A 115343-nucleotide genomic window follows, 5' to 3' on the forward strand; every position below is an offset into this window, starting at 1 on the left:
TGGTGCTGGGGGCGGTCGTCGCGCCGCCGGACGCCGTGACGGCCGCCGCCATCGCCCGCCGGGTCGGACTGCCCGCCCGGGTCACCACCATCCTCCAGGGCGAGTCGCTGGTGAACGACGCGACCGCGATCACCGCGTTCAAGGTGGCACTGGCCGCCGCCGTCGGCGCCGGCATGAGCTGGGGCGACGGCGTCCGGGAGTTCCTGCTCGCCTCGGTCGGCGGGGTCCTGGTCGGCCTGGTGCTGATGGTGCCGCTGCACTGGCTGCGCACGCACCTGAAGGAGGCGCTGCTCCAGAACACCCTGTCGCTGCTGATCCCGTTCGTCGCCTACGCGGCGGCGGAGCGGGTGCACGCCTCCGGTGTGCTGGCGGTCGTGGTGGTGGCCCTCTACCTCGGCCACCGCTCCTGGCAGGTCGACTTCGCCACCCGCCTCCAGGAGGCCGCGGTCTGGAAGATGGTCGCGTTCGTCCTGGAGTCGGCGGTGTTCGCCCTCATCGGGCTCCAACTGCCGTTCGTACTGCGCGGGCTCGGCACGTTCTCCGTGGCCGAGGCGCTGATGTACGCGGTCGGAGTGTTCGTAGCGGTGGTCGTGGTCCGCTTCGTCTGGGTCTACCCGGCCACCTATCTGCCGCGGCTCTCCGCCCGGGTGCGCGAGCGCGAACCGGAGACCACCTGGAAATCGCCGCTGATCGTCGGCTGGGCGGGGATGCGCGGGGTGGTCTCGCTGGCGATCGCCTTCTCCATCCCGCTGACCACCGACGACGGCGACGGCTTCCCGGCGCGCAACCTGGTGCTCTTCCTGACCTTCACCACGGTGATCGGCACCCTGGTGGTCCAGGGGCTCTCGCTGCCGCTGCTGGTGCGGGCCCTCAAACTGCCGGGCCGGGACCGGCGCGGCGACACGCTCGCCGAGGCGCAGGCGCAGAGCCAGGCGTCGACCGCCGCCGAGAACCGGCTGGACGAACTGCTGGCCGACGAGGACAACGCGCTGCCGCCGCCGCTCGCCGACCGCCTGCGCACGGTCCTGGAGCGTCGCCGCAACGCCGTCTGGGAGCGGCTGGGCACCCCGAATCCGGTGACCGGCGAGTCCGCGGACGACACCTACCGCCGGCTCTCCCGCGAGATGATCGAGGCCGAGCGCGCGGTGTTCGTGCGGCTGCGGGACGAGCGCCGGATCGACGACGAGATGCTGCGGACGCTGCTGCGGAGGCTCGACCTGGAGGAGGCGGCGGCCTACCGGGAGTCCGACGCGTCCTGACCGGGGGGACCGGGCGGAACGTCCGGTTCCGGCCGGTCTCCGGGGAGGCCGGGCGCGGGCCGGTTTCCGGGGAGGCCGGGTGCGGGCCGGCCTCCCGGAACGCCGGGTTCCGGACGTCCGGTGATCACGGCGGTCAGCCGGGTGCCCGGCGCGAAGGCGCCCTCGCCGGCCAGCGCGGTGAGCGCGTACAGCAGCCGGGCGACGTAGACCCGCTCGACGGGCAGGCCGTGCCGGTCCTCGAAGTCGTCGGCGAAGGCGGTGAGTTCGGGCGGGGTGCGCGCGTAGCCGCCGAAGTGGAAGCGCTCCTCCAGGGTCCACCGGCCGGCCGGACCGCCGAACGCCTCGGTCTGGAGCGCCCGCACCGTCTCCCCGAGGAAGCCGCCCCGCAGCACGGCGACGCCGAGGGCCCGCTGCCCGGGGTCCAGCCCGGCGGCCAGGCCCGCCAGGGTGCCGCCGGTCCCGCACGCGACGGCGGCCGTGTCGGTGCGCCCGCACAGCTCCCGGCCGAGCTCCGTGGCGCCCTGTGCGGCGAGGGCGTTGCTGCCGCCCTCCGGGACCACCACGGCGTCCCCGAGGAGGCTCAGCAGCCCTTCCAGGACCTCGGGACGGCCCTTGGCGCGGTAGGTCGCCCGGTCCACGAAGTGCAGCCGCATCCCGTCGGCCGCGCACCGGGCGAGCGAGGGGTTGAGGGGGCGGTGCGCCAGTTCGTCGCCGCGCACCACGCCGGTGGTGCGGAAGCCGAGCAGCCGCCCGGCGACGGCGGTGGCGCGCAGGTGGTTCGAGTACGCCCCGCCGAAGGTCAGCACCGGCCGGCCGCCCGCCGCCGCGATGTTGGGCGCCAGCTTGCGCCACTTGTTGCCCGGCAGGTCCGGGTGGATCAGGTCGTCCCGTTTGAGCAGCAGCGTCACCCCGGCCCGCGCGAACCGCCCGTCGTGGATCTCCTGGAGCGGGGAGGGCAGGCGGGGGCGCAGGGCGGCCATGAAGTCGGGGACGGAACTCACCGGGCCATTGTCGCCGGTGGGGGAGGGGCTCGGCGCGACGGACGCCCCGGGGCGGCTGCCCGGGGCGTCCGCGCGGTCATCGGGGGCGGATCATTTCAGGCGGTCGTGGATGCGGGTGCGCATGGCCGTCATGGAGAAGCCGCGGGGGTCGACCTTGCCGGGCTGCCACTCACGGTGGCCGATGACGGAGGGCGCGCCCCAGCCGTGGTGGCGGCAGACGGCGGCCGCGGCCTTCTCGATGGCTTCGAGCTGGACCTCGGGCCAGGGGTCCTCGCCGTCGCCGAGGTTCTCGCACTCGAAGCCGTAGAAGTGCCGGTTGCCGTCGGTATTGGCCTGGTTGTCGGAGGGGAGCCGCTTCTCGGCGACGACGGCGCGCAGGACGTCGTCGTCGCCGAGGCCGGCGTGGTTGGCGCGGCCGTGGCCGACGAGGTGGACGCGGCCGTCCTTGGTGATGACGCCGTGGCAGAGCGGACCGGGGAGCGTGTCGTGACCGTCGCGGCAGAGGCGGACGGTGGGGGCGGAGCCGCGGGTGGCGGTGTGATGGATCATCACGCCGTGGACCGGCCCCCAGGGGCCCTGCTGATTGCGGTTGTGGGTACGCCAGTCGCCCACCTGGACGACGGTGAGACCTTCGTCCTTGAGGGCCTTGAGGAAGCTGCTCGCTGACATGGGGGTGGACATGGCCTGCTCCTGACGGTGCTCTGCGGTTCACGGTGCTCGGCGGTGCTGGTGTCCCGCCGTCACCGGACGCCGTACGGCGGCGGGGCGGTGGGAGCGGGCGGCGGCGGGGCGTTCGGTGCGGAGGAGTCGGTCCGTACACCGCTTGTACCGGAATCGGGGCATCCGGTCTATTCGTTCGGGAACTGTGCGAGCGGATCCGGACATCCGGAGAGCGCCGCGCGGGCCGCCGGTCGAGCTGCCCCGTCAAGGCCGGATTAGTCGCACTCTTTTGTGTAATGGCGGACGACTCCCACTGCTGAAAGGCTTCTTCCGCAGGTCAGCCCATGATCGAGAGGACGTCAGATGTCCGTTGGTGAAGAGGTCCGGGACACGCAGCCCGCGTCCCAGCAGTCTCTGGGGACGGCGGCCGCGCGGAACCTCGCGACGACCACCAAGTCCGCGCCGCAGATGCAGGAGATCACCTCCCGGTGGCTGCTGAAGTCGCTGCCGTGGGTGCAGGTGCAGGGCGGTACGTACCGGGTGAACCGTCGGCTCAGCCACTCGGTCGGGGACGGCCGGGTGACCTTCGTGCAGACCGGCGACCGGGTGTCGGTCATCCCCGCCGAACTCGGGGAACTGCCCGCGCTGCGGGACTACGACGACGCGGAGGCGCTCGCCGAGCTGGCGCGCAGGTGCGAACAGCGCGAGGTGGCGGCGGGGGAGGTCGTGGCCGGGGCGGGGGACCCGGCGGACCGGGTCTTCCTGCTGGCCCACGGCCGGGTGGAGAAGATCGGCACCGGCCCCTACGGGGACGAGACGGTACTCGGAGTCCTCGCGGACGGCTCGTACTTCGGGGACCGGTCCCTCGTCGACGGCGACGCGCGCTGGGAGCACACCACGCGTGCCACGACCGCCTGCACCTTCCTGATGCTGCGCCGTTCCGACGTGGTGAACCTCGCGGCGCGCGTCGACTCGCTCCGCGACCACCTCACGGGCCTGCTCTCCATCCCGCACCAGCGCACCAACGCCTACGGCGAGTCGGCGATCGACCTGTCCGCCGGGCACGTCGGGGAGGCCGTCGTCCCGAACACCTTCGTGGACTACGAGGCGGCGCCCCGCGAGTACGAACTGAGCGTCGCCCAGACCGTGCTGAAGGTGCACAGCCGGGTCGGCGACCTCTACAACCAGCCGATGAACCAGACGGAGCAGCAGGTGCGGCTGACCGTCGAGGCGCTGCGCGAGCGCCAGGAGCACGAGCTGATCAACAACCGCGAGTTCGGGCTGCTGAACAACTGCGACTACGAGCAGCGGCTGCAGCCGCACGACGGCGCGCCGAGCCCGGACGACATGGACGAACTGCTGTCCCGGCGGCGCGGATCGAAGCTGTTCCTGGCCCACCCGCGGGCCATCGCCGCCTTCGGCCGCGAGTGCAGCCGGCGGGGCCTGGTGCCGGAGAGCGCCGACATCGGCGGACAGCACGTGACGGCCTGGCGCGGGGTGCCGATCCTCCCGTGCGACAAGATCCCGGTCACCGGGGCGCGCACCACCTCGATCATCTGCATGAGGACGGGCGAGGCCGAGCAGGGGGTGATCGGACTCCACCAGACCGGCATCCCCGACGAGATCGAACCGAGCCTGTCCGTCCGGTTCATGGGGATCGACGAGAAGGCGATCGTCTCCTACCTCGTGACGGCGTACTACTCGGCGGCCATCCTGGTACCCGACGCGCTCGGGGTCCTGGAGAACGTGGAGGTCAGCCGCCGGCACTGAGGTCACCGCGGTACGTCCCGGCGCCCGGCGCGCCCGGGACGGACCTCGCCCGCACCACGTGCACCACCGTCGCCCCCGGCCGGCACCGGCCGCCGGGGGCCACCGGCGACAGAGGGAGTGACCGTGACCATGACGAGTACGGACGCCGCGACCGGGGGCCATGAGGCCGCGGCGCTGCTGGAACGCACCCGGGCCGTCGTCGACCCGCGGCTGAGGGCGGCGGTGGGTTCGCTTCCGGGCGGCATGCGCAGGGTCGCCATGTACCACTTCGGCTGGGAGAACGCCGACGGCACGGCCGCCTCGGGAGAGGCGGGCAAGGCCATCCGGCCGGCCCTGGTGCTGGCCGCCGTCCGCGCGCTGGGCGGCGACCCGGAAGCGGCGGTGCGGGCGGCGGTCGCGGTGGAACTGGTCCACAACTTCACGCTGCTCCACGACGACGTCATCGACGAGGACGCCACCCGCAGGCACCGGCCCACCGCCTGGGCGGTGTTCGGCGTCCCGGACGCCGTGATCACCGGCGACGCGATGCTCGCGCTCGCCCAGCGGCTGCTGGCCGAGGACACCCACCCGGCCGCTCTGCCGGCCTCGGCGCGCCTGTCCACCTGCGTCATCGAACTCTGCGCCGGCCAGCAGGCGGACTGCGCGTTCGAGGAGCGCCCGCCCGAGGAGGTGTCGCTCGACGAGTGCCTGACGATGGCGATGGCCAAGACGGGGGCCCTGCTCGGCTGCGCCTGCGCGATCGGCGCGTTGTACGCGGGCGGCTCGGAGCGGGCGGTCGGGGCGATGGACGGATTCGGCCGGGAGGCCGGTCTGTCGTTCCAGCTCATCGACGACCTGATCGGCATCTGGGGCGACCCGGCCCGCACCGGGAAGCCGGTCGGGGCGGACCTGACGGCCCACAAGAAGTCCCTGCCGGTCGTCGCCGCGCTGACCTCGGGCACCCCGGCGGCGGCCGAACTGGCCGCGCTCTACCGGGGCGCGATGGACACCCCCCAGGAGGTGGCGCGGGCCGCGGACGCGGTCGACCGGGCGGGCGGCCGGGACTGGGCCCAGACCGGCGCGGCCGACCGGATGGCCCGTGCGGTGTACCACCTCTCGCGGGCCGTGCCCGACCTGTCCGCGGCGGGCGACCTGCTGGCCCTGGCGGAGTTCGTCACGCGCCGCACCCACTGAGACGGGACTCCGGGTAGTCACGATCCCGGGGCGGGACGCGGGACGCGGGACGCGGGGCGGGGGACGCGGGACGCGGGGCGGGGGGCGGGGGACGCGGGGCGGGGGACCGGCACCCGGGGAAACGCCGTGCCCCGGCCGGGCGTGCGGGAGAGGCTGACGCGGGAGAGGCGGGCACGCGGGTGGGCCGGACGTGCGGGAGGGGCGGCCAACCCGCACGGCCGCCCCTCCCGTCGTACCCGGCCCGCCGTGGGTGCACGCGGGCGGACCCCGCGTCAGCGGCGGGCGACTCCCTCGGCGCGGGCGGCGGCGGCCACGGCGGCCGTCACCGCCGGGGCGACCCGCTCGTCGAACGGCGACGGGATGACGTAGTCGGCGGCCAACTCGTCGCCGACCACGGCGGCCAGCGCGTCGGCGGCCGCGATCTTCATGCCCTCGGTGATCCGGGAGGCCCGGACCTGGAGGGCGCCCGCGAAGATGCCGGGGAAGGCCAGCACGTTGTTGATCTGGTTCGGGTAGTCCGAACGCCCGGTGGCCACGACCGCCGCGTACTTGTGCGCGACGTCGGGGTGGACCTCGGGGTTCGGGTTGGCCATGGCGAACACGAAGGCGCCGGGGGCCATCGAGGCGACGGCCTCCTCGGGGACCGTGCCGCCCGAGACGCCGATGTAGACGTCGGCGCCCGCCAGTGCGGCCTCCAGGGGCCCGGTGAGGCCCGCCCGGTTGGTGAGCTCGGCCAGCTCGCGCTTGACGTCGGTGAGGTCGTCGCGGTCGCGGCTGACGATGCCCTTGCGGTCGGCCACGGCGACGTCGCCGATACCGGCCTCCAGCAGGAACTTCGCGATGGCCACCCCGGCCGCGCCCGCGCCGGAGATGACGCCGCGCAGGTCGCCCAGCGTCCGGCCGGAGAGCTTCGCGGCGTTGCGCAGGGCGGCGAGCGTCACGACGGCGGTGCCGTGCTGGTCGTCGTGGAAGACCGGGATGTCGAGCCGCTCCTGCAGCTTGCGTTCGATCTCGAAGCAGCGCGGCGCGGAGATGTCCTCCAGGTTCACGCCGCCGAAGGACGGGGCCAGCCGGACGACGGTGTCGACGATCTCGTCCGCGTCGGTGGTGGCCAGCGCGATCGGCACCGCGTCCACGCCGCCGAACTGCTTGAAGAGGATCGCCTTGCCCTCCATCACGGGCAGCGAGGCCTCCGGGCCGATGTCGCCGAGCCCGAGGACCGCGGTGCCGTCCGTCACGACGGCCACGACCTGGGACTTCCAGGTGTAGTCGTGGACGAGTTCCGGGTTCTCCGCGATGGCCGAGCAGACCTTCGCGACGCCGGGGGTGTAGGCGAGGGACAGGTCGTCCTTGTCGCGGATCGGCACGGTCGCCTGGACGGCCATCTTGCCGCCGCGGTGGAGCGCGAAAGCCGGGTCGAAGGGGTCGTCCGCCCCGACGCCCTGATGATCCGGTCCGCTGCCGGTGGTGCTGTCGCTGCGAGGATTGACGATCTCCGCTGCCATGGTGTCGACCCCTTCGGTCTTCTTCGTTTGAGGGTGGCCACTCCTGGTCGAGGAGGGGTGGGCGGGCACCGCGTACGGCCGCCTCCCGGCGGATGGCCGCCGGGAAGGGAAGTCGTACGCGCGGGCGCGCCGCACACGCGCCCCGAGCCCCGGATGAGGGGTGTAAAGGTCTTTCTTACCGGACCGACCATGCCCCGGACGAGTCCATATCGGCGCGGTGACGTGACTCATAGTCGAATATCTCGATAAGTCCGCTCGGCCGCGCAGGTGTCACGAGGGATGCCGGATGGCCCGGAGATTCTCCGGCCGGAGGCTGCAAATCCCGCAGATGGTCCGGTCCTGACGTACCGGCCTGCTGGGTTCGGGGGTCGCCCGTTACCCGATTTTGACATGCCTGTGCCTCTGGATGGGTCCGTCCGAATGGCAAGATGCCTCATCACACACGGTGGCGACGCCCGAAGACGCGTTCGTCTTCACCTGATATTTGCTCACTTTTCACCGCCGGAGGTACCCCACCATGACCGCACGCACCCTCTGTCGTACGGCCGCCGGACCCCGTTACGCGGCCGTCGCCGCCCTAGCGGTCGCCGGCACGATGCTGCTGGCCGGCTGCGGCGACCAGACCGACAGCGCCACCTCCAAGGACACCGGGAAGTCCTCCGAGTCCGCCGCCCCGCTCGCGGACCTGCTGCCCCAGAACATCAAGGACAAGGGCGTCATCAAGGTCGGCTCCGACATCGCCTACCCGCCGGTCGAGTTCAAGGACGAGTCCGGCAAGACCGTCGGTATCGACCCCGACCTGGCCGCCGCGCTCGGCAAGCAGCTCGGCGTGAAGTTCGAGTTCGAGAACGGCACCTTCGACACCCTGCTCACCGGGCTGCGCTCCAAGCGCTACGACCTGGCCATGTCGGCGATGACGGACACCAAGGACCGCCAGGAGGGCGTGGATTCCTCGACCGGCAAGAAGGTCGGCGAGGGCGTCGACTTCGTCGACTACTTCACCGCGGGCGTCTCCATCTACACCAGGAAGGGCGACGACAAGTCCATCGCCACCTGGTCGGACCTCTGCGGCAAGAAGATCGTGGTCCAGCGCGGCACCGTCTCGCACGACCTCGCCAAGGCCGAGAGCGAGAAGTGCGGCGGCAAGGGCAAGATCTCGATCGAGGCGTTCGACAACGACCTGGAGGCCCAGACCCGGCTGCGCGGCGGCGGCGCCGACGCCGGTTCCTCCGACTTCCCGGTCGCCGCGTACGCGGTGAAGACCTCGGGCGGCGGCAACGACTTCCAGCTCGTCGGTGAGCAGGTCGAGGCCGCCCCGTACGGCATCGCGATAGCCAAGGGCAACGACGAGCTCACCAAGGCCGTTCAGGCGGCCCTGGACGCGATCATCAAGAACGGCGAGTACGGCAAGATCATCTCCAAGTGGGGCGTCGACGCGGGCGCGGTCACCGAGGCGAAGCTCAACGGCGGTTCCTGACCCCCGGTCCTGCGTTGAGAGGCAACACCTGTGACTGACATCGAGAAGACGGGGCGGGCGGCCACCCCTCCCGCCCCGTCGGCGGGGCCGGAGGCGATCAGGGCCATCCCGGTGCGCCACTACGGCCGGTACGTCTCCGCCGTGATCGCGCTCGCGCTGCTGGCGACGCTCGTCTACGCGTTCGCCGGCGCCGACATCAACTGGGGCGCGATACCCGACTACTTCTTCGACGACCAGATCGTCGAAGGGGTGAAGAACACCGTCGTCATCACCGTCCTGGCCATGATCATGGGCGTGGTGCTCGGCGTGGTGCTCGCCGTGATGCGGCTGTCCAAGAACCCGGTCACCTCCGCCATCGCGTGGGGCTACATCTGGTTCTTCCGCGGTACGCCGGTCTACGTGCAACTGCTCGTCTGGTTCAACCTGGGCATCGTCTTCGAGTACATCAACCTCGGGCCGATCTACAAGGACGAGTGGTCGTCCTTCATGACGCCCATGCTCTGCGCCCTGCTCGGCCTCGGCCTCAACGAGGCGGCCTACATGGCGGAGATCTGCCGGGCCGGCCTCCAGTCCGTGGACGAGGGCCAGACCGAGGCGGCGCACGCGCTCGGCATGAGCCACGGCAAGACGCTCCGCCGGATCGTCGTCCCCCAGGCGATGCGGGTGATCGTGCCGCCGACGGGCAACGAGGTCATCAACATGCTGAAGACCTCGTCGCTGGCGGTCGCCGTCCAGTACACCGAACTGCTGCGGTCCACCCAGAACGTGTCGCAGACCTCGGGCGCGACCGTCGAGATGCTGTTCCTGGCGGCGGCCTGGTACATGGTGCTCACCTCGGTCCTCAGCGTCGGCCAGTACTACCTGGAGCGGCACTACGCGCGCGGCTCCAGCCGCAGCCTGCCCGACACCCCGTTCCAGCGGATCAGGGCCACCATGCTCTCGCTGGGCCGTCCCAAGGGAGGCGCCGCATGACCCCCACCCCGATGGTGAAGGCCGAAGGCGTCCACAAGTCCTTCGGCGCCGCGCACATCCTCAAGGGCATCGACCTGGAGGTCGCCCCGCGGGAGGTGTTCTGCCTGATCGGCCCGTCCGGCTCCGGCAAGTCGACGTTCCTCCGGTGCATCAACCACCTGGAGAAGGTCAGCGCCGGCCGGCTCTCGGTCGACGGCGAACTGGTCGGCTACCGGCAGAAGGGCGACAAGCTCTACGAGCTGAAGGACAGCGAGGTCGCCCTGAAGCGCCGGGACATCGGCATGGTCTTCCAGCGCTTCAACCTGTTCCCCCACATGACGGCCATCGAGAACGTCATGGAGGCCCCGGTCCAGGTCAAGGGCGAGACGAGGGCCGTGGCCAGGGCCCGCGCCGAACGGCTGCTCGACCGGGTCGGCCTCGCCGACAAGGCGAACAACTACCCCTCCCAGCTCTCCGGCGGCCAGCAGCAACGGGTGGCCATCGCACGCGCCCTGGCGATGGAGCCGAAGCTGATGCTCTTCGACGAGCCGACCTCGGCCCTCGACCCGGAACTGGTCGGCGACGTCCTCGACGTCATGCGCGGCCTCGCCGAGGACGGCATGACGATGATCGTCGTCACCCACGAGATGGGCTTCGCCCGCGAGGTCGGCGACGCGCTCGTCTTCATGGACGACGGCGTGGTGGTCGAGTCCGGCCACCCGCGCGACGTCCTGACCAACCCGCAGCACGACCGCACGAAGTCCTTCCTGTCGAAGGTGCTGTAACCGCGGCACCCGTGCCACGGAACGAGGGGCGATACGCGGCCGACCGGCCCGTACCGCCCCTCTTCCCGCGTCCGGGGACGCCCCCTCGACCGGTTTCGGTGTCACGCGGCCGGACGTGCGGAGTTCCTTCCGGCCGGTTCCGGTGTCATGCGGCCGGACGCAGCTCCGGACGCAGCATCAGCTCGCGCAGCTGCGTTCCCGTGAGCGGGGCGGCGCCGAGCAGGGGCCCCTGCGCATCCGGCCCCGTGAAGCCGCTGCTGGCCCGGACGAGCAGCATGTCGCCGTTCTCCAGCGCCAACCGTCCCACGGTCTCGGGGCCCCACTGCGGCGTACCGCCGTCCCCACCGCGCATCGTGTCGGTCCAGGTGGCGAGAGCGCGCCCGTCCGGCAGCACCTCGCTCACGCAGCCCGTACGGCCCGGCTCGGCGGACACGGCCTCGCACGGATCGTCGCCCGCGGTGATCCCCTTGCCCGCGAGTTCCTCCGCGCTCCGTACGGAGACCAGCAGATAGCCCACGCCGCCGCCTCCGTCCCGGTGGACCGCGTACTGGCCGTCCAGTGGGCCCGCCGTCCGCTCCCGGTCCTCCGCCGCGGCGTGCTTGATGAGCACGGCCAGGGAGACCGGTTCGAGCCTCCCCGTGCCGGCGGGCAGCAGCGCCTCCAGCCGCCCGGCCCGGTCCGGGGCGCCGGCGGACGCGACGGACGCGGCGGCCACCGAGGACTGGCGCACCGCCGTACCGTCCGACCAGTGCGGCAGTGCCACCGCCCCGGCCGCCACCGCCGCGAGGACCGCGACGGACGCGCCGGCGCGGCGCCGGCTCCGGGCCCGCGCAACCCCGGCGTACACCGTTCCGGTCGTCAGCGAGGGACGGCCGGCCTCCGCGGCGGCGCGCTCCAGCAGTTCCTTGACGTCGTTCACACCAGTTCCTCCGTCGTCATCACGACACGCAGCGCCGCCAGCCCGCGGGCCGTGTGGCTCTTGACCGTGTTCTGCCGCATTCCGAGCGCCTCGGCCGTGGCCTCCACGCTCAGGTCCTCCCAGAAGCGGAGCACCAGCACCGCCCGCTGCCTGGCCGTCAGCCGGGCGAGCGCCTGTCTGACGTGCAGGCCGGTGTCCGAGTCCGGCACCGGCCCGGCCCGGTCGGGCAGCTCGCCGTACGCCTGTTCGCGGCGCCAGAACCGGCGTCGGGAGGCGATGAAGGTGTTCACCAGCGTCTTGCGCGCGTACGCCTCGACATCGTCGAGCCGGCCGTGGCGCCGTCCCCCCAGCACGACCTTGACCAGCGTCGTCTGCACCAGGTCCTCGGCCTCGTGCCGGTCTCCGCACAGCAGATACGCGCTGCGGTACAGCGCGGTGCGGCGTGCCTCGACGAAGGAGTGCAGTGCGGCATCGTCGTCGATCCGCATTCCCGCCCCTTTCCCGGCCCGCCCGCGCGGACCGTCCCACCCTTCCAGTGCGGTGGGGCGGGCGGGAGGTTGCGGCGCGGGCGTGCGGGCGGTGCGGGCCGGTGCGCCCGCGCCGTCCGGTGATCTCCGGGGCCGGTTCGTTCCACGACGAGGGCCCCTTCGGGCCGCTTCCCCGCCCGGCCGCTTCCCCGCCCTGTCACCCCCTGCCGGGGTCACTTCACCGCGAGCACCAGGGTGTCCGAGGGGGAGGCCCAGACGGGGCGGGCCTCGCCGAAGCCGGCGGCGCGCAGGGTCTCGGCGTGCCAGTCGGCCGACGGCACGTCGCCGTCGGCGTGCTCTCCGAAGATCGCGAAGCGTTCGGCGGTCGGGCCCGCGAGCACCGGGTCCTGTGCCGCCACGGCCCACCACTGGGCCCAGTCCAGCACGCCGGCGGCCTGGGCGCGGTCCATCCCGGCGTGCCGGTGGGCGCGTTCGGCGGCGTTGATCCGCGGGGTGGCGGTGTCGGTCATCCGGTCGGCGTTCATGAACACGCCCCCGTCCCGGACCAGTCCCGCGATCCGCCCGTAGAGCGCGGCGAGCGGGCCGCTGTGCAGCCAGTGCAGAGCGGTGGCCGTCAGCACCGCGTCGTACGAGGAGTGGGGGAGGGCGTCGGTCCAGTCGGGGGCGGTGAGGTCGGCGGTCACGAAGGAGACCCGGTCGTCGCCGTCGAAGGTGCCGCGGGCGATCGTGAGCAGCGCCGGGTCCAGATCGACGCCGGTGCTCGTCGCCTCCGGGAACCTGCGCAGCAGCCGGTCCGTAATACTTCCCGTACCGCAGGCGAGATCGAGCACCCGCGGGGCCGGACCCACCACGGCCCCCACCATGTCCAGCATCACCCGGAACCGCTCCTCGCGGTCCGGCATGTACCACTCCTGCTGCCGGTCCCAGCTCTCCTGCCAGGAGCGCCAGTCGGTGGGGATCGTCGTTTTGGTCATCAGGACCTCCGTGTGCCGGGCAGCTCGACGGGGCTCGGCGCGGCTCGGTGCGGCTGCCAGTCGATGTAATGGCCGAGTATGCCCTATGGCTATTACGATGGCTGGTGCGCAGTGGCTCGCCCGTGCAGACCCCAGCCCGACACTGTAAGGACTACAAGTGGAACTGGCCTATTACTCGGACTATGCGGTTCGTCTGGTCAACACCGAGGCGCCGGCCCGGAACAAGGACGCCCTCACCAGTGTCGGGGCCGTCCGCGAACTGTTCGGCGCCAACTCCCAGGCGGCCCGCCGGGCGACCGAGGCCGACGTGACCCGCTTCCGCTCGGTGCGGGGCCGGCTGCGCGCGGTCTTCGAGGCGGCCGACGAGGGCGACGAGACACTCGCCGTCGACCTGCTGAACTCGCTGCTGCTGGAGTTCCCGGTCAGCCCGCAGATCTCCGGCCACGACGTACGGGACGAGGACGGCACCCCGGACTGGCACATGCACCTGGCCGACCATCCGTCCAACGCCACCGCAGGCTACGCGGCCATCGCCGCGATGGGCCTCGCCTTCCACCTCACCTCGCACGGCGCGGACCGGCTCGGCCTCTGCGAAGCGGCCCCGTGCCGCAACGCCTACCTGGACACCTCGACCAACCGGTCCCGCCGCTACTGCTCCGACCGCTGCGCGACCCGCGCCAACGTGGCCGCCTACCGGGCCCGCAAGCGGCTGGAGGCGGAGGAGCGGGCCGAGGAGGAGAGCGTGCGCAGCGCGGACGCCGTCCAGCCCAGTACCCCTCGCACCGAACGCTGATCCCGGGTCAGCGGGCGCAGCCGGACCAGGGCCCTCGCCAGCACCAGTTCCTCGGGAACCGTCCCGTAGACCGTGCTGTCGCCGCCCGCGAAGCTGTTGTCCGCCAGCACCCACCAGCCGCCCGGACGGCGTTCGGCCGCCCGCTTCACCACCAGCAGGTCCTGCTGGAACGGATGACGCAGGATCACCACGTCCCCGGGGCGCACCCGCGCCCCGTACCGCACCAGCAGCCGGTCCCCGTGGTAGAGCGTGGGCACCATGGAAGGGCCCGTCACCTCCACCACCTGGAACGGCACCCTGGCCGCCCGTCCCGCACCGGGCTCCTGCCCCGCACCGGGCTCCTGACCCGCCTCCGGCATCCCTGCCACCTCCCCGGTCCGCCGTTCGTACGGCCTCCAGTACACCGCCCCGGCCTCCGCCGGGTGCCGCCGCCCTCCCGGCAGGAGGCCGCGCCGTCCCGCCGCGGGACTCATCCGCACCCGGACTTTTGGCCTAAGCCCCCGGGGGCACTCGCGAAAACAGGTGTCCCACGGAGTAATGTCCCACCTGAGAAGACGATCACGAGGAAGGACAGCGCCATGCTTTCCCGCCTGTTTGCCCCCAAGGTGAAGGTCAGCGCCCACTGCGACCTGCCCTGCGGCGTGTACGACCCGGCCCAGGCCCGCATCGAGGCGGAGTCCGTCAAGGCCGTCCAGGAGAAGTACCAGGCCAACGAGGACGCGGACTTCCGCACCCGCTCGGTCCTGATCAAGGAGCAGCGCGCGGAGCTCGCGAAGCACCACGTCTCGGTGCTCTGGAGCGACTACTTCAAGCCGCCGCACTTCGAGAAGTACCCCCAGCTCCACCAGCTGGTCAACGACACCCTGAAGGCGCTCTCCGCCGCCAAGGCGTCGAACGACCCGGCGACCGGTCAGAAGGCGCTCGACCTGATCGCCGAGATCGACAAGATCTTCTGGGAGACCAAGAAGGCTTGATCTTGTCAGGCCGTTCGCACCCGCGTTTCCGCGGGCACGGACGACCCGACCGACCGCACCCGGTCCGCCGGCCGCCGATCATGGCGTCCGTGGCGGGCCGGGTGCGGTGTTCTTCGCCCGGCCACATGCGCCACGTGCTGACTGCGGACACGTGGCCGGGGACCATCCGACCCGCTTGACGCTCGCCCCGCCAGCGATGGGCGCGGAGGCGAAGAAGTGCCGCAGGCCGTGGATCACCATGTGCGGCAGCTCGACGGGTTTGCGGCCCTCATGCTCGGCAGACTTTTTCTCGGCCGCCGTCGGCGGCGAGGGTCAAGCCGCCGGGGCAACCGCGCCTGCTTGAGGAGCAGCCGGACGGTCCGAGGTGGGTTCGTTGATCACGGCCGCAGTGTTCCGGCCGACTCCGACATCGGCAGTGCCGCTCCCTGCCAAAGACCGCAGGCGGTTCACGCTCGAGCATCAGTCGTCAGACGGGTAGCGGGTAACTGCGAGACCCATGTCGTGAGCTCGGTCAGGTGCTCGGACTGCAGCCCGAGATGTGGGTCGGGTTGCACGAGGAGGGTCGGCACCCCCCTGGCGGTGCGCTTCGCGGCCCAGGCGTGGTCGAGGCTGGTGAAGTCGTCGTCGATCCAGACGGCGGGAGCTTTACCGAGCCAGGTGTCGACGTGGTCGCGTTTCCAGAGGTAGCCGTTGGGGTGGCTGGTGGTGATCTGGGGGCGCGGTAGGTCGAGGTAAGGGAAGTCGGGCAGCCCCAGTAGAGGGCCGACGATCGTGGTGGCGTCCTTGCGCCAGCTCGAGCACCACACGGGGGTGACGAGTCCGCCAGCCAGGAATTCGGTGAGAAGGCCGCCTTGGCGCGGGTCGAGCCAGATGGGCACGGGGGCGTCTGGGTGCCGGCCGGTGGGCAGGACGGTGTGGCGGATGTGGGTGGGCGGGGTGCTGCCGTCGGCGGCCGGGAACGGGATGAGAACGCCGTCGATGTCCAGGAGCAGGTAGGGCAGGGGCATCGTTGCCTCCGTCGGTCAGCGTTTGCGGGCGGTGATCAGGAGGGTGGTGGGCCACGGGTCGCGGCGCGGGTGCCGCAGCTCCACCGCCGAGGTGATGCCCAGGCCGGTCCGGGAGAGGTGAGCTCCCCAGCGGCGGGCGTCGAACTCCCATCGAGTGAGCGGAAGTCGCGTGCGGTCGGGCATGGTGACGTAGTCCTCGCGCGGACGGTCGTCCGTGGATGGATGTCTTCCGGCCCGTGCCGGGTGAGGGACGGAGAAGGCCAGGACACCGCCCGGTTTCAGGCGTCGGGAAATGGCGGCGAGGAGGAGCTCGGGGGCGACGAGGCCGACGGCGCCGAAGACGGAGTAGATCGTGTCGAAGGCCTGGCCGGTGGCCTGAAGGTGGTGCAGTGCGTGGCCAGCGGCGAACGTGGCGCCGTCGATGTGGCCGTAGTGGGAGCGGGCCCGGCGTACCTGGAGGCCGATCAGGTCTACGCCGGTGACGCGGGCCTGGTGATGCATCGCGAGGTGGGCCACGTTGTGGCCGGGGCCGCAGCCCAGCTCCAGGACGCGTTTACCGCACAGGCCCCGGCCCAGGATCTCGGCGCCGGGACCGATGCCCGCGTGGGTACTCCATTCCATCCGGGCCGGTGCGCTGAGGGCGTGCGCAGGGGCAGCGGCTGTGCGCTGGGCTGCATGGGCGTACCAGGGGGAGACCTGGGCGAGCACCTAGACCTCCAGGAGTTGGACCACATCGCCCAGGTGGCGGCGGACGACGGGGATGTACGCGGGGTCCTTGGCCGGGTCGTTGATCCAGCGGATGGCCTGTTCCATGAACCACTCCACGGCCCACATGCGGTGCCAGCCCAAGGACCATGCCTCGGCGGTCAGGCCGCCCCGGGCGGCGAGAGCGTCCTCGTGGCCGCCTGCGGTGACGTACTGCTCCAGGAACACCCGCATGCGGAAAGGGCTCGGTACGTCGATGGTGCCGTGGTAAGAGGCGAGGTCGATCAGGCCGGGCCCGGTGAAGGCGCGGGCGAAGTCGAGGAGGTGCCAGCCGTGTTCTCCGATGTGGACGCTCGTGGGGTGGAACTCCGAGTGGACCCATCCGAACGGGTCGAGCGTCGCCCCCTGCGCACGAGCCTCGGCCGCCGCGGAGATCTTCCCCAGCGCGGCCTCGATGTCGTCGCAGTCCGTCCACCGGTCGGCTTTCCGTAGCCGCTGGAGGTGATCGAGGGCTCGGTCGGGCAGGGCTGCGAGGCCCGCTCCGTCGAGGATGGGCAGACCGTCCGCCGGGCGGGCGGCGTGGAGCATGACGGCTGCAGCGACCCCGTCGAGGTCGTCCGCGTTCCGTACGGGAGTGCCGAGGTCGTCCATGAGCAGCCCGAGCCACTTGTCCTGCGTGGCAGTGGCGTGGAGGGCGGGGACCGGGAGGCCGCGCTGGTATGCCGCCCGCAGGGCCTGGGCCTCGCGGTCGAAGGGCTCCTTGGCGTACTTGAAAACGGCTGTGGTGCCGTCGGGGAAGGCGACGCGTTCGACGCCGGACATGCCCCAGACGCGAATCTCGGCACGTTCGGGGAGGGGCTTGCCGACGAGGTTGCACAGGTCGTCCAGCAGGGCGGTGGGCAGGCTCTGGTCCATGAGGGTCTCCAGGGAGCTGTTGGGCTCCGGGGCGGGCACGCGCGTGCTGGCCCGCCCCGGAGCCGTACTGGGGCGGGGTTACTCGGCTGCGGTCACGCGGCGGGCGTAGATCTGCTCGATCCAACCCGCCTTGAACTCGGCCAAATCGTCACGGAAGTTGGCCATCGAGGCACCGTAGGGCGCGACGACGCCGCCGGACTGGTCCGGCACGGACTGGCAGCCGTGCACCAGTCGGCCGCCGAGCGCGGCGTGGGCCTTGATGGACTCGATCCGGCGGTGCTCGTTGAACCAGCCGCCGTGGTAGACCTCGTCCAGCATTCCGCCCGTCTCGTCGTCCGGGTCGAAGACGACGGAGGTGGCGGCGGGGAAGAACCAGCACGGGCCGACGTTGGAGATGCGCCCGTCCAGTTCGACCTTGTTGAGCGCCATGAGCGTGGCGGCCTCGCGCAGCATGCGCAGGTGGTCGGTGGTGATCTGCGGGAGGCCGAGGCCGGCCAGGTGCTCCTCGCGGAAGAGGTACGCGTACACCCCGTACGCCGTCGTCAGCACACGGGCGGCGTCGGAGGTGGATTCGCTGTGCTGCTTGATGAAGTCGAGCGCGAGCTGCTCGACCGCGCTCTCGGTCGTCTCGTCCACGTTCAGGAGCTGCGCCTTCACCAGCTCCCAGTCGGCGACGAGCCAGGTGTTGGACTCGAAGCGGAAGAAGTAGTCGGCCGGGTCGATGGTGATGCGTCGGCCGTCGACCTGGATGCCGGGCAGGCGGTTCCAGCGCGGGTCGAAGGCGTCGGGCAGCTCGACCGTGATGGCCGTGGTGTCGATGGTGGTCACCGTGTCTCCGTCTCTGATCGTCCGGACCGGGGCACAGGAGTGCCCGAGCCCGTTGGGGCGTACGGAACTTGGGGGCCGCCCGCCCGTGATTCCGTGAGTGGGCGGCTGTCGATAAGTGAACCGCCCGCTACGCAGAGTGGGTACGGTGTGACCGAGGCCAAGCGGTATACGCGGTTTACGGAATCGGAGTGGAGGCGATCGTGCCGGCACCGACCAGCGCCAACTCTCGCCTGCGCGAGACGATCAGCGCCGCCGGGTGCACGTACGACGCGCTCGCCAAGGACGTACGCCGTATCGCGGCCGAGAACGGCGAACTGCTCCAGACCAACAAGTCGGCCATCTCCCACTGGGTGGGCGGTGCCCGCACGCCGTCCGGCAGGGCTGGCCAGTACCTCGCCGAAGCTCTCTCCCGGCGGCTTGGCCGCGTCGTCACCCGAACCGAGCTCGGTCTTCACTCGCCCGACGCTGAGCCGCCACCGGACACCGACCCCGTCACCGCGGTCACCGATCTCGGCCGCGCGGATGTCGAACGCCGCAACTTCCTCGCCATCGCCGCCTTCACCACGGCCGGCGTGGCCATGCCGCTCCAGCACGACCACGAGGCCACCTCGCGGATGCTCCGCGCCCGCACCGCCCGCTCCCTCGTCGGCAGCGACGACATCGACGTCGTACGGCAGATTACGGCGGCCTTCAGTGCCGCCGACGAACGGCTCGGCGGCGGGCACGGCCTGACCACGGTCACCGCGTACCTCGCTGACACGGCAGCCCCAATACTGCGCGGCCGCTTCCCCTCGGAACTCTTACGCCAGGCTGCCTTCGGCGCCGTCGCCGAACTCGCCTACCTCGCAGGGTGGAAGCACCACGACCTCGGACACGAAGGCGTCGCCCAGCGCTACTACCAGGTCGGCTACCAACTCGCCTGCGAAGCCGACCCCCACGGCCACGCCGCATGGATGATGCGCGCCCTCGCCCACCAGTCCCTCAGCCTCAAGCAACCCCACCACTGCGTGGACCTCATTGAAGGAGCCCTCGCCCGCGGCCTCGGCCACGTCGACGGACAGACGGAAGCACTCCTCCACATCACGCACGCCCGCGCCTACGCAGCCGTCGGCGAGAACCCACTGGCCGCCCGCGCTCTCCTCGCCGCCGAAGACGCACTCCTGCGCGAGGACGCTCCCCAGCCCAGCTTCTCCCACGTCAGCGGCCCGGCAGCCGGCACCGTGTCCAGCCACACCGCCCGTACGCTGACCGACCTCGCTGACCACATCGGTACGGAACAGCAACACCGTGACGCGCTCACCCGCTGGGACCCGGAGAAGTACAAGCGAGTCCACGCCCTCACCCACGCCGACCTCGGCGACAGCCTCGCCGCCCAAGCCCGCGCCGACGAAGCGGTCGCCGCCTGGACCCAGGCCCTGCTCCTCATGGAGGGCATGACCTCCGACCGCACCCGCAAGGCGATCACCTCGATCCGCTCCACGCTCGCGATCTACCAGCGTCGCCGCGTCCCTGGAGCCGCAGATCTCGCCCGCCGAGCCCGCGAGGCCCTCGCCTAACATGCCCAACAACCCGCCCGACGAAGGGAACCCCGTGGCCCAGCAGACCGACAACCGCACCCCAGCCTTCAAGCCGGCGCTCGACTCGATGACGCTGCTGGTCGCGGCCGTCATCGTCCACGACAAGGCGACCAACCGCGTCGTGCTCCTCCAGCGCAGCGAGAACGCCAAGTTCGCCCAGGGCCAGTGGGACCTCCCCGTCGGCAAGAGCGAACCGGGCGAGCCCATCACCGAAACCGCGGTCCGCGAGCTTTACGAGGAGACCGGCCTCACCGTGAAGCCCGAGTCCCTCAAGGTCGCCCACATCATCCACGGCGCCTGGGGCGTTGAGTCCCCCAATGGCTTCCTCACGGTCGTCTTCGCCGCTGAGGAATGGACCGGCGAACCCGAGAACCGCGAACCGCGCAAGCACTCCCAGGTCCGCTGGGTCGACGCCGAGGCCATCCCCGAGAACTTTGTGGACACGACTTCGAGCGCTCTCCTGCGGTATCTCGGTGGCGGGCCAGAGGTCTCACTTGATGGCTGGGGATAGGAGCGCGCGCCACCTCTGCCAGGTATCGAGCGCCTACAAGCACGGCCCAACTTCCCTGCTGAACAATGAGATCCGGCACGGATGTCAGTGCACTGCGTCAGTATGTCCCCATGAGCATTGACTGGGAGCGCGCAGCCGAGATTCAGCGGCTGGTGGTTGGCGGTGCACTCCTGGCCGCGATCGTGGTGTCGATCTACCGCGCCCTCGCGTGGGTCGCCCGCCGAATCCAGCCGCTGCAGGTGCGCTGGGCGGCCTGGAACGCCAGAGTTGCGGAAAGGGACCTGGCGCCAACAGTTGAGGCCCTCCAGCATCTTGGCCTCGCGGACCTGCCAATTCAATCGTTCCGGGAGGCAGGTCAGAAGATAGCCGGAAGCGTCAAGCTGCGCTACTGGCTGCTGACCTTCTCGATTGGTCTCGGTGCAGGGGACCTCCTGATGGCAGTGATCAAAACGATCGAGACACGGCAGGTTCAGCCGAGCCTTCAACCATCCGCGCTTGTTCTCGCTGCTGTCACCCTGCCTCTTCTGATGTGGGCAGCTCGGCGCAACAAAGCCATAGCGGGCTACAGATTGATGCTCTCGATCATGGCTGCCATCGAGGCTTGTGATGCCGTGGCACGCTCAGAAACGGGCGACAGGCCCCAGGCGCTCCGGCATCTTGACGACACGTGCTCCACAGTTCGGCGTTCACTTCTGCGTGTACACCGGATCACGAACAGCGTCGGCCGCGGGTCTCCAAGGCAGCGGAACGCAAAGAACCACGCCACGCTCGTTGTGGCCAAGCTTCAGCTGGCCGAGGCGCAGGTCGACGCCAAGGGCGATGGAGCGCTCCGCACCCTGGCCGCACTTCTGGCGAAGATCGGGAGCACCTTCGCTGCAGGAAGGGTCACCACGCTCCTTCCCGAGCAGAGCCTGCGCGGCACCACCCCAGTGACCAATCGGGAGGGGCTTCGGCTGGTGGCTGTAGTCGTCACCGCCGCCGGCGCACTGTGTCTTGGGGTGCTGTTGGGGCTTCCAGCGGGTGTCGATGTCGTGCTGGCTGGTACTGCTGCCGTGCTGGCCTCAGTGGTGGCGTACGGGCCCCGGGCTGCAGTCGCCAAGACAAGCGAAATCATGAGCATCCTGCGGCAGTAGTGACCTCGCCCCAGTCCTGGGCATCCGCCCCACCAGAGCCGGCTTGCCCCACCCTGCTTACAACCGGGCAGTCCGCACACAGTCCGCAGGACACCCGATCAGGACCGTCGCGCCCCAACGCCAGCCATCACCAAAAGGCCAGGTCAGCGCCCCACAGGGAAGATCCCCGCAGGTCACCGATCCGGCCCGTTACTAGGAGACCAAGAAGGCTTGATCCGGGCCAGGGCCGCTCGAACCCGCACACGCGTGCCCCGGCGCCCACCCGACCGCACCCGCCTCCCGATCCGTCGGGGGGCGGGTGCGGTGTTTCGGCGGTCCGGCGGTCCGGCGTTCTGGCGGGCTGGGGGCTCTCGCGTCACGGCAGCAGGTGGCGGTAGCTCTCCGGGTGGGTGTCCAGGTAGGCGGCGAGGCTCATGGCGGGGTGGCCGGTGAGGGTGGGGACGGCGTCGGAGACGGGGGACAGGGCGCCCGCGGCGATCGCCTCGTACGAGGTGACCCAGCCGGCCACCTCCCAGTCCTCGGCCCCGAAGTCGGCGCGGGAGACGTACGCCTCCTCGCGGGTCTCGGGGTGGTAGCGGACCGGGCGGCCGGTGCGTCGGGTCAGTTCCTCGGCGGCCTCGGCGAGGGTGAACGCCTCCGGGCCGGTGAGGTCGTACGTGGCGTCGTCGTGGGCGGTGGTCGCGTCGAGCAGGACCGCGGCGGCGGCGTCGGCGATGTCCTCGTGGGCGACGGCCGAGACCCGGCCGTCGCCGGCCGGTCCGCGCAGCACCCCGTCCGTCCCGGTCATCGCGGGGATACCGCCGAGGTACCAGCCGTCGCGCAGGAAGGTGTGCCGTACGTCGGCCGTGCGCAGGTGCGCCTCGGTGTGCCAGTGGTCGCGGGCGAAGGTGAAGACGGCGTCCGGGGCCGCGCCGAGGAACGACACGTAGACGACGCGCTCCACCCCGGCGGCCACCGCCGCGTCCACGGCGGTGGTGTGCTCGCGTACCCGGTCGGGGCTCTCGTGGGCGGAGACCAGGAAAAGGGTGTGGGCACCGTCCAGGGCGCGGCGCATCGCCTCGCCGTCGCCGTAGGGGGCGGCCGGTGCGTGGGTGGCGCCCGGCAGGTCGGGCAGCCGCGACGGGTCGCGGCCGAGCAGCCGTACCGGGGCGCCCGCGGCGGTGAGCCGGCGGGCGACCCGGCCGCCGACGGCCCCGGACGCACCGGTGACGGCGATCAGCGGGCCGTCCGCCGGCACCCCGCGCGAGGCGCTCACCGGTTCACCCCGTCCGCCGGGCGCCACGGCCGCACCTCCACGACCGCGTCCACCGGCAACGGCCCGTACACGTGCGGGAACTCCTCCCCGCCGGGCGCCATCGCCTCGTAGCGGACCGGTACGTCCAGCCGGTCGGGGTCCACCACCAGCACGACGAGGTCCGCGTCCTCGGTGCCGTACAGCATCCGGGCCACGCCGGGCAGTTGGTGCGGCAGCGAGCAGTGGATGAAGCCCTCCTCCTGGAGGGTGCGGCCCCGGGTGGAACCCTCGTACGCGCCCGCGTCGCGGGCCGCCTCCCACCGGGCGGCCTCCGTGAGATGCAGCAGTTCGCTCATCCGGCCACGCTAGCGGCCGGCCCCGCGTCCCGCCCGCCGCAGCCCTCCCTCCGGCCCCGCACCCCGCCCGCCTTCTCTCACCCGCTGCCCCAGCCGGCCCCGGGTCCCGCCCGCATGTGCCCGCATCGCCCCGCTGCCACCCCCCGCCCGTCGGCCCCCGCGCCCCGCCCGCTTCAGCCGGCCAGCAGCCTTGCCTCCACCGCCGGGTCCAGGCCGACGCCCGGCCGGTCCGGCCGGTGCGGGGCCGCGCCGCCGAGAGTGCGCAGCCACGCCCAGGTGTCCTCCACCGTCTCGGCCGCCGGGCGGCACCGCAGCCCCGCCGCGTGCGCTTTGGAGGTGTCGCCCCGGTGCAGGGTGTCGTGCGTCTGGCTGCCGACCGGCAGCCAGACCGGCAGGTCGGTCCACGGCTCGACCCCGGCCGCGAGGATCGTCTCCGGGTCCGTCCAGCGCAGCTCGGCGTCCGACCCCGTGGCCCGCACGCAGGCGTCCAGCAGTTCCCCCATGGTGGTGTGTCCGGGGCGGCTGACGGTGTCGTACGGGCCGTGCAGCCCCGCCGCCCCGGCGTCCAGGACGAACGCGGCGAGGTCGCGGGCGTCCACGTACTGGAGCGGGTTGTCCCGCGGGCCCGGCGCGAGGACCGGACCGCCGCGCGCGATCCGGTTCAGCCACCAGGGCAGCCGGCCTATGTTCTCGTGCGGGCCGAGGATCAGCCCCGCCCGCGCCAGCAGCGCCCGGTCGCCGAACGCGTCCACCGCCGCCAGTTCGCCGCCGAGTTTCGCCTCCGCGTACGGCGCCTCGCCCGTGGCGTCCGGCGAGGCGCCTGCCACCACCGGCCCGTCCTCGGTCAGCCCGGCCGGCGCCGGATACGCGTACACCGAACGGCTGGAGACGTACGTGTAGTGGCCCGCGCGGCCGGTCAGCGCACGGGCGCCGTCGCGCACGGCGGCCGGGGCGCCGCTCCAGGTGTCCACCACGAGGTCCCACTCGCCGCCGGACAGTGCGCCGAGGCCGCCGGCGCCCGGGGTCCGGTCGCCCAGCAGCGCCTTCGCCCCCGGCGGCGGCGCGTGGTGGCCCCGGTGGAAGACCGTGACCTCCCACCCGCGCTCCAGCGCCTCGGCCGTCACGGCCCTGCCGACGAACTCCGTACCGCCCAGCACCAAAAGCCTCATGGGCCGAGGCTGCCCGGCCGGGTGCGGGAGGTGAACCCGGAATCGCTGTGGGCGTATCCGGAGGCGGTGGCTCCCGTCGCCGTTCGCGGTGGACGGTGTGCGGGTGAGTGGGGCGGCCCGCCGGAAGGGCAGTCGCGCGGGCGGACGCATGGCACGGACCTGGGACGCAAGGCGCTTCAAGGTTTCTTCAAGCTCTGGCCAAGGCTTCTCGTCCACTCGGCGGGCATCCCTCAGCCGAACGGGAAACGCCCATTCGACGACGGGGGAACCATGTCCATCGCACCCCGGCCCTCGGGCCGCACATCCGGAAGCCCTGGCCCGGCGGCCCACACCCGGGCGGCGTCCACGAGCCCGCTCCGGCTCCTTCCAGCAGCACCCGACGAGCAGCGTGACCCCCGGCAGTGGGCCACGCTGCCCGACTGCCGGAAGATCCTCATGGTCGTGCACACCGAGGTCTACGGGCAGCGGCTGCGCGAACTGCTGCCGCTGCTCACCGACGACGTGCGGCTCCAGGTCGCCTTCACCCTCGCACCGCACGCGTTCAACGGCGGTGCTCTGCGGTCGATGCCCGGCCTCGCCGACTCCGCCGTCCCGTGGGAGGCGGCGGTCCGCTCGGAGTTCGACCTGGCGATCGCCGCGGGTTCTCAAGGGATGCACCGTCTGCGTGCGCCGCTCGTCCGGCTGCCGCACGGCATCGGCCACATGAAGCTCTCCCGGACCCTCGAGACGCCGCCCGGCGAACCCCGTGCGGTCGGCGGGCTCGGCCGGAACTACCTGATGCGTGACGGTGAGGTGATCCCCAAGGCGCTCGCCCTCGCGCACCGGGACGACCTGGAGACGCTCAGGACGACGTGCCCGCAGGCGCTGCCCGTCGCGGAGGTCGTCGGGGACGCCGATCACGACCGGATCGTGGCGAGCATGCCGCGGCGGGCTCGCTACCGGGAGGCGCTGGGGCTCCGGCCGGGGCAGAAACTCGTGGTGGCGGCGTCCACCTGGGGACTCGGTTCCTCCATCAACCGGCTCGACGCGCTGCTGCCGAGGCTGCTGGCCGAACTCCCCCCGCAGGAGTACCGGGTGGCGGTCATGATGCATCCCAACGTGTGGTCCGGCCACGGGGTCTGGCAGGTCCACGCGTGGCTGGAGACGTTCCGGCGGCGCGGGCTGGTGGTGGTGCCCCCGGAGGCGGACTGGCGCAGTCTGCTCGTCGCGGCGGACGTCGTGCTGGGCGACGCCGGCTCCAGCACGCTGTACGCGACCCTGACCGACGCGGTGATCCTGATGGCCCGCTTTCCCGAGGCGGACGTCGACCCGCGCTCCCCGGGCGCGGAGCTGGCGCGAACGGCTCCGGTCCTCTCACCGGCCCACCCCCTGCCCGACCAGCTCGCCCATGCGGCGGCGGAGTACCCGGCGGCGGAGTACGCGCGGATCGCGGCGCGCATCTCCTCCGAGCCGGGGCGGTTCAACCAGCGGATGCGGAGCCTGTTGTACCGGTTGCTGGGGCTCGGGCAGCCCTCCTTCCCCCCGGTGACCAGGGCGCTGCCGCTGCCCGCGCCGCTGGAGGGGCCGCGCGGCGCTCACCCGGGCCCGGAGGAGGTGTCCGCGTGAGCGCGGAACGCTCAGCCCCGTGGGGCACGGGAGCCCTGCTCGTCGGCCTGGACGGCCTGTCGTCCGGGCGCCTGCGGAGTCTCGCGGACATCCTCGTCGCCGAGGTTCCGCGGTCCCACGGGCCGGCCGTCGTGCTCACCCTGCGCACGCTGGCCGACCACCCCGGCTGCCTGCTGGTGGCGGTCCGGTGCGAGGACGGCGGCTGTCTCGTCGCCCTGCGGGAGCGGGACGGCCGGACGCTCGTCCATCACGGGCCGGGGCGCGTGGCACGCCTCGGCGGACTCGTGCTCCTCGCCGAGGCGCTGTACCGGTGCCACGTCTCGACGACACCGTACGGGCGGACGGCGGCACGCCCGCGGCCGTGCGCCCCCGACGAACGATGCCCTCCTCACGCGGCGTGACCGCGCTCGCGGGCCGACCGGTGGACGCGTGTCAGCCGTGCGACCGTGCCAGCCGGTCGGCCAGCCGCCCTGCGTCCGAGGGGCTGATGGGTGCGTAGAGGGCCAGGGAGCGGCTGTACCGCTCCCTGGCCACCTCGGCCCGCCCGCTCTCCTGAGCGGTCTCGCCGAGCATCTCCAGGACCCTGGCCTGCCAGTTCACCGAGCCCGTCTCCTCGAACTCGGCCAGGGCCCGGTGCAGTTCGTCCTCACCCAGGGCGGTGTCACCCGCCTTGGCGTGTGCCTGTCCGAGATGGGCCAGCGCACGGGCCGCGTCGTACGGGTCCCGTACCGCCAGCAGCCCCTCGCGGGCACGGGTCAGCAGGTCCACGGCGTCCGGCGCCCGCCCCGACGCCAGTGCCACGTCGCCCAGGCAGAGCAGGGTCAGCGCCACGCCGCGGTCGTGTCCCAGGGCCTGCCGCATCTCCAGAGCCCGGGTGAAGAGCTCCTCGGCCTCCCGGAGCCGGCCGGCGAGGCGGTGGGACTGTCCGGCCCCGTGCAACGCCTGGGACTCCGCCAGCGGGTCGCCGTCCTGACGGGCGTTCTCACCGGCCAGGGCGAACCACTTGCCGGCTTCCTCGTGGCGACCCGCGTTGCGCAGTCCGGCCCCACCGGAGGTGAGCATTCTGCTCTCGCCACGCCGGTCACCGCTCCGGCGCGCGGCGGCCAAGCCGCGTTCGTGCGCCTCGATCCAGAGGGTGTAGGGGCGTAACCGTAAGAAAAGGGGCCACATCGCGTCGGCGAGCTGCCACACCAGGTCGTCCCATCCCTGGGCCTCGGCGTCGCGCAGTGTGGCCGTCAGCTGGTCCTGCTCCGCGGCGAGCCAGTTCAGGGCGGTCACCGCCGTCGCGAAGGGCGGCAACTGCTCGGGAACGTACAGGTAGTCGCGCGGGAGACTGCGGTGGCTCGGAGCGAGCAGGGCCTCCGCGGCCGTCGTCGCGGCCAGGTAGAAGTCGGCCGCCCGGCGGACGACGACCCGCCGCTCCTCGGCGCCGTCCTCGTGGACGGCGAGCCCCGCCGCGTGCGCGCGGATCAGGTCGTGGAAGCGGAAGCGGTCGAGCCCGGCGACGCCGTCCGGTCCCAGGTCCTCCAGCAGGTGTACTTCCGCCAGTGAATCCAGCAGTCTGTCGGTCTTCTCGTCGTCCAGTCCGCAGGCGGCGGCGACCACCGGCGCGCTGAACACCGCCACCGGGAGGATGCCCAACTGCCGGTACCCCCGGGCGTGCGGGGGACTCAGCAGCCGGTACGAGGCGTCCAGCGCCGCCCGCACGGCGTGTTCCCCCGCGATCTCCAGCGTGTCCAGCGGGCTCGAACCGCCCCGTCCGAGTGCCGTGGCGGTCGCGGATACGGGCTGACGCGGGCGCACCGCGATCCTGCCGGCCGCCACGCAGACCGCGAGGGGAAGCCCGGCGCAGAGGGCCGCCACCTCCCGGGTGGCCTCCGGCTCGCGGCCGACCCGGTCGGCACCGATGCGCCGGCTCAGCAGCTCCACGGCCTCGTCCGGACCCAGCACGTCCAGCGACTGGAAGCTGGCGCCGTCGACCGCCAGGCCGGAGAGCCGCAGACGACTGGTGACGGCGACGAGGCTGCCCGTACCGGAAGGCAGCAGCGGGCGCACCTGGGCGGCGGTCAGAGCGTTGTCCAGCATGACGACGACGCGCAGTCCCGCCGTACGCGTCCTCCAGAGTGCGGCGAGCTCGCCCAGTCCCTCGGGGAGGCCCGTATGGCCCAGGGCGCGGAGGAACTGGGTGAGCACCTCGGCCGGTGCGGCCGGTTCGGAGGCTTCGGCGTACCCCCGCAGATCGGCGTAGAACTGGCCGTCGGGGTACTGGGGGATCAGACCGCGCAGCCAGTGCGAAGCCAGCGCTGTCTTGCCCACCCCGGCGGGACCGCTGATGACGGCGAGTGCCGTCCCCGGTGCGCGGTGCTCCGCGAGGAGGCCGAGTGCACGGAGTTCGGGTACGCGGCCGATGAAGTCCGCGGGGCCGGGGAGGAGTTGCCGGACGGCGGCCGGCGCGGCGGCGGGGGCGGCCGCCGGGGTGGTGTGGAAGTGGACGCCTCCCTGGATCTCGTGGCTCTGGATCACCGGCCCCGCGACGGAGGCCGCGGTATCGAGCCGGTTTCCGGAGGCGTTCTGACCGCCGCCCTGCCAGCGGCTCGTGTTCCGGCGGCCGGGTTCGCCACCCTCCGTGCGTGATTCCACGTGTGCCGCCTTCCCCCGTGCGCTTGCACGTCCGACGACCAAGAGATCCTTCGGCACGTGGTGTTCCCTTAGTGGTGCTTCTTCAACCACGTGCCATCGAGCGTGATCGATTAAGACAATATTTTCGATCAACTCACAACTGCTTTGACCGAACTTGGCGTTGTGGCATTCTTCTGCTGAGAACTTTGATATAGGCCCCGACGTCCCGGATTACCGGCACGTCGCGGAGATACCGGATGCCCGCGCCACCGCCGACCGGCACGGACACGCCACGCACGCAGCCTTCTGGCCGAAAAGCGACAACCCGTGATGGGGGGCGTTGGTGGCATTCGAGATCCGCATCCTGGGATCCGTCGAATTGATGGTGAACGGTTCCGCCGGACCGCACGGCACGCCGAAACAGATGGCTCTGCTGGCCGCCCTGGCCGTCGACGCCGGCCGTCCGGTCTCGAAGGACGCCCTCATCCACCGGCTCTGGGACGACGACCCTCCCGGTAAACCCGGTGCCGGCCTGCACGCGTACATCACGAAGGTGCGCGGACTGTTGGCCGGGGACGCCGAGGGCCGTCCGGTCATTTCCCAGAGCGGCCACGCCTACACGCTCGTCATGGACCCGGACGACGTGGACTGGCACCGCTTCCAGAGGCTCGGCGCCGAGGCGCTGACGCGTGCGGACGAGGGCGACGACGAGGGGGCGCTGTCGCTGCTGCGTGAGGCGGACGGCCTGTGGCGCGGTGAACCCCTGGAGGGCATGGGCGGTCTGTGGGCCCAGGGGATCCGGAGGAGTCTGACGGGCAAGCGCCTGGCGGTGACACTGACGAGAGTCGCCGTCGAACTGCGGCGCGGACGCTACGCCGAGCTCGTGCCGGACCTGTCGGCACTCCTCGACACGCATCCCACGGACGAGACGCTGGCGGGCCATCTCATGGTCGCCGACTACGGCTGCGGCCGCATGGCCGAGGCGCTGCGCGTGTACGAGACGGTACGACGCCGGCTGAGCGAGGAGTTCGGTACGGAGCCCGGCGAGGCGCTCAGCACCCTCCACGGCCGGATTCTGAACAGGGTGCCGGTGGCGGAGCTGTTTCCGGGCGGTGGTCCGGCACTCTGTGACGCCCCGTACACGCTGCCCTCGCACGGCGAACTCGTCGGTCGGCAGGCCGAACTCGCCGTTCTGCGCGCCCGGCCCAGAACGGGTGCGGTGTTCTCGTTCCAGGCGGTCAGCGGGATGGGCGGAGTGGGCAAGACCCTGCTGGCCCTCCATACGGCGGCCGTCCTCGCCCCGCAGTACCCGGACGGTCAGATCTACCTGGACCTGGGGGCGCATGCGCCGGGGGCGGGTCCGCTCACTCCCGAGATCGCGCTCGGGCGGTTGCTGCGTGACTTCGGAGTGCCCGCCGAGACGTTACCGCGTGACCTGGAAGGGAGAACCGCGCTCTGGCGGACGCTGCTGAGGACGAAGCGCGCCGTCATCGTGCTCGATGACGCCGCCGAGGCGGCTCAGGTGGCCCCGCTGCTGCCCGGCAGTTCACCCTCGCTCGTCATCATCACCAGTCGTCGTCGGATCGCCGGGCTGCCGGGCGTCCGCCCGCTGTTCCTCGACGAGTTGCCGGCTGCCGATGCGAGGACGCTCTTCCGGCAGCTGATCGGACCGGAACGCGTGGGGAGCGAGTCGGCTGTGGCAGAAATCGTACAGTTGTGCGGCAATTTGCCGCTGGCCGTGGAGATCGCGGCGGGGCGCTTGAACTCCCGGCCTTCCTGGACCACCTCCCACCTGCTCGAAAAGCTTTCGCGCGAGCACGGAAGACTGGGCGAGATCAGGGACGGTTACCGAGAGGTGACAGGCGTTTTCATGATGTCGTACAAGACGCTTCCCGATGACCAGAAGAGGGCTTTCCGGCTGATGGCGCTGCATCCCGGCAGCGATTTCACGCTCTATTCAGCCGCCGCCCTGACAGGCTTGAGCCTGCATGATACGGAGCGGTCGATCGAAGCACTGCTCGACGGGAATCTGCTGAAGGAGCCGTCTCCGGAGCGTTATCGGTTCCACGACCTCCTCGGCCGTTTCGCACGCGAGTTGGACGAGCATACCGAAGGGCGGAGTGAGCGGCACGAGGCAATGCGACGCGTGATCGAGTTCTCTGTGCATGCCTGCGAAAAGGCGGACGTGGTGGTCTCACCCCGCCGCCCGCGCGTGCACTTCACGGGGCCTCCGCACGGCGTGCAGTTGCCCGACTGGCGGGACGCGGGGGAGGCCAGGCGCTGGCTCGGGAGTGAACGGTCCGCCCTTGTGGCTGTGGAGCGTGCGGCTAGGGCGCAGGGGCTGCCCGAGGCCGCCGCCCGACTGGCCCACGCCATGGGCGAGTTGCTGGACGAGGAGGGTCTGTGGAGCGACGCGCGCCGGATGCATGCCGCCGCCGCGCGTCACTGGAAGCGGGTGGGGGAGCCGAGAGCCGAGATCCTCGCCCTGATCGACCACGGGGCGGCGCTGTCGCGGGCGAGTCGCTACGAGGCCGCTCTCGCTGCCTGCCGCGCGGCCATCGACGCTGCCGAGGAGCTGGGCGACACCGCGGCGAACGCGGAGGCGAGGCATCGGCTGGGGGTGGTGCTGTGGAACCTCGGACGGCTCGACGAAGCCCGCGTTCTCCAGCGGGAAACGCTGAGGCTCCGTCTACTGGAGGGGGACATTCTGCAAATTGCGCGCGCAAAGAATAATCTTGGAATCACTTATATCTACTTGGGGAAGTATGCCGAGGCGGGCCAATTGATCCGCGAGGCGCTCAACGGATTTCGTGCGGTGGGGGATGCCAAGGAGGAGCTCCGGGCGCTGATGAACTTGGGAGATCTGTTCTCCCGTAAAGGTGATCGCGTGACGTCCCGTGCTTTCCTCGAAGAAGCGCTGGGAAGTCCGCACGCCGGCTCCAGTCCATTGGTCTGGGCGACCGGGCAGGTGAACCTCGCGAATGCTCTGGAGATCCCGGCGGAAGCGGAGGACGCCCTCACTCTTTACCGCGAGGCGTACCGCACCTTCACGCGACTGGGAGACCGCCGCAATGCGGCTGAGACGCTCCACCGTCTTGGGGTCGTCTTCGCGGAGCTCGGTGACGACGAACAGGCCGTCGCCTATCAGATGAGGTCGCTGGCGCTGGCCAGCGAGGTGGGGGCGGAGTCCGAGCGGGTGGTCGCTCTTCGCGGCATGGGTGCTGCGGAAGGGCGCCTGGGGAGGCGGGACGCCGCCGTCCGGCACCTCGGAGAGGCTGGTGCGCTGGCGCGCAGAATCGGGGCGGCGGGTGAGGTCTCCCGGGTGGAGAGTGAGCTCGCCGTTCTCCTGCGCGGCGGGCGCGGGCAGCGGTCCGTCTGAGGAATCCGGATTTATCAACTCCGCCTCCACTGAAGGGTTTGCACAAGGGATCAGTGTCGGCGATGATCTAGGTGGTCGCCCACCGGTGCGACAGAACTCTTCAGTAAGTGGAGCCCCTCATGTGTCCGCCCGTTTCGTGGCATGTTCCATTGGCATATGCCTCAGTCATCCTTGCGATGTTCATTTGCCTTCCCTCGACGTTCAGCGTCGCCCGTCAGCTGCAGCAGCAAAGCGGGACTGACTCTCGCGTAGCGGTGATATCCGACGGGGGAGCGCCGGCCGGCGTGGCATCGGCCGCGCTCTGAGCGACAGGTGCGCACGGCAGAGCCTCGCACCGGACGTCGGTGCGAGGCTCTGGTGCGGAAGGCGGACGACGAGGGTCCTCGTTCAGGCCATCTCCAGCGGGAACGCCCCCCGGTGGCCGGTGCCGGCGCCCGCGTCGGGGCGCTCCTCGAACTCGTCGCAGTGCCACAGCTCCTGGACGAAACCGGTACGCCGGTCCCATATGTCGCGCAGGTCCTCCTCGCCCGCCGCGTCCCGGTAGGCGTCCTTCGCGCCGCGGAAGCAGGCGAGGCCGCCGGAGAAGCCGCGCACCGGGGCCGGGAAGTAGTCGGAGAAGGCGCACGCGATGCAGGTACGCAGCCGGACGCCCGACGGCAGCAGCCTTTGTATGGCCGCCAGCGCCGCCGCGAAGTCCCGTTCCGCGCGCTGGGATTCGTAGACCGCCCCGTCCAGGTGCAGCGCGAGGTGCAGGTCCGGGTCGGCGCGGCGCAGGGACAGCAGGCAGCTCAGGGTGGTGCGTCGCTCCGTGCCGTCCACGACGACGGGGAGCTGGAGGTCCCATTCGAGGACGCAGTCGGTGAGGACGCCGTCGGCGGTGGTCGGGGCCCCGGCTTCCGGGGGTCCGCCGCCGAGGGGCGTGCCGGGGGTGGGGCGGAGGGCGTCGAAGCTCTCGCCCGTGAACTCGGTCCCCCGGATGCGGAGGCGCAGTCGGCGCCCGTCCGTGCTGAGGGTGACCGCCACCGAACCGTCCCGGTCCCGGTACCAGCCTGCCCACGACTCGTCTGTCATGACCGGGACTGTAGCCCCTGCCTCCGACAGTTCCTCCGGCAGCCTCCCCGCTCGTGTGCCGGTCGTGTCAACGGTGCCACGCCGTCGTAGGCAGGTGAATTGACGGAAGGTCGGGACCGGTGGGTGAGGCCGGTGACCGGGTCCCGCTCACGCAGGCTCGCACCCTCGCGCTCCCGCCCTCTCGCGCGGCCCCCGGCGGCGCCTCAGCCCGCCAGGGCGGTCGGCGGTCCCGCCTCCTCCTCGCCGCCGTACAGTGCGCGCTCGACGCTCGCGTACGTCGCGCCGTGCTCGGCCAGCACGTCGGCGACGACGCCGGGGCGGGAGGTGAGAGCGAGCAGCAGGTGCTCGGCGCCTATGAACCGGTCGCCCCGGCCGAGCGCGACCCGCAGCGCGCTCTCCAGGACACCCTTGGCGCCCGCGGTGAAGGGACGGCGCGGCGACCACCAGCGGCGGGGCGGCCGTTCGCCCCCGAGGGCACCCTCGCCGTGCACGTCCTCGACCCGGGCGACGATCGCGTCCACGTCGATGCCGAGCCCGCCGAGCGCGGCGGTGTCGGCCCTGGTGAGCCCGCCCCGGCGACGGGCCTCGGCGAGTCCGGCCTCCAGTGACTCCCGCCGGTCGCGCACGCCGAGCGCCGTCAGCGCGAACGCCGCGCGCCCCTGCCCGGCCTCCAGCAGCGACAGCAACAGGTGTTCCTCCGACACGTGGTCCGCCCCGGACCGCTCGGAGACGGCCACGGCCCCGGTGACGGCGGACCGGGCCTCGCGGGTGAATCGCTCGAACATCAATGCCTCCCGTACTTCTTGTGCACGGCTTGACGGCTCACGCCCAGCTCGGCCGCGATCTCCTGCCACGACCAGCCCTTGGCGCGGGCGCTGCGTACCTGTACCGCTTCGAGCTGCTCCAGCAGCCGTCGCAGCGCGGCGACGGACCGCAACCCGACCCGGGGGTCGTGGTCACCGGCGCGCGCGGCGAGATCCGTTGCTTCGGTCATGGTGTCAATGTAGGTTGACACCGGTCCCGTGTCAATCAAAGTTGACACGAAACCGGCGTCGGAGACGGGAGAGCAGGGGGCGGCGATCAGGAGGCGGTCAGGACGATCTTGCCGAAGTGGTCCCCGGCGGCCATCCGCTCGAAGCCCTCGCGGGCCCGGTCCAGCGGCAGCACGGCGTCCACGACCGGGCGCACCCCCGTGTTCGCGCAGAACGCGAGCAGGTCCTCCAGCTCGTCCTTGGTCCCCATGGTCGAGCCGACGATCTTCAGCTCCAGGAAGAAGACGCGGGTCAGTTCGGCGTGCGAGGGACGATCGCCGCTGGTGGCGCCGGAGATGACCAGGGTGCCGCCGGGCCGCAGCGACTTCACCGAGTGCGACCAGGTGGCGGCGCCGACCGTCTCGATGACGGCGTCCACCCGCCGCGGCAGCCGGGCGCCGGGCTCGAACGCCTCGGTGGCGCCCAGTTCCACCGCTCGGCGGCGCTTGGCGCCGTCGCGGCTGGTCGCGTAGACGGTGAGGCCGGCGGCGCGGGCGAGCACGATCGCCGCCGTGGCGACACCGCCGCCCGCGCCCTGCACCAGCACCGAATCGCCGGGCCGGACACCGGCGTTGGTGAACAGCATCCGGTAGGCCGTGAGCCAGGCGGTCGGCAGGCAGGCGGCCTCCTCGAAGGAGAGTTCCTTCGGCTTCGGCAGCACGTTCCAGGAGGGCACGGTGACCTGCTCGGCGAAGGTGCCCTGGTAACGCTCGGTCAGGATGGAGCGCGGCTCCTTCGGGCCGACGCCGTGGCCGCTCTGCCCGATGACGGAGTGGACGACGACTTCGTTGCCCTCCTCGTCGATCCCGGCGGCGTCGCAGCCGAGGATCATCGGAAGCTTGTCCTCGGCGAGGCCGACCCCGCGCAGGGACCAGAGGTCGTGGTGGTTGAGGGAGGCGGCCCGGACCCGGACCGTGGTCCAGCCGGGGCGCGCGACGGGAGCCGGGCGGTCGCCCAGCTCCAGGCCTTCGAGGGGGTTCTCGGGATCGATGCGGGCTGCGTAGGCGGCGAACATGAGCCGACACTAGGCCGGGGCCGCGCCCGGACGGAACCGCCGACCGGTGTGACGCGCACCGCCCGGCCGGCCCTCGTCCGCCGTGCCGGCCCACCTGTCCGGTACGGGGCTCCGCGCGGAACCCCGTACCCGGGCGGGGGTTGGTCAGGAGGCGTCGGCCGGGCCGGTCTCCGCGCGCAGCAGGGTCTCGATCCGGGCGGCGGCGGTGGCGAGGTGGCGGTGGGCCTCGGCCAGCCGCTCCTCGTCCACGCCCCGGTCGCGCGCCGCGTCGCGGATCTCGTCGCGGAAGCGGTCCAGCAGCCGGTCGAGGTCCCGTGCCGGGTCGCCGGTGCGGGGCACGTCGTGCGCCCAGTCCTCGGCGGGCCCGGCGGCCGTCCCGGAGTCGCCGGCCTTCGTGAAGGGGTCCGTCCCGGCGGCGGTCTCCTTCTCCGGCCGCTCCGCTCCCGCGGGCCAGGTGCCGGTGGCGGCGAAACCGCCCAGCCGGCCGGTGAGGTCGGCCAGCGACTCGCGCACCCCGGCGGGCCAGTCGGCGCGGGTGAAGTAGTCCTGCACCTGGCGGGCCGCGTCCCGCATCTGTGCGCGGGCCTTCTCGTCCGCGGCGCGTGCCTGCTCACGGGCGCGCGTCGCGTCCTCGCGGGCGCGCCGGGCCTCCTCGGCGGACTTCCGGGCCTGCTCCTTCCACTGGCTCTTCGCCTTGCGCAGCTCCTCCTTGGCGGTGCGCCAGGCGTCCTTCTCGCTGAGGTCCCCGAGGCTGCCGAGCTTGTCGCCGACGCCGCCGAGGTCCCGCAGGTCGCCGAGGAAGGACTCCCAGTCGCCCTGGGAACGCCCGGTGTCCTGCCGGGCGTTCTGCCGGGACGCCGACGCGGCGGCGCGCAGGTCGCTGCGGAGCCGGCCGGCCGCGCCGCGCACGTCGTCGCGGATCTCGGCGGCCAGTTCGGAGACGGACTCGCGGATCTCCTGTTCGAGGTCGGCCAGCTCGCCCGCGCGGCCCGCCAATTCGGCGCGGCCCGCCTCGGTGAGGGAGTAGACCTTGCGGCCGCCCTCGGTCGCGTGGGTGACCAGCCCTTCGGCCTCCAGCTTGGCGAGCCTCGGGTACACGGTGCCGGCGGAAGGCGCGTAGAGCCCCTGGAAGCGCTCCTCCAGCAGCCGGATCACCTCGTACCCGTGGCGCGGGGCCTCGTCCAGCAGCTTCAGCAGGTAGAGGCGCAGTCGGCCGTGGGCGAATACGGGGGGCATGTCAGAGCACCTTTCCGGTCGGCTCGTGGTCGTGCGTGGCGTCCTCGGACGGCGGGCGGCGCAGCAGGGCGATGGAGCCGGACACCGTCGTGGCCCGCAGTGTCCCCGTCCCGGCGCCCAGTCTGCCGGTCAGCTTCTTGGCTCCCCACGGGCCGGAGACCCGGAGGCCGTCGAAGCCGTGGCTGAGTTCGCCGCTCGCGGTGTTCGCCTCGACGACGGCGTCCGCAGGGTGCGGCAGGCGGACCGCGATCTCGCCGGACACCGTGGCGAGCCGGACGTCGGCGGGCGTGCGCGCGTCGAGGTCCAGCACCAGGTCGCCGCTGACGGACTCCGCGCGCACCGAGGGGCCGGCCCCCTCGACGACCGTCAGGTCGCCGGAGACGGACTGGAAGCGGAGGTCGCCGGTGACGGCCTGTGCCTCCAGGTTCCCGGAGACGGACTCGCCGCGCACGGTGCCGGACAGCCCGGCCAGCGCGGTGTCGCCGGTCACCCCGCGCACCTCCGTGCGGCCGCGGACGCCGGAGACGAAGGCCGCCGCCCCGACCACCCCGACCTCCACGGAGGCGTCGGCGGGGACGGCCACGGTGACGGTCGCGCTGCGGGCCTTCGACCTCCGGTCCAGCCACTGAAGGAAGTTCTTCCAGGGCAGGTCCTGGTAGGCCACGGTCAGCACCCCGTCCTCCAGGGTCACCACGAGCGGCGGGCCGTCGAGGGCGGAGACCTCCAGGCGCGTGGCCGGCCCTTCGGCGCCGACGACGTTCACCGAGCCGTTGACGATCCGCACCCGGAGTGCCGTCACCGGTGAACCGAACGCGAGCTTCCGCGGCTCGGTGACGGTCCATGTGGACACAGGCATGGATGTGACCTCCCGGAGGGTGCCGTGACGCAACATATCGCGTCTCTTGGAGAACACGATATATCGCGGATGGGGGAAGTCAAGGAGAGGCGGGTCCGGCGGTACGGGACGAAACGGGTCATCGAGGGATGAATGGCCTAGCCTGTCAGCCATGAACGCGACAGTCGTAGGGGCGGTCCTGCTCTGCCGGGCCGAGCCCGGAACGGTACGCCCGGTGGCCCGGCTGCTGCGGGAGCGGATGCTGCTCGTCCCCGCGGGCCGGGACTGGAGCGCCCTGGTGCCGGAGGGGACGCCCTGGCACGACCCGGCCGGGGAGCCCGCCCCGCCGCAGGCGGAGCCCGCCGAACCCGTCGACCGGGTGGTGACCGGCTGGGCCACCGCACTGGCGGTCGGCTCGTCCTGGCCCGTGGTGGCGCTCTGGTGGGACGGCGACCGGGCCGGCTGCACCCTCGCCGCCGGTTTCCGCAGACCGGTGTCGTACGTGTGGCTCGCCGACGGCACCCCGGCCGGCGAGGACGACGCGCTCACCGCGCTCGCCGCCCGGCTCGGCCTCGACCCGGTGCTGGACGTGCAGGCACTGGAGAAGCTGGCCCGGCCCGATCCGCAGGCGGACGCCGTGGCCCGGCTGCGCGGCCTGCTCGCGGTGCTCGCCCGCACGGGCTTCACCCCGCCGGACGGGCTGGAACCCGGTGCGCCGGCCGCCCGGCTCCGCGACGCGACCCGGACGCCGGCCGGCTCCGAGCACGTCACCGGGGCCGGCTGGCGCGAAGCCGTGCGGGAGGACCCCGGCGGGGTCGTGGAGGCCACCAGGCTCGGCCCCTGGATGGTCGGGCCCCGGGCCCGCGCGGTCGCCACCGCGCAGGTGGCGCTCGGCGCGCCCCTCACCGTCTGGGGCGCGGCCCGCCGCAGCGGCGGCTGGACCACGGCCGGAGCGGTGCTGCTGGCACAGGGCGTGATCGGGCTCGGCTACAACCGCTACCGGGCGGGAACGGCGCCCCGCTGAGCGCCGGGGCCCGTCAGCGCCGGGTCACTCGTCGTCGTCCTCGTCGTCCAGCCGGGCCAGCCAGGTCGCCAGCCGCTCCACGGGCACCTCGAAATCCGGGTTCAGGTCGACGAAGGTGCGGAGCTGTTCGGCCAGCCACTCGAAGGTGACCTCCTCCTCGCCGCGCCGCTTCTCCAGCTCCTCGATGCCACGGTCGGTGAAATACAAGACGTGCTCCAGTGGGGGTACGGGTGGGTGCGGGTGGCCGCGGTGACGGTCCCAGGGTAGGAGAGACGACCGGGGCCCGGCCCCGCGAGTGATCGCGGGACCGGGCCCCGGTCGGGGTGCGGCGGCCGGCTGGACCGGCCTGCTCCGGGGCCGTCAGGCCTCGAAGACCTCCGCGACGAGCTGGGCCTGCTCGGCCTGGTGGCGCTTGGCGGAGCCCACCGCGGGGGAGGAGCCGTGCGGCCGCGAGATGCGGCGCAGACGCTCACCGTGCGGGATGTCGGCGCCGACCGCCAGGTCCAGGTGGTCGATCAGGTTGAGCGCGATGAACGGCCACGCACCCTGGTTCGCCGGCTCTTCCTGCGCCCACAGGTACTTCTCGGCGTTCGGGTACTTGGCGATCTCGGCCTGGAGCTCCGCGCCCGGCAGCGGGTACAGGCGCTCCAGCCGGATGATCGCGGTCTCCGTGTCGCCGCGCTTCTGCCGCTCGGCGTCCAGGTCGTAGTACAGCTTGCCCGCGCAGAAGACGACCTTGCGGACGTTCTCCGGGGTGACCGAGGCGTCGCCGATGACCGGGCGGAAGCCGCCGGTGGTGAACTCCTCCACCGAGGACGACGCCGCCTTGAGGCGGAGCATCGACTTCGGGGTGAAGACGATCAGCGGCTTGTGGTGCGGGTTGTGCACCTGCCACCGCAGGAGGTGGAAGTAGTTCGACGGCAGGGTCGGCATGGCGACCGTCATGTTGTCCTGCGCGCACATCTGGAGGAAGCGCTCCGGGCGGGCGGACGAGTGGTCCGGGCCCTGGCCCTCGTAGCCGTGCGGGAGCAGGAGCGTGACGCCGGAGGTCTGGCCCCACTTCTGCTCGGCGGAGGAGATGAACTCGTCCACGACGGTCTGGGCGCCGTTGACGAAGTCGCCGAACTGCGCCTCCCAGACCACCAGGGACTCCGGGCGGGCCAGCGAGTAGCCGTATTCGAAGCCCATCGCCGCGTACTCGCTGAGCAGCGAGTCGTAGACGTTGTAGCGGGCCTGGTCCTCGGTGAGGTAGAGCAGCGGGGTGTAGTCCTCGCCGGTCACCTGGTCCACCAGGACCGCGTGGCGCTGGCCGAACGTGCCGCGGCGGGTGTCCTGGCCGGCGAGCCGGACCGGGGTGCCCTCCATCAGCAGCGAACCGATGGCGAGGGTCTCGCCCATGCCCCAGTCGATGGTGCCGTTCTCCACCGAGGCGGCGCGGCGCTGCATCTGCGGCATGAGCCGCGGGTGCACCGTGATGCGCTCGGGGATGTTGACCTGCGACTCGGCGATCCGCTTGACGACCTCCGTGGAGACCGCGGTCTCCACGGCGACCGGGAAGGCGGCCTGCGGCTCGGGGACGTGCGGGGACGAGGACTGCGAGGTGGCCTCGCGGACCTCCGCGAAGACCTTCTCCAGCTGGCCCTGGAAGTCCTGGAGCGCCTGCTCCGCCTCTTCCAGGGTGATGTCGCCGCGACCGATGAGGGACTCGGTGTAGAGCTTGCGCACCGAGCGCTTCTTGTCGATCAGGGTGTACATCTGCGGGTTGGTGAACTCCGGGTTGTCGCCCTCGTTGTGACCGCGGCGGCGGTAGCAGATGAGGTCGATCACGACGTCCTTGTTGAACGCCTGGCGGAACTCGAAGGCCAGCCGGGCGACCCGGACGACGGCCTCGGGGTCGTCGCCGTTCACGTGGATGATCGGCGCCTCGATCATGCGCGCCACGTCGGTGGCGTACATCGAGGAGCGCGAGGACTCCGGGGCGGCGGTGAAGCCGACCTGGTTGTTGATCACCACGTGCACGGTGCCGCCGGTGCGGTAGCCGCGCAGCTGCGACATGTTGAGCGTCTCGGCGACGACGCCCTGGCCCGCGAAGGCCGCGTCGCCGTGGAGGGCGACGGGCAGGACGGTGAAGTCCGTGCCGCCCTTGTTGATGATGTCCTGCTTGGCGCGGGCGATGCCCTCCAGGACCGGGTCGACCGCCTCCAGGTGCGAGGGGTTCGCGGCGAGCGAGACCTTGATCTGCTCGCCGTCCAGACCGGTGAAGGTGCCCTCGGCGCCCAGGTGGTACTTGACGTCGCCGGAGCCGTGCATCGAGCGCGGGTCGAGGTTGCCCTCGAACTCGCGGAAGATCTGGGCGTACGACTTGCCGACGATGTTCGCCAGCACGTTCAGCCGGCCGCGGTGGGCCATGCCGATGACGACCTCGTCGAGGCGGGCCTCGGCGGCGGAGTCGATGACCGCGTCGAGCAGCGGGATGACGGACTCGCCGCCCTCCAGCGAGAACCGCTTCTGGCCGACGTACTTGGTCTGCAGGAACGTCTCGAACGCCTCGGCGGCGTTGAGCCGGCGCAGGATGCGCAGCTGCTCCTCGCGCTCGGGCTGCGAGCGCGGACGCTCCACCCGGTCCTGGAGCCACTGGCGCTGCTTCGGGTCCTGGATGTGCATGAACTCGATGCCGGTGGTGCGGCAGTACGACTCGCGCAGCACGCCGAGGATGTCGCGCAGCTTCATCATCGACTTGCCGGCGAACCCGCCGACCGCGAAGTCCCGCTCCAGGTCCCACAGGGTGAGGCCGTGCTGGGTGATGTCGAGGTCGGGGTGCTTGCGCTGGCGGTACTCCAGCGGGTCGGTGTCGGCCATGACGTGGCCCCGGACCCGGTAGGAGTGGATCAGCTCGAAGACCCGCGCGGCCTTGGTGACGTCGTCGTCGTGCGAGGCGTCGATGTCCTTGAGCCAGCGGACCGGCTCGTAGGGGATGCGCAGCGCCTTGAAGATCTCGTCGTAGAACTCGTTCTCGCCGAGCAGGAGCTGGCTCAGGATCCGGAGGAACTCGCCGGAGGCGGCGCCCTGGATGACCCGGTGGTCGTACGTCGAGGTCAGCGTCATGACCTTCGAGATGCCGAGCTTGTTCAGGGTGTCCTGCGAGGTGCCCTGGAACTCCGCCGGGTAGTCCATCGCGCCGACGCCCACGATGAGGCCCTGTCCGGGCATCAGGCGCGGCACCGAGTGGACGGTGCCGATGCCGCCGGGGTTGGTCAGCGAGGCGGTGACGCCGGTGAAGTCGTCCATGCCCAGCTTGCCGATGCGGGCGCGGCGGACGATGTCCTCGTAGGCCTGCCAGAACTCGAAGAAGTTGAGCGTCTCGGCCTTCTTGATGGCCGCGACGACGAGCTGGCGGTCGCCGTTCGGCTTGACCAGGTCGATGGCCAGGCCGAGGTTGACGTGCTCCGGCTTGACCAGGGTCGGCTTGCCGTCCTTCTCCGCGAAGGAGTGGTTCATCGACGGCATGGCCTTGAGGGCCTGCACCATCGCGTACCCGATGAGGTGCGTGAAGGAGATCTTCCCGCCGCGGGCGCGCTTGAGGTGGTTGTTGATGACGATGCGGTTGTCGAAGAGCAGCTTCACCGGGACGGCGCGCACGGAGGTGGCCGTGGGCAGTTCCAGCGAGGCGTTCATGTTCTTCGCGACGGCGGCCGAGGGGCCGCGCAGCGTCACGTACTCGGGGCCGTCCTTGGCCTCGGTCGCCGGGGCGGCCTTGGCGGCGGGCTTCGCCGGGGCGGCGGCCTTGGCCGGGGCGGCGGCGGGGGCCGGAGCGGCCTTCGCCGGGGCGGCGGCCGGGGCGGGCGCGGCCTTGGCAGGGGCGCTCTGTGCGGGAGCGGCCTGCGCGGCGGCGGGCTGGGCGGCGGGGGAGGCGGCAGCGGCCGGAGCCGGAGTCACCGCAGCCCCCGAGGCTGCGGGATCGGGCTTGTCCGCCGCGCCGGACGTGCCCGGCTTGTAGTCGGCGAAGAAGTCCCACCAGGCACGGTCGACCGCATTGGGATCCTGGAGGTACTGCTGGTAGATCTCGTCGACGAGCCATTCGTTGGCTCCGAAAGCCGCGGCCGGGTTCCCACCCGGGCCGGCTTGGTCGGTCGAGACGCTTGAGTTACTGGGGGACTGAGACGACACGGCGGCAACCGCCCTCTTCCGCTTCACAAGGTGATGGACAGCGGGAATCAAGGCTACGCCCCCCGAACCGTTCCTTGCAGGCCGGGCCGGACTTCGTCGTGCACATCACATCCGAAGGCGGGTTTCGGCGCGCGAAATGGCGGGAAACAAGCGGGGTTCCGCTGTCGTTCGCGTACGTGGGACCGCGCGAGCGGCCCCGGCGACCGTATCCCGTTGCACGTGCCAGCAAGATCACGGCCGTCTTGTTCGAACCCTACGTCAATCCCGGTACGGAGCCGCCCCCGGAAGGGTGACCTGTATGCGGCAGCCGCGAACAGATTCGGCCACGCCGATCCGGCCGCCGTGCATGTCCACCGCCCAGCGCGCGATGGCCAGGCCCAGCCCGGTGCCGCCGTCGCTGCCGGGGCCGTGCGGGGAGGGGGCCTGCCCCCGGTTGAACCGCTCGAACACCCGGTGCCGCTCGGCCTCCGGGATGCCCGGACCCTCGTCGACGACCTCCAGCTCCAGCGACTCCGGCAGCGGCCCCGGCCGGGCCAGCACGGTGACCCGGCCGTGCGGCGGGCTGTGCTTGACCGCGTTGTCGATGAGGTTGGCCACCACCTGGTGCAGCCGCTCCGCGTCCGCGTACGCCGTCATCTCGGCCGGCCGCACGTCCAGGTGGAGATGGACGTCGGTGCGCGCGTGGTTGCCGGAACCGGACGACAGCGTGCGGTGCTGCGCCGCCAGGTTCGCCTCCTTCAGCACGCCCGCGAGATACGGCCACACCTCGAAGCGGCGCGCCTTCAGCGGGACGACACCGTTGTCCAGACGCGACAGGTCGAGCAGCGTCTCCACGAGCCGCCCCAGCCGCTCGGTCTGCTTGAGCGCGGTGCGCATCGTCTCGGGATCCGCGCTCGACACCCCGTCCACCACGTTCTCCAGCACGGCTCTCAGCGCCGCGATGGGGGTCCGCAGCTCGTGCGAGACGTTGGCGACCAGCTCCTTGCGGTGCCGGTCGACCGCCTCCAGGTCGTCCGCCATGCGGTTGATCGTCTGGGCCAGGTCGCCGAGTTCGTCCCGCCGGCCCGCACCGCTGACGCGCCGCGTGTAGTCACCGTGCGAGATGGATCTCGCCACCGCCCGCATCTCGTCCAGCGGCGCGGTCAGGCCGTGCGCCACGAACTGTGTGATCAGCAGCGTCGCGATCACGGAGAACACCGTGATGAAACGGAACTCCGTACGGGTCCGCAGGGCGACGATCAGCAGCCCCGTGGTGATGAACACGGAGATGACGACGAGCGCGCCCAGCTTGGCCTTGATCGAGAAGGGGCGCAGCCGGGACCCTGGCGGGCTCATGGCGCCGGGGTCTCCAGCGCGTAGCCGACCCCGTGCACGGTGCGGATCCGCTCCGCGCCGATCTTCCGGCGGAGCGCCTTGATGTGGCTGTCGACGGTACGGGTGCCGGACGCGTCGGCCCAGTCCCACACCTCCGCCAGCAACTGCTCCCGCGAGAGCACCGCGCGCGGGGTGTTGGCCAGGCACACCAGCAGGTCGAACTCGGTCGGCGTCAGGTGGACGTCGTCCGTCCGCACCCGGACCCGGCGCTGCGCGTGGTCGATCTCCAGCTCGCCGAGGCGCAGGATCCCGCTGCGCGGGGTCACCGCGGCCAGCGCGGCCCGCTCGACCCGGCGCAGCAGCACGTGCACCCGGGCCGCCAGCTCCCGCATGGAGAACGGCTTGGTCATGTAGTCGTCCGCGCCGACGCCGAGACCGACCAGCATGTCCGTCTCGTCGTCGCGCGCGGTGAGCATCAGCACCGGCACCGGACGCTGGGCCTGCACACGGCGGCAGACCTCCAGCCCGTCGAAGCCGGGAAGCATGATGTCGAGCACCATCAGGTCGGGCTGCCACGCCTCGGCCGCGTCCACGGCCGCGGGTCCGTCCGGCGCGGTCTGCACGAGGAAGCCCTCGGCCCGCAGCCGGGCGGCGATGGCGTCGACGATCGTGACGTCGTCCTCGACGACCAGGACCCGGCGCTGAGCCCCGGGGGTCGCCGCCGCGCCGTTGTGCGTGGTGTGTGTCTGTTCCATCGCCCCGCCCCTGCCCGTTCCGCCCGAGGTCATTCCCCGGCAGTACGGTCTTCGCTCGTCGATTGCGTACGTGATCCGATTGCCGCTCAGCAGCGTAGAGGCAGCGGGCGGTTCCCGGCTACGCAGGGTGTTGCCCCTTCCTTCGGGGCCGGCTGGTACCGGAGGATCGCAACGCCCGGCAATGTACCGATTGCTCCGGACCCGCCGGGCCGGGCGGGCGTGGTCACCCGTCCCGAAGTGCGAGATGAACCACGTCGGGGGCGCCTCGGGCAACCGTGACCTCTTCGGTCCGTACGCCGTTGAATCCGGCATTCCGTAGCGCCTGCTCGAAAGGTTCGGACGGCTGTGCGGACCAGACGGCGAGCACGCCGCCCTGCGTCAGCCGGTCCCGGCAGGCGGCGAGCCCCGCGGGGGAGTACAGCCCGCCGTTGTCCTCGGTGACCGTCCAGTCCGGGCCGTTGTCGATGTCCAGACACAGGGCGTCGTAACGCTCCGTGCCGGTACGCAGGTGGTGGACGAGATCCGTCCGCACCAGCTCCGTCCGCGGGTCCGCCAGCGCCCCCGCGGTGAGCGCGGCGAGCGGGCCCCCCAGGTGCCAGTCGACGATCGCCTGCTCCCGTTCCACGACCACGATCCGGCCCCAGCGCGGCTCGTCGGCGGCGTGCGTGAGCGAGAAGCCGACGCCGAGCCCGCCGATGAGCACGCTGGGACCGGTGCGCCGGGCCGGCAGCGCGGCGAGCGCCGCGTCCACCAGCAGCCGTTCGGACCGTCCGTCCGAGGTGTCCATCAGGAAGCACCCGTTGGCGATGATCTCGAAGTCGTCCCCGCGCCGGCGCAGCACCACCTCGCCGAACGGACCCTCGCGGCGGTCGAGGGTGACGGGGGCTTCGGGGGCGTCGGCGGCGGCGGGCGTGACGGGGGCGGAAGGGGCGCTGGACACGCGAAGGGTCTCCCTGCTCTCCGGTGGTGTGCGGTCGGTGTCCCCTTTATCTATACGCGGACACCGGGCGGCCGCACAGGCGTTATCAGGGAGACGGACCGGTACGGGTGGGCGGAACGCGCGGCGCGCGTTCGACCGGCGCGCGTCCGTCGGACGAAGCCCGGAACCACGGCGTCGCGTCAGAGGTGGCGGGCCGCCGTTGCCGGGAAACCGGTCCAGTGGAGTTCGGCGGGCAGGTGCCGCATGTCGTTGACGAGTGGGACGGACGGCGGACGGCCCGGGGTGTAGCGGATGACCGTCAGGGCCGCGTTGGCGGGGTCCAGGCAGCCGAGCCACCGCCACTCGGGCGCCTGCACGGCATCCCGGACCAGCCATGCGACGAGGAAGGCATGGGTGACCAGCAGTTCGTGCCGGTCCTCGTCGCCCGCCACGGTTCCGGTGAACCGCTCCAGCGCCCGCCGGGCCAGCTCGGGACCGCGCCGCCGGTCCTCGGCGGGGGTCCGGGCGAGGAAGCGCAGGAAGAGGTCGGCGGAATCGTGCGGCAGCTCCGACCGGTCCGGGACGTGGGGGACGTAGTCGCCCGCCTCCTCCGACGGCGTCACCGGGACGCCGTCGAGCTGCCCGGCGACCAGTCGGGCGGTCTCCTCGGCGCGGGGGAGGGGGCCGTGGTGGACGGCGGCCAACGGGACTTCCCGCAGGCGCCGGCCGAGGAGCACCGCCTGCCGGCGCCCCCGCTCGGTCAGCCGGCTCTCGTCGGGCGTGGCCTCACCGTGCCGCGCGATCCAGAGGTACCGGGTGCCGCCCCCGCTCATGCCTGCTCCTTCGAACCACCGACAGCCGTGTCAGGCGGGGGACGCCCGTCCCGTGCCCGGTGGTTCCCGCCGTGCGGCTCGCCCCGCCGCGGAAGACGCCGGGCCGCCCCGGTGTTCGCGGGAGAGGGGCCCGGCCCGGTCGGAGCGACCGTCCCGCTGATCGCTCAGAGCGAACACCGCTTGAGGAACAATCCTCGGCTCACAAGCATTGAGTCCATATAGCTCAACTTGACTGCCGAAGGGAAGATCATGGCTACGGAGTCCAAGGCGTTCACCCCGTTCGACCTGCCTGTGCTGCCACTCGATGACGAAGTCGTGCTGCCCGGAATGGTGGTGCCCGTCGATCTGTCGGACAGCGAGGTGCGGGACGCGGTCGAGGCCGCGCAGGCGGCGGTCCGGCCGGGCGGCGGGAAGCCCGAGGTGGTGCTGGTGCCGCGGGTCGACGGCACGTACACCGCCACGGGTGTGCTCGGCACCGTCGAGCAGGTCGGCCGGCTGTCGGACGGCGACCCCGGCGCGATCATCCGGGCCCGCGAGCGGGTGCGCATCGGCACCGGCACGAGCGGCCCCGGCCGGGCGCTGTGGGTGGAGGCCACCCGGATCGCGTCGAGCGTGCCCGAGCCGCTCCCCGGAGCCGTGGCGGAACTGGTCAAGGAGTACAAGGCGCTCGCCACCACCTGGCTCAAGAAGCGCGGCGCCTGGCAGGTCGTGGACCGGGTGCAGCAGATCGACGACGTCTCCGCGCTCGCCGACAACTCCGGTTACTCCCCCTTCCTCACCACCGCGCAGAAGGTGCGGCTGCTGGAGACGTCCGACCCCGTCGAGCGGCTGAAGCTCGCCGTCCAGTGGCTGGGCGAGCACCTGGCCGAGCAGGACGTGGCCGAGTCCATCGCCAAGGACGTCCAGGAGGGCGTCGACAAGCAGCAGCGCGAGTTCCTGCTCCGCCGCCAGCTCGACGCCGTCCGCAAGGAACTGTCCGAGCTGAACGGCGACGCGGACGACGAGTCCGGCGACTACCGGGCCCGCGTCGAGGCCGCCGACCTGCCCGAGCACGTCCGCGAGGCCGCGCTCAAGGAGGTCGAGAAGCTGGAACGCGCCTCCGACCAGAGCCCCGAGGGTTCCTGGATCCGCACCTGGCTGGACACCGTCCTCGAACTCCCGTGGAACGAGCGGACCGAGGACGCCTACGACATCCGCGGCGCGCAGGCGGTCCTGGACGCCGAGCACGCGGGCCTGCAGGACGTGAAGGAACGCATCACCGAGTACCTCGCCGTGCGCAAGCGCCGGGCCGACCGCGGCCTCGGCGTGGTGGGCGGGCGGCGCGGCGGCGCGGTGCTGGCCCTGGTCGGTCCGCCCGGTGTCGGGAAGACCTCGCTCGGCGAGTCCGTGGCGCACGCGATGGGCCGCAAGTTCGTCCGGGTCGCGCTGGGCGGCGTCCGGGACGAGGCGGAGATCCGCGGTCACCGGCGCACCTACGTCGGGGCGCTCCCCGGCCGCATCGTGCGGGCGGTCAAGGAGGCCGGTTCGATGAACCCGGTCGTTCTGCTCGACGAGATCGACAAGGTGGGATCGGACTTCCGGGGCGACCCGGCCGCCGCCCTCCTCGAAGTGCTCGACCCCGCGCAGAACCACACCTTCCGCGACCACTACCTGGAGGTCGAACTCGACCTGAGCGACGTGGTCTTCCTCGCCACCGCCAACGTCCTGGAGTCCATCCCGGAGGCACTCCTCGACCGCATGGAGCTGGTGCGCCTGGACGGCTACACCGAGGACGAGAAGGTCGTCATCGCCCGGGACCACCTGCTGCCGCGCCAGTTGGAGCGGGCCGGTCTGGAGCGGGACGAGGTCACCGTGGACGAGTCCGCGCTGCGCAGGCTGGCGGGCGAGTACACCCGCGAGGCGGGCGTGCGCACCTTGGAGCGGTCCATCGCCCGACTGCTGCGCAAGGTCGCGGCCCAGCACGAACTGGGCGACCGGGAACTGCCGTTCACCGTCACCGACGACGATCTGCGGGGGCTGATCGGACGGCCGCACCACGTGCCCGAGTCCGCCCAGGACCCGGCGGAGCGGCGCACCGCGGTGCCGGGCGTGGCCACCGGCCTCGCCGTGACCGGCGCGGGCGGCGACGTGCTGTTCGTGGAGGCGTCGCTGGCCGACCCGGAGACGGGCGCGTCCGGACTGACCCTGACCGGTCAGCTCGGCGACGTGATGAAGGAGTCCGCGCAGATCGCGCTCAGCTTCCTGCGCTCGCACGGGGCCGAGCTGGAACTGCCGGTCGCCGACCTGAAGGACCGGGGCACGCACATCCACTTCCCCGCGGGCGCGGTCCCCAAGGACGGCCCGAGCGCCGGCATCACCATGACGACGGCGCTGGCGTCGCTGCTCTCCGGGCGGCTGGTCCGCACGGACGTGGCCATGACCGGCGAGGTGTCGCTGACCGGACGGGTGCTGCCCATCGGCGGCCTGAAGCAGAAGCTGCTGGCGGCGCACCGGGCGGGCATCACCACGGTGGTGATCCCCAAGCGGAACGAGGCCGACCTGGACGACGTCCCGGCCGAGGTCCTGGAGAAGCTGGAGGTCCACCCGGTGACCGATGTCCGCCAGGTGCTGGAGATCGCGCTCGCTCCGGCGACCGCCGAGGCGGAGCGTCAGGTTCCGATGGCGGCGTGAGGGGCCCGCGCACGGGTGCGGCGCGCACCGCGCGTCCCGCCGGGACGTGCGCCTGACCGCTCCGCCCCCGTACGACGACCGACGGCGTCCCCCGCGCACCCGCGCGGGGGGCGCCGTCCCGTCCGCGCACCGGCCGGCGTCACGGCCGGTAGACGGTTCCCGGCACCGGTTCGGCCGGCGCCATCAGCTGGGGGACCGTCACGAAGGTGTAGCCGCGTGCCTCAAGGGTCCGGACGATGCCGGGGACGGCGGGCACCGTGCCGGGGTAGATGTCGTGCAGCAGGATGACGCCGTCCTTGTCCGCCTGGTCCAGGATGCGCTTCTCGATCAGCGCGGAGTCGTTGGTGGAGTAGTCCTTCGCGGTGGCGCTCCACAGGATCTGCGCGAGCCCCAGTTCCTCGCAGACCTTCGCCACCGTGGCGTCGGTGCGGCCCTGCGGCGGACGCATCAGCCGCGGCGCGCGGCCGGTGATCTTCGCTATGGCGTCCTGCGTCTTCCGCAGCTCGGCCCGTATCGCGCCGGGGCTCCTGCCGGTCAGGATCTGGTGCGACCAGGTGTGGTTGGCCACCTCGTGTCCCTCGGCCGCGATCCGGCGGACGGTGTCCGGGTGCTTGAGGACGTGGTTCTCGCCGAGCAGGAAGAAGGTGGCCGGCACCTTCTCCTCCTTCAGGATGTCGAGCAGGTGCCCGGTGTCCTTGCCGGGGCCCGCGTCGAAGGTCAGCGCGATGCACTTCGCCTTCCGGCAGTCGACCGCCCCGACCGCGCCCCCGGCGTCGGCCTGCGCGCGGGCGGTGGCGGGCGCGGTGGTCGCCATCGAGCAGCCGCCCAGGGCGAGCGTCACCACGGCCGCCAGGGCGCGGGCCGTCCGGCGGGAGAGCGACGAGGACTTCTGGGGCACGACGACGTCCGATCTGCGTACGGAAGGGCGCACAGGTGTACGACCGAGGCGGACTATACACAACGTGTATACGTCGAGTGTCTAGTGGAGTCGCCGCAAGGGGCCCGGCCGTCGGCCGTCCCGGCTGCGAAATACTGGCGGAGCCGCGGGAAGGGCCCGCGGCCGGCGAGGCGCCCCGGACGGGGCGGCCCGCGGAGCGCGAAGGGGTGCGGAGCGTGGACGCAGGCAGCGGCGCCGGTGGGCGGGACGTGCCGGGGCCGGTGACCGGACCACCTGAATTCCTCGCCCTGGAGCGCGAGTTGGGAGTCCTGCTGCGCAGGGCGCGGGCCAACTCGGGGGAGATGGCGCGGCAGGTCCACCCCGACCTGGAGGCGGCCGCCTACGGCCTGCTGGCCCGGCTGGAGGCCGCGGGGTCGCAGCGGGCCACCGATCTCGCCGCGTACGTCGGCGTCGGCAAGGCGACCATGAGCCGTCAACTGCGCGCCCTGGAGGACCTCGGACTGGTGAGCCGGGAGCGTGACCCCGACGACGGCCGTGCCTGGCTGCTGCGGCTCACCGACGAGGGCCTGGACCGCTTCCGCGCGGTCCGGGACGCCCGGCGGGCGCGCTACGCGAGCAGGCTGGCCGGTTGGGACCCCCACGAGGTCGCCGAACTGGCCAGGCTGCTGCACCACTTGAACGAACGCGCCGCCGGCTGAGGGTTTCCGGTCGCCCGGTGCCCAACCCTCAGAATTCCGCGAACACCACGGCCGCGTCGTCGTGCGTCTTCCCGCCCAGCGGGGCGGGGCCCGCCGCGTCGGCCCGTTCCAGCTCCCGTACGCGCTCGATGAGTCCGCGCGGTCCCGACTCCCGTACCACCCCCAGCAGGGCTGCCCAGTCGCCCTGGTGGAACCTCTCGGTCCAGCGGCTCGCGCCGTCCGACATCGCGGTGACCGACCGGACCTCGGTGAGCGGCGCCCGGCCGGTCACCGCGCGGGAGGCGACCGACGGATCGGCCGCCGCGGTGAAGAAGCCGCCCTCCCGGTTGCGCAGCGTGGCGTCCACCGTCGCGACCGACGCCAGCGCGCTCCGCGGCAGCCGGTCCAACCGGTCGTCGAGCACCGCGCGGACCGCCCCGTCGGGCGCTTCGAGCAGCAGCACGGCGTCGCACAGCACCAGGTATTCGATCGTCCGTGCGTCCCAGCGCGCCAGCGCCACCGTGGCCTGCGGAGTGCGGGGGTGAGAAAGGTCACAGGAAGTCCGGTGAACGTCGGCGGTGCGCCGGATGGACTCCGCGAGCACCTCCGGCAGGGTCAGATCCGGGTGTGAAACCGACAGTTCGGCCAGTGACCCGCCGAGGCGCGAGGTGAACCACGGCACTGTGTGTGAACAGCCCACGTCGTGGGCCGGCGGAGTCACTCCGTCGAGCGCCACGACGAATCCGCCGTGGCCCGAGGCCGGTAGGGCACCCGCCGCCCAGTCCTCGTCGGGTCGTTCGGGGCTGCCGGGGGCTCCCGCCATCTCGATGCGCATACGTTCAGTCTGCACGAACCCTTCACCGTGCGCTCACGTGCCGGGGATTGGCCCGTACCAGCAGGTCAGAGGCGTCCCGGAGCGGGAACCTGGGACTCCGTCAGGGTGTGGGCGGGCATCCTGCCAAAGGCCGGGCGGAAGATCCAGCCCGTGTCCGATGTGTACCTCCGCCGCCGTGCGGGGAGAGTTGTTCGGCAACTCGTGATTGATGTTCACTCGTTCGAGTGGCGGAGTGGTTGATGCGCGCCCCCTGCTCATAACCGCTGGAATGGTCGGAAGCCGTACCAGCGGCGGGGGCGCCTGCGCAGGTGACCGTACGTCACCTCTGCTTCATGGGTGGACGAGTCAAGAATGCGAGCACCGGTGCAGAAGAAGCGGCCGCGGAGCAAGGGCAGCGCGCACGAGAATTCCGGGGCGGTGCCTGAGGCGCAGGGTGCCGACAGGCGGACCGTACGGGTACGCAGCCGGCTCGTCGCCGGCGTCGCCGTCGTCGGGATCACGGTCCTCGCGGCGGGCGCGCCCGCGGTGCTGAGCGCCTCCTCCGACCTGAACGAGACACAGAACCTCGTCACCCTCGCCGAACTCAACCAGCAGGCCGTCACCCTGGCCCACTCGCTGGCCGACGAGCGTGACGGCATCACCGCGTACATCGCGGCCGGCCGGGAGAGCGACGAGGGCAAGCCGGGCGCCGACAGCGCCAGCGCGCGGGTGGACCAGCAGATCGACGAGATCCGCGAGGCGGCCCCCGCCGGTCTGCGCCGTGACCTCTCCACCGTCCCCTCGCTGCGCCGCGACGCGATCGGCGGCAAGGGCTCCGCCCTCGACGCGCACCAGGCGTACTCCGAGGTCATCGCCAAGCTCCACGACCTGGCCGACGAGCTCGCCGACAAGACCCCGCCGAGGGCCGCCGACGCCACCCGCGCCCCGCTCGCGCTGAGCAGTGCCGTGGAGCAGGCCGCCGCCACCCGCGGGCTGCTGCTCGCGGCGCTCGCGGTGCCGCGCGGCACCACCACGGAGACGACCGACCCGTTCACCGGTCTGCCGGTGACGACGCAGGGCGAGAGCTCGGCCGAGGACGAGCGTGCCCGCGACGACCTCACCGCGGCCGCCCAGCAGGCCCGGGTGCGCGAACTCGCCGCCCTGGCCGAGTTCGACCAGGCGGCCGGCTCCGACGCCCGCGACCGGCTCTCCTCCACGGTGACCGGCCCCGAGGTCAACAACGCCGAGAAGTACCTCGCCACCCTCGCGGACTCCCCGGAACTCAGCTCGTCCGAGCAGAAGGCCGACCCGGACAAGGTCTCCGCCGCGCTCTCCGCGCGGATCGACCGGATGCGGGGCGTCGAGTCCGCTCTCGGCACCGCCCAGGTGAGCCGTCTCGAAGGGCTGCGCGACGACGACGTCACCTCCCTCGAACTCTCCGTCGCCCTCCTCGGCGGCTGCTTCCTCATCGCGGTCGGCGTCTCCACCGCCGTCGCCCGCACGCTGACCCAGCCGCTGGCCGTACTGCGGATCGGCGCGGCCCGGCTCGCCAAGGAGCCCGACACCTCCGAGCCGGTCAAGTACCGCGGCCGCAACGACGAGTTCGCCCAGGTCGTCCGCTCCATCAACGCCCTGCACGGCTCGCTGAAAGCCCTGCACCACGAGTTCGCCGCCCAGTATTCCGGCCTCGCCACCGAGCGGGCCGAACTCATCAACGGCCGCGAGACGCTCACCCTCCAGCGCGCCGAACTCCAGGTGCAGGTCGCCGATCTCGGCGCCCAGCTGGAACGCCTGCGCAACACCGTGCACCACACCTTCGTCAACCTCTCGCTGCGCAATCTCGGCCTGGTCGAGCGCCAGCTCGGCGTCATCGAGAACCTGGAGGAGCGCGAACAGGACCCGGAGCGGCTCAGCACCCTCTTCAAGCTCGACCACATGGCGACCGTCATGCGCCGCCACAGCGAGAACATGCTGGTCCTCGCCGGCACCGACCGCGGCACCGCGCACGCCGGACCGGTCCCGCTGGTCGACGTGCTGCGCGCCGCGGTCAGCGAGATCGAGCGGTACGAACGCGTCACCATCCAGTCGCTCCCGCCGCACGCGCAGATCGCCGGCTTCGCCGCCGACGACCTCAGCCACCTGGTCGCCGAACTCCTGGAGAACGCCACCTCCTTCTCGCCGCCGGACTCGCACGTCGAGCTGTCCGGCTGGCTGCTGGAGACCGGAGAGGTGATGCTCTCCGTGCAGGATGAAGGCATCGGCATGTCGTCCGTGCGCATGGGCGAACTCAATGCCAGGCTGGCGGACCCGGCCTCGTTCGAGTCCGGTGAACAGAGCGCCGACGGCGCGGGGCTGGGACTCCAGGTCATCTCGCTGCTCGCCGCCAGGCACGGCGCACGCGTACAGCTGCGCGACCAGACGGGGGGCGGGGTGACGGCGGTCGTCGTCCTGCCCAAGGCGCTGCTCCCGTTGGCTCCCCCCGCGTCCTCGCCGCCGCCGGTGCGGATGGCGGGCGACGCCCCGTCGCTGAACCTCCCCGGCTCGGTCGCCGAGGCCAACTCCAACGCGCTGCCGGCCCGCAAGCCGCTGCCGCTGCCGGAGCCCGAGGCCGACCCGCTGATCGCCGCCGCCGAGCAGACCATCCTGGACGCCGGCGAGGACGCCTTCCCCGCGGAGGCCGCCCGGCCCGCCGCCGCGGAGCCCACCGCGCCCGAGCCCACCGCGCCCGAGCCCGCCCGGCCCCCGGCGGCCCGGCAGGCGCCGCCGGAGACCCCGGCGGAGACCACCATGCGGTTCCGCCTGCCGCTGACCGAGGAGCCGCCCGCCTCGGCCGGGGACCAGCACCTCGCCGACGCGTTCGCCGCCGACCCGCTCGACACCGCGATCCCGCTGCCCGAGACCCCCGCGGCCCCGGAGCCCCCGTACGCGGCCGAGCCGCCCGCCGCCGACCCGTACGCCATCGGGCCGGACCGGCACGAGCGCCCGGCGGAACCGGCGCCCGCCGCCCGCGAGGCGTACGACCCGCACACCGCGCCCAGCCCGTACGGCACCCCGGACGACTACGCGGCCCGCCCGGCCGCCCCGGCCGCGCCCGCCGAACAGCGTCCCCGCCCGGCCGAGTCCGGGCCCGCCGCGGCGTCCGCGTCCGTCCCGGAGCCGCGCCGGTCCGAGCCGCGCATCACCGGGAAGGGGCTGCCCAAGCGCACCCCGAAGATCGTCAAGCCGGCCGAGGCCCCCACCGGGGAGCGCAAGAGCTCCGTCGACAAGGAGGCGCTGCGGCGCCGGCTCGGCGGGTTCCACCAGGGGGCCAAGGACGGCCGGCGCGACGTCGAGGCGGAGATCTCCCAGAGCGCCGCACCGGCCACCCGTACCGCACCGACCCACCGCACCGCGCCGGCCGACCGCACGGACGGTTCCACCGATGACACGGGGGACACAGTCGAGGAGGCACGCAGTTGACCGCGCCCAGTACGTTCGGGCTGAGTAACGAGGCCCGGAACCTTCACTGGTTGCTGAGCAATCTGGTGGAGGAGGTGCCAGGGGTCCACTCGGTCACCGTCGTCTCGTCCGACGGGCTGATGCTGCTCTCCTCCGACCCCGGGCACCGTGCGGCGGCCCACCAGGGCGGCCGACCCGAGGGGCCCAAGGGCTCCAGCGCCGACCTCGCCACCATCGTGTCCGGCATCGGCTCCCTCACCGTGGGGGCCGCGAAACTCATGGACGGCGGCGGCGTCAAACAGACGATGGTCGCCATGGACGAGGGGAGCGTGTTCGTGATGTCCATCAGCGACGGTTCGCTGCTCGGCGTGCACGCCACCCCCGACTGCGACATGAGCGTCATCGCCTACCACATGGCGCTCTTCGTCGGCCGCGCCGGACACGTACTCACCCCCGAACTCCGCAGTGAACTGCGCAAATCGATGGAGAGCGCCCAGTGACGCCCCCTGCCGCAGAACCCCGCAGGCTGCCCGTACGCGGGTCCGAGAAACGGCCCGCCCGGGTCCGCCCCTACTCCCTCACCGGCGGTCGCACGCGCTTCGGCCACGTGCTCCTCGTCGAGACGTTCGTCGCGGCGCTGGAAGCCCCCGACGAGCGCAAGGAGCTGACCAACGGCAACCTCGCCTCGCGGGTCATGCCGGAACTCCAGGCCATCGTCGAACTCTGCCGCCGCATGCGTACGGTCGCCGAGATCTCCGCCCTGCTGAAGATGCCGCTCGGCGTCGTGCGGGTGCTGCTCAGCGACTTGGCCGACCAGGGAAAGATCCGCGTGTACGGAACCGGCCACGGCGCCGGACAGCCCGACCGCGCACTGCTCGAAAGGGTGCTCAATGGACTCCGTCGTCTCTGAGGCGGGGCTGTTCGCACCCCGTCAGCCGAAGGCCAAGGACCCGGCCGACGAGTCGATCCAGGCCTGGCAGCTGGACCACACCCGGGCCCCCGTGGCGACGAAGATCGTCGTCGCGGGCGGCTTCGGCGTGGGCAAGACCACCTTCGTGGGCTCGGTCTCCGAGATAACCCCGCTCAAGACCGAAGCGATGATGACGCAGGCGAGCGAGGAGACCGACGACCTCACCGCGACGCCCGACAAGACCACCACCACCGTGGCGATGGACTTCGGCCGCATCACCCTCGACGACGACCTCGTGCTGTACGTCTTCGGCACGCCCGGTCAGCCGCGGTTCTGGTTCATGTGGGACGACCTGGTGCGCGGCGCGATCGGCGCGATCGTGCTCGCGGACACCCGCCGGCTCGAAGACTGCTTCCCCGCGCTCGACTACTTCGAGAGCTGCGGACTCCCGTACATCGTGGCCGTCAACCACTTCGAGGGCTCGCCCGCGTACGAGGCGGAAGACGTCCGGGAGGCCCTGACTGTTCCTCCGCACGTACCGGTTGTGATCATGGACGCGCGCAACAGGATCTCGGTCGTCGAATCACTGCTGGCCCTGGTGGGCCACGCGCTGGACGCGACCCCGGCCTGACGCGCCCCACGACTCGTACGACCGATCAACGGAGAAGACCGCCATGCGGAAGATACTCATCGTCGGAGCCGGCCAGTCCGGTCTCCAGCTCGCCCTCAGCCTGCAGACACGCGGCTACGAGGTCACCCTCATGTCCAACCGCACCGCGGACGAGATCCGCACCGGCCGGGTCATGTCGACGCAGTGCATGTTCCACACCGCGCTCCAGCACGAGCGTGACTACCAGCTCAACTTCTGGGAGTCGCAGGCCCCGAAGATCGAGGGCCTCGGCGTCTCCGTCGCCGCCCCCGACTCCTCGCGCGCGATCGACTGGGTCGGCAAGCTCGACGGCTACGCCCAGTCCGTCGACCAGCGCGTGAAGATGGCCGGCTGGATGGAGACCTTCGCCCAGCGCGGCGGCCAGCTCGTCATCCACGGCGCGGCCGTGTCCGACCTGGACTACTTCTCCCGCACCTACGACCTGGTCATGGTCTCGGCGGGCAAGGGCGAACTGGTCTCCATGTTCGGCCGCGACGCCTCGCGTTCGCCGTTCGACACCCCGCAGCGCGCGCTCGCCGTCGCCTACGTGCACGGCATGGGCCCCCGCCCGGAGCACCCGGAGTTCGACGCGGTCCGCTGCAACCTGGTGCCCGGCGTCGGCGAGCTCTTCGTGATGCCCACGCTGACCATCTCCGGCCGCGCCGACATCCTGTTCTGGGAGGGCGTCCCGGGCGGACCGCTCGACGCCTTCCAGGGCATCAAGGACCCCTCCGAGCACCTCGCCAAGACGCTGGAGCTCATGGAGAAGTTCACGCCGTGGGAGTACGCGCGCGCCACCAAGGTCGAGCTGACGGACGCCAACGGCACCCTCTCGGGCCGCTACGCCCCGACGGTCCGCAACCCGGTCGGCCGGCTGCCCGGCGGCGGCCTGGTGCTCGGTGTCGCGGACGTCGTCGTGGCCAACGACCCGATCACCGGCCAGGGTTCGAACTCGGCGTCCAAGTGTGCCGCCGCCTACGTGGACTCGATCGTCGAGCGTGGCGACCAGCCGTTCGACGAGCAGTGGATGCAGGCCACCTTCGACCGCTACTGGGACACCGCCCAGCACGTCACCAAGTGGACCAACGCGATGCTCGGCGTCCCGCCGGAGCACGTGCTGAACCTGATCGGCGCCGCCGGCCAGATGCAGCCCGTCGCCGACCGCTTCGCCAACGGCTTCAACGACCCGGCGGACTTCGACAACTTCTTCTTCGAGCCGGAGAAGACCAACGCCTACCTGGCGTCGGTCGCCGGAGCCTGACCGCTGCACCCGGCACACCGGCCGGGGCACCGGGCCACCCCCGTGGGCCCGGTGCCCCGGCCGGTCCGCGTCGTGGGTTCGCGGCACGGGCACCGCCGGGCGTCCGCGGCGGCGGCCGTGACCGGAGCGTGGCGGTCAGCCGGTCAGGGAGACCACCGAGACGAGCAGCAGGAGGAGCCCTCCCGCCGCGATGACGCCGCCGAAGAGCCGGAAGAACCACGGTCCGACGCCGTCGGCGCCCACGAGGCCCAGATTGCCGGACTGCTGCGCCTTCAGTTCGAGCACCGCCCGGCGGCGGGCCAGGGTGGAGGCCACGGCGCCCCGTACGTCGAAGGCCCAGCGCCCTCCGTACACGAGGGCGCCGACCCCCAGCAGGGCGAGGAAGACGAACAGAGAGGTCGGAGGCTGATAACCCGGGTCCGACGCGGAGATGATCATGGACATGAGGCGCATCATGACACGCAGGGCCGGGCGTGTCACCGCCCGCAGCCGGGGCCCCGCCCGCCGCGGCGCCGCGGGTCACTCCTCCGGGGCGTCGTGGGCCGCGTATTCGGTGTCCGAGCCGTCGGACGCGCCCTTGGGGAGCGGGGGCGGGGTGTAGGCGGGCAGCGGCTCGCTCTCCGGGTCCGGGCGGACCGCGCCGAGCAGCGGGTTGGAGGCGACCGGGGACACCTTCACCCGGGCGCCGGGCCGCGGGGCCTGCACCACCAGGCCGTCGCCGAGGTACAGCGCGACATGGGTCGCCCCGGGGAAGTAGACCACCAGGTCGCCGGGGCGCAGAGCCGAGACCGGCACCCTGCGCAGCTGCGCCCACTGCTCCTGCGAGGTGCGCGGCACGTCGAGTCCGGCGTGCGACCAGGCCTGTGAGGTGAGCCCCGAGCAGTCGAAGGAGTCGGGCCCCTCCGCGCCCCAGACGTACGGCTTGCCGATCTGCTCGACCGCGTACCGCACTGCCTCGCCGCCACGGCGGGACGGCGTCCGGGGCGAGCTGAGCGCGCCGGAGGCCACGAGTTCGCCCTGCGCCTCCTCGACGTTGCGCCGTTCCAGCGCCGACACCTCGGCCAGTTGGCCCGAGCTGAGCGAGGCGAGCCGCGCCTCGACCTGCCGCAGCCGGGCATCGGCGGCGTCGCGCTCCTTCTTGCGGCGGGCGGTCAGCGCCCGCTGCTCGTCGAGCGCCGCGCGGGCGGCCTTCGCCAGCCGGTCGGCGCGCTCCTGCGCCCCGGTGAGCCGTTCGACGGCCGCCGCCCGCCCGGCCGCCGCGCGCTCGATGAAGTGGCCCTGGTCCAGGGCGCGGGACGGATCGTCGCTGAGCAGCAGCCGCAGATACGCGGAGAGGTCGGAGCGCTCCTGGTACTGCCGACGGGCCAGCCGCCCGGCGTCGGTCCGGCCCGCGTCGAGCGCGCGCCGGGCCCGGGTCAGCTCGTCGGACACCTTCTTCGCCTCCGCGGTCCGCTTCTTCAGCTTCTCGGCGGTGCCGTTGTACTGCTCGGCCGCCTCCTCGGCCCGCCGGTAGAGCGTCTGCAGCTCCGTCAGCAGCGCCGAGACGCTCGGCGCCCCGCCCGTCGTGGCGCCCGTGCCGTCCGCGAAGGCCTCGGAGGCGTCCACCGTGCCGGTCTCGCCGACGTCCTCTTCGCCGTCCGTGCCGTCCGTGCCGTCCGTGCCGTCCGTGCCGTCTGCGGGTTCCTGTTCGGTGTCATCGTCCCCGTCCGCCCCGGTCTCCGTGGCGTCGTCGGCCTGGTCCCCGTCGTAGCCGGGCAGGGTTCCGGCCGATGCGGACGGGGCGGGGACGGCGTCCGCCGTGACGGGCCCGGGATCGGTGGGCGAGGGCTCGGCGGGTACGGCGGTGGCGGGCGCGGCCACGACGACCGCGGCCAGCGCCGCCGTCGTACAGATCGCGCGCAGGGCTCTGCCTGACACGTCAACACCTCCGGTGACGGGGCGGGGGCAGCCCGGGACCGGGGGACTGATCGTCGGACTACCCCACGAGTGAACGGATCCTCTTCATCCGGTCACTCCGCCCCCGCCCGCGCAAGCACCTCACGGGTGTGGCGCGGCCCTGTCCTCCGTACGGCCCGTACGGCGGGGCGCGCCACCCGCGCGGTCAGTCCACCGGGAAGGCGTACACCGCTCGGTCGCGCACCACGACGGCGGTCTTCCCCGCGGTGAGGACCCGGTACGCACCGGTGCCGGCGGCCGCTCCCGCGGCCCCGGTGCCCGGCGCGCCGGTGCTCTGCGCGCCGAGGTCCTGGAACTTCCACAGCCGGCGGCCGTCCGCCCCCGCGAAGGCGGTGACCTGGGTGGCGTCCGAGGCGAGCACCGTCTTTCCGGAGGCGGTCACGGTGAGCGCCGGTGCGCCGTCGCCGATCGGCACCTCGGTGGAACTGCGCCACAGCACCTTGCCGGAGTCGCGGGCGACCGCGCCGATCTCCTGGTTGCGGTTGGTGGTGTGGATGAGGTCGTCCGCCCCGACCGGGGTACCGAACCCGGAGTCCGCGGTGCCGTCCACCCGCCACAGCGGCTTTCCGCTCTCCGTGTCGAACGCCTCCAGATCGTCGGCGACCGAGGCGAACAGCCGTCCCTCCTCGTCGCCGTAGGCGGCCGCGGTGGGCGCGACCTTGCCGAAGGGCTTGGACCAGAGCAGCTTGCCGGTCCTGCGGTCGAAGCAGTGGAACACCGACGCGCCTTTGGCCGCCTTCTCGGCGGACGCCGTCAGGCTCCGCGCCGTCTGACGCACCACGATGTCGTTGAGGCGCTCGCCGATCAGGCGGTACTCGGGCGTCCCCTCGCGCCCCGCGCCGACCGGGACCCGCCAGAGCTCGGCCCGCCGCACCAGGTCGTACGCGAAGAAGAAGGCGCGCGGGACCTGCTGGTCCTTGCCCGGCTTCTGGCCCTTCTTGGGCTTGGGGGCTTTCACCGTCACGGTGACCGAGCCGGTGAACCAGATGACCGAGCCGGACTGTCCGGTGATCCCGCCGACCCGCAGACCGGGCAGGCCGGAGAACTGGTCGGCGTACCGCACCCGGTGTGTCACCTCGCCGTCCGCCGCCGACAGCCAGAGGAATTCGGTGGGGCTCGCCACGAAGCAGAGGGTGTCGTCGACGGTCAGCGTGCGCTGTCCGCCGGCCGCGTCGGCGCGCTGCCAGATCCGGGCGCCGGTGGCCAGATCGATGCCGGTCGCCTGGACCTCGCTGGTCAGCACCAGCAGTCGGTCCTTCCACAGTGCGGCGGCGGTCGGCACGGCCTCGGACGCGGGGTGCGCGTACGCCCACGAGGGCTCCGGCGGGCGGCCCGGCAGGATGCTGGTGGGGGCCGCCGCGGGCTTGTCGTCGGTGGTCGCGGCGGTCTCGTCGGAGCCGAGGGCGGCCACCGTGCCGCCCCCGATCAGCAGACCGGCGGCGGCCGCCGCCGCCGCGGTGAGGGCGGCCCGGCGGTTCGGGAAGAGCCCCGTCTGCGGCGCGGGCGCGGGCGGCGGCGCCGGCTGCGAGAGGGCGGTGGGCAGGGGGGCGCTGCCGACGGGCAGCGCCGTGCCGGAATAGGGCGCCGGATACGACGGACCTCCCGCACCAGGGCCTGCCGCACCGGTCGCCGGTGCGGCGGGGGGCGCGGCGGACCTGAGCTCCGCGGGGACGGCGAGCTGGGTGGTCGGCCGGTCGCTCTGGGCCGGTCGGTCGTTCTGGGCCGGTCGGTCGTTCTGGGCGTGCCGGGCTCGGGTGTTGAGGAACCGGGTCGTCCCCCCGTGTTCCTCGGCCGCGGGCGTCCCGGCGTGCCGCGCGGGCACCAGGGCCGCGCCGGGCGGCGCCCCGGCGCCGGGGCGGGCGTCGTCGGCGGGTCCGGCGGTGAGGGCGGGTCCGGCGGAGCCCGGCCCGCGCAGGGCGAGTGCGGTGGAGGCGGCGTCGTCGCCCGCGGGCGACGGGGGAAGCGCGTCGGACACCTCCGCCGGGCCGGGGACCGCGTCCGCCGCGTCCACCGCCTCCGGCCCGGACGGCGTCGGAACGGCGTCCTCCGGCGGGGGCGGCACCGCCGCCGGGACCTCCTCCGGGGAGACCGGCTCCTCCAGCGCACGGACCCGGGCGTCCCGGTCGGCCACTGCCGCGACCAGGCGCTCCGGCAGCCAGCCCTCCTTCGCCAGCGCCGCCGCGCCCTCCAGGGCCAGTTCGGCCGCCACCGACCCGGCGGTGGGCCGGTCGGCGGGCGACTTGGCCAGGCAGGAAGCGATCAGCGCCCGCAACTCCTCGGGGACGGAGTCGAGTTCCGGCACGCCGTGGGCGATCCGCTCGGCGGCCCGGTCCGGCGGCCCGTCCGCCAGCGGGGTGCTGCCGGTCGCCGCGTACGCGAGCAGCAGCCCGAGGACGAACAGGTCGGAGGGCGGGCCGGCCTCCTCGCCCGCCACCTGCTCCGGGGTGAGGTAGCCGAGCCGCACCGAGAGCTGACCGCCCGCCCTCGCCTCGGCCGAGGCGGCCGCGCCGAGCGGCCCGAACGCCGTGAGCCGGGGGCCGTCCGCCGCCAGCTCCACCGTGCCCGGCGCGAGCCCCTGCAGCGGGGAGCCGGTGGCGTGCACCCGGGACAGCACCTCGGCGAGGCCCGCGCCCAGTATCCGTACGGCGCGTTCGGGCAGGGGGCCGGTGAGCGCGATGGCCTCGGCGAGCGTCAGCGCGGGGACGAAACGGGACGCGGTCCACAGACCGGGGGCCGCCGGGGCGGTTCCGTCCGGTTCCGCCGCGCCGTCCATCAGGTCGAGCGGGGCCTCCACCCAGCGGCCCGCCAGCCGTTCGGCGGTGCGCGCCTCCGCCTCGAACCGACGGCGGAAAGCAGGGAGTCCGGCCAGTGCGGGCCGGGCCGAGGTGACCAGGGCGAGGTCGTCCGGGGCCGTGCCCCGCGCCACGAAACGCACCGCGCCGGCCGTCTCGGCGTCCCGTGCCAGCACCGTGTACCGGCCGAAGCGGCGTGGATCGTCCCTGCGCAGCGCCTCCATGGCGCACCCCCTCGTGAACCGTCCGTCGCACTGACCGCCGATCCTATGGCCTGCGGGACGTCCGGGGCGGTGCGCCCCGCGGGGTCAACTCCCTTGCCGGGGCTTGCTCCAGGGCCATCGCGGCCGGGTCCGCTCGCGGCCCCCGGGGACGAACTCGTACCGCCAGCCCTTCTGGATGCCCAGTCGTGCGGTGTGGCCGGCCGGGACCCGGCGGTAGGCGTGGACGGTGACCGGACCGCCCGCGTCGTCCGGTACCGGCACGGTGTACCACTTGGGCGGATGGCCGGTCGGGCCCAGCAGGACGGGCAGCACCCGGCCGTCCAGCGGGCCGCCCTCGAAGGGGGTGTTCTCGCTCTTCACCCCGCCAGTCTGGCTCAGTCGGCGGCGGGCAGCAGGTGCGCCGCCCCGGCGACGACCGGCAGCAGCCGGTTCGCCAGCAGCCCGGCCGGGCCCCCGGCCGTCTCCAGCGGCAGCAGTTCCGCGACCACGTCGGCGGTCTCCGGGTCGGTCGCGGCGGTCGCGGTGAGCAGCGCGACGAGGTGGTCCACCAGCCAGCCGCGCAGCTCCCCGGCCGGGGTGCGCTCCTCCTCGTCCAGCCAGATCAGCGAGGCGGCCTCCACCGCCGCTATCCAGGTGCGCACCATCATCCGCAGCCGGGGGCCGGCCCGGCGCGGTCCGGCGGCCTCGCTCCGGCCGCCGAAGTGCAGCAGCACCTGCTCGGCGGCGGCGCGCCGCACCCCGTCGACGATCGCCGTCGTGCGGGAGGTCTCCGCCACGCTCCCGCCGCGCAGCAGCGCGCTGAAGCCCGCGTCGTGCTGCACCACGAAGCCCAGGTAGCGGTCGAGGACGCGGGAGAGCCGCTCGGTCGGGGCGCCGACGGCGGGCTCCGCGAAGCAGAGCGTCAGCTCGTCGGCGGCCGAACGGAGCGCCGCCTCGTACAACTGCTGCCTGCCGCCGGGGAAGTAGCGGTAGACGAGGGGGCGGGAGACTCCGGCCGCGACCGCCACCTCGTCCAGCGACACCTCGTCCGGGGCCCGGTGGGCGAAGAGGCCGAGGGCGGCGGTCAGGAGCTGGCTACGGCGCTGCTCGACGGTGAGCCTGCGGTAGGCGGGGGTCGGCGGGGCTGCGGCGGACGTCATGGCCTCCAGGGTAGGACGCGCCCTCGCGGGGCGCGTCGGGCGGTACCGGACGTCCGTGCCGCGGCCGGGACTTCAGGCCAGCAGGCCGGACTTGCGCCACAGGGCGCGACCGACGCCGTTCAGCACCCCGATGTCCTCGAAGAAGTCGGTCAGCCGCTTGGCGCCGGTCTGCATGACCTCCCGCCGGTGGCCGCTGGCCCGCACCTGGGCCACCGCGGCCCGGCGGTCCAGTCCGACGTTCTCGTAGACCTGCGGGTTGACGAAGCAGATGGAGAAGACGCGGGCCGCCTCGCCGCAGGAGACCTTCATCAGCTCCCGCTCCCAGCGGGGCGCGGTCACCATCTGGCGGCGCAGCTCCTCGCGGGCGTACCGGACGTGCCGGGCCTCCTCGACCACGTGGATGCGGGTCACCCCGCGCACCAGCGGCTGCACGCGCTCGTCGGGGAAGGTCAGCCGCTGCATCCAGTCGAGGATCTCCTCGCCCAGCAGCGTCCCGGCGAACGAACCGGGTGTGGTGGAGACGGTCTTCAGGATCCGCGCCCGGTTGTGGTACTTCCGGGGCACCTGGTAGGCGGGCGCGTCGCCGTACTGGATCATGCGGCCGAACATCATCGAGTGGCGGCACTCGTCGGCGATCTCGGTGAGCGCGTAGCGGACGTGGTTGCTGGTGATCGGCTTGTCGTAGATGTGCCGCACCAGCAGCTGCATCAGGATGATCTCGAACCAGATGCCCAGCGAGGCGAGCGACGCCGCCTCGTGCCGGGCGAGGTCCATCCGCTGCTCCTCGGACATCCGCCGCCACATCGGGGTGCCGTAGAGGGAGACCAGTTCCGGCGGCCAGAACCACTTGCCCTCGTCGACCGGGACGGTCCAGTCGAGCTCGGTGTCCGGGTCGAAGGAGTGCTTGGCCGAGGCTTCGAGCAGCCGTGCCGCGACCTGCTCGCGGTCCCGGAGCGGGCCGAGCGCGTCGCGCAGTGTCTGGAAGTCGAGTTCGCGCGCAGTCGTCATGCGGGACACCTCGCAGTGGGATGGCCGGACGGCGGGTTACCGGCGGTCACTTCTTATGAGACCGCTTGTCAGCAAGGGCGTCAATCCCCGTGCACGGTTCACCGCCGAGGGTTCGGGTACCTGAAACCCCCTACACGGCAGTGCCGTTCGCCGTCCGGAAGCGCGGTGCGCCGTCGGACGGCCCGCTGCGGGACACGGTCGGCGGGCCGCCCCGGGACGTGCCCCGACCCGCGCCACCACCGGCCGGCGCGGCCGGGTGCGCCGGACGTGCGGCCACGCCGCCGCGAGCCGCTGACCGGCTTTCTTTCGACCTGATACCGATCCCCGGCTCCCCGGCCGGACTGTCGGTGGGGTGCCGTAACTTGACGGGCATGACCACGCCGCCGCAGCCGCCGCAGGGCCCCTACGGGCCGCCCCAGCCCTCCCAGCCGCCGCAGAATCCGTACGCCACCGCCCCCCAGGTCCCGCCGCAGGCCCCGGGGCCGTACGGAGTTCCGCCCCAGCCCGGCTACGGCCATCCGCAGCAGCCTCCGGCGCCCGCGCAGGGCGGCTGGGGGCAGCAGGACGGCTGGGGGCAGCAGCCGCCGGCCGCCGGGGCGCCCGGCTGGCCGCCGCAGCCGCCGCGCAAGAAGCGCACCGGACTGGTCGTCGGCATCGTCGGGGCCGCGCTGCTGGTGGTCGGCGGCATCGTCTTCGGCGTCGTCCAGCTCGTCGACAAGGGCGCGGAGACGATCTATCCGGCGGCCGAGTACGAACTGGTGGTCCAGAAGAAGCTGCTCGACGACGAGTTCACCCTGAGCCAGGACGCCTCGGAGACCGAGGGCAAGGAGATCGAGAACACCCCCGATCTCTCCATCCGCGACGCCGACGCCGCCATCGCGCAGTACACCGCCGACGGCGGGGCCGTCCTCGTCGTCTCCGGGATGGACGGACGCATCGCGAGCCCCGGACTGACGCGCGACCAGATCATGACCGGTGCCGCGAAGTCGGACGGCGCGACGGTCGTCGTGCCGGCGAAGGAGTACACCCCCGACGGCTACGACATCACCGTGTCCTGCCAGGTGGTGAGCACCGGCAGCGGCGTCGCCGACGGCAACTTCCCGATGTGCGCCTGGGGCGACGACAACACCGCCGCCATGGTCGCGGTGGTCCGGCCCGAGGACGCCGTCAAGGAGGCCAAGGCCATCGATCTGGACAAGGCCGCCGCCGAGGCCGCCCAGGTCCGCGAGGAGATGCGCAAGCCGATCGGCTGAGCCGGGCGACCGGCCCCGGCGCCCCGGCCCGCCGGAGGACCGGGGGCCGGGGCGGGGGCCGGTGTCCCAGCAGTTGACGGTCCCCGGCCGGTGGTGCTGGAGTCGGCACGTGGACAGCATCCCCGCCAACCGGCGGTTCTGGAACCGGATCAGCGACACCTACCAGCACGCGCACGACCCCCGGATCGGCGCCGCGCCCCGGCTGTGGGGCATGTACTCCATCCCCGACGCGCATCTGGGCGCCCTGGGCGACGTCACCGGCAAGCGCGTCCTCGAACTCGGCTGCGGCGCCGGCCAGTGGTCCAGGGCGCTCGCCGCCGAGGGTGCCCGCGTGGTCGGACTCGATCTGTCCGAGGCCCAACTCTCCGCGGCGGCACAGGCGATGGGAGCAGACCGGTACCCGCTGGTACAGGGCGCCGCCGAACAGCTCCCCTTCGCGGCCGACAGCTTCGACCTGGTGTTCTGCGACTTCGGCGGACTCAGCTGGGCGCCGCCGCACCTGGCCGTCCCGCAGGCCGCACGCGTCCTGGGCCGGGGCGGACGCCTGGTGTTCAACGTCGCCGCCCCGTGGTTCGAAGCCTGCTACGACGAAGCCGCCCGCCGTGTCACCACGACGCTGCGGCAGGACTACTTCGGGCTGAACGCGATCGCCGAGGACGACGGCGCGACCAGCTATCAGCTCACCTACGGCGACTGGGTCAGGGTCCTGCGCGGCGCGGGCCTCGTCATCGACGACCTCATCGAGCCGCGGCCCGACCCCGCAACGCCCAACGGCTACAACGAGACCGACCCGCCCGACTGGGCCCACCGCTGGCCGGCCGAGATGCTCTGGGTGACCCACAAACCCTAGGAGACCGTCGCCTTGGTGAGCCCTCCGCGGACCGCGGCTCAGCCGGCGGCGAGCGGCGGCCGGGGGAGCGGGGGCAACGCCTCCTCGGCCGCGCGGGCGGCGGCCAGCAGCCAGGCGTCCCGCCGCCGGTCCGCGACCAGTTGCAGTCCCACCGGGCAGCCGTCGGAGGTGAACCCGGCCGGAACGCTCGCCGCGGGATGGCCGCTGACATTGAACGCCCAGGTCAGCGCGGTGGAGTAGACCTCGCCCGGCCCCTCGTGCCCGTGCGGCCGGTTCGGGGTGGCCGGGGTGAGCAGCAGCGGGGCGCGGGCGAACAGCGCCGTCAGGGCCCGGTCGTTGTCCGCGCGCAGCCCCCGGGCCCGTCGGCCCTCCTCGCCGTCCGCCCCGCCGCGTACCGCGAACCAGGCGGGCGCCGGGTCGGCGAGCGTGCAGCCGCCCGGCAGCAGCCGGACGACGCCCGCGGCCACCAGCCGGCCGACGGCTCCGGCCACCACCCGTGCCACCTCCGGATCGACGTCCGCGAACCCGAGGTCCGGGCTGTACACGGCCGGGACCGGCAGCGTCACCCGTCGCGGCGCGTACCCGTCGAGCACATGGCGCAGATACAGCTCCGCGTGGTCCGCCGAGCGGGCCAGCACCCCGGCCGAGGCGAGCCCCGAGCGGTCGGGCGAGGGCAGCAGCCCGTTCGTCGTCTTCAGCCCGAACACCCCGCACCAGGCGGCCGGCAGCCGCACCGAGCCCGCGCCGTCGCTGCCCGTCGCCAGCGTCACCACCCCCGCCGCGACCGCCGCCGCGGACCCGGCCGACGAGCCGCCGGGCGTCCGGTCCGCGCGCCACGGATTGACCGTCCGGCCGTGCGCCCCCCGCCCCCACGTCTGCCAGTACGTCCCCGGCCCCGGCACCGAGGTGGCGCCGACCGGCACCCCGCCCGCCGCCACCAGCCGCCCGGCGGCGTACGACCGCAGCCCGGCCGGTCCCTTCACCGCGAACGGCAGTCCGGCCAGCGGCAGCCCGGCCGCCGCCGGTTCGCGGGCCAGCGCCCGGTCCGGCCACACGTCGAGGAACGCGCACAGCGTCGGATCGGTCCGGCGGACGCGTTCCAGCGCCCGTGCCACCGCGGTCGGTTCACCCATCGGACCATCATGGCCCGGCGGGGCCCCCGCGCGGGTGGCCCGGTCAGCGCAGCGCCTCCTCCATCACCGCCCGCGCGATCGGCGCGGCGCTGCCGCCGCCGCTGATGTCGGCACGGTCGGCCGAGGCGTCCTCCACCACCACCGCCACCGCGACGGCCGGCCGGCCCGAGTCCGGGTCCTGCGCCCAGGAGATGAACCAGGCGTACGGCGTCCCGGTGTTGTCGATGCCGTGCTGCGCCGTCCCCGTCTTGCCGCCGACGGTCACCCCGTCGATCGCGGCGTTGGTCCCGGTGCCGTCCTCCACGACGTCGACCATCAGCCGTTGGAGCTGCACCGCGGTCGACGGGTTCATCGCCTGGCTGTACGAGCGCGGCCCCCGCTGCTCGACCGTGTCGCCGTCGTGCGTCGTCGTCCGGTCCACCAGGTGCGGGGAGCGCAGTTCGCCGCCGTTGGCCACCGCCGCCGCGACCATCGCCATCTGGAGCGGGGTGGCGGTGGTGTCGAACTGGCCGATGGACGACAGGGCCAGCTGGTCGTCGCTCATGTCCTGGTCGAAGTTGCTGGTGGCGACCCGCGAGGGGATGCGCAGCCCGCTGTCGTTGAAACCGAACTTCCCGGCCGCCTCCACCATGCCGTCGAGCCCCACCTCCACCCCCAGGTGGGCCATCACGGTGTTGCAGGAGACCCGGATCGCGTCCGCGAGCGACGCCTTCTCGCAGCCGCGCGACTCGTTGGGCAGGGTGGTCGTGGTGCCCGGCAGCACGTACGGCGACGGGGTGTCGGTGGCCTCGTCCGGGTCGGTCACCACCTGGGCGTCCAGCGCCGCGGCGGCCGTCACGATCTTGAAGGTGGAACCCGGCGGGTACGTCTGCCGGATGGCCCGGTTCAGCATCGGTTTGCCCGCCGAGGCGTTCAGCCGCGCCCACGCGTCGGTGACGGCCGGGCCGGTGCCCGACAGCCGCTCGGGATCGTAGGACGGGGTCGAGACCAGGGCCAGGATCGCCCCGGTGGACGGGTCCAGGGCCGCGACCGCCCCGCGCCGCCCGCTCAGCCCCTCGTAGGCCGCCCGTTGCATCGCGTCGTCGATGGTGGTGACGACGTTCCCGCCGGGCTCCCGGCCGCGGGTGAGGTCGTTCCACAGCGGGATCGGCGCCAGCATCGGGTCGGTGCCGGAGAGCAGGTCGTCCTCGGCGTTCTCGATGAGCGTGGTCCCGTACGTCTGGGAGGCGTACCCGGTCACCGGGGCGTACAACGGGCCGTGCCGGTAGGTGCGTTCGTGGGCGAACTGCTCGCCGGTGTCGCGGGAGCCGGTGACCGGGACCTCGCCGGACTTCTCGCCGGGCGCCGCCCCGCCCGCCCCGCCGACCAGGATGTCTCCGCGCGGCTGGTCGTAACGGGCGATGGTGGTGCGGCGATTGGCCGGGTTGTCGTCCAGCTCGTCCGCGTCGAGCACCTGCACCCGCGCGGCGTTCACCAGCAGTGCCATCAGCAGCAGCAGGCAGAAGGCGGCGGCCCGGCGGATGTAGCGGGTCACTGGTCGTCCTCCACGATCGGGGCGATGACGCCGGTCCGCGCGCTGTCGGGGCCGGGGGTGCGGGCCATGTCGCTGACCCGGATCAGCAGCGCGACGATGACCCAGTTGGTCACGACGGACGAACCGCCCTGCGCCAGGAACGGCATCGCCATGCCGGTCAGCGGGATCAGGCCCATCACCCCGCCCGCGATGACGAAGACCTGAAGGGCCAGGATCGAGGCGAGCCCCACGGCCAGCAACCGGCCGAAGGGGTCGCGCAGGGCGAGCCCCGCCCGGTAGCCCCGCGCCACCAGGAGCGCGTACAGCAGGAAGATCGCGGTCAGCCCCGCCAGGCCCAGTTCCTCGCCCGCGGTGGCCAGGATGAAGTCGGACTTCGCGGCGAACCCGATGAGGACCGAGTGGCCGAGACCGAGCCCGGTGCCCAGCATGCCGCCCGCCGCGAACGCGAACAGCGACTGCGCGAGCTGGCCGGGACCGCGCCCGGCGTCGATCGAGGCGAACGGGTCGAGCCAGTCCTGCACCCTGCTGTGCACGTGCGGTTCGTAACCGCCCACGACGAACGCCCCCACGGCCGCCAGCAGCAGTCCGACGGCGATCCAGCCGGTCCGGCCGGTCGCCACGTACAGCAGGATGACGAAGAGGCCGAAGAAGAGGAGCGAGGTGCCGAGGTCGCGTTCGAGGACCAGGACGCCGACGCTGATCAGCCAGATCGCCACGATCGGACCCAGCACCCGGCCGGTGGGGAGCTGGAGCCGCCAGACCTTGCGGCCGGTGTACGCGAGGGCGTGGCGGTTGGCGGCCAGGTACGCGGCGAAGAAGACCGCCAGCAGGATCTTGGCGAACTCGCCCGGCTGGAAGGAGAGACCGCCGATCCGGATCCAGATCCGGGCGCCGTTCACCGCGGGGAAGAAGATGGGCACGATCATCAGCACGAGCGCGGCGGCCACCGACAGGTAGGCGTACCGCTGGAGCACCCGGTGGTCGCGCAGGAACACCACCACCGCGATGAACAGGGCGGCCCCGAGCGTGGACCAGACGAGCTGGGTGGGGGCGGCGGTGTCCGACGGCGTCTCCAGGTCGAGCCGGTAGATCAGCACCAGCCCCAGCCCGTTGAGCAGCACCGCGATCGGCAGCAGCAGCGGATCGGCGTACGGGGCGCGGAAGCGGACGGCGAGGTGTGCCAGCAGGGCGAGCAGCCCCAGCCCGGCCCCGTAACCGGCGACGTCCGGCGGCACCGCGTCGTCGTGGGCCAGACCGACGGCCGCGTACCCGTAGACCGGGATGAGGACCGCACCGACCAGGAGCGCGAGTTCCACCCCGCGCCGCTTCGGCAGACGGAGCTCGGGTGGGGGCGCGTCCGCCGGCGTTGCGGTCATGGCACGCAACGTAGCAAGGCGACGGTCATATTTCCGTTGTGTAGGGGATTGGTACGGGCCCCCGCCCGCCCGGCCGTCCCCCGTCCGGTCCAAGGCGCGCCGGGGGAGGGAACGCCGGGAGGGCTCAGCCCTGCGGGCGCGGCGGACCCGGCTGCCGGGGGTCGTGGAGCGGGAGGGTCAGCAGCGCCTCGGCGCCGCCGTCCGGCGGGTTGCGCAGCGTCAGCACCGCGCCGATCGCCTCCGCCTGCCCCAGGGCGATCGTCAGGCCGAGACCGTGGCCCTTGCCGCCGTCCTCGGTGCGGAACCGCTGCGGGCCGCCCGCGGTCAGGTACTCGGGGAAGCCCGGACCCCGGTCGCGTACCGACACGGTCGCCCCGTCCACCGTCACGGTGACCGGCGGGGCCCCGTGCTGCCGGGCGTTGGCCACCAGATTGCCGAGCACCCGCTCCAGCCTGCGCCGGTCGGTCTCGACCAGCGCGGGCGGGCCCACCACCCGCACCGAGACCTCCGGGCCGGCCGCCCGCACCGCCCGGTCGACCAGCGGGGCCGGCGCGTGCACCGACAGGTCGGCCTGCTCCGTGCGGGCGTCGAGCCGGGAGATCTCCAGCAGATCCTCCGTCAGCGCCCGCATGGCGCCGACCCGGTCCCGCACCATCTCGGCGGGGCGGCCGGGCGGCAGCAGTTCGGCGGCGGCCCACAGCCCGGTCAGCGGGGTGCGCAGCTCGTGCGCCACGTCGGCGGTGAACCGCTGCTCCGCCTGGAGCCTGCGCTGCAGGGACGAGGCCATGGTGTCCAGCGCCCCCGCCACGACCGCGACCTCGTCCTGCGACCGGGAGGGCGCCCCGGTCCGGGGATCCCCGACCCGCGCGTCCAGGTCGCCCGCGCTGATCCGGCGCGCCACCCGCGCGGTCTGCTTCAGCCGCCGCGTCACCCGGCCCACGGCGAACAGCCCGACGAGCAGCGTCGCCGCGACGGCCAGCAGCGACGAGCCGACGATCGCCCGGTCCAGACCGCCGATCGTGCGGGCCCCCTGGCTGTAGTCGGTCCAGGTGGCGATCGCCCGCCCGTCGGCCGGGGCCGCCGCCCACATCACGGGGCCCGGCGGGCCGTCCCCGACGGCGGTGCCCCGCTCGCCGCCGGCCGCGAGCGCCCGCAGCGCGCCGGGCAGTCCCTCGGGGTCGACCCCGGAACCCGGCGGCAGCGGCTCGCCCGCCTCGTACGCGCGGGTGATCAGGTCCAGCCGGTCCAGCGACTTCTCCCGCGCGTGGCCCACGGTCTGCCGGGTGACGGCGGTGTGCACGAGCACACCCAGCAGGGCGGCCAGCACGCAGCACATGGCGGTCAGGAAGACGGCCGACTTCCAGGTGAGCGTCGCCGTCCAGGCGGGCCCGCGCAGTCGCGGCCGCCTCACGGGGTCCGCCCGGTGCCGGACGGCGCGGGAGTCGGGGACGGAGCGGCGGGACCGGTGGCCGACGGGGAGGGGCGCCCGCTGCCCGGCGGCCGCCACCCGGACCCGTCCGGGCTGCGCAGGATCTCGTCGCGGGTGGGCAGCATCGCACCCTGCCGTCGGTCCCAGGACCACGCGGTGCGGTACTCGTAGCCGGGGATCACCGAGGGGGCCCGCACGATCAGGTCCCGCCCGGCCAACTGCACGCTGATGACGGCGTCCGAGGTCGCCATGATCCGGGTCAGCCCCGCCCGTCCGGCGGAGTACACCCGTACCGAGAGCTGCCGGCCGGGCAGCCGCACCGCCAGGATCAGCTCGTCCTCGCCGTCCCCGGTCAGATCCCGGTAGTACGGCGCGAGCACCGGGCAGTCCCCCGGATCGGCGGGGCACGCGCGGACCTGCCGCACGGTCTCGGCCGGCAGGACGTCGGAGTCGTCGGCCCGGGCCGGCACCGCCTTCAGCCCCGCCGTCACCACGGCCACCGGGTCCAGCTCCCGCACCCCGCCGGCGGGCACCTCGACGCCGGGGATGCGGGCGGTCACGCCCTCGCCGTAGTCGTGCGGGGCGGCCGACGCGGCGGGCAGCTCCGGCCACAGCCGGGACGGCCCCACGGCGGACGGCGCCCGTCCCGCGCTCACCGGGTCCCGGACGTCGTCGCCGCAGCCGGTGAGCAGGGTGGTGCAGGCGGCGACGGCGCACACCATCGCGGTCCGGCCGCCCCCGGCGCGCACGGCGGCGGGGGACGTGCGGTGGGGGCGCACGTGCTTCCTTCCGTCTCGGCCGCCGCGCGACGGCGGCACCCGCGCCCGGCGGGCGCGCTCGGGTCCAGACCCTACGGGCTGCCGCGCGCTTCCCCGCGCATCAGCGCGCGACCGGCCGCCCGCCGGCCCGGCCCGCCCCGTGCCGGCCGGCCGGCACGGCTCAGCGCTGGTACGGGTTCTGGCCGGGCGGCACCGCGCCCTGCTGCGGGGCGCCCCGGAACGGGTTGCCCCCGTCCGGGCCCGCCCCCTGCTGGGCGAGGAGCTGCTCCGCCTGCTCCTTCGGTATCCGCTGCTCGCCGCCGCAGAACGTGCACTGGGTGGCGTACTTCGTGGAGAACGGGAAGAGCGGGATGAAGAAGAGCGTGAACTTGGTGACCCGCTTGCGCAGGGTGTGCGCGGCCGGATTGCCGCACCAGCCGCACACCATGGTGAGCACGGCCAGTTGGTAGAGGTAGCCGCGCGTACCGAAGATGATCATGTTCGTGTCCTTCCCCGTGCCAGGCGTCCGGTCGGTCCGGTACGCCGGTGGGCGCGGGCGTGCGCCGTCACGCCCCGTCCACGTCGAGCGCCCGCCGGCACGAGGCCAGCAGCCGTTCGTCCTCCTGGACGTCGTTGCTGCCGTATCCACCGCCCACGGCGTTGTGGCGGCGGACGCGGATCAGTTCGGCCCGCAGCAGCCGCGCCGTCTCCGAGCCTGCCGCAACAGCACCCGCCCGCGCCAGGCAGTCCGCCACCCGGACCCGCTCCTGCGGCCTTTCCACCCAGGCGGAACGCAGTACCGGCAGCGACTCGCCGATCCGCCCCGACACCTCCCACAGGGCGACCGCCGCCGCGACCCGCAGCCACGGCTCGGGATGGCGCAGCAGCGGCCGCAGGAGCGGGACCGCCTCCCCGGCCCGGCCGCCGAGGTGCCCCAGCGCGGTCACCGCCGCCCCCCGTTCGGCGACCCGTTCGGCGGCCAGCCCGCCGATCAGCACCGGCAGCGCCGCCTCGGCGTCCCCGGACACCGCGTACAGCGCCTCGGCGGCCTCCGTCGCGGTCGCCCCCGACGGCCACCGGATCAGCGTCCGCAGCTCCGGCTCCGCGCAGGCCGCCGCCGGACCGAACGAGGCCAGCGCCCGCAGCGCCGCCCGGCGCAGCCACGCGCCCCGGAACTCCGGCGCGCCGCGCAGCACCCGCAGCACCTCCGGAGCCGCCTCGCCCGCGCGGAGCGCGGTCAGCCCCGTCAGCAGCGGGACCGCCCGGTCGTACAGGCCCTCGTCCAGCGCCGCCCCGCCCAGCTTCCGGCGCAGCGGACCCGCCAGCGGAGCCGCGGCGTCGCCGAGCGCCCGCACCGCGTCCCCCAGGTCGTGCGGCGTCACCGGCCGCTCCAGGGCGGCGGCCAGCGCCGGGACCGCCCTCGGGTCGCCCGTACGCGCCAGCGCCCGCAGGGCGTGGCCCAGTCCGGGCGGACCGCTCCGCCACCGCCGCACCCAGTCCGCCGGGTCGGACGCCACCCGGGCCGCCAGATCGTCGGCGGCCGGGGCGGCGAGCCGGAAGAGTCCTTCGAGCATCTGGGCCGCGGCCTCGGCGGCCCGCGGCTCCGGGTCCGCGAGCCGTCGCCCCACCAGCCGTACCAGTTCCTCGTACGAGCCCCGCCAGGCCCGCACCAGACCGCCGGCCATCCGGACCGCGTCGATCCGCTGCGTCGGCTCGGGGCTCTGCACCTGCCCGACCAGCAGCGCCGTGCGGACGGCCACCCGGTCGTCCAGCCCGGTGTGCAGGGTCCGCAGCAGGTCGCAGGCCCACGGCGCGGACCGGCCGCCCGCCGCACCGGTGTCCTCGGGCGCGGCGGGTTCCGGCGTTCCGGCGTCCTCGGGTGCGGTGTCCGCGGTGCCGTCCGTCGGGGGAGTGCGCTCGGCCGCACGGTCGGCACCGGCCGGAACTCGGGGCGGTGCGGTCCGCAGCTCCCGGAGCAGCCCGTCCACCCGCGTCACCAGGTCGCCGGGCAGCTCGTCGGGGCCGCACCGCGCGAGCTGGGCGAGGGCGGCCAGTCGCAGTCCGGGGGTGGCGGCCTCCCGCGCGAGGCCCCCGAGCCAGAGCGCCACGGGCGCGCCGAGCGCACCGTGCCGCAGCGCGGTCAGCGCCGCGGCCTCCACCAGGGCGAGCCGCACCTCCTCGTCCTCCTCCGCGTCCATCCGCTCCCGCAGCAGCGCCAGTACGTCGAAGGGCCGGCTGTGGAGCGTGGCGAGCGCCAGCGGCACCGCGAGCCGGACCCCCCGGTCCGGATCGGCGACCATGCCGAGGAACACGTCCGCGCCGGCCGCCACGGCCGAGGCCGCCATGGCGTAGTTCGCGGCCTCCTCGGCCTCGTCCCCGCCCACCTCGTCCTCGTCGCCGTCCAGGTCGATCGAGCCGATGCTGGTCAGCAGCTCCACGATCCCGCCCCGGTCGTCCACCCCGGGCTCGGCGACGAGTTCGAAGAGGAACGGGATGCAGGCCAGCGTGCAGCCGTAGACGTCGCCCTGGTGGTGCACGGAGCCGTACATCCCGTCCAGCGCGCGCTCGCGCTCCGAGGCGTCCCGCGACGCGAGACCCTCCAGCAGCGCCGGCACGTCGTCGGCGGGCCCGTGTGCATGTCTCATCGAGGCCCAGTCCACCTCGTAGATCCCCGTCAGCAAACCGTCCCCCTTGGTGCTTTACACCTGCGACGGCGCGGCGCGGGACGTGGTTCCCGGCGCGCCGCGAACAGGTGCCTGCGCCGAGTCTGCACCACGCCACCGACAACCCACCCGCCGCGCACGGCCGTTCCCGGACGCCCCTCGGCCGGTGTGTCCTGCTCCGGTTTCCCGGCGCGGCCCGGCGCGGTGCCGCACGGCACGGCACGGTGCGGCGTGGCGTGGCCGTGTCCGGAGTGGGCCGGCCCGGTCGGGTGCCGCGTGCGGTCAGCGGCGGCGACGGCCGCCCGGCAGCGGTCGGGCCCGGTTCGGATTGATCAGGGGCGCCAGCAGGTCGCCGTGCCGTTCCAGCCGCGCGCCCATGTCGCCGGCCAGGAACACCAGCTCGGCGGGGTCGCGGCAGCCCTCGATCTCCTCCCAGGTGACCGGGGCGGACACGGTCGGCGCCTCCTTCGCCCGCAGCGTGTAGGGCGTGGCGGTCGTCTTCGCGGCGGCGTTCTGGCTGAAGTCGACGAAGACCTTGCCCGGCCGCAGCGACCGGGTCATCCGGTGCACGACCAGTTCCGGCAGCGCCTTCGCCGCCTCCACCGCCAGTGCCTTGGCATAGGCGGTGACCTCGTCGGACGGGGTCGGCTCCAGCGGCACCAGCAGGTGCAGCCCCTTGGAGCCCGAGGTCTTGCCGTACGCCGGCAGGCCGTCACCGGCCAGCCGCTCCCGCAGCCAGAGGGCCACCTCGCAGCACTCCACCACGCCCGCCGGCGGGCCGGGGTCGAGATCGAACACCATCCGGTCGGCCACCGCCGGAGCCTCGGTCCGCCACTGCGGCGTGTGGAACTCCACCACCAGGTTGGCCGCCCACACCAGCGTCGACAGGTCCTGCACCACCACCTGTCTGGCGCTCTTGCCCTCGTGCCGTTCGACGACGATCTGGCGCACCCAGGAGGGCGTGCCGGGCGGCGGGTTCTTGGTGAAGAACCGCTGGCCCTCCGGCCCGTCGGGGTAGCGGAGGAACGACACCGGACGGTCGTACAGGTGTGCGAGCAGCGCCCCCGCGACGGTGGCCGCGTAGTAGTGCAGCACCTCACCCTTGGTCGTTCCGGTGGCCGGATACAGCACCTTGTCGAGGTTGCTGAGGGGCAGTCGCCGGCCCTCCACCTCTGTGATCGGCGTCATACGATAAGAATCACACGAAAACACTCGTACGCGGTCATCGCGGCCGAAAGGGGTGAACGGTGAGGTCCCTCTGGAACGGTGCGATCTCCTTCGGGCTGGTCAGCATCCCCGTCAAGCTCATGAACGCGACCGAGAACCACGGCATCTCCTTCCGCCAGATCCACCTCACCGACGGTGGCCGGATCCGCTACCGCAGGGTGTGCGAGATCGACGACGAGGAGGTCGCGAGCGCCGAGACCGGCAAGGCGTACGAGGACGTGGACGGGTCGATGATCCCGATCACCGACGAGGACCTGGCCTCGCTGCCGCTGCACACCGCCAAGACGATCGAGATCGTGGCCTTCGTGCCGGCCGAGGTGATCGACCCGCTCCAGATGGAGGCTGCGTACTACCTCTGCGCCAACGGGGTCCCCGCGACCAAGCCGTACACCCTCCTGCGGGAGGCGCTGAACCGGAGCGGCAAGGTGGCGCTCGCCAAGTTCGCGCTGCGGGGCCGGGAGCGGCTCGGCATGCTCCGGGTCATGGGTGACGTGATCGCCATGCACGGGTTGCTGTGGCCGGACGAGATCCGGTCCCCGGAGGGAGTGGCCCCGGACGGGAACGTCACGGTCCGGGACGCCGAGCTCGACCTGGCCGACGCCCTGATGAACACCCTCGGCGACGTGGACCTGGACACCCTGCACGACGACTTCCGCGAGGCGGTCGAGGAACTCGTCGCCGCCAAGGCGGCGGGCGAGGCGGTGCCGCAGCCGGAACGGCCCGACGAGGGCGGCCAGGTGATCGACCTGCTCGCGGCCCTGGAGAAGAGCGTCAGCGCGGCGAAGAAGGAGCGTGGCGGAGGCGGCGCGGACGGCGGCGCCGAGTCGGAGCGGGTGGCCGACGTGCATCCGATCAAGGGCGCCGGCTCCCGCGGTTCGGGCGGGCGTTCGTCCTCCTCGCCCCGCTCGGCCGCTTCGCGTACGACCCCGACCGGGAAGCGGGTGCCCCGCTCCGGGACGGCCGCGAAGAAGGCGGAGCCGAAGGGCGGCGGGGTGAAGAAGTCGCCCTCCACGCCCGCGAAGGCCACGCCCGCGAAGAGCACCGCCGGGAAGAGCACCGCCGCGAAGAGCACTGCCGGGAAGAGTACCGCCGCGAAGACGGGGGCGAAGAAGGCGGGAGCGAAGAAGGCCACCGCGCGGAAGTCGGCTGCCGGTGGGCGCGGTCCGGGCTGAGACGGGGCCGGGCCCGGCTTCCCGGCCGAGGCCGCGGCGCGCGCCCGCCGCGGCCTGCCGGAGCGGATGCGCGCCCCCAACGGGCCCGCCCCGGGGGTCCGTTGTCCGGGCGGCCCCGTACGCTGTCGGCCCATGAGCGCAGAGGCCCCTTCGGGACGGGTGATCGACGGCCGCTTCACCCTGGTGCGGCGGCTCGGCAGCGGCGGCATGGGCATGGTCTGGCAGGCGTACGACATGGCGCTCCACCGGGACGTGGCGCTGAAGGAGGTCCGGCCGCCGGACCCCGCGCTCGCGGAGTACGACCCGGAGGGCGCACGCACGCTCCGGGCCCGCGTACTGCGGGAGGCGCGCGCGCTCGCCCGCCTCGACCACCCCAACGTGGTGACGATCCACCACATCGTCGACCCCGGCGAGGACGGCTACCCGTGGATCGTCATGGAGCTGGTCGCCGGGGCCTCCCTGCACGACCGGCTGGCCGAGGGGCCGATGGAGCCGGCCGACGCGGCCAAGCTGGGCCGGGGCATCCTGGCCGCGCTGTGCGCCGCCCACGAGGCGGGCATCCAGCACCGGGACGTCAAGCCCGCCAACGTCCTGGTCCGCCCCGATCTGCGGCCGGTGCTCACCGACTTCGGCATCGCGGCGATCCGTGAGTCCACCAGCCTGACGATGACCGGGGCCCTCGTGGGGTCGCCCGACTACATCGCCCCGGAGCGCATCCGGGGAGTCGAGGGCGATCCCGCCTCGGACCTGTGGTCGCTCGGGATGATGCTCTACGTCGCCGTCGAGGGGCGCCACCCGCTGCGCAGGGCGAGCACGCTGGCCACCCTCGCCGCGGTCCTCGACGAGGAGGTGGAGCCGCCGGTCCGGGCCGGTGCGCTGGCACCCGTGCTCCGTGCCCTGCTCACCCGCGACGTCGGGGCCCGCCCCGACGCACCCGCGCTGGACCGGATGCTGGCGGAGGCGGAGGTCCCGTCGGCCGGCCCGACGCCCACCGTGGTGCTCGGCACCCGCCCCGAGCCGGCGACGCCCTCCGCCCCAGGCGGCCCCTCCGCCCCCGGTCCCGCGGCCCCCGACCCCCGGATCGCTCCGCCCCGGGACCGGGTGCCCACCGGCCCGCCCCCGTCGCCCGGTCCCTTCGCCCCGCCCGCCCCCTACGCGGCGGGCCGTCCGGACCGGCGCCCGAGGGGCGTCCGCGCGTGGACGGCGGTGGGTGTGGTGGGTGTGGTGCTGGCCGCCGGAGGAGCGGTCACCCTGGTCGCGGACCCCTTCTCCTGGAAGTCCGGGGGGTCCGGTGCCGCCTCCGGCCCGTCCGGCGCCCGCACCGGCTCCACCGGATCGGTGACCCCGTCACCGAGTGGCCCCGGCGCGGCGGGCGCCACGCCGGCCGGGGACGCGTCCGCCGAGGACGAGGGGCCCGACGACCTCCTCACCCCGCAGGGCGTGCGGGCGGTCATCGCGGCCCTCAGGCCCCGGATGGGAGGCACCGAGGTCACCGACTTCACGCTGTACGGGGAGTACGCCTCCGCCGAGGCGCCGCTCCCGGCCAACGCCAAGCTGTACGACAGCTGGGACTACCGGGACGGCCGGGTGACACCGGGCATCATGAAGGGAACGATCGCCTCCGGCGAGACCGCGGTCGACCTGCTCTCCATCGACTGGGACGCCCTGCCCGCCCTGCTGCGCACGGCCGAGAAGACGCTCAACATCCCGGAACCGGAGAGCCGTTACCTGATCGTCGACCCGTCCTCCCCCTTCCAGGACGACAAGCCCGTGCTCCGGGTGTACGTGTCCGACGCCTACGGCGGGGCGCACCTCACGGCGGGCCTCGACGGCACCGTCATCGAGAAGAGCCCCCGCGAGACCGGCTGACCGGTCCACCCACGGCCCGAGCGGCACCGGCCCACCACGGCCCGAGCGGAACCGGCCCACCCACGGGACCCTGGGCGGCACCGGCCCGCTCCACCGCCGACTGCCGTCATCCGGCGTTCACCGCACCACCCGCCCGTCCGCGCGCCCGCCGGGAGCGGAGACGGTGCCGACCGGGTCGAAGTCCGGGATGTCGAGCCCGCCGAACGGGTCCTCGGAGACCAGGTAGGTGCAACTGGTGTAGGTGTAACCGGACTCGATCTTCGCCCCGTCCGTGTAGCTGTCCACACTCGCGGACGCGCCCGTCCCGTGCTTGTACAGGAAGTGGTAGTCGCCGGCGGGCAGCCGGAGCCGCACCTTGGGGTAGCTCTTGCCGCTCGCCTTGCAGGCCCGGCTCGATCCCGTCGCCGCGTCGTACCGCGCGCAACTCCCGCACGCCTTCAGCGAGACGGTGCCGGTGACCGGGCCGGTGTAGAGGATCTCCACCGCGTTCGGCGCGTCGTTGCTGATGACCAGCTCCATCGTGGGGCCGCCCGGCGCCTTCGCCGGCGGCAGCTTCCGCCCGGCGGCGGGCCGGTCCTCGGCTATCTCGGCGGCGATGGCGACCTTGCGGGCGTGCGAGCGCCGGTCGTCGCTCGGGTACTTCTCAGCGAACTCCGTCAGCGTGGTGCGGGCCTCGGTGAACTTGTCGTCCTCGAACTCGTCCAGGCCGCAGGCGTACACCCCGTCCCGCACGCCCCGGTCCGCCTGCGCGCCGGCCTTGGCCCCGGTGTCGCCGGGCAGCCCGGCGGCCGTCGTGGAGATGGACTCCAGCACCGTCGTCGTCGCACAGGGGTCGTCCCCGCCGAGGGCGTCCACCTGCTCCTGTATCCGTGCGGCGACGGCCGGGCCGACCTTCCCGGCCTGCTCCGAGTCGGGGAAGGTGCGCAGCAGTTCACCCAGCTCGCCGCCGCCCGTCGCCCCGGTGTCCTCGCCGAGCCTGGACAGCCCGCAGTCGTAGAGCGAGTCGGCGAGCGGGCCGTTCGGCCACGTCTTGAGGTCGCCGAGGAGCGCGGCGTCCACGGTGTTCGGCAGCGTCCGCAGGTACGTCAGCGGCTCGACCGCCGTGCAGTACTCCTTGTTCCGGTAGGGCGTGGCGACCGCCTCGTAGTACGTCTTCAGGTGCGCCGGGACCTGCTTCCCCGCCCGGGAGCCGGCGTGCTTCTCGCCCAGGTCCCGGTAGACGGCGAGCGCCGATCCGAACTCCCGCTTCACCGCGGCGAACGGCTTGGCGGCGGCGGTCTCCACCATGTCGTCCGCGTCGTGCAGCCGGTCGAGCAGCATCTCCTCCACGGCTTCGTCGTGCGCGGAGCGGTACAGCAGCGTGCCGCCCAGCGGGGCCGCCAGCAGGACGAGCCCCAGCGCGGCGGCCAGCACCGGCTTCCACGACCCCGCCACCGGGGTGCGGCGGGCCGTACGGGCCCCGTCCACGGCCGCCACCAGCAGCACCAGGACGTAGCCCGCCAGCCAGCCCGCCGGCACCCCGTCCGGGTCGGCCGGGAAGGCGACCAGTAGCAGGATCACCGTGGCCGCCAGACAGGCCGCGGCCCTGAGCCACGCACGGGTCAGGAGGTAACCGAGCCCCAGTCCGGAGAGGTTGAGCAGCCCGGCGGCGGCGCTCCGCAGCGCGGCGCCCGGCGGCGGCGGCCCCTGCGGCGGCGGCGCGGCCGGAAGCGGCGGAGGCACCGGCACGGGGCCGGGAGGGGGCGGAACCGGTCCCGTGGGCGGCGGGACCGGACCGGAACCGGGCACGGCGTGGCCGGGCTGTCCGTGGTCGGGCGACCCGTGGTCGGGCGACCGGTAGGCGGGTGATCCGTAGGCGGGCGGGCCGAAGCCGGCCGGCGGCCCGGCGGGCGGCGGCGGGACCGGCGCCCGGGGCTCGGGAGACGGCGGGGGTGGTCCGGCCGGCGCGGGATCGGGAGGATCTCCCGGAAGTCCGCGCTCACCCTCACCGCCCGCACCGGACCGCGTCCCGGCCTCCGGCACCGCGTCCCGCGCCTCCGGCACGGCATCGCGCGCCCCCGGCACCGCGTCCTGCGGGCCGTCCTCCGGGCCGCCGGGCGTTCTCGCGGACCCATTCCCCGACTCCATACGGTCCCCCCACCGTTGAGCCACCACACGTCCCCTGCACTCTGCCCGCCCCCGGTGCCGTTCACGCGTCACTCGTCCGCGTGATGTGGGGCGCGCGGGCGGCCGACGGCCGGAGCGGCGCCCCGTCCGCCCCACGAATCCGGCCCGCCGCGCGGCGGCGCCCGTAACTCCCGGTGCCGCCGCGCCCCCGCCGGTACAGTGCGCCGTGCCGCGACTGGCGCGCGCCCCGCAGAGGCGCTGCGTGGAACCGACCACGAGGGAGCGGCACGACCCCGGCGCGTCCGGGGACCATCGCCGGAGGCCGTCCGCCTGGGCATCCGGGTCCATGCCGCACGAGCGGCCGACCCGGGAGGATCCCGTGACCGTACCCGTACCGCCCCCGCCCGTCCCCCGTACGCCTGCCGCGCCGCCCCGCGACGCCGTCGCCGTGCCGGGTCCGCCGCTCGCCGTGCGCCATCCCGCGCTCGCGGCGGCCGACCCCGAACTGGCCGCACTGGTGACCGCCGAGGAGCGGTTGCAGGCGGACACGCTGCGGCTGATCCCCAGCGAGAACTACGTCTCCGCCGCCGTCCTGGAGGCCACCGGCACGGTCCTCCAGAACAAGTACTCGGAGGGCTACCCCGGCAAGCGGTACTACGAAGGCCAGCAGGTCGTCGACCAGGTGGAGTCGCTGGCGATCGAGCGGGCCACCGCCCTGTTCGGCATGGACCACGCCAACGTGCAGCCGTACTCGGGCTCCCCCGCCAACCTCGCCGTCTACCTCGCCTTCATGGAGCCGGGCGACACCGTGCTCGGCATGTCCCTGCCGATGGGCGGCCACCTCACCCACGGCTGGGGCGTCTCGGCGACCGGCACCTGGTTCCGCGGGGTGCGCTACGGCGTCCGCCGCGACACCGGCCGGGTCGACCTCGACGAGGTGCGCGACCTGGCGCTGGCCGAGCGGCCCAAGGTGATCTTCTGCGGTGGCACCGCCGTCCCGCGCACGGTCGACTTCGCCGGGTTCGCCGCGATCGCGCGGGAGACCGGCGCGCTGCTCGTCGCGGACGTCGCCCACATCGCGGGGCTGATCGCGGGCGGGGCGCACCCGTCCCCGGCCCCGTACGCCGACGTCGTCTCCACCACCACCCACAAGACCCTGCGCGGACCGCGCGGCGCGATGCTGCTCAGCAAGGCCGAGCACGCCCGCGCCATCGACCGGGCCGTCTTCCCCGGCCTCCAGGGCGGCCCGCACAACCAGACCACCGCCGCCATCGCGGTGGCGCTGAAGGAGGCGGCGGGGAAGGACTTCGCCGCGTACGCCCGGCAGGTGGTCGCCAACGCCCGCGCGCTCGGGCAGGAGTTGGCGGCGCGCGGCTTCGACCTGGTGTCCGGTGGCACCGACAACCATCTGCTGCTGGTGGACCTCACCGCGAAGGACGTTCCGGGGAAGGTCGCGGCCAAGGCCCTGGACCGCGCGGGCATCGTCGTCAACCACAACACCGTGCCGTTCGACCCCCGCAAGCCGTTCGACCCGTCCGGCATCCGGCTCGGCACCCCCGCCCTCACCTCGCGGGGCGTGCCCCGCTCGGCGATGCCGGCCGTCGCCGGCTGGATCGACCGGGCGGTCACCGCCGCGCGGACCGGGGACGAGCCGGCCCTCGCGGCCGTCCGTGCCGAGGTGAAGGACCTGCTGGACGCCTACCCGGCCCCCGGCCTGCCCGTCGGCTGAGAACCCGCACCCCCCGATCCGGTGCCGGGAGCCGCCCGGCACCGGATCCGTGCCGGGCGGTCCCGGGAGCCGCCCCGCGCGCCCGTTCGTCCGGCACGCCGCCCCCGCCCGAGCGCGCGCCCCCCGCCCGACCGCACCCCCCGCGTCACTTTCCGTGAATCCCTGCCCTACGCCCGCTTGCCGACGGACCGCTTCTGAGGTCAGTGTCCTGTCACGCACTGGTCGTTCACGAAAGAGGCGCACTATGCACACGGAAGAGTTCAGCGGCACCGGCCCGGCCGTCCAGCGATGCCCGTACCGGCTCGATCCCGCCGGGGGCGACATCCAGGGCGAGGCGGCCCTGATCCGTGCGGCGGGTTCGGCCGCCCGGATCGAGCTGCCCGGCGGGGTTCCCGCCTGGGGCGTGGCCGACCCCGCCGTCATCACCCGGCTGCTGACCTCGCCGGCCGTCTCCAAGGACGCCGACCAGCACTGGCCGGCCTGGATCGAGGGGGAGGTCGGTCCGGACTGGTCGCTCGCCCTCTGGGTGTCCATACGCTCGATGTTCACGGCGTACGGCCCCGATCACACCCGGCTGCGCAAGCTCGTCTCCGGCGCTTTCACCGCCCACCGCACCAAGGCGCTGGCCCCCGCCGTCGACCGGATAGCCGCCGAACTGCTCGACGAACTGGCCACCGCGGACCCCTACGAGCCGGTCGACCTGCGCGCCCGCTACGCCGGGCCGCTGCCCGCACGGGTCATCTGCGAACTCTTCGGCGTCCCGCTCGCCAGCCGGGACCGCCTCTGCACCCTGTTCGACGCCCTGTTCAGCACCGCGACCGCACCCGAGGAGGTGCAGATCCACGCCGCGGAGCTGTACGGGATACTCCACGAACTCGTCGCCGCCAAGCGCGCCGAACCCGCCGACGACCTGGCCGGCGCACTCGTCGCCATCCAGCGGGAGGGGATCGAACGCGGGGACCCGCGCCCGCTCGAAGACCAGGAACTCCTGGACACTCTCGTCCACTTCCTCTCCGCCGGGTACGAGACGACGATCAACCTCGTCGACCACGCGGTGCACGCCCTGCTCACCCACCCCGAACAACTCGAACTGGTCCGTACCGGCGCGGCGACCTGGGGCGACGTGATCGAGGAGACCCTGCGCTGGGAGCCCGCGGCGGCCAACCTGATGCTGCGGTACGCCGTCGAGGACATCGACCTGGGCGACGTGGTGATCCCCCGCGGCGACGCCCTCGTCATGGCGGTGGCGGGCGCCGGGCGCGACCAGGAGGTGCACGGCGTCGACGCCCACCTCTTCGACATCACCCGCCCCACCCGCCGCGACCACCTGGCCTTCGGCCACGGCGTCCACCACTGCCTGGGCGCCCCGCTGGCCCGGATGGAGGGCGTCATCGCGCTCTCCGCGCTGTTCGCCCGCTTCCCGGACCTGGAACTGGCCGTACCCTCCGACACCCTGCGCCCGGTCCGGTCCTTCATCTCCAACGGCCACCAGCACCTGCCCGTGCGCACCGGGAAGGCGAGCGCTCCGCTCGGCTGAACCGGACGGCACGGCACGCGGCGGGGCGGCCCGGTCGAAGGCCGCCCCGCCCCGCTCAGTCCGGTACGAGCACGCCCTCGACGACGCTCCGGAACACCACCGCGCCGCGCTGCCGACCGGTCAGCTCGACGGCCGGCATCCCCGCCGTCAAGATCCCGGACAGGACCCCGGGGTCCCCGGACGCCGGGGGAGCGGTGAGGCCGGCGCCCGGCGGCAGCGGCGGCACCGCGCGCGCCTCGATCCAGCACGGCGCGTCGAACTCCACGTACCGGTCGGCGTACATCGCCGTCGACACCGGGCACCATCCGGTCCCGGCGCCGCCGGTCCGCTCCCGAATGAACGCGAACGCGGCCTGGTGGACCGCCTCCATGATCACCAGACCCGGCACATGGTCCACCGGGTGGTCGATCAGCGCCGGATTGCCGGTGTCGGGGATCAGCTCCCAGCAGTGGGGCCGTTCCGAGGGGCCGAGGACCACCTCGTCCGGCGTGTGCCGACCGGTCGCCGACGGGGGCACGGGGAAAGGGCGGGGCCCCGGCCGGGACTCCAGCCGGGGCCCGCGCAGTCTGCGGTATCCGCGGTCGGACACCCAGGAGAAGCTGGAATCACTGGTCAGGAAGGTGGTGCCGCGCTGGATCAGGGAAATGGCCACCCGGACGGCGTTGCGCGCCGTCCAGGTGCAGGACGCCTCCGCGCGCAGTGGCGAGAGATCCGTCCGGTGCCGGGGATCGACGGCATAGGTGAGGTCGTTCATCAGGAAGTGGTGGGAAGGGCCGATGGCGAACTCGGTGTGCGCCAGGGCGAGTCCGATCTGGCGCAATGTCTGCGCGATCAGCATGTGGTGGTGCACGCTGCCCCGGGCGGGTCCGAAGAAGAGGTGCGGACCCGACCAGTCGAGGTCGAGGGTGTAGGCGTCGTCGCCCATCGCGCGCAGGCCGCGGACGAGGACGTCCCGGTCGGCGGCGCGGTGCGCCACGGCGGCGGTGAAACCCGTCCGGACGTCCGGGGCGCCGGTCCCCGGAGCCGGGCTCATCGGGTGGTCCGGGCGGAACGCCGGGACAGCGGGCCGGAACGAATCGCTCCGGTGGTTTCTCGCACGGGGGATGTACCTCCTGGAGTAGAAGGAAGCCGCAGGTGGGGCGAGTTGTCAGGGTGTACGGTCCCGCCGGGGGCGAGGCGCGACGCCCCATGCGCGCGGGCGGTGCGGCGGTTCGAACTGGAGGCCGCCGCCGCGGGTGCCATAGAATACGGACCAGCCGGTTTCTTGAGGGGAACGTGCCGGACGCACTGAGCCCCGTCAGGCGCATCGTCAGGAGATCCCGAATGGCACGGCAGGAGCGCGCGATCCGGACGCGCAACGCAGTACTGGTAGCCGCCGCCGCGGTCTTCGCGGAGCGGGGTTACGAAGCCGCGACCATCCAGGAGATCCTGGAACGGGCCACGGTGACCAAGGGCGCGCTGTATTTCCACTTCCCCTCCAAGGAGGACTTGGCGCGAGGCGTGCTGGAACATGCGGTGACCGACGCCCCGCCGGAGCAGCCGGTCAAGATGCAGTCCTTCGTGGACATGGGGCTGATCCTCGCGCACAGACTGCCGAGAGAGCCACTGCTGCGAGGCGCCGCACGGATCGCGGCGGACCAGAGCAACCAGCGCTTCTTCGGTAAGCCCTGGGGCGACTGGGTCGAGTTGACGGCCCTGCAGATCGTGGCGGCGCAGGCGCAGGGCGAGGTCCTCCCGCATGTCGAACCCGACCGCACCGCGCAGGCGCTCGTAGGGGCCTTCACCGGCATCCAGCTGATGTCCCAGGCGGCCACCGAGATGGCTGACCTCGCCGAACGCGTCTCCCTGCTCTACGACTTGGTGCTGCCGAGCATCGCCGTGCCGGGTGTGCTCGGGCGGCTCGACACCTCACCCGAGCGCGGGGCCAAGGCGTACGCCCAGGCGCTGTCCCAGGCCGAGGCCCGCACCGCGGACCCGGTCGCACCCGCCCCGGCAGCACTCGCCACCCCGGCCCCCGTCCCGGTCGCCGACACCCCCGCCCCGGCCCGTACCGCCTGATCCCCGTACCGCCTGATCCCCGCGCCGCCGGTCAGGCGAAAGGGCTCCGTCCCACGACTCGTTCCGCGCCGAGCGGGAACAGGAAGCCCATGGCACTGGAACCCGGCCTCCCCGGCACCCCTGACCTGCCCGGCTTCGACGAGTCCTACTGGATGGACACCGTTCCGCCGCCGCCTCTCCCGTCGCTCGACGGCGACCGGGAGGCGGACGTGGTGGTGATCGGCGGCGGTGTCGCGGGCCTCAGCGCCGCATGGGAACTGGCCCGGGCGGGCCGCAGCGTGGTGGTGCTGGAGGCGGACCGCCTCGCGGCGGGCGTCACCGGCTACACCACCGCCAAGCTCACCGCCGCGCACTCCCTCCTCTACGACCACCTGCGCACCACCCGTGGCCCGGAGGGAGCGGGGCAGTACGCCCGTTCCCAGCAGGCGTCCGTCGAACGCGTCGCCTCCGTCGCCGCCGAGCTCGGGATCGACTGCGACCTGGAACGCGCCCCCGCGTTCACCTACACGACCGAGGGCGGTCAGCTCGACGCGCTGCGCGCCGAGGCGGACGCCGCGTCGGAGGCCGGGCTCAACGCCGCCTTCGTCACGGAGACCGACCTGCCCTTCCCGGTCGCCGGAGCGGTGAGGATCGAACGGCAGGCCCAGTTCCACCCCCGTAAGTACCTGCTGGCCCTCGCCGCCGACCTGCGCGCGGGCGGCGCCGCCCTCTACGAGCGGACCCGCGTCACCGGGCTCGAAGAGGGAGAACCCTGCCGGGTCACCACCGAGTCCGGTGCGACCGTCACCGCCCGGGACGTCGTCGTCGCCACCCACTACCCGGTCTTCGACCGCGCCCTGCTGTTCGCCCGGCTGTCCCCGCGCCGCGAACTCGTCGTCGCCGCCCCGGTTCCCGCCGCATCCGCGCCCACCGGCATGTACCTCACCGAGGACGACGGGAAGCGGTCGGTGCGCACCGCCCCGTACGGCGACGGGGGACGGCTGCTCATCGTCACCGGCGAGAGCTTCACCCCCGGCACCGGCGACGCCCGCGAGGGGTTCCTCCGGCTCGACGCCTGGCTGCACACCCGCTTCCCCGAAGCGGGCCCCACCGCCTACTACTGGGCGGCCCAGGACAACGACGTCAGCGACCGGGTCCCCATGATCGGCCTGTTCCACCCCGGCGCCCGCCACGTCTACGTGGCCACCGGCTTCGGCGGCTGGGGCATGAGCGGCGGCGTCATGGCCGGGCAGCTCCTGGCCGCCACCCTCACCGGCGCCAAGCCCGCCTGGGCCGACCTCTACGAGCCCCGGCGCCTGTGGAGCTCCGTCCGCGAGGCGCCCGCCCTGCTCAAGCAACAGGCCGACGTCGCACGGCACTTCGTCGGTGACCGGCTGCGGCCCACGCACGTGGACTCCGCCGACGACATCACCCCCGGCACCGGAGGCATCGTCCGGGTCCGGGGCAAGCGCTGCGCCGTGTACCGCGACGAGGAGGGCACCGCCCACGCGGTGTCGGCGCGCTGTACCCATCTGGGGTGCCTGGTCGCGTTCAACCAGGCGGAGACCACCTGGGAGTGCCCCTGCCACGGTTCGCGCTTCGGCGTCGACGGCGAGGTCCTCCAGGGGCCGGCGGTCCACCCGCTGCCGCCGAGGGAGCTGTGAGGGCGGGCCGCGCTCAGGGCCGCGGGGACGCCCGGCCGGTGTCCCGCGGGTCCCGGTCCGAGCGCGGCCACACGTACGGCAGGTCGTCCGGCACGTCCCCGAAGAGCGGCCGGTAGAACGCGGGGTCCTTGCGCACCAGCGCCGAGCGGTGGCTCAGGTGGAAGTCCACCTCGCCGAGCCACGGCGGCAGCTCACCCGCGGCCCGCAGCTCTGCGGCGGTCCGCACCCGCACCTCGGCGTCCCCGCCGCCGGCCGTCCCTGGGCCGCGGGCCGCCGCGAGCCCGGAGAGCAGGCTGGCGGCGCAGGTGTCGGCGTGGCCCTCGGCCGTCCAGGCGAGGCACACGTCGAGGCCGTACCGCACCAGCGCCTCTTCGTACCCGGTCCACATGCGGACCGCCGGATGGTGCCGCCATCCGTAGTCGGGCACCGTCAGCCCGCGCAGCACCTGCAACGCCTCGACCCGCTGCTTGCCCAGCCGCCGTGGGTCGAGGACGCGGGCGCTGCGGACGAAGTCCGGGTACGGCAGGAACGTCTGCATCCCCCCTGCATACCGTGGACCGCGCCGCCCCGCCCGCGCTGCCGGACGGGCCGGGGACCAGCCCGCCGTACGGGACGAGTCCTCCGGGCCGCAGCGGGTACGCGAGGTGCGACGACGACCCGCCCGCACCACAATGGTGCGCGTGCACCGAAGGGAGCACCCATGACCGACCGCAGGCCCGAGGGGACCGCCTACACCGGGGCGAAGGGCAGCCCGCCGCCCATACCGGCGGACATGCCCGACCAGCAGGCCCAGGACGGCGAGGACGCCCTCGACGTGATCCTCCCGCCCGGCACCGAGCGCCCCGAGGCGCAGGAGGGCACCGGACCGGAGAACGACACCGACACCGACACCGGCCGGCCCGACCCCGACGAGGCCGGCTCCGGCCGGGACTCCGCCCGCAACGCCGGCGTCCACCCGGACCACCCGACCCCGGACGAGTCGACGGGCTGACGGGACGCGGCGACCCGGCGTCCGTACGGTGTGGTCCCCGAAGTCCGCCACCGGATCGCAGCGGCCGAGGGCCACGACGTACGCGTCACCGGGCGGGCTGCCCTCTCCCGACGTGCATCCCGCTCCGGCCGTGGAGGAGCGGCGTCACTTTCCCGAGCGGGGTCCATGCACAAAAAAATCGGGCGTCCGTACCGAAGTACGGACACCCGATCTTGACACTTGGCAGAAGTGCACGAGACGACGAACCTTGTCCCGTTTCCCGCTTTCAAGTGCCCCCGGCAGGATTCGAACCTGCGCACCCGGCTCCGGAGGCCGATGCTCTATCCCCTGAGCTACGGGGGCGTATCGCTGTGTTGCTCTGCGACGGGAGAAACACTACCAGCTCCACCGGGGTGTCCGTGAACAGGTATTTCCGACGGGCGGGCCGCCGCGTTCCGGGAGGCGTCCGCAGGCCGAGGGGGAGGCGGGGCGGGGCGGTGCGGAAGTGGGCAAAACCCGGACGCAGCCCCTCCGGCGGCCCTACTCTCGAAAGGTGTCAGGGGCATCCGGCCGCGTGCTCGTCGTCGACGACAGCAGGGTCATCCGGCAGTTGATCAGGGTCAATCTCGAACTGGAGGGTTTCGAGGTCGTGACCGCGGCCGACGGTGCCGAGTGCCTGGAGGCGGTGCACCGCGTACGGCCCGACGTGATCACGCTCGACGTGGTGATGCCCCGCCTGGACGGCCCCCGCACGGCGGCCCGGCTGCGGGCGGACGCGCGTACCCGGTCGATCCCGATCGTCTTCGTCTCCGCCTGCGGACAGGCCGAGATCGACGAGGGCACGGCGGTCGGCGTCGAGGCGTTCGTGGCCAAGCCGTTCGAACCCGCCGACCTGGTGCGGATCGTGCGCGCGCTCGCCGTGCGCGACGCCCCGCGGGCCACCGAGGGATGCGGCGCCGCCGGCCGAGGGGGCGCACCCGGCCGCTGAGGCCGTGCGGCCCTGCCCGCATGGCGAAACCGGGTCGCGGAGGGCCCCCGTCGCACCCTTAGGCTGGTCCCGTGACCCCCGCCGATCTCTCCAGGGCCGTGCTGCACGCCGTGCGCCGCGCGGTGGACGAGAACGCCCTGCGCGCGCCGGTGCCCGCGCGGGTGCGGGTCGAGCGGACCCGCCCCGGCGGCAGCGGCGACTACGCCTGCGCCGTGGCCCTCCAGCTCGCCGGGCCCGCCGCGCTGCCGCCCCGGGAGGTCGCCCGCATCCTGGCCGACCGGGTCGCCGCGGCGGGCGTCGCCCGCGTCGACGTCACCGGCCCCGGATTCCTCAGCTTCACCCTCGACCCGGTCGGCGACGCCGGCGCCCGCACCGCCCTCGTACGGGACATCGGGGCCCGCGGGTCCGCCTACGGGCACGGGGACGCGCTGCGGGGCGAGACGCTGCGGCTGCTCCACCCGGCCGAGATCCGCGCCGAGACCACCGCCGCCGCGGTGGCCGCGCTCGCCGCCGCCCAGGGCGCCGACGTGCGCCTCCTGGCCGCCGGCCCCGGCCGCGCACCCGCCGACGCGGTGGAGATCCGCCCGGTGCCCGCCGGTGCCCCGGCCGCCGGCCTGCCGGCACGACTCGGTCCGGACGCCCTGCGGTGGGGCCTGCTGCGGCCCGCCGGACACGACCGCGCACCGCTCGGCGACGACCTGCTGGTCCAGAGCGCGGCCAACCCCCTCTTCCTGGTCCGGTACGCGCACGCCCGCACCCGCGCCCTCCTGCGCAACGCCCGCGACCTCGGCTTCGGGCCGGAAGCCGGGTCCGAGACCGCATCCGACGGGCCCGCGAGCCCCGACGGCGGGCCCGGCCGGGCCGACGCGCACGCCGCCGACGCCGCCCACCCTCTGTGGGTCCTGCTCGCCGACCATCCCGCCGTGCTCGTGGCCGCCGCCCGACTGCGCGCCCCCGACCGGCTGGCCCGGCACCTCGAAGCCGTCGCGCACGCCTTCTTCGACTTCCACGACGCCTGCCCGCCGCTGCCCCCGGGCGACGAGAAACCCTCGGCCGCCCACCGCTCCCGGCTGGCTCTCGCCGAAGCCGCCGGTACGGTGCTGGCCGGCGGCCTGTCCCTGCTCGGCGTCAGCGCGCCCGAACACCTCTGAGAGAGACCCGAGAGACCACACCGATGAGCCGATCCGCCCACCCCGCCGGGCCCCGCCACGCCGACGTCCTGCCCGAGGGCCACTACACCGCCCCGGCGACCGACCTGAACGTCCTCGACCCGAAGGTGTGGTCCCGCACCGTCACCCGCGACGCCGACGGCGCGCTCACCATGGGCGGCATCCCGGTCGCCCGCCTCGCCGAGGAGTTCGGCACCCCCGCGTACTTCCTCGACGAGGCCGACTTCCGCTCCCGCTGCCGCGCCTGGTCCGACGCGTTCGGGCCGGGCGCCGACGTCTTCTACGCGGGCAAGGCGTTCCTCTCCCGTGCCGTGGTCCGCTGGCTGAAGGAGGAGGGCCTCAACCTCGACGTCTGCTCCGGCGGCGAGCTGGCCACCGCGCTCGACGCGGGGATGCCCCCCGAGCGGATCGCGTTCCACGGCAACAACAAGACGACGGAGGAGATCGAGCGGGCCGTGGGCGCCGGCGTCGGCCGGATCGTCCTCGACTCCTTCCAGGAGATCGTCCGCGTCAGCCACGCCGCGCAGCGGCTCGGCAAGCGCCAGCCGGTGCAGATCCGGGTCACCGTCGGGGTCGAGGCACACACCCACGAGTTCATCGCCACCGCCCACGAGGACCAGAAGTTCGGCGTCGCGCTGGCCGGCGGCCAGGCCGCCGAGGCGGTGCGCCGGGCGCTGACCCTGGACGGGCTCGAACTCGTCGGCATCCACTCGCACATCGGCTCGCAGATCTTCGACATGGCCGGCTTCGAGGTCTCCGCCCGGCGCGTGGTCCAGCTCCTCGCCGAGGTGCGGGACGAGCACGGCGTCGAACTGCCCGAGATCGACCTCGGCGGCGGCCTCGGCATCGCGTACACCTCCGAGGACGATCCCCGCGAACCGCACGAGATCGCCAAGGCGCTCGGCGACATCGTCACCCGCGAGTGCGAGTCCGCCGGTCTCGCCACCCCCCGGATCTCGGTCGAGCCGGGCCGCGCCATCGTCGGCCCGACCGCCTTCACCCTCTACGAGGTCGGCACCATCAAGCCGCTCGAAGGGCTGCGCACCTACGTCAGCGTCGACGGCGGGATGTCGGACAACATCCGCACCGCCCTGTACGACGCCGAGTACAGCGTGGCGCTGGTCTCCCGCACCTCCGACGCCGAACCGATGCTGGTCCGGGTCGTCGGCAAGCACTGCGAGAGCGGCGACATCGTCGTCAAGGACGCGTTCCTGCCGGCCGACCTCGCGCCCGGCGACCTGATCGCCGTGCCCGCCACCGGCGCCTACTGCCGGTCCATGGCGAGCAACTACAACCACGCCCTGCGCCCGCCCGTCGTCGCCGTGCGCGACGGGGAGGCGAGGGTCATCGTCAGGCGCGAGACGGAGGAAGATCTCCTGCGTCTCGATGTCGGTTGATGAAATAGATGTCTCAGGATCCGGACGGGTGGCAGAAACGCCCGTCCGGTGAGTGAGACTGTTCCGTACATCAGAAGCATGAGAAACGAGGTCGGATGATGCGTACGCGTCCGCTGAAAGTGGCGCTGCTGGGCTGTGGAGTGGTCGGCTCAGAGGTGGCGCGCATCATGACGACGCACGCCGACGACCTCGCCGCGCGCATCGGTGCGCCGGTGGAGCTGGCCGGCGTGGCCGTCCGCCGCCCCTCCAAGGTGCGGGAGGGGATCGACCCCGCGCTGGTCACCACCGACGCCACCGCGCTGGTCGAGCGCGGCGACCTCGACGTCGTGATCGAGGTCATCGGCGGCATCGAGCCCGCCCGCACCCTGATCACCACCGCCTTCGAGCACGGCGCGAGCGTCGTCTCCGCCAACAAGGCGCTCCTCGCCGAGGACGGCGCCGCACTGCACGCCGCCGCCGAGAAGCACGGCCGCGACCTCTACTACGAGGCCGCCGTCGCCGGCGCCATCCCGCTGGTGCGACCGCTGCGCGAGTCCCTCGCGGGCGACAAGGTCAACCGGGTGCTCGGCATCGTCAACGGCACGACCAACTTCATCCTCGACAAGATGGACACCAGCGGCGCCGGCTACTCCGAGGCGCTCGACGAGGCCACCGCGCTCGGCTACGCCGAGGCCGACCCGACCGCCGACGTCGAGGGGTTCGACGCCGCCGCCAAGGCCGCGATCCTGGCCGGCATCGCCTTCCACACCCGCGTGAAGATCGGCGAGGTGCACCGCGAGGGCATCACCGAGGTCACCGCCGCCGACATCGCCTCCGCCCGCCGCATGGGCTGCACCGTCAAGCTCCTCGCGATCTGCGAGCGAGCCGCCGACGGCAAGTCGGTCACGGCCAGGGTGCACCCCGCGATGATCCCGCTCAGCCACCCGCTGGCCTCCGTGCGCGAGGCGTACAACGCGGTCTTCGTGGAGGCCGAGGCGGCTGGTCAGCTCATGTTCTACGGCCCCGGCGCCGGCGGTTCGCCGACCGCGTCCGCGGTCCTCGGCGACCTCGTCGCGGTCTGCCGCAACAAGCTGGCGGAGTCCACCGGTCCCGGCGAGTCCGCCTACACGCGGCTGCCCGTCAGCCCGATGGGCGACGTCGTCACGCGGTACCACATCAGCCTCGACGTGGCCGACAAACCTGGCGTACTCGCCCAGGTCGCGACGGTCTTCGCCGAGCAGGGGGTATCGATCGATACCGTACGACAGCAAGGCCGTCAGGACGGAGGCGGCGAGGCTTCCCTCGTCGTCGTCACCCACCGCGCGCCCGACGCCGCCCTCTCGGGGACCGTCGAGGCGCTGCGCAAGCTCGACACCGTGCGCGGTGTCGCCAGCATCATGCGTGTTGAAGGGGAGTAAGGACCCATGACCACCAAGGGCACCCACCAGTGGCGCGGCATCATCGAGGAGTACCGGGACCGGCTGCCGGTCACGGCCGCCACGCCGGTCGTCACGCTGCGTGAAGGCGGCACGCCGCTCGTACCGGCGCAGGTCCTCTCCGAGCGCACCGGCTGCGAGGTGCACCTCAAGGTCGAGGGCGCCAACCCCACCGGTTCGTTCAAGGACCGCGGGATGACGATGGCCATCACCCGGGCCAAGGAGGAGGGCGCGCAGGCCGTCATCTGCGCCTCCACCGGCAACACCTCCGCCTCCGCCGCCGCCTACGCGGTGCGGGCCGGCATGGTCTGCGCCGTCCTCGTGCCGCGCGGCAAGATCGCGCTCGGCAAGATGGGCCAGGCGCTGGTGCACGGCGCGAAGATCCTCCAGGTCGACGGCAACTTCGACGACTGCCTGACGCTGGCCCGCTCGCTGTCGGACAACTACCCGGTGGCGCTGGTCAATTCGGTCAACCCGGTCCGCATCGAGGGCCAGAAGACCGCGGCGTTCGAGATCGTCGACGCGCTCGGCGACGCCCCGGACGTCCACGTCCTGCCGGTCGGCAACGCGGGCAACATCACGGCCTACTGGAAGGGCTACACGGAGTACGCGCGCGACGGCATCGCCGGCCGCACGCCCCGCATGTGGGGCTTCCAGGCGTCCGGCTCGGCGCCCATCGTGCGCGGCGAGATCGTGAAGGACCCGGCCACCATCGCCACCGCGATCCGCATCGGCAACCCGGCCTCGTGGGAGTACGCGCTCGCCGCGCGGGACGAGTCGGGCGGCTTCATCGACGAGGTGACGGACCGTCAGATCTTGTCGGCCTACCGCCTGTTGGCCGCCCAGGAGGGCGTTTTCGTGGAGCCCGCGTCGGCCGCGTCGGTAGCCGGCCTGCTGAAGGCCGCCGAAGAGGGCAAGGTCGACCCCGGCCAGAAGATCGTCTGCACGGTCACCGGCAACGGCCTCAAGGACCCCGACTGGGCCGTCGCGGGCGCCCCGCAGCCCGTCACCGTCCCGGTCGACGCGGCCACCGCCGCCGAGAAGCTCGGCCTGGTCTGACCGCGCGGCGGGTCCGGGGGCGCACCCGCCCCCGGACCTGCCCGCCGCCGCTGCTCCCGCGTCGGCCGGCGGGGCCGGGCAGCGCAGGGCCGCCGGCCGACACGCATCGTGCGCCTCCCGTGCGCCCTGTGTCGCGGCGGAACCTTCCTTCGATAAGCTGTACCCGACCGCCCCCGCCGTACCGCCGTGGCCCGGTCGCCCCCGTGGCCGTGGCTCCGCCGCCGGACCTCCCACCGGTTCCCGTACCCGCACGACGGACGGAACCGCCGACGACGTCCGCAGGCACCGACCGCACCACCCCCGACGCGGATCCACCCCGTGCCTCCGCGTCCTCCGCCGCCTCACGAGGAGTCGTCCAACCGATGGCCGGACCCGCATTCCGAGCCGCCGCCGTCAGGGTGCGCGTTCCTGCGACCAGCGCGAACCTCGGCCCCGGCTTCGACGCCCTGGGCCTCTCGCTCGGCCTCTACGACGACGTGGTCGTCCGGGTCGCCGACTCGGGACTGCACATCGACATCGCGGGCGAGGGCGCGCAGACGCTCCCGCGCGACGAGTCGCACCTGCTGATCCGCTCGATGCGCACCGCCTTCGACCTCCTCGGCGGCCAGCCGCGCGGACTGGAGATCGTCTGCGCCAACCGCATCCCGCACGGCCGCGGCCTCGGCTCGTCCTCCGCCGCCATCTGCGCCGGCATCGTCGCCGCCCGCGCCGTCACCACCGGCGGCGACGCCCGACTCGACGACGCCGCCCTGCTGGAACTGGCCACCGAGATCGAGGGCCACCCGGACAACGTCGCCGCCTGCCTGCTCGGCGGCTTCACCCTCGCCTGGATGGACGGCGGAGCCGCCCGCGCGATCCGCATGGAGCCCGCCGCGAGCGTCGTGCCCGTGGTCTTCGTGCCCGCCGAGCCGGTGCTCACCGAGACGGCGCGCGGGCTGCTGCCGCGCACGGTCCCGCACGTCGACGCCGCCGCCAACGCCGGCCGGGCCGCCCTGCTCGTCGAGGCGCTGACCCGCCGCCCCGAGCTGCTGCTGACCGCCACCGAGGACCGGCTCCACCAGGAGTACCGGGCCCCGGCGATGCCGGAGAGCCTGGACCTCGTCAACCGGCTGCGCGCCGACGGCGTGCCCGCCGTGATCTCCGGCGCGGGCCCGACCGTCCTCGCCTTCGCGGACGAGGGCTCGGCCGACAAGGTCGTGCGCGCGGCGGGCGACGGCTGGGCCGCCGACCGGCTGGTCCTCGACGGCCCCGGCGCGTGCGTGCTGCCGCTCGCCGCGTGACGGAGATGTGATTGCCGGTGCGAGAGAGGGGGAATGTTTGTTGGAGCCGGTAGTGTTAACCTCAAGTCAGCAATCGACGTCCCAGCGACGCGTTGCTTCGTGTCCCCTTCAGGGACCACCCTTCTTCCGGGAGCCTCCCCAACTGCCTGAGCAGCCTGTCTGAGCAGTTGCGAGCACGCTCCGGAACCGGCACGACACCCCCTCGTTCGTCCATGAGTGGGCCGAGCAGGGGGAGCTCGAGTCGGACCCCGCACGTTCATCTCTCCGCCGTACCCGGCGGACCACCGCCCCGGCACGGTCCGCGATCCGCTAGATCACATACCGAATGCCGGACAGCACAACCGGTCGCCGAGCCAGAAGGCCGACGTCCGCTCCAGGGAAGGACCCTTCGTGAGCGACACCACCGATCTGATGGGCGTGACTGCCGACAAGAGCGTCGACAGCGCCGCGCCCGCCGAAGGTGCTGCCTCTGGCACCACCGCACGGCGCCGCCGCTCCGGCACCGGCCTCGACGGCATGGTCCTGGCCGAGCTGCAGCAGGTCGCGTCCGGCCTCGGCATCAGGGGTACCGCGCGGATGCGCAAGGGCCAGCTGATCGAGGTCATCAAGGAGGCGCAGGCCGGCAAGTCCGCGCCCGCCGCCAAGGCCGGCAAGGCCGCCGCCGCTCCCGCGGGCGCCGAGGGCGAGACCAAGCCCAAGCGCCGCGCGACGTCCAAGGCGCGCACCGGTGAGGAGACCGCCGCCGCCCCGGCCGAGAAGGCCGCCGCGCAGCAGCAGATCGACATCCCCGGCCAGCCGGCCAGCGACGACCAGCCCGCGGGCGAGCGCCGTCGGCGCCGCGCCACCGCGCAGGCCGGCAGCCCGGAGACCAAGGCCGAGGCCCCCGCGGCCGCCGCCGCCGAGCAGCAGGCCGAGCCGAAGCAGGACGAGCGCGGCGAGCAGAAGAACGACAACCGCGGCGAGTCCGGCAACGACAACGGCGCCGAGGGCCGCCGCGACCGCGGCCAGCGCGAGCGGGGCGAGCGCGGCGACCGCCGGGACCGCCAGCGCGACCGTCGGGGCAAGGGCGACGACCAGGGCCAGGGCGGCGGGCAGCGCCAGGGCCAGGGTCAGGGCCAGCGCCAGGGCCAGGGGCAGACGCAGCAGAGCCAGCAGCGCGACAACGGCCCGCAGGACGACTTCGACGACGAGGCGGGCGGCCGCCGCGGCCGTCGTGGCCGCTACCGCGACCGCCGGGGCCGTCGTGGCCGCGAGGACTTCCCCAACGACGTCCCCGTCGCCGACGACGACGTGCTGATCCCCGTCGCGGGCATCCTCGACATCCTCGACAACTACGCGTTCATCCGGACCTCCGGCTACCTGCCGGGCCCGAACGACGTGTACGTCTCGCTGGCGCAGGTCCGCAAGAACGGCCTCCGCAAGGGCGACCACGTCACCGGCGCGGTGCGGCAGCCCAAGGACGGTGAGCGCCGCGAGAAGTTCAACGCGCTGGTCCGCCTCGACACGGTGAACGGCATGGCGCCCGAAACGGGCCGCGGCCGTCCGGAGTTCCAGAAGCTGACGCCGCTCTACCCGCAGGACAGACTCCGCCTGGAGACCGACTCCAACATCCTGACGACGCGGATCATCGACCTGGTCGCCCCCATCGGCAAGGGCCAGCGCGGTCTGATCGTGGCCCCGCCGAAGACCGGTAAGACCATGATCCTGCAGGCCATCGCGAACGCGATCACGGTCAACAGCCCCGAGTGCCACCTGATGGTCGTCCTCGTCGACGAGCGTCCGGAAGAGGTCACCGACATGCAGCGGTCGGTGAAGGGCGAGGTCATCTCCTCGACCTTCGACCGCCCGGCCGAGGACCACACCACCGTCGCCGAGCTGGCGATCGAGCGCGCCAAGCGCCTGGTCGAGCTCGGGCACGACGTGGTCGTCCTGCTCGACTCGATCACCCGCCTGGGCCGCGCGTACAACCTCGCGGCGCCGGCCTCCGGACGCATCCTGTCCGGTGGTGTCGACTCGACCGCGCTGTACCCCCCGAAGCGCTTCTTCGGCGCCGCGCGCAACATCGAGGACGGCGGCTCGCTGACCATCCTCGCCACGGCGCTCGTGGAGACCGGCTCGCGCATGGACGAGGTGATCTTCGAGGAGTTCAAGGGCACCGGCAACATGGAGCTCAAGCTCGACCGGAAGCTCTCGGACAAGCGCATCTTCCCGGCGGTGGACGTCGACGCGTCCAGCACCCGCAAGGAGGAGATCCTGCTCGGCACCGACGAGCTGGCGGTGGTCTGGAAGCTGCGCCGGGTGCTGCACGCACTCGACCAGCAGCAGGCGATCGAGCTCCTGCTGGACCGGATGAAGAAGACCCAGTCCAACGCGGAGTTCCTGCTCCAGATCCAGAAGACGACCCCGGGCAACGGAAACGGCAACGACTGACGCCCGCAGGTGAGTTGACCGGAAGCCGCCCCCGTCGCCCAGGTGACGGGGGCGGCTTCCGTGCGTCTGCGGACACCCCCGCCGGACACCGCCGCCGGACACCCGCGCCGGGACCTTCGGCCGGGCCGTACGTCCGAGACCTTTGCCACACCCACCGTCACCGCGGGCCGGGCCCCCCGACGCCTGTACGGGGCAAGAAACCGCAGGTGAGCGCGGTGTCACCGGTGGTTCCGGCAGTCCGTCGCCGTCCCGTGCACGCCGGAAACGGTCACAGGGCGCTGTGCCAGGCTTCTCGGGAGCTTCCCCCGCCCGCGGGAACCGCCCGCGGCACCACGGGCGGACGGTGCCGGCCGTGGCGGGGACACCACGCCGGGGCCGGGGAGCGGTACCGACGCGCAGTGACAGGAACGAGGGACGTACGGCGATGAGCGAGCACAGCAAGGGGCCGGGACGCATACGCGGCACCGGCGCCCGGCGGAGAAAGCCGTCCCGCCGTCGCCGGGTGAAGGCCGTCGCCGCCTGGACCGTCGCGGGCGTCGTCGTGCTCGGCGGATCGGGCCTGGGATACGCGTACTTCACGCTCAACGGCAACCTCAAGGGCGTCGACATCAACGCCGCGCTCGGCGCCGACCGTCCCGACGACGTCGACAACGGATCCCAGGACGTCCTGGTGCTCGGCTCCGACTCCCGCTCCGGCGCCAACGGCGAGTACGGCACCGACGAGGGCGGTGCCCGCTCGGACACCGCGATGGTGCTGCACGTGGACCGGGGGCACACCTCCGCGAGCGTGGTCTCCATCCCGCGCGACACCCTGATCGACCGGCCCGCGTGCACCGACACCGCCACCGGCCGGGAGGACCCGGGCGCGCGGGGCGCGATGTTCAACACCGCCTACCAGGTCGGCGGACCGGCCTGCGCGGTCAAGACCGTCGAGACCATGTCGGGCATCCGCATGGACCACTACGTCGAGGTCGACTTCACCGGCTTCAAGAAGCTCGTCGACGAACTCGGCGGGGTCCCGATCACCACCACCCAGGCGATCGACGACGCCAAGAGCCACCTCTCCCTGGAGCCGGGCACCCACACCCTGGACGGCGAACAGGCGCTCGGCCTCGTCCGCACCCGCAAGAGCGTCGGCGACGGCAGCGACCTCGGCCGCATCCAGCTCCAGCAGGCGTTCGTCAAGGCGCTGATGCACCAGGTGAAGAACGTCGGGGTGTTCACCAGCCCCAAGAAGCTGTTCGGTCTCGCCGACACCGCCACCAAGGCCGTCACCACCGACTCGGACCTCGACTCGGTGAAGAAGCTCACCGGCTTCGCCACCGGGCTCAAGGGGCTGAACCCCTCGCACGTCGACATGGTCACGCTGCCCGTCACCTACGACCCCGCCGACCCCAACCGCGTCCTGCCGCTCCAGGAGGCCGGAGCACAGGTCTGGACGGCGCTCCGGCACGACGAGCCGGTCCCGGCGTCCGCCACCGTCGACTCGGCGGGTGACAAGGGCGACGCCGGCTCGCTCGTGAAGTAGCCCGCACCACGGCCCGCACCACGTCCCGGCGGGGCCCGGACGCCCTCCGCGCGGCTCTCACCTGCCCTCATGCCGGTCGGTCGGGCAGCCGTGACGGAACGTCCCGGTCCGGCCGGGAATAGGTGCGGCCCCACCCCGGTTTTGGGAGATACGGCCGGTCCTGGCAGACTGGTTCGTCGGCCCCGGTTCACGGCCGCGCAATCCGCGCGGACGACCCGGAGCCCTCCCGAAACTAGGAGACACCTTGAAGCGCGAGATTCACCCCGAGTACGTCGAGACGCAGGTCAGCTGCACCTGCGGTGCGTCGTTCACCACCCGTAGCACCATCAACTCCGGCGCCATCCGCGCCGACGTGTGCTCCGAGTGCCACCCGTTCTACACGGGCAAGCAGAAGATCCTCGACACCGGCGGCCGCGTGGCCCGCTTCGAGGCCCGCTTCGGCAAGGCTGCCGGCTCCGCCAGCAAGTAGCGAGCCACTGCGCCGGTTCTCGGCGCCCTCTTTCCGGGGGCGTCGGAACCGGCGTTTTTTCCGGTCGGATCCCCGCGGGCGCGCGCCCCTGGGGGTCCGTACCGGAGTCACGCCCTCCAGCAGGCCCGCAGACGCGAAACACAGGAGCCCGAAGATGTTCGAGGCGGTCGAGGAACTGATCGGCGAGCACGCCGATCTCGAGAAGAAGCTCGCCGACCCGTCGGTCCACGCCGACCAGGCCAACGCGCGCAAGCTCAACAAGCGCTACGCGGAGCTGACCCCGATCGTCTCCACCTACCGTTCCTGGAAGCGCACCGGCGACGACATCGGCACCGCGAAGGAGTTCGCCGCCGACGACCCGGACTTCGCCGCCGAGGTCAAGGAGCTGGAGAAGCAGCGCGAGGAGCTCACCGAGCGCCTGCGGCTGCTGCTCGTTCCGCGCGATCCCAGCGACGACAAGGACGTCCTCCTGGAGATCAAGGCGGGCGCGGGCGGCGACGAGTCCGCCCTCTTCGCCGGCGACCTGCTGCGCATGTACCTGCGGTACGCCGAACGCGTCGGCTGGAAGACCGAGATCATCGACTCCACCGAGTCCGAGCTCGGCGGCTACAAGGACGTCCAGGTCGCCGTGAAGACCAAGGGCGGCAACGGCGCCACCGAGCCCGGCCAGGGCGTCTGGGCCCGGATGAAGTACGAGGGCGGCGTGCACCGTGTGCAGCGGGTGCCCTCCACCGAGTCCCAGGGCCGTATCCACACCTCCGCGGCCGGTGTGCTGGTCACGCCCGAGGCGGAGGAGGTCGACGTCGAGATCCACGCCAACGACCTGCGCATCGACGTCTACCGCTCGTCGGGCCCCGGCGGCCAGTCCGTCAACACCACCGACTCCGCGGTCCGCATCACGCACCTGCCGACCGGCGTCGTCGCGTCCTGCCAGAACGAGAAGAGCCAGCTCCAGAACAAGGAGCAGGCCATGCGCATCCTGCGGTCCCGGCTGCTCGCCGCCGCCCAGGAGGCCGCCGAGCAGGAGGCCTCCGACGTGCGCCGCAGCCAGGTCCGCACCGTCGACCGGTCCGAGAAGATCCGTACCTACAACTTCCCGGAAAACCGGATCTCGGACCACCGCGTCGGATTCAAGGCGTACAACTTGGACCAGGTGCTCGACGGCGACCTCGACGCCGTCATCCAGGCATGCGTGGACGCCGACTCCGCCGCCAAGCTCGCCAACGCCTGAGCCCCGCCCCGCCCGTGACCCCGTACGGAGATCCGCGATGAACCTGCTGCTCGCCGAGGTGGCCCAGGCCACCCAGCGGCTGGCCGACGCCGGTGTGCCCTCGCCGCGATTCGACGCCGAGGAACTCGCCGCCTTCGTCCACGGAGTCAAGCGCGGGGAACTGCACCGCGTGCCGGACACGGACTTCGACGCCCGCTACTGGGAGACGATCGCCCGCCGCGAGGCCCGCGAGCCCCTTCAGCACATCACCGGCCGCGCCTTCTTCCGCTACCTGGAACTCCAGGTCGGCCCCGGCGTCTTCGTGCCCCGCCCGGAGACCGAGTCCGTCGTCGGCTGGGCCATAGACGCCGTCCGGGCCATGGACGTCGTGGAGCCCCTCATCGTCGACCTGTGCACCGGTTCGGGCGCCATCGCGCTCGCCATGGCGCAGGAGGTCCCGCGCTCCCGCGTGCACGCCGTGGAGCTGTCCGAGGACGCCCTCAGGTGGACCAGGAAGAACGCCGAGGGGTCCAGGGTCACCGTGCACCGCGGAGACGCCCTGACGGCCCTCCCCGAGCTCGACGGCCAGGTCGACCTGGTGATCTCCAACCCGCCGTACATCCCGCTCACCGAGTGGGAGTACGTGGCGCCCGAGGCACGCGACCACGACCCGGAGATGGCCCTCTTCTCCGGCGAGGACGGCCTCGACACCATCCGCGGCATCGAGCGGACCGCCCACCGGCTGCTGCGCCCCGGCGGCGTGGTCGTGATCGAGCACGCCGACACCCAGGGCGGCCAGGTGCCGTGGATCTTCACCGAGGAGCGGGGCTGGGCCGACGCGGCCGACCACCCCGACCTCAACAAGCGCCCCCGTTTCGCCACCGCCCGCAAGGCGATGCCGTGACGGACCCGTACGACTTGTTCCCGCCCTACCCGTACCCGCTTGAGGAGGCCGGCTGATGGCACGGCGATACGACTGCAACGACGCGACCGACCGCACGACCGGCCTGCGTGAGGCCGCGTCGGCCGTCCGCCGCGGCGAACTGGTCGTGCTGCCCACCGATACCGTCTACGGCATCGGTGCGGACGCCTTCAGCTCCGAGGCCGTCGCCGACCTGCTCGACGCCAAGGGCCGCGGCCGCAACATGCCCACCCCCGTCCTCATCGGCTCCCCGAACACCCTGCACGGCCTGGTCACCGACTTCACCGAGCAGGCGTGGGAGCTCGTCGACGCCTTCTGGCCGGGCGCCCTCACCCTCGTCGCCCGCCACCAGCCGTCGCTCCAGTGGGACCTCGGCGACACCCGCGGCACCGTCGCCGTCCGCATGCCGCTGCACCCGGTCGCCATCGAACTGCTCACCGAGGTCGGCCCGATGGCCGTCTCCAGCGCCAACCTCACCGGCCACCCCTCCCCGGAGACCTGCGACGCCGCCCAGGACATGCTCGGCGACTCCGTCTCGGTGTACCTCGACGGCGGCCCGACCCCGGGCAACGTCCCGTCCTCCATCGTCGACGTCACGGGCAAGACCCCGGTCCTGCTGCGCGCCGGCGCCCTCTCCGTCGAGGAGCTGCGCAAGGTGGTACCCGACCTCGAGGTGGCCAATTGACCGCCCCTGAGGGGCGTGGCATAGCGGGGCAGCAGGACACATTCCGCATCCTCCACGTCAGCACCGGCAACGTCTGCCGCTCGCCCATCACCGAGCGGCTGACCCGCCATGCCCTGGTGGACCGCCTCGGCGATCCGCTCCAGGGCGGGCTGATCGTGGAGAGCGCGGGCACCTGGGGCCACGAGGGCGCCCCCATGGAGTCCAACGCCGAGGTGGTGCTCGCCGACTTCGGCGCGGACGCCTCCGGCTTCGTCGGCCGGGAGCTGCTCGACGAGCACGTCATCCGCGCCGACCTGGTCCTCACCGCGACCCGCGACCACCGGGCCCAGGTCATCTCCATGGGGCACTCGGCGGGGCTGCGGACGTTCACGCTCAAGGAGTTCACCCGGCTGGTCAGGGCCATAGACCCGGCCACCCTGCCGGACGCGCGCGAGGAGGGCGTCGTCGAGCGCGCCCGCGCCCTGGTCCGCGCCGCCGCCGCGCTGCGCGGCTGGCTGCTCGCCCCCACCGCCGAGGCCGACGAGGTCTACGACCCGTACGGCGCGCCGATCACGTTCTTCCGGTCCGTCGGCGACGAGATCAACCAGGCGCTCGACCCGGTCCTCACCGCGCTGACGGGCGTCCGGTCACCGCACTGACCGCACCCCCGGCGCGCCACTGCGCCGACCGGCTCACGGCCCGCTCCGGCAGCGGGCACCCGGCCCGCACCGGGCCTACATTGGATCTGACGCCAGCACCCCCCTTCCCAGGTCCGGAGCCGTCAGATGCCGGTCACCACTCCCGCCCCGCCGCACGACGCCGGGGCCCTGCTCGCGGCCGATCCGGAGATCGCCGCGGTGCTCCGCGCGGAGGGGGAGCGGCAGGCCGGCACCCTCCAGCTCATCGCCGCCGAGAACTTCACCTCGCCCGCGGTGCTCGCCGCGCTCGCCTCGCCGCTGGCCAACAAGTACGCCGAGGGGTATCCGGGCGCCCGCCACCACGGCGGCTGCGAGCACGCCGACACCGTGGAGCGGACCGCGATCCGGCGGGCGAAGGCCCTGTTCGGCGCCGAGCACGCCAACGTCCAGCCGCACTCCGGATCCTCCGCGGTGCTCGCCGCCTACGCCGCGCTGCTGCGCCCCGGCGACACGGTGCTGGCCATGGGCCTGCCGGCCGGGGGACATCTGACCCACGGATCGCCGGGCAACTTCTCCGGCCGCTGGTTCGACTTCGTCGGCTACGGCGTGGACCCGGACACCGGGCTCATCGACTACGCGCGGGTGCGGGCGCTGGCCCGCGGCCGCCGGCCCAAGGCCATCGTCTGCGGCTCCATCTCCTACCCCCGCCACCCCGACTACGCGCTCTTCCGGGACATCGCCGACGAGGTCGGCGCCCACCTGGTGGTGGACGCCTCGCACCCGATGGGCCTGATCGCCGGGGGAGCGGCGCCGAGTCCGGTGCCGTACGCGGACGTGGTGTGCGCGACCACCCACAAGGTGCTGCGCGGCCCGCGCGGCGGCATGGTCCTGTGCCGGGCGGCGCTGGCCGGCCGGATCGACCGGGCGGTGTTCCCGTTCACCCAGGGCGGTGCGCAGATGCACACCGTGGCGGCGAAGGCGGTGGCGTTCGGCGAGGCGTCGGCCCCGGCGTTCGCGGGGTACGCGCACCGGGTCGTCGAGCACGCGAGGGTGCTGGCGGCGGGGCTGGCCGCCGAGGGGTTCCGGGTCGTCACCGGCGGCACCGACACCCACCTCGTGGTCGCCGACCCCTCGCCGCTCGGCGTCGGCGCCGGCCGGGCGCGGGACCGGCTGGCGGCGGCCGGGCTGGTGCTGGACACCTGCGCGCTCGCGCACGAGCCGGCTCGGACGGTCGCCGGGGGCGACGGCCGGGGGCTGCGGCTCGGCACCGCCGCCGTCACCACGCAGGGGATGGACGCCGCCGACATGGCGCGGATCGCGGTGCTGTGCGGGGCGGTGGTGCGCGGTGAAACCGAACCGGACGCTTCCCGCGTCCTGTCCGACGTGCGGACTCTCGCGGAGCGGCACCCGCCGTATCCGGGGTAGACGATCCTGTGCATCCGTCACCCGTTCCCGGCGGGCGTCGTTGTTGGGGCTAGGGTGTGGGGCTGAGATGGTCGGCGAAATATGTGGGGCAGCCCGTGCGTGATTACCTGCTGACGCTCTGTGTCACGGCCGCAGTTACCTATCTGCTGACCGGACCGGTGCGCAAGTTCGCCATCGTCATCGGTGCGATGCCGGCGATCCGCGCGAGAGACGTGCACCGGGAGCCGACGCCGCGCCTCGGCGGCATCGCCATGTTCGGCGGGCTGTGTGCCGGACTGATCGTCGCCTCCCACCTGTTCAACCTGGGCGGCGTCTTCGAGCTGTCGAACGAACCGCGCGCGCTGCTCTCCGGCGCCGCGCTGATCTGGCTGATCGGCGTGCTGGACGACAAGTTCGAGATCGACGCCCTGATCAAGCTCGGCGGGCAGATGATCGCCGCCGCCGTCATGGTCATCCAGGGGCTGACGATCCTGTGGCTGCCGATCCCCGGTGTCGGCACGGTGGCCCTCACCCAGTGGCAGGGGACGCTGCTCACGGTGGCGCTGGTCGTCATCACGATCAACGCGGTGAACTTCGTGGACGGCCTGGACGGTCTCGCCGCCGGCATGGTCTGCATCGCCTCCGCGGCGTTCTTCCTCTACGCCTACCGGCTCTGGTACGGGTACGGCATCGAGGCGGCGGCTCCCGCGACCCTCTTCGCGGCGATCCTGATGGGCATGTGCCTCGGGTTCCTGCCCCACAACATGCACCCGGCCCGGATCTTCATGGGCGACTCCGGCTCGATGCTCATCGGGCTGGTGCTGGCCGCCGGCGCGATCTCCATCACGGGGCAGGTCGACCCGGACACCATGAAGCTCTTCGAGGGCGGCAGTGAACGGGCGGCGACCCACGCGGCGCTCCCCGTCTTCATCCCGCTGCTGCTGCCGCTGACGATTATCGCCATCCCCGCCGCCGACCTGGTGCTGGCGATCGTGCGGCGGACCTGGAACGGGCAGTCGCCGTTCGCGGCGGACCGGGGGCACCTGCACCACCGGCTGCTGGAGATCGGCCACTCGCACAGCCGGGCCGTGATGATCATGTATTTCTGGTCGGCCCTGATCGCCTTCGGCACGGTGGCCTACTCGGTCCACTCGGCCTCCATGTGGATCATGCTGGGCATCGTGGCGCTGAGCACGGTGGGGCTGCTGCTCCTGCTGATGCCGCGCTTCACCCCGCGTACCCCGGACTGGGCCGACCGGTTCGTGCCGCCGCGCTACCGCAGGCGCCGCCGGGGCGCCCGGGGGAGCGAAGCCGAGGGCGTGGGAGCCGAGGCGGCGGAGCCGGAACATCAGCACGCCGTGTACGAGGCTCCGGCGGCCGGCGCGGAGCGCGAGCACCCGGTCGCCGTCGGGGTCTCCGGCGTCAACGGGGCGACCGCGATCGGCCCCCGTTCGCGTCTGTCCGAACGTCGGCCTGCGGATTCCGCGCGCTGACGTTTCGGTCCCTTCGGCCCATTACCAGACAAGCCGATGCCTCGTCCTGCACACACGCGCGGACTAGCTCTCACGTGTGACAGTTGGCACACTTTCGAGGTAAAGACCTCATCAAATAGTTTGTGATACCGTTCACGAAACCAGGTGACAGGGCCGAAAGACCTCGCGGAGAGGTCCGACCGGCCTCAACCGTCATGTCCGACCGGGCCTAGGCTCGTCCCTGACGAGAACACCCTGCCCACCCCTGTAAAGCGGAGCTGCCGCCATGCCGTCCAACGACGTCCGGACCCTCCTTCAAGCCGCCGTTCCCACCGCAGCCGCCGGCGTCGTCGCCGCAGCGGTCAGCGCGGGCGTGGCCGGCGGCAAGGGAGCAGTCGGCGCGATCGTGGCGGCGCTGGTGGTGATCCTCTTCATGGGGATCGGCCTCGGCGTGCTGCTGCGGGTCGCTCGATCCCTGCCGCACCTGTTCCAGGCCATGGGGCTGATGCTCTACACGGCTCAACTCCTCCTGCTCGTCATCTTCGTCGCCGCGTTCAAGAACACTGACCTGTTCAACCCGAAGGCGTTCGCGATCACCCTGGTCGCGGCCACCCTCGTCTGGATCGGCGCACAGGCGCGTGCGCACATGACGGCCAAGATCCTCTACGTCGAACCCGAGTCCACGCAGGGCGCGAAGCCCGAAAAGACCGGGTCCGCGACGTGAAGGGTAGGGCCGGAATAAAGACCCGGACCGGACCCTGCTATCGTCCGGTTCCAACTGCGGCACTGCGGGCGCGGGCATGTGAGCTGACGCCTGCTCGAACGCGAGGCTCGATGCCCGACTGCCGCTCCCACATCCGTAACACCAGTCCAGTGCCGAACCGCGGCTGCGCGCCGCGCCGACACAACGAGGTTGCCGTACCTATGCGCCACGCTGAAGGAGCCCGCGGTGAGTGCTGACCCGACACAGGTGCTCGCCTTCGAGACCGATTGCCACATCTTCGACGGTTGTGGTTTCCCGGCACCCGGCCTGCACTCGTTCCTGTTCGAGCCCCTCTGGGGCGACGCGGACAGCAACCTGTACTTCAACAAGCCGATGCTGCTGGCCCTGCTCGGCTCGGTCATCATCGTCGGTTTCTTCTGGGCCGCGTTCCGCAAGCCCAAGATGGTTCCCGGCAAGCTGCAGTCCGTCGCCGAGATGGGCTACGACTTCATCCGCCGGGGGATCGTCCACGAGACCATCGGCAAGCGTGAGGGCGAGAAGTACGTTCCCCTCGTCGTCTCGCTGTTCTTCTTCGTCTGGATGATGAACCTCTGGTCGATCATCCCGGTCGCCCAGTTCCCGGTGACGTCGATCATCGCGTACCCCGCGGTACTCGCTCTGATCGTCTACGTGCTGTGGGTCAGCCTGACCTTCAAGCGGCACGGTTTCGTCGGCGGCTGGAAGAACATCACCGGCTACGACAAGTCGCTGGGCCCGGTTCTTCCGCTCGCGATGCTCATCGAGTTCTTCTCGAACCTGATCGTCCGGCCGTTCACGCACGCGGTGCGTCTGTTCGCGAACATGTTCGCGGGTCACACGCTGCTGCTGCTGTTCACGATCGCCAGCTGGTACCTGCTCAACGGCATCGGTATCGCCTACGCCGGCGTCTCGTTCGTGATGGTCATCGTGATGACCGCGTTCGAGCTCTTCATCCAGGCGCTGCAGGCGTACGTGTTCGTACTCCTGACCTGCACCTTCATCCAGGGCGCGCTCGCCAAGCACCACTGAGCACCGCGCACCGACCCTTATTCGTCCGGTGGCCAACCCCCACCGGTCCGTGAAAGAGAAGGAAGAACTGGCATGTCCCAGACCCTTGCTGCCGTCACCGGCTCCCTCGGCTCCATCGGTTACGGCCTCGCCGCCATCGGCCCCGGCGTCGGCGTCGGCATCATCTTCGGTAACGGCACCCAGGCTCTCGCCCGTCAGCCCGAGGCCGCCGGTCTCATCCGCGCCAACCAGATCCTCGGCTTCGCCTTCTGTGAGGCGCTCGCCCTCATCGGCCTGGTCATGCCGTTCGTCTACGGCCCGTGATCCACGGATCCGCGAACAGCCCACTAGACGAAAGGCACTGATATGAGCCAGCTGCTTACGGTCGCGGCCGAGGAGATGGAAAATCCCCTCATCCCGCCGATTCCCGAGCTCGTCATCGGCCTCATCGCCTTCGTCATCGTCTTCGGCTTCCTCGCCAAGAAGCTCCTCCCGAACATCAACAAGGTTCTGGACGAGCGTCGTGAGGCGATCGAAGGCGGTATCGAGAAGGCCGATGCGGCCCAGACCGAGGCGCAGAGCGTTCTTGAGCAGTACAAGGCTCAGCTCGCCGAGGCGCGTCACGAGGCCGCTCGACTGCGCCAGGAGGCGCAGGAGCAGGGCGCCGTCATCATCCAGGAGATGAAGGCGGAGGGCCAGCGTCAGCGTGAGGAGATCATCGCTGCCGGTCACGCCCAGATCGAGGCCGACCGCAAGGCCGCGGCGTCCGCGCTGCGTCAGGACGTGGGCAAGCTCGCCACCGACCTGGCCGGCAAGCTCGTCGGCGAGTCCCTGGAGGACCACGCCCGGCAGAGCGGCACCGTCGACCGTTTCCTCGACGAGCTCGAGGCGAAGGCCGAGGCCGTCCGATGAACAGCGCGAGCCGCGAGGCACTGGCTGCCGCACGGGAGCGCCTCGACGCCCTGACCGACAGCACGTCGGTCGACGCGTCGAAGCTCGCCGACGAGCTGGCCGCCGTCACCGCGCTGCTCCAGCGTGAGGTTTCGCTGCGCCGGGTCCTCACGGACCCGTCGCAGAGCGGCGAGGCCAAGGCCGAGCTGGCGGCACGGCTGCTCGGCGGTCAGGTGGGCGGCGAAGCCGTGGACCTGGTCTCCGGCATGGTCCGTTCCCGCTGGTCGCAGTCGCGCGACCTGGTGGACTCGGTCGAGGAACTGGCGAACACCGCCGACCTCACCGCGGCCCAGCGGTCGGGCGCCCTCGACGACGTCGAGGACGAGCTGTTCCGGTTCGGCCGGATCGTCTCCTCCGACACGGAGCTGCGCTCCGCGCTCACCAGCCGTACGGCCACCACGGCCGCCAAGGGCGAGCTGCTGCGCAGCCTCCTGGGCGGCAGGAGCCGGCCGGTCACCGAGCGTCTCGTCACCCGTCTCGTCACCCAGCCCCGTGGACGTAGCCTGGAGGCGGGACTCGAATCCCTGTCCAAGCTCGCCGCGGACCGCCGGGACCGCACGGTCGCCATCGTCACCTCCGCGGTGCCGCTGAACGACCTGCAGAAGCAGCGCCTCGGCGCGGCGCTGGCGAAGATCTACGGCCGGCAGATGCACCTGAACCTGGACGTGGACCCCGCGGTCCTCGGCGGGATCTCGGTGCGCGTCGGTGACGAGGTCATCAACGGCACCATCGCGGACCGCCTCGACGAGGCGACCCGTCGCATGGCCGGCTGACACCAGCCGTCGCACCACCTGAAGAGCAACACCAGCGGCCCGGTTGGGCCGTGCAGAAATTGCAGAAGATTCCTGGGGGTCGGCCCCCAGACCCCCTTAAGAAACTTCGGGCCCAACAAGGAGAGCAGGGAACCCAGATGGCGGAGCTCACGATCCGGCCGGAGGAGATCCGGGACGCACTGGAGAACTTTGTCCAGTCGTACAAGCCGGACGCGGCCTCGCGCGAGGAGGTCGGTACGGTCAGCGTTGCCGGCGACGGCATCGCGAAGGTGGAGGGCCTGCCCTCCGCCATGGCGAACGAGCTGCTGAAGTTCGAGGACGGAACCCTCGGTCTCGCCCTCAACCTCGAGGAGCGCGAGATCGGTGCGATCGTCCTCGGCGAGTTCAGCGGCATCGAAGAGGGCCAGCCGGTGCAGCGCACCGGTGAGGTGCTCTCCGTCGGCGTCGGCGAGGGTTACCTCGGCCGCGTCGTCGACCCGCTCGGCAACCCGATCGACGGTCTCGGCGAGATCGCGATCGAAGGCCGCCGCGCCCTCGAGCTGCAGGCCCCCGGTGTCATGGTCCGCAAGTCGGTCCACGAGCCGATGCAGACCGGCTACAAGGCCGTCGACGCGATGGTGCCGATCGGCCGCGGCCAGCGCCAGCTGATCATCGGCGACCGTCAGACGGGTAAGACCGCTCTGGCCGTCGACACGATCATCAACCAGCGCGACAACTGGCGCTCGGGCGACGTGAACAAGCAGGTGCGCTGCATCTACGTCGCCATCGGTCAGAAGGGCTCCACCATCGCCTCGGTGCGCGGTGCCCTCGAAGAGGCCGGCGCCCTGGAGTACACGACCATCGTCGCCGCCCCGGCGTCCGACCCGGCCGGCTTCAAGTACCTGGCGCCGTACACCGGTTCGGCCATCGGCCAGCACTGGATGTACGACGGCAAGCACGTCCTGATCATCTTCGACGACCTGTCGAAGCAGGCCGACGCCTACCGCGCCGTGTCGCTGCTGCTGCGCCGCCCGCCGGGCCGCGAGGCGTACCCCGGTGACGTCTTCTACCTCCACTCCCGTCTGCTGGAGCGCTGCGCCAAGCTCTCCGACGACATGGGTGCGGGTTCGATGACCGGTCTTCCGATCGTCGAGACCAAGGCGAACGACGTGTCGGCGTTCATCCCGACCAACGTCATCTCCATCACCGACGGCCAGTGCTTCCTGGAGTCCGACCTGTTCAACGCGGGTCAGCGTCCGGCGCTCAACGTCGGTATCTCGGTCTCCCGAGTCGGTGGCTCCGCCCAGCACAAGGCCATGAAGCAGGTCTCCGGCCGGCTTCGCGTGGACCTCGCCCAGTACCGCGAGCTGGAGGCGTTCGCCGCCTTCGGTTCCGACCTGGACGCGGCCTCCAAGGCCTCGCTGGAGCGCGGCAAGCGCATGGTCGAGCTTCTGAAGCAGCCGCAGTACGCCCCGTTCCCCATGGAGGAGCAGGTCGTCTCGGTCTGGGCCGGCACCACGGGCAAGATGGACGACGTCCCGGTCGAGGACATCCGTCGCTTCGAAGGTGAGCTGCTGGAGTACCTGCGCCGCGAGCGCAAGGACCTCCTGACCAGCATCGCCGAGGGCGGCAAGATGTCCGACGACACGCTGCAGTCGATCGCCGACGCGATCGCCGCGTTCAAGCAGCAGTTCGAGACCTCGGACGGCAAGCTCCTGGGCGAGGGCTGATCGATGGGCGCTCAGCTTCGCGTTTACAAGCGCCGCATCCAAGCCGTCACCGCGACCAAGAAGATCACCAAGGCGATGGAGATGATCGCCGCCTCGCGCATCGTCAAGGCGCAGCGCAAGGTGGCGGCGTCGATGCCGTACGCGACCGAGCTCACCCGTGCGGTGACCGCGGTGGCAACCGGCTCCACCACCAAGCACCCCCTCACCACCGAGGCCGAGGCCCCGGTCCGTGCCGCGGTCCTGCTCGTCACGAGCGACCGCGGTCTGGCCGGCGGCTACTCCTCCAACGCCATCAAGGCTGCGGAGCGGCTCCGGGAGCGCCTCGGCGCCGAGGGCAAGGAGGTCGACACGTACATCGTCGGCCGCAAGGGTGTCGCGTACTACGGCTTCCGCGAGCGCAAGGTCGCGGACTCCTGGACCGGCTTCACCGACAACCCGGCGTATGCGGACGCCAAGGCCGTCGCCGCCCCGCTCATCGAGTCCATCACCAAGGACTCGGCCGAGGGAGGCGTCGACGAGCTGCACATCGTCTTCACGGAATTCGTGTCGATGATGACGCAGAACGCGATCGAGGACCGGATGCTGCCGCTCTCGCTCGCCCAGGTCGAGGAGGAGAGCGGTGCGAAGGGCGAGATCCTTCCGCTGTTCGACTTCGAGCCGTCGGCGGAGGACGTCCTCGACGCCCTTCTGCCGCGCTACGTCGAGAGCCGCGTCTACAACGCGCTGCTGCAGGCCGCCGCTTCCGAGCACGCTGCCCGCCGCCGCGCGATGAAGTCGGCGACCGACAACGCCGGGGACCTCATCAAGAGCCTGTCCCGGCTTGCCAACGCGGCCCGCCAGGCCGAAATCACCCAGGAAATCAGCGAGATCGTCGGCGGTGCAGGTGCGCTGGCCGACGCGTCCGCGGGGAGTGACAAGTAATGACGACGACAGTTGAGACGGCCGTTGCCACGGGCCGCGTCGCCCGGGTCATCGGCCCGGTCGTCGACGTGGAGTTCCCCGTCGACGCGATGCCGGAGATCTACAACGCCCTGCACGTCGAGGTCGACGACCCGGCCGAGGCCGGTGCGCGCAAGACGCTGACCCTCGAGGTCGCCCAGCACCTGGGCGACGGCGTGGTCCGCGCGATCTCGATGCAGCCCACCGACGGCCTGGTCCGCCAGGCCCCGGTGACCGACACGGGCAACGGCATCACCGTTCCCGTCGGTGACATCACCAAGGGCAAGGTGTTCAACACCCTCGGCCAGATCCTGAACGAGCCGGAGGCCGAGGCGCAGATCACCGAGCGCTGGCCGATCCACCGCAAGGCCCCGGCCTTCGACCAGCTCGAGTCCAAGACCGAGATGTTCGAGACCGGCCTGAAGGTCGTCGACCTGCTGACCCCGTACGTCAAGGGCGGCAAGATCGGTCTGTTCGGTGGTGCGGGCGTCGGCAAGACGGTCCTCATCCAGGAAATGATCATGCGTGTGGCGAAGCTGCACGACGGTGTGTCGGTGTTCGCCGGCGTCGGTGAGCGCACCCGTGAGGGCAACGACCTCATCGACGAGATGACGGACTCGGGCGTTCTGGACAAGACCGCGCTGGTCTTCGGCCAGATGGACGAGCCGCCGGGGACGCGTCTGCGGGTCGCGCTGTCCGCCCTGACCATGGCGGAGTACTTCCGCGATGTGCAGAAGCAGGACGTGCTGCTCTTCATCGACAACATCTTCCGCTTCACGCAGGCCGGTTCCGAGGTCTCCACGCTGCTCGGCCGCATGCCGTCCGCGGTGGGTTACCAGCCGACCCTGGCCGACGAGATGGGTGTGCTCCAGGAGCGCATCACCTCGACGCGTGGTCACTCGATCACCTCGATGCAGGCGATCTACGTCCCCGCGGACGACCTGACCGACCCGGCCCCGGCCACCACGTTCGCCCACCTCGACGCGACGACGGTTCTTTCCCGTCCGATCTCGGAGAAGGGCATCTACCCGGCCGTGGACCCGCTGGACTCCACGTCCCGCATCCTGGACCCGCGCTACATCGCGCAGGACCACTACGACACGGCCAGCCGTGTCAAGGGAATCCTGCAGAAGTACAAGGACCTCCAGGACATCATCGCGATCCTCGGCATCGACGAACTGGGCGAGGAGGACAAGCTCGTCGTCCACCGTGCCCGCCGCGTCGAGCGCTTCCTGTCGCAGAACACCCACGCCGCCAAGCAGTTCACCGGCCTGGACGGTTCGGACGTTCCGCTCGACGAGTCGATCGCCGCGTTCAACGCGATCTGCGACGGGGATTACGACCACTTCCCCGAGCAGGCGTTCTTCATGTGCGGTGGCATCGAGGACCTCAAGGCCAACGCCAAGGAGCTCGGCGTCTCCTGAGCCGACGGCTCACCGAGGGGGGTGGGCGTGTCCCGCCCCCCT

General features: G+C 72.7%; 100 protein-coding genes and 1 tRNA gene (1 of these 101 running past the window's edge). 54 read left to right on the forward strand and 47 right to left on the reverse strand.

Translation table 11 applies throughout. From position 1 onward, the window contains the following. Positions 1-1259 carry the 3' portion of a Na+/H+ antiporter gene (locus Q0994_RS03420; protein ID WP_299528849.1) on the forward strand. 340 nt of this gene lie to the left of the window's left edge, so 1259 of the gene's 1599 nt are visible here — the last part of the coding sequence; its start codon lies beyond the left edge, outside the window; its stop codon occupies positions 1257-1259. On the opposite strand, the gene Q0994_RS03425 is transcribed toward Q0994_RS03420, so the two are convergent. Together Q0994_RS03425 and Q0994_RS03430 are read right to left on the reverse strand one after the other, a co-directional pair. Beyond that, on the reverse strand, positions 1235-2239 hold the full coding sequence (locus Q0994_RS03425) for a 1-aminocyclopropane-1-carboxylate deaminase/D-cysteine desulfhydrase (RefSeq protein ID WP_299529259.1): 1005 nt from the start codon (positions 2237-2239) through the stop codon (positions 1235-1237). The genes Q0994_RS03420 and Q0994_RS03425 overlap by 25 nt on opposite strands. 111 nt (positions 2240-2350) lie before the next feature. Then, the gene (locus Q0994_RS03430) at positions 2351-2941 is read right to left on the reverse strand and encodes an N-acetylmuramoyl-L-alanine amidase (RefSeq protein ID WP_299528852.1); all 591 of its coding nucleotides are present in this window, start codon (positions 2939-2941) and stop codon (positions 2351-2353) included. A 342-nt stretch (positions 2942-3283) separates the two neighbouring features. Between Q0994_RS03430 and Q0994_RS03435 the strand changes: the two genes are divergently transcribed. Both Q0994_RS03435 and Q0994_RS03440 read left to right on the forward strand, forming a co-directional pair. Beyond that, a complete protein-coding gene (locus Q0994_RS03435) occupies positions 3284-4690 on the forward strand; it encodes a family 2B encapsulin nanocompartment shell protein (protein ID WP_299528855.1) in 1407 nt (468 codons plus the stop codon). Positions 4691-4819: 129 nt separating this feature from the next. Continuing rightward, complete coding sequence (locus tag Q0994_RS03440) at positions 4820-5863, forward strand: family 2 encapsulin nanocompartment cargo protein polyprenyl transferase (protein WP_299528858.1); 1044 nt, start codon at positions 4820-4822, stop codon at positions 5861-5863. Between the two features lie 272 nt (positions 5864-6135). Here Q0994_RS03440 and Q0994_RS03445 read toward each other — a convergent pair whose 3' ends face one another. Then, positions 6136-7368, reverse strand: a complete 1233-nt coding sequence (locus tag Q0994_RS03445) for an NADP-dependent malic enzyme (protein ID WP_299528861.1) — start codon at positions 7366-7368, stop codon at positions 6136-6138. Positions 7369-7885: 517 nt separating this feature from the next. Here Q0994_RS03445 and Q0994_RS03450 point away from each other — a divergent pair. Genes Q0994_RS03450 through Q0994_RS03460 form a run of 3 tightly spaced genes read left to right on the forward strand, consistent with a single transcriptional unit; the run spans position 7886 to position 10581 of the window. After that, entirely contained in the window at positions 7886-8845 is a 960-nt protein-coding gene (locus Q0994_RS03450) for an ABC transporter substrate-binding protein (RefSeq protein WP_299528864.1), read from the forward strand. 30 nt (positions 8846-8875) lie between these two features. Further along, entirely contained in the window at positions 8876-9817 is a 942-nt protein-coding gene (locus tag Q0994_RS03455) for an amino acid ABC transporter permease (RefSeq protein WP_299528866.1), read from the forward strand. Further along, on the forward strand, positions 9814-10581 hold the full coding sequence (locus Q0994_RS03460; protein WP_299528869.1) for an amino acid ABC transporter ATP-binding protein: 768 nt from the start codon (positions 9814-9816) through the stop codon (positions 10579-10581). Before Q0994_RS03455 ends, Q0994_RS03460 begins: the two co-directional genes overlap by 4 nt. Positions 10582-10726: 145 nt before the next feature. Here the strand turns inward: Q0994_RS03460 and Q0994_RS03465 are convergent, their stop codons facing one another. From Q0994_RS03465 to Q0994_RS03475, 3 genes are all read right to left on the reverse strand, one after another. After that, positions 10727-11500 (reverse strand): hypothetical protein, encoded by a 774-nt coding sequence (locus Q0994_RS03465; protein WP_299528872.1) that lies wholly within the window; start codon positions 11498-11500, stop codon positions 10727-10729. After that, positions 11497-11988, reverse strand: coding sequence for a SigE family RNA polymerase sigma factor (locus tag Q0994_RS03470; protein ID WP_299528875.1), 492 nt, complete (start codon positions 11986-11988; stop codon positions 11497-11499). The genes Q0994_RS03465 and Q0994_RS03470 overlap by 4 nt, the downstream gene beginning before the upstream one ends. Before the next feature lie 212 nt (positions 11989-12200). Beyond that, on the reverse strand, positions 12201-12962 hold the full coding sequence (locus tag Q0994_RS03475; RefSeq protein ID WP_299528878.1) for a trans-aconitate 2-methyltransferase: 762 nt from the start codon (positions 12960-12962) through the stop codon (positions 12201-12203). 157 nt (positions 12963-13119) lie between these two features. Here Q0994_RS03475 and Q0994_RS03480 point away from each other — a divergent pair, with 157 nt between their 5' ends. Continuing rightward, positions 13120-13755 (forward strand): CGNR zinc finger domain-containing protein, encoded by a 636-nt coding sequence (locus Q0994_RS03480; protein ID WP_299528881.1) that lies wholly within the window; start codon positions 13120-13122, stop codon positions 13753-13755. Here the strand turns inward: Q0994_RS03480 and sodX are convergent. Continuing rightward, positions 13653-14114 (reverse strand): nickel-type superoxide dismutase maturation protease, encoded by a 462-nt coding sequence (gene sodX, locus Q0994_RS03485; protein WP_299528884.1) that lies wholly within the window; start codon positions 14112-14114, stop codon positions 13653-13655. The genes Q0994_RS03480 and sodX overlap by 103 nt on opposite strands. Positions 14115-14333: 219 nt before the next feature. On the opposite strand from sodX, the gene sodN reads away from it, so the two are divergent. Beyond that, the gene (sodN, locus tag Q0994_RS03490) at positions 14334-14729 is read left to right on the forward strand and encodes a superoxide dismutase, Ni (RefSeq protein WP_299528887.1); all 396 of its coding nucleotides are present in this window, start codon (positions 14334-14336) and stop codon (positions 14727-14729) included. A 446-nt stretch (positions 14730-15175) separates the two neighbouring features. On the opposite strand, the gene Q0994_RS03495 is transcribed toward sodN, so the two are convergent. The 4 genes from Q0994_RS03495 to Q0994_RS03510 all read right to left on the reverse strand — a co-directional run bounded on the left by Q0994_RS03495 (position 15176) and on the right by Q0994_RS03510 (position 18184). Further along, positions 15176-15736 carry an HAD domain-containing protein gene (locus Q0994_RS03495; protein ID WP_299528890.1) on the reverse strand — a complete coding sequence of 187 codons (561 nt, stop codon included), beginning with the start codon at positions 15734-15736 and terminating at the stop codon, positions 15176-15178. Between the two features lie 15 nt (positions 15737-15751). After that, positions 15752-16444, reverse strand: a complete 693-nt coding sequence (locus Q0994_RS03500) for a bifunctional 2-polyprenyl-6-hydroxyphenol methylase/3-demethylubiquinol 3-O-methyltransferase UbiG (RefSeq protein ID WP_299528893.1) — start codon at positions 16442-16444, stop codon at positions 15752-15754. Beyond that, a complete protein-coding gene (locus Q0994_RS03505) occupies positions 16445-17356 on the reverse strand; it encodes a phosphotransferase (RefSeq protein WP_299528896.1) in 912 nt (303 codons plus the stop codon). A 78-nt stretch (positions 17357-17434) separates the two neighbouring features. After that, positions 17435-18184: a hypothetical protein gene (locus Q0994_RS03510; protein ID WP_299528899.1), complete on the reverse strand. Its 750-nt coding sequence runs from the start codon at positions 18182-18184 to the stop codon at positions 17435-17437. A 200-nt stretch (positions 18185-18384) separates the two neighbouring features. Here Q0994_RS03510 and Q0994_RS03515 point away from each other — a divergent pair, with 200 nt between their 5' ends. From Q0994_RS03515 to Q0994_RS03525, 3 genes are all read left to right on the forward strand, one after another. Then, entirely contained in the window at positions 18385-19740 is a 1356-nt protein-coding gene (locus tag Q0994_RS03515; RefSeq protein ID WP_299528902.1) for a tetratricopeptide repeat protein, read from the forward strand. A 1-nt stretch (position 19741) separates the two neighbouring features. After that, on the forward strand, positions 19742-20272 hold the full coding sequence (locus Q0994_RS03520) for an NUDIX domain-containing protein (protein WP_299528904.1): 531 nt from the start codon (positions 19742-19744) through the stop codon (positions 20270-20272). A 110-nt stretch (positions 20273-20382) separates the two neighbouring features. Beyond that, a complete protein-coding gene (locus Q0994_RS03525) occupies positions 20383-21405 on the forward strand; it encodes a hypothetical protein (protein ID WP_299528906.1) in 1023 nt (340 codons plus the stop codon). Positions 21406-21760: 355 nt separating this feature from the next. On the opposite strand, the gene Q0994_RS03530 is transcribed toward Q0994_RS03525, so the two are convergent. From Q0994_RS03530 to Q0994_RS03540, 3 genes are all read right to left on the reverse strand, one after another. Beyond that, positions 21761-22660, reverse strand: coding sequence for an NAD(P)H-binding protein (locus Q0994_RS03530; protein ID WP_299528908.1), 900 nt, complete (start codon positions 22658-22660; stop codon positions 21761-21763). Further along, positions 22657-22995 carry a DUF952 domain-containing protein gene (locus tag Q0994_RS03535; RefSeq protein ID WP_299528911.1) on the reverse strand — a complete coding sequence of 113 codons (339 nt, stop codon included), beginning with the start codon at positions 22993-22995 and terminating at the stop codon, positions 22657-22659. Before Q0994_RS03535 ends, Q0994_RS03530 begins: the two co-directional genes overlap by 4 nt. 173 nt (positions 22996-23168) lie before the next feature. Then, entirely contained in the window at positions 23169-24164 is a 996-nt protein-coding gene (locus Q0994_RS03540) for an NAD-dependent epimerase/dehydratase family protein (RefSeq protein ID WP_299528914.1), read from the reverse strand. A gap of 270 nt (positions 24165-24434) precedes the next feature. On the opposite strand from Q0994_RS03540, the gene Q0994_RS03545 reads away from it, so the two are divergent. Both Q0994_RS03545 and Q0994_RS03550 read left to right on the forward strand, forming a co-directional pair. Next, positions 24435-25769 carry a hypothetical protein gene (locus Q0994_RS03545; protein WP_299528917.1) on the forward strand — a complete coding sequence of 445 codons (1335 nt, stop codon included), beginning with the start codon at positions 24435-24437 and terminating at the stop codon, positions 25767-25769. Then, positions 25766-26170, forward strand: coding sequence for a hypothetical protein (locus Q0994_RS03550; protein ID WP_299528920.1), 405 nt, complete (start codon positions 25766-25768; stop codon positions 26168-26170). The genes Q0994_RS03545 and Q0994_RS03550 overlap by 4 nt, the downstream gene beginning before the upstream one ends. 31 nt (positions 26171-26201) lie before the next feature. On the opposite strand, the gene Q0994_RS03555 is transcribed toward Q0994_RS03550, so the two are convergent. After that, the gene (locus Q0994_RS03555) at positions 26202-28409 is read right to left on the reverse strand and encodes a tetratricopeptide repeat protein (RefSeq protein ID WP_299528923.1); all 2208 of its coding nucleotides are present in this window, start codon (positions 28407-28409) and stop codon (positions 26202-26204) included. Between the two features lie 322 nt (positions 28410-28731). On the opposite strand from Q0994_RS03555, the gene Q0994_RS03560 reads away from it, so the two are divergent. After that, entirely contained in the window at positions 28732-31767 is a 3036-nt protein-coding gene (locus Q0994_RS03560; RefSeq protein ID WP_299528925.1) for a BTAD domain-containing putative transcriptional regulator, read from the forward strand. A gap of 387 nt (positions 31768-32154) precedes the next feature. On the opposite strand, the gene Q0994_RS03565 is transcribed toward Q0994_RS03560, so the two are convergent. From Q0994_RS03565 to Q0994_RS03590, 6 genes are all read right to left on the reverse strand, one after another. Next, complete coding sequence (locus tag Q0994_RS03565; protein ID WP_299528927.1) at positions 32155-32838, reverse strand: DUF6304 family protein; 684 nt, start codon at positions 32836-32838, stop codon at positions 32155-32157. Between the two features lie 203 nt (positions 32839-33041). Next, a complete protein-coding gene (locus tag Q0994_RS03570) occupies positions 33042-33623 on the reverse strand; it encodes a Clp protease N-terminal domain-containing protein (protein WP_299528929.1) in 582 nt (193 codons plus the stop codon). Then, positions 33623-33832: a helix-turn-helix domain-containing protein gene (locus Q0994_RS03575; RefSeq protein WP_299528931.1), complete on the reverse strand. Its 210-nt coding sequence runs from the start codon at positions 33830-33832 to the stop codon at positions 33623-33625. Before Q0994_RS03575 ends, Q0994_RS03570 begins: the two co-directional genes overlap by 1 nt. An 86-nt stretch (positions 33833-33918) precedes the next feature. Beyond that, positions 33919-34884: a zinc-binding dehydrogenase gene (locus Q0994_RS03580; RefSeq protein WP_299528933.1), complete on the reverse strand. Its 966-nt coding sequence runs from the start codon at positions 34882-34884 to the stop codon at positions 33919-33921. A gap of 144 nt (positions 34885-35028) precedes the next feature. Beyond that, entirely contained in the window at positions 35029-36120 is a 1092-nt protein-coding gene (locus Q0994_RS03585; RefSeq protein ID WP_299528935.1) for a PadR family transcriptional regulator, read from the reverse strand. Position 36121: 1 nt separating this feature from the next. Continuing rightward, complete coding sequence (locus Q0994_RS03590; protein ID WP_299528937.1) at positions 36122-36976, reverse strand: DUF4097 family beta strand repeat-containing protein; 855 nt, start codon at positions 36974-36976, stop codon at positions 36122-36124. A gap of 151 nt (positions 36977-37127) precedes the next feature. Here Q0994_RS03590 and Q0994_RS03595 point away from each other — a divergent pair, with 151 nt between their 5' ends. Beyond that, a complete protein-coding gene (locus Q0994_RS03595; protein WP_299528939.1) occupies positions 37128-37979 on the forward strand; it encodes a hypothetical protein in 852 nt (283 codons plus the stop codon). Positions 37980-38003: 24 nt separating this feature from the next. On the opposite strand, the gene Q0994_RS03600 is transcribed toward Q0994_RS03595, so the two are convergent. The 6 genes from Q0994_RS03600 to Q0994_RS03625 all read right to left on the reverse strand — a co-directional run bounded on the left by Q0994_RS03600 (position 38004) and on the right by Q0994_RS03625 (position 45967). Then, positions 38004-38186: a DUF6104 family protein gene (locus Q0994_RS03600; RefSeq protein WP_019075209.1), complete on the reverse strand. Its 183-nt coding sequence runs from the start codon at positions 38184-38186 to the stop codon at positions 38004-38006. 153 nt (positions 38187-38339) lie between these two features. Next, positions 38340-42146, reverse strand: coding sequence for a multifunctional oxoglutarate decarboxylase/oxoglutarate dehydrogenase thiamine pyrophosphate-binding subunit/dihydrolipoyllysine-residue succinyltransferase subunit (locus Q0994_RS03605; RefSeq protein WP_299528947.1), 3807 nt, complete (start codon positions 42144-42146; stop codon positions 38340-38342). A 258-nt stretch (positions 42147-42404) separates the two neighbouring features. Further along, entirely contained in the window at positions 42405-43481 is a 1077-nt protein-coding gene (locus Q0994_RS03610) for a HAMP domain-containing sensor histidine kinase (protein WP_299528949.1), read from the reverse strand. After that, positions 43478-44215, reverse strand: coding sequence for a response regulator transcription factor (locus Q0994_RS03615; protein ID WP_299528951.1), 738 nt, complete (start codon positions 44213-44215; stop codon positions 43478-43480). Before Q0994_RS03615 ends, Q0994_RS03610 begins: the two co-directional genes overlap by 4 nt. Positions 44216-44438: 223 nt before the next feature. Beyond that, positions 44439-45155 carry a spermidine synthase gene (locus Q0994_RS03620; protein WP_299528953.1) on the reverse strand — a complete coding sequence of 239 codons (717 nt, stop codon included), beginning with the start codon at positions 45153-45155 and terminating at the stop codon, positions 44439-44441. Between the two features lie 179 nt (positions 45156-45334). Then, positions 45335-45967, reverse strand: a complete 633-nt coding sequence (locus Q0994_RS03625) for a histidine phosphatase family protein (RefSeq protein WP_299528955.1) — start codon at positions 45965-45967, stop codon at positions 45335-45337. A gap of 249 nt (positions 45968-46216) precedes the next feature. On the opposite strand from Q0994_RS03625, the gene lon reads away from it, so the two are divergent. Beyond that, positions 46217-48637: an endopeptidase La gene (gene lon / locus Q0994_RS03630; RefSeq protein ID WP_299528957.1), complete on the forward strand. Its 2421-nt coding sequence runs from the start codon at positions 46217-46219 to the stop codon at positions 48635-48637. A gap of 139 nt (positions 48638-48776) precedes the next feature. Here the strand turns inward: lon and Q0994_RS03635 are convergent, their stop codons facing one another. Continuing rightward, positions 48777-49535 (reverse strand): polysaccharide deacetylase family protein, encoded by a 759-nt coding sequence (locus Q0994_RS03635; protein ID WP_299528959.1) that lies wholly within the window; start codon positions 49533-49535, stop codon positions 48777-48779. 215 nt (positions 49536-49750) lie between these two features. Here Q0994_RS03635 and Q0994_RS03640 point away from each other — a divergent pair, with 215 nt between their 5' ends. Continuing rightward, a complete protein-coding gene (locus Q0994_RS03640; RefSeq protein ID WP_299528961.1) occupies positions 49751-50233 on the forward strand; it encodes a MarR family winged helix-turn-helix transcriptional regulator in 483 nt (160 codons plus the stop codon). A gap of 28 nt (positions 50234-50261) precedes the next feature. On the opposite strand, the gene Q0994_RS03645 is transcribed toward Q0994_RS03640, so the two are convergent. Beyond that, positions 50262-51047, reverse strand: coding sequence for a protein phosphatase 2C domain-containing protein (locus Q0994_RS03645; protein WP_299529260.1), 786 nt, complete (start codon positions 51045-51047; stop codon positions 50262-50264). A gap of 363 nt (positions 51048-51410) precedes the next feature. Here Q0994_RS03645 and Q0994_RS03650 point away from each other — a divergent pair, with 363 nt between their 5' ends. From Q0994_RS03650 to Q0994_RS03670, 5 genes are read left to right on the forward strand one after another with little or no spacing between them, the layout of a single operon-like run. After that, the gene (locus tag Q0994_RS03650; RefSeq protein WP_299529261.1) at positions 51411-54485 is read left to right on the forward strand and encodes a nitrate- and nitrite sensing domain-containing protein; all 3075 of its coding nucleotides are present in this window, start codon (positions 51411-51413) and stop codon (positions 54483-54485) included. Next, entirely contained in the window at positions 54482-54964 is a 483-nt protein-coding gene (locus Q0994_RS03655) for a roadblock/LC7 domain-containing protein (RefSeq protein ID WP_299528963.1), read from the forward strand. Before Q0994_RS03650 ends, Q0994_RS03655 begins: the two co-directional genes overlap by 4 nt. Continuing rightward, the gene (locus Q0994_RS03660) at positions 54961-55374 is read left to right on the forward strand and encodes a DUF742 domain-containing protein (protein WP_299528965.1); all 414 of its coding nucleotides are present in this window, start codon (positions 54961-54963) and stop codon (positions 55372-55374) included. Before Q0994_RS03655 ends, Q0994_RS03660 begins: the two co-directional genes overlap by 4 nt. Next, on the forward strand, positions 55355-56005 hold the full coding sequence (locus Q0994_RS03665) for an ATP/GTP-binding protein (protein ID WP_299528967.1): 651 nt from the start codon (positions 55355-55357) through the stop codon (positions 56003-56005). Before Q0994_RS03660 ends, Q0994_RS03665 begins: the two co-directional genes overlap by 20 nt. 43 nt (positions 56006-56048) lie before the next feature. After that, on the forward strand, positions 56049-57284 hold the full coding sequence (locus Q0994_RS03670) for a styrene monooxygenase/indole monooxygenase family protein (RefSeq protein ID WP_299528969.1): 1236 nt from the start codon (positions 56049-56051) through the stop codon (positions 57282-57284). A 135-nt stretch (positions 57285-57419) separates the two neighbouring features. On the opposite strand, the gene Q0994_RS03675 is transcribed toward Q0994_RS03670, so the two are convergent. The 6 genes from Q0994_RS03675 to Q0994_RS03700 all read right to left on the reverse strand — a co-directional run bounded on the left by Q0994_RS03675 (position 57420) and on the right by Q0994_RS03700 (position 64403). Then, positions 57420-57728 carry a hypothetical protein gene (locus Q0994_RS03675; RefSeq protein WP_299528971.1) on the reverse strand — a complete coding sequence of 103 codons (309 nt, stop codon included), beginning with the start codon at positions 57726-57728 and terminating at the stop codon, positions 57420-57422. A 75-nt stretch (positions 57729-57803) separates the two neighbouring features. Next, positions 57804-59201, reverse strand: a complete 1398-nt coding sequence (locus Q0994_RS03680; protein WP_299528973.1) for a C40 family peptidase — start codon at positions 59199-59201, stop codon at positions 57804-57806. A gap of 184 nt (positions 59202-59385) precedes the next feature. Beyond that, a complete protein-coding gene (locus tag Q0994_RS03685) occupies positions 59386-62256 on the reverse strand; it encodes a PQQ-binding-like beta-propeller repeat protein (protein WP_299528975.1) in 2871 nt (956 codons plus the stop codon). 84 nt (positions 62257-62340) lie between these two features. Then, a complete protein-coding gene (locus Q0994_RS03690; protein ID WP_299528977.1) occupies positions 62341-62616 on the reverse strand; it encodes a hypothetical protein in 276 nt (91 codons plus the stop codon). Positions 62617-62630: 14 nt separating this feature from the next. After that, complete coding sequence (locus Q0994_RS03695) at positions 62631-63395, reverse strand: TetR/AcrR family transcriptional regulator (protein WP_299528979.1); 765 nt, start codon at positions 63393-63395, stop codon at positions 62631-62633. 72 nt (positions 63396-63467) lie between these two features. Then, positions 63468-64403 (reverse strand): diiron oxygenase, encoded by a 936-nt coding sequence (locus tag Q0994_RS03700; protein WP_299528981.1) that lies wholly within the window; start codon positions 64401-64403, stop codon positions 63468-63470. Between the two features lie 371 nt (positions 64404-64774). Here Q0994_RS03700 and Q0994_RS03705 point away from each other — a divergent pair, with 371 nt between their 5' ends. Together Q0994_RS03705 and Q0994_RS03710 are read left to right on the forward strand one after the other, a co-directional pair. After that, positions 64775-65656: a hypothetical protein gene (locus Q0994_RS03705; protein WP_299528983.1), complete on the forward strand. Its 882-nt coding sequence runs from the start codon at positions 64775-64777 to the stop codon at positions 65654-65656. 109 nt (positions 65657-65765) lie between these two features. Beyond that, positions 65766-66506, forward strand: a complete 741-nt coding sequence (locus tag Q0994_RS03710) for a class I SAM-dependent methyltransferase (RefSeq protein WP_299528985.1) — start codon at positions 65766-65768, stop codon at positions 66504-66506. A 38-nt stretch (positions 66507-66544) separates the two neighbouring features. Here the strand turns inward: Q0994_RS03710 and Q0994_RS03715 are convergent, their stop codons facing one another. The 8 genes from Q0994_RS03715 to ligD form a co-directional block, all read right to left on the reverse strand. Next, positions 66545-67639: an amidase gene (locus tag Q0994_RS03715; RefSeq protein WP_299528987.1), complete on the reverse strand. Its 1095-nt coding sequence runs from the start codon at positions 67637-67639 to the stop codon at positions 66545-66547. A 43-nt stretch (positions 67640-67682) separates the two neighbouring features. After that, positions 67683-69173 carry a penicillin-binding transpeptidase domain-containing protein gene (locus Q0994_RS03720; RefSeq protein ID WP_299528989.1) on the reverse strand — a complete coding sequence of 497 codons (1491 nt, stop codon included), beginning with the start codon at positions 69171-69173 and terminating at the stop codon, positions 67683-67685. After that, complete coding sequence (locus Q0994_RS03725; RefSeq protein WP_299528991.1) at positions 69170-70549, reverse strand: FtsW/RodA/SpoVE family cell cycle protein; 1380 nt, start codon at positions 70547-70549, stop codon at positions 69170-69172. The genes Q0994_RS03720 and Q0994_RS03725 overlap by 4 nt, the downstream gene beginning before the upstream one ends. A gap of 124 nt (positions 70550-70673) precedes the next feature. Beyond that, positions 70674-71960 carry a HAMP domain-containing sensor histidine kinase gene (locus Q0994_RS03730; RefSeq protein ID WP_299528993.1) on the reverse strand — a complete coding sequence of 429 codons (1287 nt, stop codon included), beginning with the start codon at positions 71958-71960 and terminating at the stop codon, positions 70674-70676. Beyond that, complete coding sequence (locus tag Q0994_RS03735) at positions 71957-72757, reverse strand: hypothetical protein (protein ID WP_299528995.1); 801 nt, start codon at positions 72755-72757, stop codon at positions 71957-71959. Before Q0994_RS03735 ends, Q0994_RS03730 begins: the two co-directional genes overlap by 4 nt. Positions 72758-72917: 160 nt before the next feature. Beyond that, positions 72918-73235: a zinc-ribbon domain-containing protein gene (locus Q0994_RS03740; RefSeq protein WP_299528997.1), complete on the reverse strand. Its 318-nt coding sequence runs from the start codon at positions 73233-73235 to the stop codon at positions 72918-72920. A 67-nt stretch (positions 73236-73302) separates the two neighbouring features. After that, complete coding sequence (locus Q0994_RS03745; RefSeq protein WP_299528999.1) at positions 73303-75417, reverse strand: HEAT repeat domain-containing protein; 2115 nt, start codon at positions 75415-75417, stop codon at positions 73303-73305. Between the two features lie 264 nt (positions 75418-75681). Then, on the reverse strand, positions 75682-76587 hold the full coding sequence (ligD, locus tag Q0994_RS03750; protein ID WP_299529001.1) for a non-homologous end-joining DNA ligase: 906 nt from the start codon (positions 76585-76587) through the stop codon (positions 75682-75684). Positions 76588-76646: 59 nt separating this feature from the next. Between ligD and Q0994_RS03755 the strand changes: the two genes are divergently transcribed. Both Q0994_RS03755 and Q0994_RS03760 read left to right on the forward strand, forming a co-directional pair. Next, positions 76647-77798 carry a Ku protein gene (locus tag Q0994_RS03755; RefSeq protein WP_299529003.1) on the forward strand — a complete coding sequence of 384 codons (1152 nt, stop codon included), beginning with the start codon at positions 76647-76649 and terminating at the stop codon, positions 77796-77798. A gap of 132 nt (positions 77799-77930) precedes the next feature. Beyond that, complete coding sequence (locus Q0994_RS03760) at positions 77931-79667, forward strand: serine/threonine-protein kinase (protein ID WP_299529005.1); 1737 nt, start codon at positions 77931-77933, stop codon at positions 79665-79667. Positions 79668-79784: 117 nt separating this feature from the next. On the opposite strand, the gene Q0994_RS03765 is transcribed toward Q0994_RS03760, so the two are convergent. Next, complete coding sequence (locus Q0994_RS03765; RefSeq protein ID WP_299529007.1) at positions 79785-81389, reverse strand: hypothetical protein; 1605 nt, start codon at positions 81387-81389, stop codon at positions 79785-79787. Positions 81390-82221: 832 nt separating this feature from the next. Here Q0994_RS03765 and glyA (Q0994_RS03770) point away from each other — a divergent pair. Together glyA (Q0994_RS03770) and Q0994_RS03775 are read left to right on the forward strand one after the other, a co-directional pair. Then, positions 82222-83502, forward strand: a complete 1281-nt coding sequence (gene glyA / locus Q0994_RS03770; protein ID WP_299529262.1) for a serine hydroxymethyltransferase — start codon at positions 82222-82224, stop codon at positions 83500-83502. Between the two features lie 244 nt (positions 83503-83746). After that, the gene (locus Q0994_RS03775; RefSeq protein WP_299529009.1) at positions 83747-85039 is read left to right on the forward strand and encodes a cytochrome P450; all 1293 of its coding nucleotides are present in this window, start codon (positions 83747-83749) and stop codon (positions 85037-85039) included. 55 nt (positions 85040-85094) lie between these two features. On the opposite strand, the gene Q0994_RS03780 is transcribed toward Q0994_RS03775, so the two are convergent. Beyond that, complete coding sequence (locus Q0994_RS03780; RefSeq protein WP_299529011.1) at positions 85095-86072, reverse strand: ScbA/BarX family gamma-butyrolactone biosynthesis protein; 978 nt, start codon at positions 86070-86072, stop codon at positions 85095-85097. Between the two features lie 290 nt (positions 86073-86362). Here Q0994_RS03780 and Q0994_RS03785 point away from each other — a divergent pair, with 290 nt between their 5' ends. Beyond that, positions 86363-87097 (forward strand): ScbR family autoregulator-binding transcription factor, encoded by a 735-nt coding sequence (locus Q0994_RS03785; RefSeq protein ID WP_299529013.1) that lies wholly within the window; start codon positions 86363-86365, stop codon positions 87095-87097. 89 nt (positions 87098-87186) lie between these two features. Then, on the forward strand, positions 87187-88740 hold the full coding sequence (locus tag Q0994_RS03790; protein WP_299529015.1) for an FAD-dependent oxidoreductase: 1554 nt from the start codon (positions 87187-87189) through the stop codon (positions 88738-88740). 13 nt (positions 88741-88753) lie between these two features. Here Q0994_RS03790 and Q0994_RS03795 read toward each other — a convergent pair whose 3' ends face one another. Beyond that, positions 88754-89278, reverse strand: a complete 525-nt coding sequence (locus Q0994_RS03795; RefSeq protein WP_299529017.1) for an MSMEG_6728 family protein — start codon at positions 89276-89278, stop codon at positions 88754-88756. A gap of 162 nt (positions 89279-89440) precedes the next feature. Here Q0994_RS03795 and Q0994_RS03800 point away from each other — a divergent pair, with 162 nt between their 5' ends. Further along, the gene (locus Q0994_RS03800) at positions 89441-89731 is read left to right on the forward strand and encodes a hypothetical protein (RefSeq protein WP_299529019.1); all 291 of its coding nucleotides are present in this window, start codon (positions 89441-89443) and stop codon (positions 89729-89731) included. Between the two features lie 270 nt (positions 89732-90001). On the opposite strand, the gene Q0994_RS03805 is transcribed toward Q0994_RS03800, so the two are convergent. Then, positions 90002-90073, reverse strand: a tRNA-Arg gene (locus Q0994_RS03805). Positions 90074-90215: 142 nt separating this feature from the next. Between Q0994_RS03805 and Q0994_RS03810 the strand changes: the two genes are divergently transcribed. The 23 genes from Q0994_RS03810 (at position 90216) to atpD (ending at position 115301) form a co-directional block, all read left to right on the forward strand. Further along, positions 90216-90698, forward strand: a complete 483-nt coding sequence (locus Q0994_RS03810; RefSeq protein ID WP_299529021.1) for a response regulator — start codon at positions 90216-90218, stop codon at positions 90696-90698. A 71-nt stretch (positions 90699-90769) separates the two neighbouring features. Then, entirely contained in the window at positions 90770-91849 is a 1080-nt protein-coding gene (gene nrtL / locus Q0994_RS03815) for an ArgS-related anticodon-binding protein NrtL (protein ID WP_299529023.1), read from the forward strand. A gap of 23 nt (positions 91850-91872) precedes the next feature. Beyond that, a complete protein-coding gene (gene lysA, locus Q0994_RS03820; protein WP_299529024.1) occupies positions 91873-93264 on the forward strand; it encodes a diaminopimelate decarboxylase in 1392 nt (463 codons plus the stop codon). 95 nt (positions 93265-93359) lie between these two features. Further along, positions 93360-94661 (forward strand): homoserine dehydrogenase, encoded by a 1302-nt coding sequence (locus Q0994_RS03825; protein ID WP_299529026.1) that lies wholly within the window; start codon positions 93360-93362, stop codon positions 94659-94661. A 6-nt stretch (positions 94662-94667) separates the two neighbouring features. Continuing rightward, entirely contained in the window at positions 94668-95738 is a 1071-nt protein-coding gene (thrC, locus tag Q0994_RS03830) for a threonine synthase (protein ID WP_299529028.1), read from the forward strand. Between the two features lie 362 nt (positions 95739-96100). Beyond that, positions 96101-97018 carry a homoserine kinase gene (gene thrB / locus Q0994_RS03835; protein WP_299529030.1) on the forward strand — a complete coding sequence of 306 codons (918 nt, stop codon included), beginning with the start codon at positions 96101-96103 and terminating at the stop codon, positions 97016-97018. A 390-nt stretch (positions 97019-97408) separates the two neighbouring features. After that, complete coding sequence (rho, locus tag Q0994_RS03840; protein WP_299529032.1) at positions 97409-99448, forward strand: transcription termination factor Rho; 2040 nt, start codon at positions 97409-97411, stop codon at positions 99446-99448. 424 nt (positions 99449-99872) lie between these two features. Then, positions 99873-100976: an LCP family protein gene (locus Q0994_RS03845; RefSeq protein ID WP_299529034.1), complete on the forward strand. Its 1104-nt coding sequence runs from the start codon at positions 99873-99875 to the stop codon at positions 100974-100976. Positions 100977-101220: 244 nt separating this feature from the next. Beyond that, positions 101221-101445, forward strand: coding sequence for a 50S ribosomal protein L31 (gene rpmE / locus Q0994_RS03850; RefSeq protein ID WP_299529036.1), 225 nt, complete (start codon positions 101221-101223; stop codon positions 101443-101445). 154 nt (positions 101446-101599) lie between these two features. Continuing rightward, the gene (gene prfA, locus Q0994_RS03855) at positions 101600-102676 is read left to right on the forward strand and encodes a peptide chain release factor 1 (protein WP_299529038.1); all 1077 of its coding nucleotides are present in this window, start codon (positions 101600-101602) and stop codon (positions 102674-102676) included. Between the two features lie 37 nt (positions 102677-102713). Further along, entirely contained in the window at positions 102714-103559 is an 846-nt protein-coding gene (gene prmC / locus Q0994_RS03860; protein ID WP_299529040.1) for a peptide chain release factor N(5)-glutamine methyltransferase, read from the forward strand. A 55-nt stretch (positions 103560-103614) separates the two neighbouring features. Beyond that, positions 103615-104262, forward strand: a complete 648-nt coding sequence (locus tag Q0994_RS03865; protein ID WP_299529042.1) for an L-threonylcarbamoyladenylate synthase — start codon at positions 103615-103617, stop codon at positions 104260-104262. Continuing rightward, positions 104259-104900 (forward strand): protein-tyrosine-phosphatase, encoded by a 642-nt coding sequence (locus tag Q0994_RS03870; protein ID WP_299529044.1) that lies wholly within the window; start codon positions 104259-104261, stop codon positions 104898-104900. The genes Q0994_RS03865 and Q0994_RS03870 overlap by 4 nt, the downstream gene beginning before the upstream one ends. A 126-nt stretch (positions 104901-105026) precedes the next feature. After that, positions 105027-106304: a serine hydroxymethyltransferase gene (glyA, locus tag Q0994_RS03875; protein WP_299529046.1), complete on the forward strand. Its 1278-nt coding sequence runs from the start codon at positions 105027-105029 to the stop codon at positions 106302-106304. An 83-nt stretch (positions 106305-106387) separates the two neighbouring features. Further along, positions 106388-107776 (forward strand): MraY family glycosyltransferase, encoded by a 1389-nt coding sequence (locus Q0994_RS03880; RefSeq protein ID WP_299529264.1) that lies wholly within the window; start codon positions 106388-106390, stop codon positions 107774-107776. 265 nt (positions 107777-108041) lie between these two features. Then, positions 108042-108479, forward strand: a complete 438-nt coding sequence (locus Q0994_RS03885; protein WP_299529048.1) for a hypothetical protein — start codon at positions 108042-108044, stop codon at positions 108477-108479. A 225-nt stretch (positions 108480-108704) separates the two neighbouring features. Then, positions 108705-109526, forward strand: a complete 822-nt coding sequence (gene atpB / locus Q0994_RS03890) for a F0F1 ATP synthase subunit A (protein WP_299529050.1) — start codon at positions 108705-108707, stop codon at positions 109524-109526. Positions 109527-109598: 72 nt separating this feature from the next. Next, on the forward strand, positions 109599-109829 hold the full coding sequence (gene atpE / locus Q0994_RS03895) for an ATP synthase F0 subunit C (RefSeq protein ID WP_030768902.1): 231 nt from the start codon (positions 109599-109601) through the stop codon (positions 109827-109829). 42 nt (positions 109830-109871) lie between these two features. Beyond that, a complete protein-coding gene (locus Q0994_RS03900) occupies positions 109872-110417 on the forward strand; it encodes a F0F1 ATP synthase subunit B (protein ID WP_299529056.1) in 546 nt (181 codons plus the stop codon). Next, positions 110414-111229, forward strand: coding sequence for a F0F1 ATP synthase subunit delta (locus Q0994_RS03905; protein ID WP_299529058.1), 816 nt, complete (start codon positions 110414-110416; stop codon positions 111227-111229). Before Q0994_RS03900 ends, Q0994_RS03905 begins: the two co-directional genes overlap by 4 nt. 137 nt (positions 111230-111366) lie before the next feature. Further along, positions 111367-112938: a F0F1 ATP synthase subunit alpha gene (gene atpA, locus Q0994_RS03910; RefSeq protein WP_299529060.1), complete on the forward strand. Its 1572-nt coding sequence runs from the start codon at positions 111367-111369 to the stop codon at positions 112936-112938. 3 nt (positions 112939-112941) lie between these two features. Further along, a complete protein-coding gene (locus Q0994_RS03915; RefSeq protein WP_299529062.1) occupies positions 112942-113859 on the forward strand; it encodes a F0F1 ATP synthase subunit gamma in 918 nt (305 codons plus the stop codon). Continuing rightward, positions 113859-115301, forward strand: coding sequence for a F0F1 ATP synthase subunit beta (atpD, locus tag Q0994_RS03920; RefSeq protein ID WP_299529064.1), 1443 nt, complete (start codon positions 113859-113861; stop codon positions 115299-115301). The genes Q0994_RS03915 and atpD overlap by 1 nt, the downstream gene beginning before the upstream one ends. Positions 115302-115343: the final 42 nt, after the last annotated feature.

Source organism: uncultured Streptomyces sp., from assembly GCF_947488945.1.
In the GTDB taxonomy this organism is placed as follows: domain Bacteria; phylum Actinomycetota; class Actinomycetes; order Streptomycetales; family Streptomycetaceae; genus Streptomyces.

Excerpts from the sequence above, each read along its gene's own strand:
- Q0994_RS03425 (WP_299529259.1), bottom strand. The coding sequence starts at position 2,239 with ATGGCCGCCCTGCGCCCCCGCCTGCCCTCCCCGCTCCAGGAGATCCAC.
- Q0994_RS03430 (WP_299528852.1), bottom strand. The coding sequence starts at position 2,941 with ATGTCCACCCCCATGTCAGCGAGCAGCTTCCTCAAGGCCCTCAAGGAC.
- Q0994_RS03435 (WP_299528855.1), top strand. The coding sequence starts at position 3,284 with ATGTCCGTTGGTGAAGAGGTCCGGGACACGCAGCCCGCGTCCCAGCAG.
- Q0994_RS03440 (WP_299528858.1), top strand. The coding sequence starts at position 4,820 with ATGACGAGTACGGACGCCGCGACCGGGGGCCATGAGGCCGCGGCGCTG.
- Q0994_RS03445 (WP_299528861.1), bottom strand. The coding sequence starts at position 7,368 with ATGGCAGCGGAGATCGTCAATCCTCGCAGCGACAGCACCACCGGCAGC.
- Q0994_RS03450 (WP_299528864.1), top strand. The coding sequence starts at position 7,886 with ATGACCGCACGCACCCTCTGTCGTACGGCCGCCGGACCCCGTTACGCG.
- Q0994_RS03460 (WP_299528869.1), top strand. The coding sequence starts at position 9,814 with ATGACCCCCACCCCGATGGTGAAGGCCGAAGGCGTCCACAAGTCCTTC.
- Q0994_RS03470 (WP_299528875.1), bottom strand. The coding sequence starts at position 11,988 with ATGCGGATCGACGACGATGCCGCACTGCACTCCTTCGTCGAGGCACGC.
- Q0994_RS03475 (WP_299528878.1), bottom strand. The coding sequence starts at position 12,962 with ATGACCAAAACGACGATCCCCACCGACTGGCGCTCCTGGCAGGAGAGC.
- sodX (WP_299528884.1), bottom strand. The coding sequence starts at position 14,114 with ATGCCGGAGGCGGGTCAGGAGCCCGGTGCGGGGCAGGAGCCCGGTGCG.
- sodN (WP_299528887.1), top strand. The coding sequence starts at position 14,334 with ATGCTTTCCCGCCTGTTTGCCCCCAAGGTGAAGGTCAGCGCCCACTGC.
- Q0994_RS03495 (WP_299528890.1), bottom strand. The coding sequence starts at position 15,736 with ATGCCCCTGCCCTACCTGCTCCTGGACATCGACGGCGTTCTCATCCCG.
- Q0994_RS03505 (WP_299528896.1), bottom strand. The coding sequence starts at position 17,356 with ATGGACCAGAGCCTGCCCACCGCCCTGCTGGACGACCTGTGCAACCTC.
- Q0994_RS03520 (WP_299528904.1), top strand. The coding sequence starts at position 19,742 with ATGCCCAACAACCCGCCCGACGAAGGGAACCCCGTGGCCCAGCAGACC.
- Q0994_RS03525 (WP_299528906.1), top strand. The coding sequence starts at position 20,383 with ATGAGCATTGACTGGGAGCGCGCAGCCGAGATTCAGCGGCTGGTGGTT.
- Q0994_RS03535 (WP_299528911.1), bottom strand. The coding sequence starts at position 22,995 with ATGAGCGAACTGCTGCATCTCACGGAGGCCGCCCGGTGGGAGGCGGCC.
- Q0994_RS03540 (WP_299528914.1), bottom strand. The coding sequence starts at position 24,164 with ATGAGGCTTTTGGTGCTGGGCGGTACGGAGTTCGTCGGCAGGGCCGTG.
- Q0994_RS03545 (WP_299528917.1), top strand. The coding sequence starts at position 24,435 with ATGTCCATCGCACCCCGGCCCTCGGGCCGCACATCCGGAAGCCCTGGC.
- Q0994_RS03565 (WP_299528927.1), bottom strand. The coding sequence starts at position 32,838 with ATGACAGACGAGTCGTGGGCAGGCTGGTACCGGGACCGGGACGGTTCG.
- Q0994_RS03570 (WP_299528929.1), bottom strand. The coding sequence starts at position 33,623 with ATGTTCGAGCGATTCACCCGCGAGGCCCGGTCCGCCGTCACCGGGGCC.
- Q0994_RS03575 (WP_299528931.1), bottom strand. The coding sequence starts at position 33,832 with ATGACCGAAGCAACGGATCTCGCCGCGCGCGCCGGTGACCACGACCCC.
- Q0994_RS03580 (WP_299528933.1), bottom strand. The coding sequence starts at position 34,884 with ATGTTCGCCGCCTACGCAGCCCGCATCGATCCCGAGAACCCCCTCGAA.
- Q0994_RS03585 (WP_299528935.1), bottom strand. The coding sequence starts at position 36,120 with ATGCCCCCCGTATTCGCCCACGGCCGACTGCGCCTCTACCTGCTGAAG.
- Q0994_RS03590 (WP_299528937.1), bottom strand. The coding sequence starts at position 36,976 with ATGCCTGTGTCCACATGGACCGTCACCGAGCCGCGGAAGCTCGCGTTC.
- Q0994_RS03595 (WP_299528939.1), top strand. The coding sequence starts at position 37,128 with ATGAACGCGACAGTCGTAGGGGCGGTCCTGCTCTGCCGGGCCGAGCCC.
- Q0994_RS03610 (WP_299528949.1), bottom strand. The coding sequence starts at position 43,481 with ATGAGCCCGCCAGGGTCCCGGCTGCGCCCCTTCTCGATCAAGGCCAAG.
- Q0994_RS03615 (WP_299528951.1), bottom strand. The coding sequence starts at position 44,215 with ATGGAACAGACACACACCACGCACAACGGCGCGGCGGCGACCCCCGGG.
- Q0994_RS03625 (WP_299528955.1), bottom strand. The coding sequence starts at position 45,967 with ATGAGCGGGGGCGGCACCCGGTACCTCTGGATCGCGCGGCACGGTGAG.
- lon (WP_299528957.1), top strand. The coding sequence starts at position 46,217 with ATGGCTACGGAGTCCAAGGCGTTCACCCCGTTCGACCTGCCTGTGCTG.
- Q0994_RS03645 (WP_299529260.1), bottom strand. The coding sequence starts at position 51,047 with ATGCGCATCGAGATGGCGGGAGCCCCCGGCAGCCCCGAACGACCCGAC.
- Q0994_RS03665 (WP_299528967.1), top strand. The coding sequence starts at position 55,355 with ATGGACTCCGTCGTCTCTGAGGCGGGGCTGTTCGCACCCCGTCAGCCG.
- Q0994_RS03670 (WP_299528969.1), top strand. The coding sequence starts at position 56,049 with ATGCGGAAGATACTCATCGTCGGAGCCGGCCAGTCCGGTCTCCAGCTC.
- Q0994_RS03675 (WP_299528971.1), bottom strand. The coding sequence starts at position 57,728 with ATGTCCATGATCATCTCCGCGTCGGACCCGGGTTATCAGCCTCCGACC.
- Q0994_RS03685 (WP_299528975.1), bottom strand. The coding sequence starts at position 62,256 with ATGGAGGCGCTGCGCAGGGACGATCCACGCCGCTTCGGCCGGTACACG.
- Q0994_RS03695 (WP_299528979.1), bottom strand. The coding sequence starts at position 63,395 with ATGACGTCCGCCGCAGCCCCGCCGACCCCCGCCTACCGCAGGCTCACC.
- Q0994_RS03700 (WP_299528981.1), bottom strand. The coding sequence starts at position 64,403 with ATGACGACTGCGCGCGAACTCGACTTCCAGACACTGCGCGACGCGCTC.
- Q0994_RS03705 (WP_299528983.1), top strand. The coding sequence starts at position 64,775 with ATGACCACGCCGCCGCAGCCGCCGCAGGGCCCCTACGGGCCGCCCCAG.
- Q0994_RS03715 (WP_299528987.1), bottom strand. The coding sequence starts at position 67,639 with ATGGGTGAACCGACCGCGGTGGCACGGGCGCTGGAACGCGTCCGCCGG.
- Q0994_RS03725 (WP_299528991.1), bottom strand. The coding sequence starts at position 70,549 with ATGACCGCAACGCCGGCGGACGCGCCCCCACCCGAGCTCCGTCTGCCG.
- Q0994_RS03740 (WP_299528997.1), bottom strand. The coding sequence starts at position 73,235 with ATGATCATCTTCGGTACGCGCGGCTACCTCTACCAACTGGCCGTGCTC.
- ligD (WP_299529001.1), bottom strand. The coding sequence starts at position 76,587 with ATGACGCCGATCACAGAGGTGGAGGGCCGGCGACTGCCCCTCAGCAAC.
- Q0994_RS03760 (WP_299529005.1), top strand. The coding sequence starts at position 77,931 with ATGAGCGCAGAGGCCCCTTCGGGACGGGTGATCGACGGCCGCTTCACC.
- Q0994_RS03775 (WP_299529009.1), top strand. The coding sequence starts at position 83,747 with ATGCACACGGAAGAGTTCAGCGGCACCGGCCCGGCCGTCCAGCGATGC.
- Q0994_RS03780 (WP_299529011.1), bottom strand. The coding sequence starts at position 86,072 with ATGAGCCCGGCTCCGGGGACCGGCGCCCCGGACGTCCGGACGGGTTTC.
- Q0994_RS03785 (WP_299529013.1), top strand. The coding sequence starts at position 86,363 with ATGGCACGGCAGGAGCGCGCGATCCGGACGCGCAACGCAGTACTGGTA.
- Q0994_RS03790 (WP_299529015.1), top strand. The coding sequence starts at position 87,187 with ATGGCACTGGAACCCGGCCTCCCCGGCACCCCTGACCTGCCCGGCTTC.
- Q0994_RS03795 (WP_299529017.1), bottom strand. The coding sequence starts at position 89,278 with ATGCAGACGTTCCTGCCGTACCCGGACTTCGTCCGCAGCGCCCGCGTC.
- Q0994_RS03800 (WP_299529019.1), top strand. The coding sequence starts at position 89,441 with ATGACCGACCGCAGGCCCGAGGGGACCGCCTACACCGGGGCGAAGGGC.
- lysA (WP_299529024.1), top strand. The coding sequence starts at position 91,873 with ATGAGCCGATCCGCCCACCCCGCCGGGCCCCGCCACGCCGACGTCCTG.
- Q0994_RS03825 (WP_299529026.1), top strand. The coding sequence starts at position 93,360 with ATGATGCGTACGCGTCCGCTGAAAGTGGCGCTGCTGGGCTGTGGAGTG.
- thrC (WP_299529028.1), top strand. The coding sequence starts at position 94,668 with ATGACCACCAAGGGCACCCACCAGTGGCGCGGCATCATCGAGGAGTAC.
- thrB (WP_299529030.1), top strand. The coding sequence starts at position 96,101 with ATGGCCGGACCCGCATTCCGAGCCGCCGCCGTCAGGGTGCGCGTTCCT.
- Q0994_RS03845 (WP_299529034.1), top strand. The coding sequence starts at position 99,873 with ATGAGCGAGCACAGCAAGGGGCCGGGACGCATACGCGGCACCGGCGCC.
- prfA (WP_299529038.1), top strand. The coding sequence starts at position 101,600 with ATGTTCGAGGCGGTCGAGGAACTGATCGGCGAGCACGCCGATCTCGAG.
- prmC (WP_299529040.1), top strand. The coding sequence starts at position 102,714 with ATGAACCTGCTGCTCGCCGAGGTGGCCCAGGCCACCCAGCGGCTGGCC.
- Q0994_RS03865 (WP_299529042.1), top strand. The coding sequence starts at position 103,615 with ATGGCACGGCGATACGACTGCAACGACGCGACCGACCGCACGACCGGC.
- glyA (WP_299529046.1), top strand. The coding sequence starts at position 105,027 with ATGCCGGTCACCACTCCCGCCCCGCCGCACGACGCCGGGGCCCTGCTC.
- Q0994_RS03885 (WP_299529048.1), top strand. The coding sequence starts at position 108,042 with ATGCCGTCCAACGACGTCCGGACCCTCCTTCAAGCCGCCGTTCCCACC.
- atpE (WP_030768902.1), top strand. The coding sequence starts at position 109,599 with ATGTCCCAGACCCTTGCTGCCGTCACCGGCTCCCTCGGCTCCATCGGT.
- Q0994_RS03900 (WP_299529056.1), top strand. The coding sequence starts at position 109,872 with ATGAGCCAGCTGCTTACGGTCGCGGCCGAGGAGATGGAAAATCCCCTC.
- Q0994_RS03905 (WP_299529058.1), top strand. The coding sequence starts at position 110,414 with ATGAACAGCGCGAGCCGCGAGGCACTGGCTGCCGCACGGGAGCGCCTC.
- atpA (WP_299529060.1), top strand. The coding sequence starts at position 111,367 with ATGGCGGAGCTCACGATCCGGCCGGAGGAGATCCGGGACGCACTGGAG.
- Q0994_RS03915 (WP_299529062.1), top strand. The coding sequence starts at position 112,942 with ATGGGCGCTCAGCTTCGCGTTTACAAGCGCCGCATCCAAGCCGTCACC.
- atpD (WP_299529064.1), top strand. The coding sequence starts at position 113,859 with ATGACGACGACAGTTGAGACGGCCGTTGCCACGGGCCGCGTCGCCCGG.